The sequence below is a fragment of the Massilia hydrophila genome, assembly GCF_020208145.1.
Taxonomy (GTDB): Bacteria; Pseudomonadota; Gammaproteobacteria; order Burkholderiales; family Burkholderiaceae_D; genus Telluria; species Telluria hydrophila.
Genome location: NZ_JAHYBX010000008.1, coordinates 113341 through 220818 on the forward strand (window position 1 = coordinate 113341; position 107478 = coordinate 220818).

Below are 107478 nucleotides of genomic sequence, written 5' to 3' on the forward strand. Positions count from 1 at the left end.
CCCCGGTCAAGAGCCAGTACGGTTTTCACGTGATCAAGCTCGAAGACGTCCGCGCGGCCAAGATCCCGGCCCTCGACGAAGTCAAGCAGCAGGTCGCGGAACAGCTGCAGCAGCGCCAGCTGGCCCAGTACCGCGAAAGCCTGGTCAAGAAGGCCAAGATCCAGTAAGTTCCGGTCGCACCGGCAGAAAGGCGCTCCTTCGGGAGCGCTTTTTTTTTGCTTAAGAACTGTCCTACGGCAGCCCGCTGCGTGCGCCTATTCCTTCTTTTTCCCCGAGGGCTAAGATCGAGGTCGATACCACTCACGATTTGGGAGACCGGCATGGCAAACGACAGGCAGAACGAGCAGAAGGCGATGGACGGCGGCCGCGAAGGCCCGGGCGACGGCATGGGCGCGGGCGAAGGCGGCGACCAGGTGTGGCGCTACCAGGTGCCCCCTCCGGGCAACGCAGCCGAAGCGGGAGCGGGTGCGGAAGCGAGGACTGGCGAATCGAATGCCGGCCACTACACGCCGAACGCGGCCGGCCGGGGCGGCGGGATCGTCAGTGCGCCGGCCGAGAGCAACGTCAACCCGCCCGGCCAGCCGATGAGCGGCGCCGGCAGCGCCACCGATCCCGAGCCGGGCACGATCAGCGGCATCCAGGCCAGCCGCGAGGCTGCCGCCAAGGGCGGCGTCGAGGGCATGCCCGACGACATGGCCTCGAATGCGGACGGCAACATGAGCGGCTCGGCTGGCACCGATCGCAACTAGGAGGACAGCATGGACAAGCACGAAAGGAAACCCGGCGGCCAAGGCCCGGGCGGCAAGCGCCAGCCGGGCGCGGGTACGCCGGCGACGGACACGGACCGGATGCCGGGTGGTGCAGGTGCTGGCGACGGTCGTGCCGGCACGGGCGCCACCGGGACGGGCGGCGCCGGTGGCGGCGCACCGGCGCCGGTTGGCAATGGCACCCGGGACGAGCCGATCTGGGGCAGCTGAAGCAGCTCGCCCCCCGCCATTCGGACCCGTAGGGTGGGCGGATTCTCCGCCCACGCGGTGGTCGTTAAACCTGGATAAGCAGCGAGCGCGCCGGTGCGCGCTGGACGCGTGGGCGGGAAAACCCGCCCACCCTACGGCTCACCCAGCTGCCGGTGCCGGGCAGCCCCGGTTCAGCCGACCCACTTGCGCGCGTTGCGGAACATGCGCAGCCATGGCGCCTCGTCCGGCCAGCTGTCCGGCGCCCAGGAATGCACCAGGGTGCGGAACACCCGTTCGCCGTGCGGCATCATGGCAGTGAAACGGCCATCCTCGGTGGTGACGGCGGTCAGGCCGCCCGGCGAGCCGTTCGGATTGAACGGATAGGTCTCGGTGGCCTGGCCGCGGTTGTCCACGTAGCGCATGGCCTTCACCACCGCATCGAGGTCGCCGGTGAGCGAGAAGTCGGCGTAGCCCTCGCCGTGCGCGATCGCGATCGGCGCCTGGGTGCCCGCCATGCCGGCGAAGAAGATCGACGGCGAATCCAGCACCTCGACCATGCCGAAGCGCGCCTCGAACTGTTCCGACTTGTTGCGGGTGAACTTCGGCCAGGCCTGGGCACCCGGGATGATCGACTTCAGGTTGCTCAGCATCTGGCAGCCGTTGCACACGCCCATGCCGAAGGTGTCCGGACGGGCGAAGAAGGCGGCGAACTGCTCGGCCAGTTGCGGATTGAACAGGATGGTCTTGGCCCAGCCCTCGCCCGCGCCCAGCACGTCGCCATACGAGAAGCCGCCGACCGCGATGATGCCCTGGAAATCTGCCAGCTTCGCGCGGCCGGCGATCAGGTCGCTCATGTGCACGTCGATCGCGGCAAAGCCCGCCTCGTGCATGGCCCAGGCGGTCTCGACGTGCGAGTTCACGCCCTGCTCGCGCAGGATGGCCACGCGCGGACGCACGCCGGTGGCGATGAAGGGCGCGGCCACGTTTTTGCGCAGGTCGAAGCTCAGTACCGGCGACATGCCCGGATCGCTCTCGTCCAGCAGGCGGTCGTATTCCTGGTCCACGCATTCCGGGTTGTCGCGCAGGCGCGCGATGCGCCAGCTGGTCTCGCTCCACAGGCGGTGCAGCACGCTGCGCTTTTCCTGGTAGATGAGCTTGGCGTCGCGGGTGAATTCGATCACGCCGCGCTCGTTGTGCTTGCCGATGATGTGGCTGCAGGCGCCCAGGCCCAGTTCGCGCAGCACGGCCATCGTGGCCGACTTGTCGTCGGCGCGCACCTGCAGCACCGCGCCCAGCTCTTCGCTGAACAGGGCGCGCAGGGTCAGTTCGTTGCGGCGCTCGCCCACCTGCGTGGCCCAGTTCTTGGCGTCGCCCCAGTCGGCCGCGTGTTCGCCTTCCATGGCCAGGATGTCGAGGTTGACCGAGACCCCGGCGCGGCCGGCGAAGGCCATCTCGCACAGGGTCGCGAACAGGCCGCCGTCCGAGCGGTCATGGTAGGCCAGCAGCTTGCCCTCGGCGTTCAGGCGCTGGACGGCAGTGAAGAAGGCTTTCAGGTCTTGCGGCGCATCGAGGTCGGGCGCGCGGTCGCCCAGCTGCTGGAAGGTCTGGGCCAGGATCGAGGCCCCCAGGCGGTTCTGGCCACGCCCCAGGTCGACCAGGATCAGGGCGGTTTCGCCCGCGTCGAGGCGCAGCTGCGGAGTGAGCGAACGCCGCACGTCCGGCACCGGCGCGAAGCTCGAGACGATCAGGGACACCGGCGAAATCACCGACTTGTCCTTGCCATCGTCATTCCAGGTGGTGCGCATCGACAGCGAATCCTTGCCGACCGGGATCGAGACGCCCAGCGCCGGGCACAGTTCCATGCCCACGGCCTTCACGGTGTCGAACAGGGCCGCGTCCTGGCCCGGCTGGCCGCAGGCGGCCATCCAGTTGGCGGACAGCTTGATGTCGCCGATGTCGCGGATCGGCGCGGCGGCGATGTTGGTGATCGCCTCGCCCACGGCCATGCGGCCGGACGCGGCGGCGTCGATCACGGCCAGCGGGGTGCGCTCGCCCATCGCCATCGCCTCGCCTTCGACGCCATCGTAGGACATGGCGGTGACGGCGCAGTCGGCCACCGGCACCTGCCACGGGCCGACCATCTGGTCGCGCACGGTCATCGCGCCCACGCTGCGGTCGCCGATGGTGATCAGGAAGGACTTGTCGGCCACGGTCGGGTGCAGCAGCACGCGGCGCGCAGCCTCGCCCAGCTCGATGCCGGTCAGGTCGATGGCCGGGAAGTCATAGCTGACATGGGCGACATCGCGCAGCATCTTGGGCGGCTTGCCGAGCAGGACGTCCATCGGCATGTCGACCGGGTGGTTGCCTTCCTGCGGATCGATCACGCGCAGCTGGCGTTCCTCGGTGGCGGTGCCGACCACGGCGAAGGGGCAGCGCTCGCGTTCGCACAGTTCGGCAAATTTAGTAAGGTCATCTGGCGAAATTGCCAATACATATCGCTCTTGCGACTCGTTCGACCAAATTTCCTTCGGCGCCATGCCCGACTCTTCCAGCGGCACCTTGCGCAGGTCGAACAGCGCGCCGCGCTTGGCATCGTTGACGATTTCCGGAAAGGCGTTCGACAGCCCGCCCGCGCCGACGTCATGGATCGAGATGATCGGGTTGTCCGCGCCCATCTGCCAGCAGCCGTTGATGACTTCTTGGGCACGGCGCTCCATTTCCGGGTTGCCGCGCTGGACCGAGTCGAAGTCCAGGTCGGCGGTATTGGTGCCGGTGGCCATCGAGGAGGCGGCCGAGCCGCCCATGCCGATGCGCATGCCCGGGCCGCCCAGCTGGATTAGCAGGCTGCCGACCGGGATCTCGTCCTTGTGGGTATGGGCGGCGGAGATGTTGCCGATGCCACCCGCGATCATGATCGGCTTGTGGTAGCCGTACACGGTGCCGGCCGCGCCGACGTTCTGCTCGTAGGCGCGGAAGTAGCCGGCCAGTACCGGGCGGCCGAATTCGTTGCTGAAGGCGGCGCCGCCGATCGGACCGTCGATCATGATCTGCAGCGGCGAGGCGATGCGTTCTGGCTTGCCGTACACGGCGGCGCTGGCGCCGGCCGCGCCGCCCGTCACGTCGCCCGCGTTTTCCCATGGACGCTGGGCCTCCGGCAGCAGCAGGTTCGACACCGTGAAGCCGGTCAGGCCCGCCTTCGGCTTGGCGCCGCGGCCGGTCGCGCCCTCGTCGCGGATCTCGCCGCCGGCGCCGGTGGAGGCGCCCGGGAACGGGGAAATCGCGGTCGGGTGGTTGTGGGTCTCGACCTTCATCAGGATGTGGGTCAGCTCCGTCGCCGGCGCATACTCGTTGCCCTGGCGCGGATGGAAGCGCGTCACGCTGGCGCCCTCGATGATCGAGGAATTGTCGCTGTAGGCGACCACCGTGCCTTGCGGGTGCAACTGGTGGGTATTGCGGATCATGCCGAACAGCGACTTGTCCTGCTTGACGCCGTCGATGATCCAGTCGGCATTGAAGATCTTGTGGCGGCAGTGTTCGCTGTTGGCCTGGGCGAACATCATCAGTTCGACGTCGGTCGGGTTGCGCTGCGCCTTCGTGAACGCCGCATGCAGGTAGTCGATCTCGTCGTCCGACATCGCCAGGCCCAGTTCGGTATTGGCGCGCACCAGCGCCTCGCGGCCCTGGACCAGCACGTCCACCGTTTCGAGCGGGCGGCCCGCCAGTTCGTCGAACAGGCGCTGGGCCTCGTCGGCGCTGCGCAGCACGGTCTCGGTCATGCGGTCGTGCAGCAGCGCGGCCACGGCCTGCACTTCCTGCGCGGACAGCTTCTTCGGCGCACCCAGGGCGGTACCCAGGATGCCGCTCTTCAAGACCACGGTATAGCCGACGCCGCGCTCGATGCGGTGCACGTGGGCCATGCCGCAGTTGTGGGCGATGTCGGTCGCCTTCGAGGCCCAGGGCGAGATCGTGCCCAGGCGCGGGATCACGAAGAATTCCTCGGTCACGCCTTCGTACAGGGTCTCGGCTGCCGGCTCGCCGTAGATGAGCATGGCGTCGAGACGCCCGGTATCCTCCGGGCTGAGCGCGGCGCTGGCATCGATGAAATGGTAGAAGCGGGCCTGGAGCGCGGCGATCGACGGGGCGACGGCTTGCAGTTGCGACAGGAGACGTTGGCTACGGAAGGCGGACAGGGCGTTGGAACCCGGCAGAATCAACATGGCTGAGAAGTTGGTTGATGCAGCGTCGCTGCTTGGGTGGAAGATAGCCCGTTATTATACAGTGTTGCATTGCAGCGTTAGGTTCCGGTCATGGTTAATCTTATAGTACGGACATTTCTTGATCCGCCAGTAAGTTATCGGTATCGTAAGGGCTCCATGACACAGGACGGGGCAAGATGCAAGACAATGCGAATCTGACGGTGCTGATCGTCGATCCGAATGGCGGGATGCGGGCCAGCCTGCAGAACATGCTGAACCAGGCGGGCATCACCCGGGTGGAATCGGCGATCAATGCCGGGATGGCGGTGCGCCAGCTGGCCAGGCGCAGCTACGACATCATCCTGTGCGAGTACGACCTGGGCGGCCCGCAAGGCGACGGCCAGGACGGCCAGCAGTTGCTGGAGGACCTGCGCCACCACCGCCTGATCACGGCGTCCACCATCTTCATCATGCTCACCTCGGAGGGCGTGTACGACAAGGTGGTCAGCGCGGCCGAGCTGACGCCAACCGACTACGTGCTGAAACCCTTCACGGTCGACATGCTCGGCAGCCGCATCGGGCGCGCGCTGGAGCGGCGCGCCGCCCTGCTCCCGGTCTGGCAGCTGGCAGCCCAGGGCAAGCCGATGGAGGCGATCCGCGCCTGCGCCACCGCCGCCATGGCCAGTCCGCGCTATGCGCTCGACTTCCTGCGCCTGAAGGCCGAGCTGCACGTGTCGGTGGGCGAGCATGCCCAGGCCGGCGCGATCTACCGCGAGGTGCTGGCCGAACGCGCGCTGGGCTGGGCCGGGCTGGGCCTGGCGCGCACCATGGTCGCGCAGGGCCAGAGCGAGGCGGCGCGCGAGCTTCTCCTCGAACTGGTGCAGGCCAACCCGCGCCTGATGGCGGCCTACGACCTGCTGGCCCGCTGCCACGAGAAGCTGGGCGCGCCCGACGCGGCCCAGGCGACGCTGGAAGAAGCGGTGTCGATCTCGCCGCACATGGTGCGGCGCCTGCGCAAGCTGGGCGAGCTCGCGCTCGAGAATGGCGACGCGCCGGCGGCCGAACGGTCCTTCAAGCAGGTGGTGAGCAAGGCGCGCCACTCGGAATTCCGCGACCCGGAAGACCACGTCAACCTGGTCAAGGCCATGGTCACGCGCGGCGACGTGCCGGGCGCCGCCGGCGTGATCCGCGACATGGAACGCTCGCTGCGCAGCAGTCCGGAACTGGACGCCTGCAAGGCCTATTCCAACGCCCTGCTACAGGAAAAGATGGGTAACGCGCGTGCCGCGGCCAGCGAACTGGAAGCCGCCGCCAGCGCCGCCCGCACGGTCGCCGCGCTGTCGCCGCGGCTGCGGATCGGCCTGGCCCAGGCCTGCCTGGCGCACCGGCTCGACGAGGCGGCATCCGGCGTCATGCTCGACGCCATGCAGGACGCGGCGGGCGCGGTCACCGCCGACCAGGCGATGGGTGTGTTCGTGCGCGCCGGGCGCCCCGACCTGGCCGACGGCATGGGCCAGCAGCTGCGCGCGCAGGCCCAGATCCTGCTCGGCGTGGCCGACGAGAAGCGCAACATGGGCGATGTGCGCGGCGCGGTCCAGTCGCTGCTCGAAGCGCTCCACATGGCGCCTGGGAACCTGCAGGTGATGGTGGCGGTGGCCGGCGGCATCCTGCGCCAGGTGCACGAACTGGGCTGGGACAACGCGCTGGCCGAAGTGGCCGCCGAGCAGATCGACAGGCTGCGCGCGGCCGACCCGGGCCACCCCCGCCTGGCCGCCCTGCTCGAGGAATTCCAGCAGGCCAAGCGCAAGTACGGTATCGCCGGCTGAAGCGCGCAGGCGCGGCGCCTCAGATACCGAAGGCCTTCAGGCCCGCATCGACCAGCACCTCGAAGGGATTGCGCGCGCGGTTCCCGGCCTGGGCGCTGCGCGGCACCTCCTCGTACAGCACATGGGCGCCCTCGCCCGCCACCTCGTCGTGGAACAGTGCCTGCCGCCCGGCCAGGTAGGGATAGAACGGCTCGGCCCGCACCGTCCGGTAGCGCGCATGGGCGCTGAAGCCGAGGGTCGCGTCCTGGCTGATGCTGCGTCCCGCTTCCACGCTTTCCAGCCGCACGCCGCGGCAGCCCTTTACGGCCAGGGTCGCGGGCCCCTCGAAGGCCAGGTAGCGCAGCTGCAGCGTGAGCCAGGCGTGCAGGCTGCCGAGCCGCCAATGGCTGCGGATGCGCGGCCGCCGTCCGCCATGGCATAACGCACCCACGATGCAGCGTGGCTGCAGCACCAGCGCCTCGCCGGCACGGATGCTCACCAGCGCCACTTTATCGAAGGGATCAAGCGTGGAAGACAGGACCAGCTGCGCCGGGTGCGCGGCGCGCAGGCGCTTCAGCATCCACAGCTGCGCGGCCATGCTGGTGAGCCAGTGGCGCGGATCGAACAGCAGCCGGGTCGAGGCCTGCAGCCCCCCGGGCTGGCTCTGGCAGAACTCCGGGCGTACCAGCAGTTCGTCGCCCGCGGCGAGCTGCACCGGCAGCGAGACCGCCGCGATCCTGCCCTGCTTCGCCTGCGGCGCGGCAGGATGCGCCGGGCGCCGCGGGTCGATCACGATGGCGGGCCTGCGCGCGGCGAGCGGCGCCAGCACAAAATAGAAGATGCTGCGGATCGCGAGGGGCGCCAGCAGGAAGCCGAGCAGGATCCACAGCGCGGGCAGCAGCAAGGGGCGCAAGGCCAGGCCGAGCTTCCACAGCAGGTTGTCGGCAGCAAAGGATTCGGCTTGCCGCAGCCTGGCGCGCAGGCCTTCGCTGGCCGCGTCCACACGCCGCGCGTCGATGCGCAGCAGCGGCAGCTCGCCGGGGGCGGCCACCTGTACCAGCAGGCGCTCCTGTGCCTTCACGGCCTGGCCGGCAGCGTTGCTCTGCCAGGCCCGCGTGTTCCTGGTCCGTTCCAGCTGCACCAGGCGCCGATGGGAGGGAGTAAGGGGAATCCGGGCGGCGATACCGGCCTCGTCCCGGAAGCGCAGCCAGGCGGCTTGGGCTTGCAGGTAGGCCGCATACGCCGCTAGGTGCTCCTGGCGCAGCTGCGCCAGTCGTTGGCGCGCCGCCTCGCGGTTGCCGACGGCCAGCGCATACGCCCGCAGCTGGACCAGGTGCGCCCGGGCCTGGCGCCGCACTTCGAGCTCGGTGGCACGCAGGGCGGCCGCCTGCAGGCTTGCCGCTACCGAGCCGGATTCCAGCACTGCGCCGAGCGAGGCTGCCGCCGCCCCTTCCGCTTCGAGCCGCGCGATGGACGCGTCGAGCGCGGCAATCTCCGCATCGAGCCGGGCGGCTGGCGCGGCGCGCAGCGCGTCGGCACGCGCCGCGACCTCCCCCATCAGATCGTGGCGCCGCGCATCGACGCTGGCCTGCGCTGCGCGCAGCGCCGGCAGCTGGTCCGCGATTGCCTGCACCTGCAGCCACTGCGCGCGTACCCAGGCCAGGCAGGCCAGCGCGAACAGGATCAAGAGGAACATGAGCAGCTTGTGCCGCAGGAAGCGCAATACCGCGAGGAGAAGTTGGAGCACGCTGTCGGTTATCCGGATAAGGCGGTTGGAACGTCGGTGCGCGCGGCCGCCCGTGCCGTGTCGCCCGGGCCCAATCATCCCATATGAACGGATTCCGGGCAGCAGGCGTCCTATTGCCCCTCGAAGATGCAGCCGACGTAGGCCACCGTCAGCTCCTGCAGGCGCTCCGTATTGCCGATCTGCCCCGGGAAGCGGCGCGCGGTGGCTGCGGCGCAGGCATCCTCGCGCTCGCGCAGCAGGGCCTTGCAGGCATGCTCGCTCAGCCCGTACCGGTTACGCGCGCAGGAATGTTCGAGGCGCCCGGACAGCTGCGCGAGCAGGCCCGCGTCGACCCGCGATTCCTGCAGCGCAGCATCCAGCGTTGCGACGCCGCGTTCCATGTCGGCCCGCCGCTCGGCGGCGCGGGCGTCGGCGGGCAGCGTGGTGTAGCGGCCTTCGATGTGACGGTTCAGCGCCCATCCGCCCGCCAGGACGATGAGCGCCAGCAGCAGCCAGCCGAACCGGGTCTTGCGCACCGGGGCCGGGCTGTGCAGCGGCGGGCGCCGGTCTTGCCGCGCGCAGTGCGCGGCCGCCCTGGCCTCGCGCGCCGCGCAGCCCGGGCATTGCCACCCAGGTGCGGCGTCGGCGGGACGCACATGGCTGCATTTCAGGCATATCACTGGCATCGACATCGGCTCACAGGGAAAAGCGGCTAGTCTACCGTGCCGGACCCTGGCAGAAACGCGTGAATTGTCACCGCCAGCGCCACCCTGGCCCTGTGGTAAATTGGACGCGCCTCACATCCTCCGAGCATAGGAGATGCCCATGAAGAAGCTGATCCCGCTACTCGCATTGCCCCTGCTGGCCCAGGCACAGCCGCCCGCACCCCGCCCGATCCCGCCCAAGCCCGGCGCGGCATATTCCGCCAGGACGGCCACGATCGGCACGCCGGCCAGCAACTACGTCGTCAAGCTCGAACAGATGCGGAAGCTCGCCGCGGGAGAAGGCGAAACCACCTATCTGCTCAATGGCGCCACGCATGGCTTTCGCGGCCTGTCCTTCATCCTCACCGAAACCGCGCCTGGCGGCGGCCCGCCGCTGCACACCCACGACAGTGAGGAAGCGCACGTGCTTACCGCGGGCACCATGTCCTATGTGGTCGGCGGGCGGCGCTTCGTGGTGTCGGCGCCCTACATCCTGCGGGTGCCGGCGAACACGCCGCATACCTTCATCAATGCGGGAAGCACGCCGCTGCAGCTGACTGCGGTGTTCGACAGTGCCCACTACACGTTTACACGGGTAGCCGACAATCCACTCCAGGCGCCCGGGCGCTGAGGGCGCCACCGGCAGGCGTGCCGGTCGCCGGGCGGACCAACGTCATGCTGGAGGTGGGTGATCCCTTAGATGCTTCTCGAAGAAGGCAAGGACGCTGGTGTGCATGCGCTTGTGGAAGGCTTCCCGGTCGAAGTCCCCCGGGTCGGCGCACAGGAGCGGCGGGGCCAGCACGCCGCAGGGAACGAGGAAGGAGAAATGAGCGGCGCCGGGGACCGCGTGAAACTCCGCGCGCGGGCCGAGCGACGCGCGTACCACGCCGGTATTCGTGGCATAGGGCACGTGCGTATCCAGTTCTGCGCTCCACAGCTGGACCGGCGCCCCGACCGCGTCGAGCGCCTCCGGCCGCATCAGGAATCCCAGGCCCGGCGCGGCCACGACCGCGGCCTTGATCCTCGGGTCCGGCACGAACGTGTTGCCCTTCACGGCAAGCGCCGGGTCCAGCAGGGGCGATCCGCCCTCGCGGAACAGCCCGCAGATGAATTCGGGCGTCGAGGCGCAATGCTGGGCGATGCGCCCCAGGTCGGGGCGCGCGCCCAGGGCGGTGAGCACGGTGATGCCGCCGGCGGAAAACCCGTAGGCGCCGATGCGCGCCGGATCGATGCTGGCACGGCCCTTCCACTGCCCGAGCATGTAGTCGACGGTCGAGCGCAACTCGCGGTTCCGTGCGCCAAGCCAGGGCACCGTGCCCGCCGCGCCCTGGTCCTGGTAGTTGTCGCCAGCGTGCATCGGGGCCGCGACGACATAGCCGGCATCGGCCAGCGCCAGCGCCAGGTCGGCGTGGCTGCCGGGTCCACCGGCATTGCCATGCGAAATCACGACCAGCGGCAGGTCGCGCCCGGCCACCGGGCCTTCGCGCGCCACACGCATCATCCTGAGCCCCAGCCAGGTCGTCGGCTGCGGGCGCGCCGTGGTCGGATACCAGACGCCGACCGTGAACGCATGCCCATCCGCGCCGGTGGCCTGGACAAGTTCGAAGCCTGCCGGCCTTTCGCTACGCAGGGCGGTCCAGAAAACCAGGATGCCCAGCACGCAGGCCAGGGCGATCAACAGGTACATCGTGCGGCGAATCCATTTCATGGTCACTGCTCGCAAAAGTCGACGGATCCACCATCTTGCTCGCGAACAACTAGCAAGGCAAGCAATAGCCTACTTGCATAGAAACAGCGTCGTCACCATGACGCGCACCGGCAGCCTCCTGCACGCCCTAGCCTCAGGGTTTCGAACAGCCGAATCCGCCCCCACCCGGGGTCTCGATCACGAACGTGTCGCCTGGCGCCATGTCCACCTTGCCGATGTGGCCAAGGGTCTCGGCCGTCCCGTCGGCGCGCAGCACCGTGTTGCGCCCGCGCTCGCCCGGCTCGCCGCCCGCCATGCCGAAGGGCGCGTGGATCCGGTTGTTCGACAGGATCGCGGCCGTCATCGCTTCCAGGAACCGGATCTTGCGCACGCCCCCGTTTCCGCCGCGCCAGCGTCCCGCACCGCCCGAGCCGTGCCGGATGGCGTAGCTTTCCAGGCGCACGGGGAAGCGAAATTCCAGGATTTCCGGGTCAGTCAGGCGCGAATTGGTCATGTTGGTCTGGACCACGTCGGTGCCGTCGAAGCCCTCCCCGGCTCCCGCGCCGCCGGCGATGGTCTCGTAATACTGGTAGCGCGCATTCCCGAAGGTGAAGTTGTTCATCGTGCCCTGGCTGGCCGCCATCACGCCCAGCGCGCCGTACAAGGCGTTGGTGATGCAGGTCGAGGTCTCGACATTGCCCGACACCACGGAGGCCGGATAGTGGGGGTTCAGCATCGATCCCGGCGGGATGATGACCTTCAGGGGCTTGAGGCAGCCCCCGTTGAGCGGGATCTCGTCGCTGACCAGGGTGCGAAACACGTACAGCACCGCCGCCATGCACACGCTCGAGGGGGCGTTGAAATTGTTCGGCAGCTGGGGCGAGGTGCCCGCGAAATCGATCTCGGCGCTGCGCGCGGCGCGGTCGACGCGGATCGCCACCTCGATGCGCGCGCCATTGTCGATCTCGTAGCGGTAGTGGCCATCCTTCAGCGCCGCGATCACCCGCCGCACCGCTTCCTCGGCGTTGTCCTGCACGTGGCCCATGTAGGCGCGCACCACGTCGAGCCCGAAATGGGCAACCATCCGGCGCAGTTCGTCCACGCCTTTCTGGTTCGCCGCCACCTGGGCGCGCAGGTCGGCCAGGTTCTGGTCCGGGTTGCGCGCCGGGTAGCGCGCGCCCAGCAGCAGCGCGCGTACCGTGTCCTCGCGCAGCACGCCGTCCAGGCCGTCGACCAGCATGACGTTGTCGATCAGGACGCCCTCTTCGTCGATATGCGTGGAATCGGGCGGCATCGAGCCGGGCGTGGTGCCGCCGATGTCCGCGTGGTGGCCGCGCGAGCCGACGTAGAACAGCAGCTCCTGCCCTGCTTCGTCGAACACGGGCGTAATCACCGTCACGTCCGGCAAGTGGGTACCGCCGTTGTAGGGGTCGTTCAGCATGTAGACGTCGCCCGCCTTCATGCGTCCGGCGTTCCTGCGCATCACCGCCTTGATGCTCTCGCCCATCGAGCCTAGGTGCACCGGCATGTGCGGGGCATTCGCCACCAGGCCGCCCTCGGCGTCGAAGATCGCGCAGCTGAAGTCGAGCCGCTCCTTGATGTTGACCGAATGGGCGGTGTTCTGCAGGCGCAGGCCCATCTGCTCGGCGATCGACATGAACAGGTTGTTGAAGATCTCGAGCATCACCGGGTCGGCCGCGGTGCCGATCGCGCGCCGCTCGGGCAGCGCCGTCACGCGCCGCAGCACCAGGTGCTTGAACGGGGTGAGCTCGGCCTGCCAGCCCGGCTCCACCACGGTAGTGGCATTCGCTTCGGCGATGATGGCGGGCCCGCAGATGGTGTCGCCGGGAGCCAGCGCCGTACGCAGGAATACCCCCGTGTCGCGCCAGGCCCCGCCGCTATACATGCGCACCTGCTCGCAGGGCGCGGGCGGCGCGTCGCGCCGGATGGCAGGCGCCGGCGCCTCCCGGGGTGCATCGGAGCGGCCGATCGCTTCCACCGACACCGCTTCCACCACCAGCGCGCGCGCCGGCATCAGGAAGGCGTAGCGCCGCTTGTAGGCCTGCTCGAAGGCCGCCTGCATCGCCGCCGCGTCGCCAAAGGGCACGACGATGGCCGCATCGGTTCCTTCGTAGCGCAGGTGCACGCGCTGCAGCACCTCGATGCGCGCGGACGCCACGCCCTGGTCCAGCAGCCGTTCGCGCGCCTGGGCCCCGAGCCTCGCCAGGCGCTGCGCGAGCGCATCGGCGCCGGCCTCCAGCAGTCGCTGCTCGACCGCTTCTTCGCGCATCGCGGTCTGGTCGGCCAGGCCCATGCCGTAGGCGGACAGCACGCCCGCCAGCGCGTGGATGAACACCGTCTTCATGCCCAGCGCATCGGCCACCAGGCAGGCGTGCTGGCCGCCGGCACCACCGAAGCTGGTCAGCGCGTAGCCGGTCACGTCGTGGCCGCGCTGCACCGAGATCTGCTTGATGGCGTTCGCCATGTTGCCGACCGCGATCTGGATGAAGCCTTCGGCCACGTCTTCCGGCGCCGGGGTGGTGCCGGTGGCGCGCCCGATTTCCTCGGCCAGGGCGCCAAAGCCCGCGCGCACCGCCTCCAGGTCGAGCGGCGCGTCGCCGTTCGGGCCGAACAGCCGTGGAAAGTGGCGCGGCTGGATCTTGCCGAGCATGACATTGCAGTCGGTGACGGCCAGCGGCCCGCCGCGCCGGTAGCTGGCCGGGCCCGGGTTGGCGCCGGCGCTGTCGGGGCCGACGCGGTAGCGGGTGCCGTCGAAGTGCAGCACCGAGCCGCCGCCCGCGGCCACCGTGTGGATGCTCATCATCGGCGCGCGCATGCGCACACCCGCCACCTGGGTCTCGAACACGCGTTCGTAGTCGGACAGGTCCTGCCCCGAGAAGTGCGACACATCGGTCGAGGTGCCGCCCATGTCGAAGCCGATCACCTGCCGGAAGCCCGCCAGCTGGCTGGCGCGGACCATGCCCACGATGCCGCCGGCCGGCCCGGACAGGATGCTGTCCTTGCCCTGGAAGCTGCGCGCATCGGTCAGGCCGCCGCTCGACTGCATGAACTGCAGGCGCACGCCGGGCAGTTCGGCCGCGACCTGGTCGACATAGCGGCGCAGGATCGGCGACAGGTAGGCGTCGACCACGGTCGTGTCGCCGCGCGCCACCAGCTTCATCAGGGGGCTGACCGCGTGCGAGCTCGATACCTGGGTGTAGCCGATCGCGCGCGCGATCCGGGCCGTGGCGGCCTCGTGCGCCGTGTAGCGGTAGCCGTGCATGAACACGATGGCGATCGAGCGCAGGCCGCGTTCGTAGGCTGCCTGCAGGGCGGCGCGGGTGGCCGCTTCGTCCAGCGGCTGCACCACTTCGCCGTGCGCGCCCATGCGCTCGTCGACTTCGACGACCTCGGTGTAGAGCAGTTCCGGCAGCACGATGTGGCGCTCGAACAGGCGCGGGCGGTTCTGGTAGGCGATGCGCAGCGCGTCGCGAAAGCCCCGCGTGATGGCCAGCACCGTCGGCTCGCCCTTGCGCTCGAGCAGCGCATTGGTGGCGACCGTGGTACCCATCTTGACCGCTTCCAGCGCGCCGGCCGGCAGCGCGTCGCCCGCGCCCAGCCCCAGCAGGTGGCGGATGCCGGCCACCGCCGCATCGCGGTACTGGTCCGGATTCTCGGACAGCAGCTTGTGCGTCACCAGCTGGCCGTCCGGGCGGCGCGCCACGATGTCGGTGAAGGTACCGCCGCGATCGATCCAGAACTGCCAGTCCATGCCGTCTCCTGCGCTCGAAGCCAAAACGCCTATTGTAGTCGCGGCGCGCGACCATCCCGGTGAAAATGCGGGACAATACGGCGATGGACGATACCCTGTATACCGTCGCGCAGGTGCGCGCGATCGAAGCCGGCGCCCGCGCCCAGCTGGCGCCCGGCACACTGATGCGGCGCGCGGGCGAGGCGGCGGCCCGCTACGCCCTGGAACTGCTGGGCGGGCGGCGCGACCTGCCGGTGCTGTTGCTGGCCGGTCCCGGCAACAATGGCGGCGATGCCCTCGAGATGGCGGCGGTGCTGGCCGATACGGGCATCGACGCCACCGTCCTCTTCCCGCCCGGCCAGCGCGAGCTGTCGGAGGAAGCGGCGGACGCCCACGCGCGCGCGCGCGCCGGCACGGTCGGCTTCATCGACATGCTGCCCCCGGATGGCGAATGGGGCCTGGTGGTCGATGGCCTGTTCGGCATCGGTCTCGCGCGTGCCCTCGAGGGCGAGTACCGGGACCTGGCCGCGCTACTCGCGGACATGCGCTGTCCGGTGCTGGCGCTGGACGTGCCGAGCGGCCTAGATGCCGATACCGGCATGCCTGTCGGCCCGGATGGCATTGCCGTACGAGCGACCCACACCATCACCTTTCTCGCCGACAAGCCGGGCCTGCATACGGCGGATGGGCGCGATCATGCGGGCCTGGTGCGGGTGGAAGCACTCGGCATCGATCCGGCCACGCTGCCCGAACCGGCTGCCCGCCTCGATTCGCGCGCGGTATTCGCGCGCTGCCTGCAGGCGCGCCGCCACGGCAGCCACAAGGGCAGCTACGGGGACGTGGCGGTGATCGGCGGCGCCGAGGGCATGCTGGGGGCGCCGCTGCTGGCCGCGCGCGCAGCCCTGTATGCGGGCGCCGGGCGCGTGTTCGCCGCCATGCTGGGGCCCCACCCCGGGGTGGACAGTGTCCAGCCCGAGATCATGTTCCGCACGGCGGCCGAGCTGGCATTCGGCAGCCGCACGCTGGTACTCGGCCCCGGCATGGGCGGCTCGGCCGAAGCGATGCGCCTGCTGGCGCAGGCCCTGGACAGCACGAATGCGCTGGTGCTCGACGCCGATGCCCTGAACCTGCTCGCGGCCAGCCCCGAACTGATGGCGCGCCTCGCACGGCGCGGCGCCGGCGCGGTGCTCACGCCGCACCCGCTGGAGGCCGCGCGCCTGCTGGGCGTGACCGCCGCGACGATCCAGGCCGACCGGCTGGCGGCGGCGCGCAGCCTGGCCGAGCGCACCGGGGCGGTGGTGGTGCTGAAAGGGTCGGGGACGCTGGTGGGGCGTCCGGATGGAACGCTGCTCGTGAACCCGACCGGCAATCCTGGCCTGGCCACCGGCGGCAGCGGCGACGTCCTGGCCGGCCTGTGCGGCGCCCTGCTGGCGCAGGGCTGGCCTGCATGGGAAGCGGCGGCGGGCGCGGTCTGGATCCATGGCGCGGCCGCCGACTGGCTGGTGGAACAGGGAATCGGACCGATCGGAATGACGGCGGGCGAACTGCCGGCCGCCGTACGCGCCGTGCTGAACCGGCTGGTGCGTGAAGCGGGAGCGGGCCGTCCCTAGGCCAGCCGTCCCGCCGCGATGGTGAGGGTGCGCCCGCAGCGCGCCGCCATCGCCGGATCGTGCGTGACCAGCACCAGGGTCGATCCGCGTTCGCGGTTCAGCTCGAACATCAGGGCGATGATCGATTCGCCGGTGGCTGCGTCGAGGCTGCCCGTGGGCTCGTCCGCGAACAGCAGCGGCGGCTCGGTGACGAAGGCGCGCGCCAGCGCCACGCGCTGCTGTTCGCCCCCGGACAGGTATTTCGGGTAGTGCCCCAGGCGGCTGGACAGGCCCACGCGGCCCAGCATCGCCTCGGCTCTGGCACGGGCATCGCGCTCGCCACGCAGTTCGAGCGGCAGCATCACGTTCTCCAGTGCGCTCAGGTGGGCCAGCAGCTGGAAGGACTGGAACACGAAGCCCAGCTTGGCCTTGCGGAAGGCGGCGCGTCCATCCTCGTCGAGGGCAAAGATGTCGGTGCCGTCGAGCACGACCGTGCCGCTCGATGGCGTGTCCAGGCCCGCCAGCAGGCCGAGCAGCGTCGACTTGCCGGAACCGGATGCGCCGACGAGCGCGAGCGTCTCGGCCGCTTGCACGGTAAAATCGATGTCTTGCAGGATGGTGAGTTCGCCGCTGGCGTCCGCCACGCGTTTCGACAGGCCGCGCACGGCAATCGCCGGCGGCCTTGGCCGGGACACATCCGCTACGCCGGCCGCGCCGCTTGCCGGCCCATTCTTGTACACCTCGGGGTGATCACGCATGCTAGCTTTTCTGAGAAAATTTTTTGTCTTGTCGGTCGTGGCCAGCTGCATGCTGGCAGCATCGGCGAGCGCCTATTCTGCACCAAAAACCGTGCTTGTGCTGGGCGACAGCCTGTCGGCCGAATACGGCATCGCCCGCGGCGCGGGCTGGGTCGCCCTGCTGGAACGCCGCCTGCAGGCCGAGAAGCTCGCAGCGCGCGTGGTCAACGCCAGCATCAGCGGCGAGACCACGATCGGCGGGCGTACCCGCCTGCCCGCCCTGCTCGACCAGCACAGGCCCGACATCGTGGTGATCGAACTCGGCGCGAACGACGGCCTGCGCGGCCTGCCGGTGGCCGCGGCCGACGCCAACCTGCGCGCCATGGTGAAGATGGCGCAGGCCAGGGGGGCGCGCGTGGTGCTGGTCGGGATGCGCATGCCGCCCAACTATGGCCGCGCCTATACCGAAAGCTTCTTTAACATGTTCAGGAAGGTCGCCCAGGACACCGGTTCTCCCCTCGTTCCCTTCATGCTGGAAGGGGTGGCCGACAAGCCGGCCCTGTTCCAGCAGGACCGCCTGCACCCGCTTGCCGCCGCCCATCCGATCATCCTGAACAATATCTGGCCCCATTTCGCGCCTCTCCTGAAAAAACGATGAAATACCCTGCAGTCCTGAGCTTCACCGACATCCTTCCCGAACTCGATGGCTTCGACACCATCATCGACGCGCGCAGCGAGTCGGAATACGCGCTCGACCACATCCCGGGCGCGATCAATGCGCCGGTGCTGGACGACGTCCAGCGCGTGCGCGTCGGCACCCTGTACAAGCAGGTCCGCGCATTCGAGGCGAAAAAGGTCGGTGCGCCGCTGGTGGCCGCCAACATCGCACGCCACATCGAGACCCTGTGGGCAGACCGGCCGCGCGAGTGGAAGCCGCTGGTGTACTGCTGGCGCGGCGGCAACCGCAGCGGTTCCATGGCCCACATCCTGGCCAAGGTCGGCTGGCCGGTCGTGCAGCTGGATGGCGGCTACAAGGCCTACCGCGCGCACGTGGCGGCGGCGCTGGAAGATCCGCCCGCGCTCGACCTGCGTGTCGTGTGCGGCACCACGGGTAGCGGCAAGAGCCGCCTGCTGGAGACCCTGGCCGGCATCGGTGCCCAGGTGCTCGACCTCGAACAGCTGGCGGCCCACCGCGGCTCGGTGCTGGGCCACCTCCCTGGCGAGCCACAGCCGACCCAGAAGATGTTCGAGAGCCGCCTCTGGCACAAGCTGCGCCATTTCGACCCGAGCCGCCCCGTGTTCGTCGAATCCGAGAGCAAGAAGGTCGGCAACCTGCGGGTGCCGGAGGCGGTGATGGCGCGCATGCGCGCCGCGCCCTGCATCGCGCTGCAGCTGGCGCGCGAGAACCGGGTACGCCTGCTGATGGAGGACTACGCCCATTTCTGCCGCGATCCCGACGTGCTGACCGGCCAGCTGGCGCACCTGGCCCAGCTGCACGGCAAGGAGAAGATCGGGACCTGGCGCGACCTGGCCCATGGCGGCGAGATGGCGGCGCTGGTCGAGCAGCTGCTTCAGGACCACTACGACCCGGCCTACCTGCGCTCGATCGACCGCAACTTCGTACGCTATCCGCAGGCCGACGTACTCGAGCTGCGCGACATCGGCGCGGCCGACTTCCTGGCCGCCGCCCGCCAGCTGCACGCCGGCTGAAGGCGCGCCCGGCAGTCCGGGCCAGGCCCGTGTTCCGGGCAAACATGAAAAAAGCCCGGCTGCTCACATAGCCGGGCTTTTGTTCGTGCGCGCTGCGCTTACTCGGACTTGGTCCCGAGCTGCGCGGCCTGCACGTTGACCTTGGCCTTGGCCTTGGCCTTGAGCGCTTCCACGAAGTTGAACAGCTCGGCCTGGCCGACCATGCCCGAGATCTGCTGCGCTTCCTGCTTGCGGCGTTCCGCGTCCGGCTGGGCTGGCTGTGCGACGCGGTTGATCCGATACACGCCATAGCCCTGCCCCGGGATCTCCACGCCGACATAGGCCGGCAGCTTGCTGACGTCGGCCTTTAGCACCGCGATCGCCGCGGTGGTATTGATCGCCGGTTCCCTGGTGCGGGTGACAACGGTCGGCGCGCCGAAGCCGGTGGCGTCGTTCGAAGCCTTGGCGGCGGCCATCTTCTGCTCGCCGGCAGCGCGCGCCAGGCGCGCCGCCTCTTCCAGCGTCACGCGCTGGCGGATCTGGGCATCGACCTCGGCCAGCGGACGCTTGGTGGCCGGCTTGAATTCCAGCACCCGGCCGGAGATCAGCACGCTCGGCGAGACTTCGATCGCTTCGGTGTTACGCTTGTTCTTGACGGCGTCCGTGCCGAAGATCGCGGCCAGGAACTTCTCGTTGTTGAACGGCGCCTGGGCCAGTTGCGGATTCGGCTTGCGGGTAAGGCCGTCGACGGTCTCGATCTTCAGGCCCAGCTTGTCGGCCACCGGCTTCAGGCTTTCCGACTGCTCGTACACCATGTTGGTGAAGGTTTCGGCCATCTCCGAATACTTTTTCGACATCTTCTGCTTTTTCAGCTCGGCCGCGATCTCTTCCCTGGCCTCGGCCAGGGGTTTCTGGGCCGCTGGCTTGAGCGCGGTGAGCTTGATGATGTGGTAGCCGAACTCGGACTGCACCAGGCCGCTCGTCTCGCCTTCCTTCAGCGCGTAGATCGCATCCTCGACCGGCTTGACGAAGGTGCCCTTCTCGACCACGCCCAGGTCACCGCCGGACGGGGCCGAGTCCGGGTCCTGCGACTGCGCCTTTGCGATCTCGGCGAAGTTGGCCGGGTTCTTGCGGACTTCGGCCAGCACCGCCTCGGCCTTGGCCTTGGCGGCAGCCTGCTCGGGCGCCTTGGCGTCGCGCGCCAGCGTGATCAGGATGTGGCTGGCGCTGCGCTGCTCGGGCGTGGTGTAGTTCTTGAGGTTCTTGTTATAGAAATCGGTGACCTCGGCGTCGCTGACCTGCACCTGGCTGGCCACGGCCTGCGCATCGAACAAGACGTATTCGGCCTTGACCTGCTCCGGAACCGAGAACAGCGCGGCGTTCTTGTCGTAATAGGCCTTGACCATCGCGTCGCTGACCTTCACCTGCGGCAGGAACTGGGCGATCGGGAACACCATCTCCTGGACCTCGCGTTCCTGGTCGTTGATGTCGGACAGGCGCGTCGACACGCTGCGCGGGGCGAATGCGGTGGACTGGATCGAGCCCGTCAGCTGCTGCACGGTGAGGTCGCGGCGCAGGCGCTGGTCGAACATGGCGGGCGTCATGCCCTGCGCGGCCAGCGCGCCCTTGTAGGCGTCCATGTCGAAGCTGCCGTCGGCCTTGCGGAAGGACTGGACCTTGCCGATTTCCCTGGCAAGTGCCGCATCGTTCACGGTCATGTGGCTGCGCGCGATCTCGGCGGCCACGGCGCGCTCGGCCACGAGGTTGTTCAGGATCGCCTGCTTGGCTTCCGGCGTCTCGAACATCTTCTGGTCGAACTGCGGACCCATCATCTGGCGCGCCTGGTCGATCTGGCGGCGCTGGGCTTCTTCCCATTCCTGCTGGGTGACCTTCTGGCCGGCCACGGTTGCCACACCAGTAGCGGCGTCGCCGCGGTTCTGGTAGCTCTCGACACCGACTAGCACGAACGAAGGCACGATCAGCACCAGCAGCAGACCCTGCATCACGCGCTTGTTGTTACGGACAAAATCAAACATGGTCAGCCATTCAAGGTTGAAAATGCTTTAACAGCACAGGTTAAAAAAAAAGGCGAACTCGCGTTCGCCTCTTCTCGGTTTCCTTCCCCTTTGCAGGTTCCGGAGCTTACTGAATTCTGGCGGAGCGGACGGGGCTCGAACCCGCGACCCCCGGCGTGACAGGCCGGTATTCTAACCAACTGAACTACCGCTCCAGATTGTGAGGTGAATGTTGGCGGAGCGGACGGGGCTCGAACCCGCGACCCCCGGCGTGACAGGCCGGTATTCTAACCAACTGAACTACCGCTCCAACAAAAAACACATCAGCGCTCACCGGAAAGGTGGATTGCGAGAGGCCCGCAACACCGAACTGCCCGCTTTCCGGCTAGTGCTCCCTGCATGTCACTGCAGGGAAGGCATTAGTTTACAGCATCTTTCAGAGCTTTACCAGCCTTAAATTTCGGAACCTTCGCAGCCTTAATCTTGATCGGTTCCTTGGTGCGCGGATCGCGGCCGGTACGGGCCGCGCGCTCGCCGACGGTGAAGGTGCCGAAGCCGACCAGCGTCACGCTATCGTTGTTCTTCAGCGATTCGGTCACGGCGGTGATCAATGCGTCGAGAGCACGGGTCGCCGAGGCCTTGGTAATGTCCGCGGACTTCGCGATTTCTTCGATCAGTTCTGTCTTGTTCACTTCTAACCCTCGTATACGTTGGACGCCATGGCGCCTTGCTGCAAAAGTGCAAGGGCGTATTAAACAAGGGCAACATTGGTCTGTCAAGCAACATACGTGGAGGCAGCCATCGGTTGCGCCGATGCATCACCGTGATGTTTGCGCAGATGGCGGCAGCGCCCAAAAAAAAACAGGCGTCCCGCAGGACGCCTGTTTTTCCGCACGTACGCCGCGCTGGTGCGCGGCGTACGGCTTGCGCTCAGTGCTTGACCACGTCCGACGAAGGGTCGGCCGCCGCCGGCGTCACCGCCACCGCCGCCGGCACCTCGACCAGCGCTTCCGGCTGGCGCTCCAGCGCGACTTCGAGCACCTTCTCGATCCAGCGCACCGGCACGATCTCGAGCTTGTTCTTGACGTTGTCCGGGATCTCGGCCAGGTCCTTCACGTTCTGCTCGGGAATCAGGACGGTCTTGATGCCGCCGCGATGGGCTGCCAGCAGCTTTTCCTTCAGGCCGCCGATCGGCAGCACTTCGCCGCGCAGCGTGATCTCGCCCGTCATCGCCACGTCGGCGCGCACCGGAATCCCGGTGAAGGCCGACACCAGGGCGGTGGTCATGCCGATACCGGCCGACGGACCATCCTTCGGCGTCGCGCCTTCCGGCACGTGGATGTGGATATCGGTCTTTTCAAACGTCTCGGCCTTGATGCCGAAGCGCTGGGCACGGGAACGCACCACGGTGCGCGCCGCCTCGATCGATTCCTTCATCACGTCGCCCAGGGTGCCGGTGCGGATGATGCCGCCCTTGCCGGGCACGTTGACGGCTTCGATCGTGAGCAGGTCGCCACCGACCTCGGTCCAGGCCAGGCCGACCACCTGGCCGATCTGGTTTTCCTTCTCGGCCACGCCGAAGTCGTAGCGGCGCACGCCCAGGAACTTGTCCAGGTTCTTGGCGCCCACCGTGATCTTCTTTTCCGACTTGGTCAGCAGCAGCATCTTGACGACCTTGCGGCAGATCTTCGAGATCTCGCGCTCGAGCGAACGCACGCCCGCTTCACGGGTGTAATAGCGGATGATGTCGCGGATCGCCGATTCCTCGACCTTGATCTCGCCTTCCTTCAGGCCGTTGTTCTTGATCTGCTTCGGCAGCAGGTAGCGCTGCGCGATGCTGGTCTTCTCGTCCTCGGTATAGCCCGACAGGCGGATCACTTCCATCCGGTCCAGCAGGGCTGGCGGAATGTTGAAGGAGTTCGAGGTCGCCACGAACATCACGTCCGACAGGTCGAAGTCGACTTCGACGTAGTGGTCGCTGAAGGTGTGGTTCTGGGCCGGATCCAGCACTTCCAGCAGGGCCGAGCTCGGATCGCCGCGGAAGTCCGCGCCCATCTTGTCGATCTCGTCGAGCAGGAACAGCGGGTTGCGCACGCCGACTTTCGACAGCGACTGCAGCACCTTGCCCGGCATCGAGCCGATATAGGTGCGACGGTGGCCGCGGATCTCGGCTTCGTCGCGCACGCCGCCGAGAGCCATGCGCACGTACTTGCGGCCGGTCGCACGGGCGATCGACTCGCCCAGCGAGGTCTTGCCCACGCCCGGAGGGCCGACGAAGCACAGGATCGGCGCCTTCAGCTTGTCGACGCGTTGCTGCACCGCGAGGTATTCCAGGATGCGTTCCTTGATCTTGTCGAGGCCGTAGTGGTCGGACTCCAGCACCTGCTGGGCCTTTTCCAGGTCGATCGTGACCTTGGATTTCTTCTTCCAGGGCAGGCCGACCAGGGTGTCGATGTAGTTGCGCACGACCGTGGCTTCGGCCGACATCGGCGACATCATCTTGAGCTTCTTGATCTCGGCCTGCGCCTTTTCCAGGGCCTCTTTCGGCATCTTGGCGGCGATCACCTTCTTCTCGAGCTCCTCGATGTCGGCGCCGTCCTCGCCCTCGCCCAGCTCCTTCTGGATGGCCTTGACCTGTTCGTTCAGGTAGTACTCGCGCTGCGATTTTTCCATCTGGCGCTTGACGCGGCCGCGGATGCGCTTTTCCACCTGCAGGATGTCGAGTTCGCCTTCCAGCTGGCCGAGCAGGTGCTCGAGGCGCTTGGTGACATTGAAGATCTCGAGGATCACCTGCTTCTGCTCGAGCTTGAGCGGCAGGTGGGCGGCAACGGTGTCGGCCAGTCGGCCGGCGTCGTCGATGCCGGCCAGCGAAGCCAGGATCTCGGGCGGGATCTTCTTGTTGAGTTTGACGTACTGGTCGAACTGCTGGACGATGGCGCGGCGCATCGCCTCGACTTCGGAATCGTCGCCGATTTCCGAGTCGACCGGGGTCAGCTCGGCCGTGAAATGGGTGGCGCCATCGACGATGTGGTCGATGCGCGCGCGCTGGGCGCCCTCGACCAGCACCTTCACGGTGCCGTCGGGCAGCTTCAGCATCTGCAGAATATTCGCCACGCAGCCGATCTCGTAGATGTCTGCGGCGGAGGGTTCATCCTTGGCAGCGGCCTTCTGGGCAGCCAGCATGATGCTCTTGCCCTGCTCCATGGCGGCTTCGAGCGCCTTGATGGACTTCGGACGGCCGACGAACAGAGGTATCACCATATGCGGGAACACGACCACATCGCGCAGCGGCAGGAGAGGCAGCGTCGTTTGCTCGGTTAATTTCGAAGTTGTCATGGCATACCTTATAGAAACGTGTTGCTGAACTTGGGCACGCGCGGCGCAAATCTCAAGACCGCCGTCGCGAATATATTTTCTACCGGTAAAAGAATGTCCACAGTTGAAAATATAGCCGTTTCAATAAAAAGCGCATTTTCAAATGAAAAAGCCACTGCGCAGGGAGTACCCGCGAGTGGCTTTTCGATTGAAGCCGGCTTCTTATTATGGACTAGTGTACCTTCAAGAATCCGTAGGGCAAGACTTTTGTGACAAGAGTACGCGTCTTTTTTCAGTTTTCGCCGGAGGCTTTTGGCGTTTCGCTGTAAATCAACAAAGGCTTTGCGGCATTCGTGATCGTATTTTCATCGATCACGACCTTGACCACATTCTGCTGGCTCGGCAGCTCGTACATCACATCCAGCAGCGCATGTTCCAGGATCGAGCGCAAGCCACGCGCGCCGGTCTTGCGGGCCAGTGCCTTGCGCGCGATCGCGTGCAGCGCGGCCGGACGGATCTCGAGTTCCGCGCCTTCCATCTCGAGCAGCTTGGAGTACTGCTTGATCAGGGCGTTCTTCGGCTCGATCAGGATCTGGATCAGCGCTTCCTCGGTCAGCTCGTTCAGGGTGGCAACGACCGGCAGGCGGCCCACGAGTTCCGGAATCAGGCCGAACTTGATCAGGTCTTCCGGTTCGGCGTCCATCATGATCTCGCTGGCCGCACGCTCGGTCTGGCTCTTGACGGTGGCGGCGAAACCGATCCCGCTCTTTTCCGAACGGTTCTGGATGATCTTGGCCAGGCCGTCGAAGGCGCCGCCGCAGATGAACATGATGTTGGTCGTGTCGATCTGGACGAAGTCCTGGTTCGGATGCTTGCGCCCGCCCTGCGGCGGCACCGAGGCCATGGTGCCCTCGATGAGTTTCAGCAGTGCCTGCTGCACGCCCTCGCCCGACACGTCGCGCGTGATCGACGGGTTGTCGGACTTGCGCGAGATCTTGTCGATCTCGTCGATGTAGACGATGCCGCGCTGGGCCTTCTCGACTTCGTAGTTGCAGCTTTGCAGCAGCTTCTGGATGATGTTCTCGACGTCCTCGCCGACATAGCCGGCCTCGGTCAGGGTGGTCGCGTCGGCGATCACGAAGGGGACGTTGAGCATGCGCGCAAGGGTCTGGGCCAGCAGGGTCTTGCCGGAACCGGTCGGGCCGACGAGCAGGATGTTGCTCTTGGCCAGCTCGACTTCGTCCTTCTTGCCCAGGTGCTTCAGGCGCTTGTAATGGTTGTACACCGCCACCGACAGGATGCGCTTGGCCGTCTGCTGGCCAATCACGTACTGGTCGAGCAGTTCGGTGATCTCGTGTGGCGTCGGCAGATCGGACTTGGTGCCGGCCACCGACTCGACGTTGGAAGTTTCGTCGCGGATGATGTCGTTGCACAGATCGATGCATTCATCGCAGATGAATACCGACGGTCCCGCGATCAGCTTCTTGACTTCGTGCTGGCTCTTTCCGCAGAACGAGCAGTACAGAAGTTTTTCGCCGCTGGAGGATTTTTTGTCAGACATGGGGCAGGAGTGAGAGTGACTCGGCTAATAAGTTGCTGGAATATAACGCTAATACGGGCACGCAACAAGTGCGCACATGGACATGCTACCCGAAATAAAAACGAAACGCCCGAACGTGCATGCGCCCGGGCGTTTTTTGGCAACACCTGCAGGGTGTCACAAGGCGCTATTTAGGCGCGGTTGGTCAGCACACGGTCGATCATACCGTATTCAACCGCTTCTTCCGCGGACATGAAACGGTCGCGGTCGGTGTCGCGGTGGATCTGCTCGATGCTCTGGCCGGTGTTGTCGGCCATGATGCGCGCCAGGCGCTCGCGCAGGTACAGGATTTCCTTGGCCTGGATCTCGATGTCCGACGCCATGCCCTGCGAACCGCCGGACGGCTGGTGGATCATCACGCGCGAGTTCGGCAGCGAGAAGCGCTTGCCCTTGGCGCCGGCGGCCAGCAGGAAGGCGCCCATCGAGGCGGCCAGGCCGGTGCACAGGGTCGAGACGTCCGGCTTGATGAAGTTCATCGTGTCGAAGATCGCCAGGCCCGCCGAGACGGAACCGCCCGGCGAGTTGATGTACAGCGAGATGTCCTTGTCCGGATTTTCGCTTTCCAGAAACAGCAGCTGGGCCACGATCAGGTTGGCCATCTGGTCGTTGACAGGGCCGACCAGGAAAATCACGCGTTCCTTCAGGAGGCGCGAATAGATGTCATAGGCGCGCTCGCCGCGGCCGCTTTGCTCGACCACCATCGGCACGAGGCCGAGTGCCTGGGTATCCAATGCGGGATTACGAATCATACCTGTCTCGTTCCTTGTAAATAGGGGTTCAGAAATCCAATCTTAGCAGGTGTGCGGGATTTCCACAGACACGTAGGGTGGGCGGCTTCGCTGCCCACGCATCCGGCGCGCCGAAACGTCGCGAGACGCATCGTGAGCCGGAACGCGTGGGCGGGAAACCCGCCCACCCTACGGTCAACCTGAGAAGCCGGCGATGCTCAGCCTTGCGGGTTGCTGCCCATCAGTTCATCGAAAGCGATGGCCTTGCTGCTGACCTTCGCCTTGCCGAGCACGTAGTTGACGACGTTTTCTTCCAATACAAGGGCTTCCACTTCGGCCAGGCGGCGGCGGTCGCTGTAGTAGTACTTCAGGACTTCCTTCGGATCTTCGTAGCTCTGCGCGAAGTCTTCGATCTGGGCCTTGACCTGCTCCTGGGTGGCGTTCAGGCTGTTGTCGGCGACCAGCTGCGACAGGATCAGGCCCAGGCGCACGCGGCGCTCGGCCTTGTCGGCGAACATCTCGGCCGGGAAAGGCATCGCCTTCACGTCCATGCCACGCTGCATCATATCCTGGCGGGTCATCTCGGCCAGGCGTTCCGAATCCTGCTGGATCATGGCCTTGGGCACGTCCATGTCGGTGGCCTTGACCAGGGCGTCCATCACGGCTTCCTTGTTGCGGGCCTTGATGCGGGCGTTGACTTCACGCTCCAGGTTGGTCTTGATGTCTTCGCGCATCTTCTCGACCGAGCCGTCTTCGATGCCCAGCGAACGCGCGAATTCGGCGTCGACTTCCGGCATGTGGGCCCACTCGAGCTTGTTCAGGGTGATGGTGAACTCGGCGGTCTTGCCGGCGACGTCCTTGCCGTGGTAATCCTCCGGGAAGGCCAGCGGGAAGGTCTTGCTCTCGCCCACTTTCAGGCCGATGGTGGCGGCTTCGAATTCCGGCAGCATGCGGCCTTCGCCGAGCACGAAGGCGTAGTTCTCGGCCTTGCCGCCAGCGAATTCCTCGCCGTCGATCTTGCCGACGAAGTCGACGGTCACGCGGTCGCCGTTGGCGGCCACCGGCTCGCCGCCGTCGCCGTGCTCGCCTGCCTCACCCTTGGTGTGGTAGTGCACGCGCTGCTTGCGCAGGATGTCGATGGTCTTGTCGATCTCGGCATCGGTCACGTCGGCCGACACGGTTTCGACTTCCATCGCGGCCAGGTCGCCGACCACGACGTCCGGGTAGACTTCGAAGGTCGCGTCGAACGCCAGCATGCCTTCCGGGGCGTCTTCTTTCGGTTCGATTTTCGGGAAGCCGGCAACGCGCAGCTGGTTCTCGTTGGCGGCGTCGTTGAACGCGCGGCCGACCTTGTCGTTCAGCACGTCGGACTCGATCTGGTAGCCGTATTGGGCAGCGACCATCTTGATCGGCACCTTGCCTGGACGGAAGCCCGGGGCCTTTGCCGTCTTGGCCTGCTTCTTGAGGCGCTTTTCGACCTCCGTACGGACGTCAGCTACCGGAAAAGTGATCGTCAAGCGACGCTCGAGTTTACCCAGGGTTTCGACTGCAGTTGCCATTATAAAAATCGTCCAAAAAAATAATTATTCGTGGTGCGAGGAGGGGGACTCGAACCCCCACACCATTGCTGGCGTCAGGACCTAAACCTGGTGCGTCTACCAATTTCGCCATCCTCGCGGAAGGATTGCATTTTTGCCTCAAAAACAAAGGGCGCCCGACAGTGAAACCGGCCGCCCTGCACTCCTCTGTTTAGGGGCTACAACTTCAAACGATTATTTTACTGGATTTTCTGACACTATTGGGCGGTTTTTTGCTTGCCGTGCGGCGGGGCTTGCTCATCCATATAAGGGAATAAACCGCCCGGCCATCGGGCACGGGCGGGTCGAACGCGCGGGCGGGAGAGCCGTCCACGCGCCGAACAGCGTTTTAGGACGACGGTTTCCTGACGCGGAACCAGGCGGCGTACAAGGCCGGCAGGAACAGCAGCGTCAAGGCGGTCGCCACCAGCAGTCCACCCATGATGGCCACGGCCATCGGCCCCCAGAACACGGAGCGCGACAGCGGAATCATGGCCAGGGCCGCGGCCGCGGCGGTCAGCAGGATCGGCCGGCAACGGCGCACGGCCGCCTCGACGATCGCGTCCCAGGCCGGGACGCCGTTCGCGATATCCCCCTCGATCTGGTCGACCAGGATCACGGAATTGCGGATGATCATGCCGAACAGGGCAATCACGCCGAGGTTGGCGACGAAGCCGAACGGGCGGCCGAACACCAGCAGCGCCATCGCCGCGCCGGCGATTCCGAGCGGGCCGGTCAGGAAGACCAGCAGCGAGCGCGAGAAGCTGTGCAGCTGCAGCATCAGGAGCGTGAACACGATGAACAGCACCAGCGGCACGTTGGCCATGATCGAGGCTTCGGCATCCGAACTGTCGGCCGCGGCGCCCTCCACGGTGACCTCGTAGCCAGCCGGCAGGCGCGCGCGCAGGGCGCCCAGCCGGGCATCCACCTGGCCGGTCACGGTCGGTCCCTGGATGCCGGCGACCACGTCGGACTGCACCATGATCGCCCAGGCGCGGCCCTCGCGCCAGACCACGCCCGGCTCCCACACGAAGGCGATGCGCGCCACCTGCCCGACCGGCACCGCGGCGCCGGAAGCGGTCGGCACCAGCGCTTCCGACAGGCGCGAGATGGTGTCGCGCTCGGCCAGCGGCTGGCGCACCACGATGTCGATCAGGCGGTTGGTCTCGCGGAACTGGCCGACCGGCGTTCCGCTCAGCGTCGTGTGGATCACGCGCCGCACCGCCTGCGAGGTCACGCCCAGTGCGCGCAGCTTGTCCTGGTCGAGGTCGAGACGCAACACCTTCACCGATTCGTTCCAGTTGTCGTTCACGCCCACCGTGTTCGGGTTGGCGCGCATGATGCCCTTGACCTCGTCGGCCACCCGGCGCACCACGCCGATGTCGGGCCCGAGCACCTGGAACTGCACGGGATAGGCCACCGGCGGGCCGTTCGGCAGCAGCTTCACGCGCCCGCGCACTTCCGGGAAGTCGTTGCGGAACACTTCCTCGATTTTTTCGCGCAGGACGTCGCGCGCCTCGGCATCGCGCGGGAGCACCATCAGCTGCGACACGTTCGACTGCGGGAAGATCTGCTCCAGCGGCAGGTAGAAGCGCGGACTGCCGGTGCCCACATAGCTGGTCACGCTCTGCACCCCTGGCTGGCGCTGCAGGAAGCCTTCGAAGCGCTTCACGACTGCTTCGTTGGCGGCGAAGCTGGTGCCCTCGGGCGACCACAGCTCCACCATCAGCTCGGGTCGGCTGGAATCCGGGAAAAACTGTTTTTCGATGAAGTTGAAGCCGAACACGCCCAATCCGAACACCGCCAGGCTGAGCGCGATGGTGGTCTTGCGCCACTCGACGCACCAGCGCACCACGCGCCGGAAGCGCTCGTAGCCCGGGGAGTCGAACACGTCGTGCGAAGACTCGCCCTGCCCGTGCGGCCTGACCCGCAACAGCACATAGCCGATGTAGGGCGTGAACACCACTGCCGCCACCCAGGAGATCAAGAGCGCCAGCGCGTTCACCGAGAACATGGTGAAGGTGTACTCGCCGGCCGCCGACTTGGCCAGGCCGATCGGCAGGAAGCCGGCGGCCGTGATCAGGGTCCCGGTCAGCATCGGCATCGCGGTCGAGGTGTAGGCGAAGGTGGCGGCCTCGAAGCGCGACAGGCCCTCCTCCATCTTGCGCACCATCATCTCGACCGCGATGATGGCGTCGTCCACCAGCAGGCCGAGCGCGATGATCAGGGCGCCCAGCGAGATCTTGTGCAACGAGATATCGAGCAGGCGCATGAACAGGAAGGTGATCGCCAGCACCAGCGGGATGGTCAGGGCCACCACCAGGCCGGGGCGCACGTCGATGCGCAGCCTGGGCTTGGTGTGCAGGCCGAGCGCGACGAAGGACACGGCCAGCACGATGACCACCGCTTCGACCAGCACCTTGATGAATTCGTCGACCGAGGCGGTGACCGCGCGCGGCTGGTCGGCCACGCGTTCCAGCTCGATGCCGACCGGGAGCTGGGCGCGGATCCGCGCCACCGTCTTGTCCAGGCCCTTGCCCAGCTTGATGATGTTGCCGCCCTTTTCCATCGACACGCCCAGGCCGACCACTTCCTTGCCGTTGAAGCGCATCTTGTCGCGCGGCGGGTCCTGGTAGCCGCGCGTGACCGTCGCGAAGTCGCCCAGGCGGAAGGTGGTCGCGCCGGCGCGCAGCTGCAGGTTCTCGAGCTGCTCGGCCGATTTCAGCGCGCCGCTGACCCGTACCCGCAGGTATTCCAGCGGCGTCACCAGGAGGCCGGTGGACTCGACCCCGTTCTGGGTCGCGATCTGGTTGACGATCTGTTCGAAGGGAATCCCGAGCTGGGCGAACTGCTTGCTGGAGAACTCGATGTAGAGCTTTTCTTCCTGCACCCCGAACTGTTCGACCTTGGACACGAGCGGCACCGCCAGCAGCTGCTGGCGCACGAAATCGGCGTAGTCGCGCATTTCGGCCGGCGTGAAGCCATCGCCCGACAGGGCGAAGATCGAGCCGTAGGTGTCGCCGAACTCGTCGTTGAAGAAGGGGCCGAGCACGCCCTGCGGCAAGGTAGCGGCCATGTCGCCGATCTTCTTGCGCACCTGGTACCAGGCCGGCGCCGTCTCGCCAGGGGGCGTCGATTCGCGCAGCTCGATGACAATGGTGGTCTCGCCCGGCTTGGAAAAGCTGCGGATGCGGTCGATGTAGGGCGTTTCCTGCAATGTGCGCTCGAGCGGGTCGGCCACCTGCTCGGCCATCTGGATCGCGGTGGCGCCCGGCCAGGCGGCGCTCACCACCATCGCGCGGAAGGTGAAAGGCGGATCTTCGTCCTGGCCCAGCTGCTGGTAGCTCAGGATGCCGCCGATCAGCAGGGCGGCGATCAGGTAGCGGGTCAGTGGAATGTGTTCCAGCGCCCAGCGCGACAGGTTGAAGCCCCTCATTGGCCGGCCCCGGCAGCTTCGGCCTCGGTATCGGCGCGGCGCGCCACGTCGGCGCTCAGGATGCGCACCTTCTGGCCCGGCTGGAGCAGGTGCACGCCGGCGGTCACCACGGTCTGCCCGGCCTGCACGCCCCCCTGCAGCAGGATGTCGTTGCCTGCCTGGCCCGCCACCTGCACCCGGCGCAGCTGCACCGTACGCACGTCGCCGTCCTTGCCTTCCACCACCCAGACGCTGGTGGCGCCCTTGTCCTGCACCAGGGCGCTGAGCGGCACCCGCAGCGCGTCCGGCCGGGCGGCCGGCGCCGCGATCGCCACGGTCGCGCTCATCCCCAGGCGCACGTCGGCGCCGGGCGGCAGCGCCACCTTGACGGCATAGGTACGGGTGGCCGGGTCGGCTACCGGCGCCACTTCGCGGATCGTGCCGGCCAGTGCCGCGCCGGGGCGGGCCCACAGGCGCACCTCCACCGTGCCGGCCTGGCGCAGCGCATCGATCCGGTCTTCCGGAATGCCGATCACGACTTCCTTCTCATCGGTGCGGGCGACCCGCACCACCGGCGTCCCGGCCGCGACCACCTGGCCGACTTCGGCATCGACCGCGGTCACCACGCCGTCGGTGTCCGAGGCGAGGCTGGCGTAGCCGGCCTGGTTCGACTGGCCGCGCAGGCCGGCACGCGCCGCCTCGACCCGGGCCTGGGCCGCACCCAGGGCCGCCCGCTTGGCGTCGAGCACGGCCTGGCTGACGAAATTCTGCGCCCGCAGCTGCTGGTGGCGCTGGTAGTCGGCGCGTGCCAGGTCGCGCTCCGTCTCGGCGGCGCGCAGGCTGGCGCTCGCCTCGGTTTCGGCCAGGCGCAGGTCCTGGGGGTCGAGCCGCACCAGCACCTGGCCCTTGCGCACCACGCTGCCCACCTCCACCTTGCGCTCGATGATCTTGCCGCCGACCCGAAAACCGAGGCGCGACTCGTAGCGCGGCCGCACGTCGCCCGAGAACTCGACGCGCTCCGCCGCGCCGCCCGCGGCCAGCTGGATCACGCGCACCGGGCGCACCTCCTGCGGCTGGGGCGTGCGTTCGCCGCAGCCAGACAGCAGGGCCAGCACCACCGGCAGCAGGGGCAGCAGGCGCGGCGACTGAACCTTGACGCGGCGGGACGAGAACGAGAAGGGTCGAGCGGACATGGCTTCCTCTGTCATAGGTTTTGCCAATCAGAAACTTGGCATTTGTAATTGAGCAATTATAATCAGCGAAATCGCCAGCAATCCGAGATTAGAGTCAACAGTCAAATATGCCCGTCGAGCATTACGAGAACTTCCCGGTCGCCTCCTTCCTGCTGCCGCGGCGCCTGGTGCCGGCGGTCGAGGCCATCTATGCGTTCGCCCGCAGCGCCGACGACATCGCGGACGAGGGCGATGCCAGCGCACCGGAACGCCTGGCCGAACTGGACCGCTACGGGCGCGCACTGGACGCCATCGACGCCGGCGCCACGCCTGGCGACCCGCTGTTCGCCCGCCTGGCCGGCGTGGTACGGGCCTACCGGCTGCCGCTGGAACCGTTGCACGACCTGCTGTCGGCATTTCGGCAGGACGTCGCCACCAGCCGCTACCCCGACTATGCCGCCCTGCTCGACTACTGCCGGCGCTCCGCCAACCCGGTCGGGCGCCTGATGCTGGCCCTGTACGGCGCCACCGAGGAGCGCAACCTGCGCGATGCGGACGCGATCTGCACCGCCCTGCAGCTCATCAACTTCTGGCAGGACGTCGCGATCGACCTGGCCAAGGGCCGCATTTACCTGCCGCTGGAAGACCTGGCGCGCCATGGCATCGGCGAGGACGAATTGGCGGCCGGGCCGGCCACGCCGGCCTGGCGCGCGCTGATGCGCTTCGAGGTCGAGCGCGCGCGCGCCCTGATGCTCAGCGGTACGCCGCTGGTGCGGCGCCTGCCGGGCCGCATCGGCTGGGAACTGCGGCTGATGGTGCAGGGAGGGCTGCGCATCCTGGAAGCCATCGAACGCGCCGAGTACGACGTGTTCCGGCGCCGCCCCACCCTGGCCGCGGCCGACTGGCTCGTGGTGGGCTGGCGCGCGCTGCGCATGTAGTCCCTCGCATGCAGGTCCCGTCTCTACCTGGCGCCCCCCGTATCGGCTAAGATAGCGGATTCGCCTCAGCAATAATAAAGATTCCATGTCTCCCGACGAATACTGCCAGCAAAAGACGGTCCAGAGCGGCTCCAGCTTCTATTACAGCTTCCTGTTCCTGCCGCCCGAGCGCCGGCGCGCGATCACGGCCCTGTATGCCTTCTGCCGCGAGGTGGACGACACGGTCGACGAGACCTCGGACGCCTCGGTGGCGCGCATCAAGCTGGCCTGGTGGCGCACCGAAGTCTCGACCATGTATACCGGCACGCCCACCCACCCGGTGACCCAGGCCCTGCAGCCGCACATCGCGCCTTACGGGCTGGAGCAGCAGCACCTGCAGGCCATCATCGACGGCATGGAAATGGACCTCGACCAGAGCCGCTATCTCGATTTCCCGAACCTGGAACGCTACTGCTGGCGGGTGGCCGGCGTGGTCGGCATCCTGTCGGCCAGCATCTTCGGCCATACCAACCCGCAGACCCTGGCCTATGCCGAGAAGCTCGGCCTGGCCTTCCAGCTGACCAACATCATCCGCGACGTCGGCGACGACGCGCGCAAGGGCCGCATCTACCTGCCGGTGAACGAACTGCAGCGCTTCAACGTGACCGCCGCCGACATCCTCAATTTCCGCCACAGCGAGAAGTTCGAGGCCCTGATGCGCTTCCAGAACGAGCGCGCCCAGCGCACCTACGACGAGGCGCTGGCCCTGCTGCCGAAGGAAGACCGGCGCGCCCAGCGCCCGGGCCTGATGATGGCTGCGATCTACCGCACCCTGCTGGACGAGATCGCACGCGACGGCTTCCATGTGCTGAACCAGCGCATCTCGCTCACGCCGCTGCGCAAGCTGTGGCTGGCGTGGAAGACCTATGTCCGCACCTGAGGGCGGATGGCGGGTACTGGTGGCGGGCGGCGGCTGGGCCGGCTGCGCCGCCGCCGTCGAACTGGCCGCCCGGCATGGCGGCGCCAGCGTCACGCTGGCCGAAAGCGCGCGCAGCCTGGGCGGACGCGCGCGCGCGCTGCAGGCCGGCGGCGCGGCGGGAGACACGCTCCTCGACAACGGCCAGCACATCCTGCTGGGCGCCTATGGCGAAACCCTGCGCATGCTGCGCCAGGTCGGCGTCGACCCGGCCCAGGCCCTGCTACGCCTGCCACTGCAGATGCGCTATCCGTACGCGCCGCCGGACGGCAGCGGCGGCATGGATTTCGTGGCGCCGCGCTGGCCCGCGCCCTGGCACCTGGCGGGCGCCCTGCTGCGCGCCCGCGGCCTGGCGCGCGCCGACAAGCTGGCGCTGGCGCGCTTTGCCAGTACCGCGCGCCGCATGGGCTGGGTGCTGTACCACGATTGCCCGGTCGAGGAACTGCTCGACCGTTTCGACCAGACCCCGCGTGTGAAACGCCTGCTGTGGCACCCGCTGTGCATCGCGGCCCTGAACACCCCGCCCGAGCGCGCCTCGAGCCAGGTGTTCCTGGCCGTGCTGCGCGACAGCCTGGGCGCATGGCGCCGCGCGGCCTCCGACATGCTGCTGCCGCGCCTGGACATGGGCGCTCTGTTCCCGCAGGCGGCGGCGCGCTATCTCGAAGGGCGCGGCGCCACGGTCATGACCGGCTGCCGGGTCGGTGCGCTGACGCCACCGGCGCAGCCCGGCGGCAGCTGGCGCGCCCTGCTGGCCGGCCAGGAAGCCAGCTTCGACGCAGTGGTACTGGCGACACCGGCCAGCGTGTCGGCGTCCCTGCTGGCCCCCCTCGAACCGGCGCTGGCTGCGCGGCTCGGGGCCCTGGACTACGAGCCGATCGCCACCTGCTACCTGCAGTACGACACCACGCTGCGCCTCGACCTGCCCTTCTACGCGCTGCTGGACGATCCGCCGGCCGGCCGCTGGGGCCAGTTCGTGTTCGACCGTGGCCAGCTCGACGCCGCCCAGCCCGGGTTGCTGGCGGTGGTCGTCAGTGCCGCGGGCGAGGCCGCCCGGCTCGACCAGGACGCGCTGGCCGCGGCCATCGCCGCACAGCTGGCGCAGGACCTGGCCCGCCCGGCGCTCGCCGCGCCGCGCTGGAGCCGCGTGATTACCGAGAAGCGCGCCACCTTTGCCTGCACCCCGGGCCTCGACCGGCCGGGCGTCGAGACGGCGCTGCCTGGCCTGGCGCTGGCCGGTGACTATACCGCCAGCGACTATCCCGCCACGCTGGAGACGGCTGTGCGCAGCGGCGCCGCGGCGGCGACGGTTATCGGCGCCTACCGCACCCTGGCCCTGGAAAAGCGCAGTTTGTCGCACACCGATGGCGCGGCCGCGCCGGGATCCGTAAGGTGACAGCATCGAAGCACGCCCCGTGAACCGGGGCCCAACCCTTACGGATCGAACATCATGAACAACATCCAGCTCGGTTTGCGCACCCTGGCCCTGGTGCTCCTGGTGGCCATCAGCACCGCCATCCTGGTGCATCCGGAACTCATCGGCGGCTCGGGGCCGCAAACCGCGCAGGCGATCGGCACCATCCCGGTCCTGGCACATCACTGACTGGGAAACTTCTGCACATGGGCAAACTGGAATATCTCGACGCGCTCAAGCGGGCCATGGCGGGCCTGCCGCCGGAAACACAGGCCAAGACCCTGGCCTGGTACGAGCAGCGTTTCGTCGACGGCGCCGCGCTCGGGCGCAGCGAAGACAGCATCGCCGAAGAGCTGGGCGATCCGCGCAAGGTCGCGGTGACGCTGCGCGCCAACACCCACATGGAGGCCTTCGCCGCAAAGAAGTCCCCGGCCAATGCGCTGCGCGTGATCGTGGCTGGCGCCGGCCTGCTGGTGTTCAACCTGTTCATGGTGATCCCGGCCGCCGTCTTCGGCGCGCTGCTGGTCGCGATCTACGCCAGCGCGCTCGGCTTTTATGTCTCGGGCATCGCGATCACGGCCAGCGGCCTGGCCGGCGCCAGCGAGCTGGTGCTGAACAATCCGCTGCACCGGATCGAGATCCTGGAAAACGGCGAACGGCGCGAAACCACCGGCACCGTGCGCACCCGCGTCTCGATCGGCCAGCAGGGCATCCAGATCTTTGGCGACGAGGATCCCGACCCGGTCCCGGACCAGGATGAGGCGGGGGCCGGCTCGCGCGCAGGCTCAGGCTCGAGCGTCGTGATCCGGCGCGCCGAGAAGGTGGCCGACGCCGGCATCCAGATCAACACCGACATGGACGGCGAATCGCGCACTACCCAGACCTTCGTCGGTCTGGGGATGGTGGTGGGCGGGATCCTGCTGTTCCTGCTCTCGCTCGTGATCACCCGCTATACCTTCATCGGCCTGAAGCGCTACCTGAAGATGAACCTGTCGCTGCTGAGGGGAGCATGAGCATGCGCGCACTCCTGAGAGTCGGGTTCAGCCTGCTGCTGCTGGCTTTTGTGCTCATCGGCCTGAGCTACGCGATGCTGCGCACCAACGGGGTGTCGTCCGCGGCCGAGGGACGGCAGATCGAGAGCGAGATGCGCACCGTGCCGGAAGGCGTGAACGCGGTCGACCTGGATGGCCCGATCGACCTCACCCTGCGCTACGGCGCCACGCCATCGCTGAAGGTGCGCGGCGAAGCGCGCCTGCTCGACAACGTGGACGTCAGCAAGGAGGGCGAAGTGCTGCACATCGGCATCCGCGGCATGGTGCTGGGCCACCGCCGCCCGCTCCAGGTGGAACTGGTGCTGCCCGCCCTGGAAGCGATCACCGTGGACGGGCGCGGCGACAGCACGGTCAACGGCTTCTCCGGCGAGCGGATCGAGGTGCGGATGGAAGGCGGCGGCAGCCTGCGCTTCAACGGGCGCTTCCGCGAAGTCGACGCGGCCCTGAGCGGCAACGGTGAACTCGACCTGAATGCGGGCGCCGGTATCGAACGCCTCGACGCCGCCCTCACCGGTTCGGGCCATTTCACCGTGGTCGGCAGCGCCCGCGAACTGCATGCCAGCGCCAGCGGCTCCGGCGAGCTCGATGCGCGCCACCTACGCGCCGAACAGGTCCACGTGAGCCAGACCGGCTCGGGACACAGCACCGTGCATGCGCGCCAGAGCGTGGTCGCCTCGATTTCCGGCAGCGGCGACATCGACGTCACCGGCAACCCGGCCGAGCGCAGCGTGAGCCGCACCGGCAGCGGCGCGGTCAGTTTCTCCGACTGAGCCAGTCCAGCGCGGCGCGCCCGGCGGCGCGCCCGCTGCCGAAGCAGGCGGTGAGCAGGTAGCCGCCGGTCGGCGCCTCCCAGTCCAGCATTTCCCCCGCCACGAACACGCCCGGCAGCGCACGCAGCATGGCGCCATCCTCGGCCAGGTCCTCGAAGCGCACTCCGCCCGCGCTGCTGATCGCCTCGTCCAGTGGCCGGGTGCGGCGCAGAACCAGGGGCAAGGCCTTCAATGCCGCCGCCAGCCGCGCCGAATCCGCATACTCCTCCTTCGACAGGCATTCGTGCAGCAGGCCCGCTTTCACGCCCTTGATGCCGAGCCGTCCCCCCAGGTGGCTGGACAGCGAACGCGAGCCGCGCGGGCGCGCCACCTCCGCCGCCACCCGCGCCGCGTCGAGGTCGGGCAGCAGATCGAGCCAGATGGTGGCGCTGCCCGTGCGCGCGATCTGCTCGCGCAGCGGCGCCGACAGGGCGTACACCAGGCTGCCTTCGATGCCGGTTTCGGTGACCACAAACTGGCCCTGGCGGCGCTGCAGGGCGCCGTCGGGATCCTGCCAGGCGATCGCCACCGTGCTCAAGGGTGCGCCGGCATGGCGTTCGCGGAAATGCGCGCTCCAGTCCAGCTCGAAGCCGCAATTGGCGGGCCGCAAGGCCGCCACCTGCACTCCGCGCCCCGCCAGGATGCCGGCCCAGGCGCCGTCCGAGCCGAGCCGCGCCCAGCTGCCACCGCCCAGGGCCAGCACGGTGGCGCCGGCCTCCAGCAGCAGCTCGCCCTCCGGGGTGGCGAAACGCAGCTGCCCGTCCTGCCAGCCGAGCCAGCGGTGCCGCATGTGGAAGCGCACGCCCGCTTCGCGCAGCCGGTGCAGCCACGCGCGCAGCAGGGGCGCCGCCTTCATGTCGGTCGGGAACACGCGGCCGGAGCTGCCGACGAAGGTATCGATGCCGAGGCCATGGATCCAAGCGCGCACTGCCTGCGGGTCGAAGTCCGCCAGCCAGCGCGCCACCTGTGTTTCGCGCTCCCGGTAGCGGCTGCGGAAGGCGGACAGGTCCTCGGAATGGGTGATGTTCATGCCGCCTTTTCCGGCCAGCAGGAACTTGCGCCCGCTCGATGCCATGGCGTCGTAGACATCCACCTGCACACCGCCGGCCGCCAGGACTTCGGCCGCCATCAGGCCGGCGGGACCGCCGCCGATCACGGCGACACGTTGGGAAGGGCTGGAATGCTGGTTCATCGGGACGCTAATCGAAGCAAGGGAGCGGCATTGTAGTCGAGATTGCGGCCCGCATAACAAGTGCGGCGGCCACCTGGGTAGCGCCGTCATGTAAAGTAAGCTTGACATGTCAGGTTTCCTTGACTACGATGTCAAGCATACTTTACTGGACGGAGGATGTCATGCACGAAAAACGGGTTGGAAAAGCCTACCTGCGCGAGATGACGGGATCGCTGCTGCTGTACACGGTGTTGCTGGTGGCCGCGATCCGCTGGGGCCGGCCGCTGGAAGACGGGCTGCTGCGGACGCTGGTCTTGCTGACGCCGATGATCGGCTTCGTGCTGGCGCTGTGGGCCATCGCCCGCCACTTCGCCCGCGTCGACGAATACGTCCGGCGCTTCCTGCTCGAGTCGCTGGCGCTGGGCGCCGGCATCACGGCCGGCCTGAGTTTCACCTATGGCTTCCTCGAGACCGCGGGCTACCCGCGCCTGTCGATGTTTACCGTCTGGTGCGTGCTGTGCGGCTCGACCGGCATCATTTGCGTCGCGCGGCGCTGGCTGGAGCGATGAACAACCGCGTCCGAGCCCTGCGCGCGGAGCGCGGCTGGAGCCAGGCGGAGCTGGCCGACATGCTCGACGTCTCGCGCCAGAGCGTGAATGCGATCGAAACCGGGCGCTACGACCCCAGCCTGCCGCTCGCATTCGCCATTTCCCGGCTATTCAAACTTCCCATCGAAGCGATCTTCAACCCGGACCAGGAGCAAGCATGAGCATCCCGTCACTGTACGCGGCAATATTCGCCGCCAGCCTCGCCGCCCTTCCCCTTGCCGCCAGCCCTGCGCTCGCGCAGCCGGCGCTAGACCAGCCCAACCGCTTCCTTGCCGCCCAGCCGGCGGCGGTCGAACGCTTCGAGCTCAAGGGCATGCTGGTCGAGCGGCACGGCAACGGAGCACGCGCCCTGGTCCTGGTGCCGGGCCTGTCCAGCGGCAGCTGGGCCTGGGGCCAGACCGTGCGCGATTTCGCGCCGACCCATTCCGTGTATGTGGTCACCCTGCCCGGCTTCGACGGCCGCCCGGCGGTGGACGGCGACCCCTTCGACGCCGGCCGCGCCGCGCTGGCCGAGCTGATTGCCAGCCGCAAGCTGGCGAAACCGGTGGTGGTCGGCCACAGCCTTGGCGCCACGCTGGCCCTGGCCCTGGCCCAGGAGACGCCACAGCTGGTCGGCGGCGTGGTCGCGATCGACGGACTGCCGGTGTTCCCGCGCACCGAGCAGATGGCGCCCGAACAGCGCGCCCAGCTCGCGCAGCAGACGCGCCAGCGGATGGCGGCGCTGGCCGGGCCGGCCTTCGCGGCCCAGCAGCTGCAGTACATGCGCGCGATCGGCATGGTCGACATGGGCAAGGCCGACGATGCCGCCAGGCTGAGCGCGCGCAGCGACCCGCGGGCGGTGGCGGACTACACGGCTGCCTTGCTGGCGCGCGACCTGCGCCCGGGCCTGGGCCGCATCAGCGCGCCCACGCTGCTCCTGGTGCCCTATTACGCGCCCGACGCGCCGCTCCTGAACGGCATCAGCGCGGCCGAGAAACAGGCGTATTATCGGGACCTGATGGACGGCACACCGCGCCTGGACGTCGAGATCATCGACAAGGCGCGCCATTTCGCCATGATCGACCAGCCCGAAGCGGTAGCGGCCGCCATTCGCCGCTTCCTCGCACGCCTTTGAAGGGAAAGCGCCATGCAAAGACTGATCTACTGGAGCGGCCAATACCTGCTGGCCGCCGGCTCGATGTTCGCCCTGCTGCTGGCGATCGACCTGTTCCTGCGCGGCGCCGCCTTCGAGACCGTGTGGCGCGAGTCACTGGCCTGGTCGGTGCTGGCCGCCGCCATCTTCATCGGCTCGCGCTATTACCGCGCCGCCGAAGGCCCTGGCTGCGCCCGGAAACCCTGAAACCGCATCCTCCCGGCTGCATCAAGATGGCGCCCCCGCGAGCGGGGCAGCATTGCTGCACTGCGTTCTCCCGGCGCAGGCGCAAGGATTTGCCAGAGCTATAAGATTCTTCTTGACAATAGATCTGGCAAGAATATTCTTGTATCCGCTACAACGAACGATGGCGCCCGCTCGACGAGGCCGCCACGACTCGTCTGGCAGTCCGTTTCAACATCTTGGAGGATGTGTATGTCGGTAATGACAAGGGCAGCAATGTCCCGTAGAACGGTGCTCGGCGCAATCGCGTCAACGCCACTCTGGATGCAGTCCGCATGGGCGCAGCCAGCCAACCTGAAGATCTCGCACCAGTTCCCAGGCGGCAGCATCGCCGAAGGCGACTTCCGCGACCGGCTGTGCCGCATGTTCGCGGCCGACGTCGAGCGCCGCACCCGCGGCGGACTGAAATTCTCGATCTATCCCGGTGCCAGCCTGATGGCCCCGAACGCCCAGTTCGCCGCGTTGCGCAATGGCGGCCTGGACATGGCCCTGGTCCCGCTCTCGTACGCCGGCGCCGAGGCGCCGGAAGCGAACATCGGCCTGATGCCCGGCCTGGTCACCTCCTATGAGCAGGGCCATGCATGGAAGGATGCGCCGGTCGGCCGCGAACTGACCCGCATCCTGCACGAGCAGGGCCTGGTGGTGGTGAGCTGGATCTGGCAGGCGGGCGGGGTGGCCTCGCGCGGCAAGCCGATCCTCCATCCGGAAGACGTGGCCGGCCTCAAGGTGCGCGGCGGCTCGCGCGAGATGGACCGCCTGCTGCTCGATGCCGGCGCCACGGTGGTCAACATGCCGTCCAACGAGATCCAGGCCGCGATGCGCAGCGGCGCGCTGGACGCGGCCCTGACTTCCTCGACCTCGCTGATCTCGTTCCGCCTGCACGAGTCGAGCCGCGCCCTGACCACGGCGCGCGGCGGCGCCTACTGGTTCATGTTCGAGCCCTTGATGATGTCGCGCACCGTGTTCGAACGCTTATCCAAGCCGCAGCAGGCGGCCGTGATGGCGGTCGGTGCCGAGCTGGAAGGCTTCGCGCGCAAGGCCGCGCGCGCCGACGATGCGGCGGTGGCCGCGGTCTACGCCAAGAGCGGCGCCCAAATCGTCGACATGAACGCCGAGGCCTTGCGCAAGTGGCAGGCGGTGGCGCGCACCAATGCCTGGCGCGAGTTCGGCGAGCGCAGCGCCGGCTGCGCGAAGCTGCTCGAACTGGCGGAGCAGTCGATCGCGATGATCTGAGCGGGGCATGCTCCAGGGTAGTCGGCCTTGCCGACCACCCTACCCCCTACCCCCCTGTCACCGGCGGAAAGAACGCCACTTCGGATCCATCGCCAAGCACCGCCTCGGGACCGCACATCACCTGGTTGCAGGCCATGCGCAGGGCACGCTCCTGGCCAAGCGCCTCGGCCCAGGCGCCCCCGCGCGCCACCAGCAGCGCGCGCACCGCACCCACCGTCGTCACGCCTTCCGGCAGTTCCAGGCTTTCCTCGCTAGCGCCGAGCCGCTCGCGCACCGAGGCAAAATATCGCAGGCTGACTTTCATGGGCATCCTAGTGCTGCAGTTCGGCGAAGGGAATGAAGCGCACCAGGTCGCCCTCGGCGATCGCCTGGCCGGGTGGATTGTCGACCAGCCCGTCGCCCCACACGGTCGAGGTAAGCACGCCCGAACCCTGGTTCGGGAACAGGTCGAGGCCACCGGCGGCGTTCATGCGCACGCGCAGGAATTCGTTGCGGCGGTCGGGCCTGGGCAAGGCGAAATCGGCGCGCAGCATATAGCCGGCCGGCTCCACCGGCCCGGTCACGCCCTGCAGGCGCAGCAGGAAAGGCCGCACGAACAGCAGGAAGGTGATGAAGCTGGACACCGGATTGCCCGGCAGGCCGATGAAATGGGCGCAACCGGCGCCTTCGGCCCGCCCTACCGCGCCGAAGGCCAGCGGCTTGCCCGGCTTGACCGCGATCTGCCACAGGTCTAGGCGCCCCTCGGCCTCTACCGCCGGCTTGACGTGGTCTTCCTCGCCCACCGACACGCCGCCCGACGTGATGATCAGGTCGTGGTCGAGGGCGGCCTGGCGCAGGGTCGCGCGGGTGGCCTCGAGCGAGTCGGGCACGATGCCGAAGTCGGTGAACTCGCAGCCGAAGTTCTCCAAGAGGCCGCGCAGCGTGAAGCGGTTCGAATTGTAGATCGCGCCGGGCCGGAGCGGCTCGCCCGGCATCGCCAGTTCGTCGCCGGTGAAGAACACCGCGACCCGCACGCGGCGCCGTACCGGCAGCCGCGCCAGCCCGGTCGATGCGGCCAGCCCGAGTTCCTGGCTGCGCAGCCGGGTGCCGGCCGGCAGGATCACGGCGCCGGCGGCCACGTCCTCGCCGCTGCGGCGGATCCACTCGCCCGGCCGCGGCGCATGGCGCACGGTGACGCTGTCGCCCACCGCTTCGCACTGTTCCTGCATCACCACCGCGTCGGCCCCAGGCGGGATCAGCGCGCCGGTGAAGATGCGCGCGGCAGTGCCGGCTTCGAGCGGGACGCCGACGCTGCCGGCCGCGATACGCTGGGCCACGCGCAGGGTCGCGCTGCCGCCCGCGCAGTCGCTGGCGCGCACCGCGTAGCCGTCCATCTGGGTATTGTCGGCCGAGGGCACGTCGATCGTGGCGCGCTGGTCTTCGGCCAGCACGCGGCCATTGGCCTCCAGGGTGGGCACAATCTCGCTGTCTTCGACCGCACGGACGGCGTCCAGCAGCCGCCCCAGGGCTTCGCGCACGGATAGCATCGGCGTCTTCATCACAGCCCCGTATGCGCGGCGATGAAGGCCTTCACGGCCTCGACCTCGGGACGCATGACGGTGAAGCGCTGCGGCAGCGCCTCGATCCCTTCGAAGCCGGGCGGACGCGCGGCGTCGCTGCCGAGAGCTTCGAGGATGGTCTCGTTGAACTTTGCCGCCAGCGCCGTCTCCAGCACGATCATGGTCACGCCCGGGCGCATGTGCTCGCGCGCCACCTTCACGCCGTCGGCGGTATGGGTGTCGATCGTGATGCCGTAGTCGTCCGCCACGTCGCGGATGGTGGCGAGGCGGTCGGCGTGGGTCGAGCGGCCGGATGCGAAGCCGTAGCGCTCCACCAGCTTCCACTCGTCGCCGTCGCTGCCCGGCGCGCCGGACAGGTCGAAGCCGCCGTCGGTCTCGACCTTGCGGAACAGCGCGTGGGTGCGCTCGGCGTCGCGTCCTACCAGTTCGTAGACGAAGCGCTCGAAATTGGATGCCTTCGAGATGTCCATCGAGGGGCTGCTGGTATGGTAGGTCTCGGCCGGCTTGCGCACGCGGTAGACGCCGGTGCGGAAGAATTCGTCGAGCACGTCGTTCTCGTTGGTGGCGGCGACCAGCCGGTCGATCGGCAGGCCCATCATGCGCGCGATGTGGCCGGCGCAGATGTTGCCGAAGTTCCCGGACGGGACGGTGAACGACACCTTTTGCGCGTTGTCGGTAGTGGCGGCAAGATAGCCGCGGAAGTAGTAGACCACCTGGGCCACCACGCGCGCCCAGTTGATCGAGTTGACGGTACCGATCTTGTGGCGCGCCTTGAACGCCAGGTCGTTCGACACGGCCTTGACCAGGTCCTGGCAGTTGTCGAACACACCTTCGACCGCGATGTTGAAGATGTTCGGATCCTGCAGGCTGAACATCTGGGCGGTCTGGAAGGCGCTCATCTTGGCGTGCGGCGACAGCATGAACACGCGCACGCCGCGCTTGCCGCGCATCGCGTACTCGGCCGCGCTGCCGGTGTCGCCGGAGGTGGCCCCGAAAATGTTCAGCTCCTCGTCGTTCTTCGCCAGCGCGTATTCGAACAGGTTGCCCAGCAATTGCATGGCCATGTCCTTGAAGGCCAGGGTCGGGCCGTTCGACAGCGCCTGCAGGACCAGCTTGCCCGCCGCCCCGTCTTCCAGCACGCGCAGCGGCGTGATGTCCTGCGCCGGTTCGTCGGCGCGCGCGTTGCGGTAGACCTCGGGGGTGTAGGTCTTCGCGGTCAGGGCGCGCAGGTCCGCGTCGGGAATGTCGGTGGCAAACTTGCGCAGGATTTCGTAGGCCAGGTCGGCATAGGACAGCTGGCGCCACGCGTCCAGCTCCGCGCCCGAGACCTGCGGATAGGACGCCGGCAGGTACAGCCCGCCGTCCGGGGCGAGGCCCGCGAGCAGGATGTCGGAAAAGCGCTGGGGATTGCGTGCTGCGGACGCGCTGGTGGCGCGGGTGGAGACGTAATGCATACGGTAGAAAATCCGGTTCGGGCCAAGGTTGAACTTTTATTATAGCGCCCGAATGGAATCCTATGCTGTGCTGCAAAAAAACCGGGCCGGTGCGCACTGCGCCCGGCCCGCTGCCCCGCCAATGGCTGAAGTTTGCCCGATTCAGCAGGCCGCGTGGTTGACCGTGACGACGTGCACGGCCAGGCCGCCCAGCGAGGTTTCCTTGTACTTCACCTGCATGTCGGCCCCGGTCTGGCGCATGGTCTCGATCACGTTGTCCAGGCTGACGAAGTGGGTGCCGTCGCCCTTCAGGGCCAGCGAGGCCGCGGTGATGGCCTTGATCGCGCCCATGCCGTTGCGCTCGATGCAGGGAATCTGCACCAGGCCGCCGATCGGGTCGCAGGTCATGCCCAGGTGATGCTCGATGCCGATTTCGGCGGCATTCTCGATACGCTCGTTGGAACCGCCGAGCGCCGCCACCAGGCCGGCCGCCGCCATCGCGCAGGCCACCCCGACCTCGCCCTGGCAGCCGACTTCGGCGCCCGAGATCGAGGCATTCTTCTTGCACAGCATGCCGATCGCGGCCGAGCTCAAGAGGAAGTCGCGGATGCCGCGTACCGGGTCGCTCGGGCGGCAGTCTTCGGCGTAGTAGCGCAGCACCGCCGGGATGATGCCGGCCGCGCCATTGGTCGGCGCCGTCACGACCCGGCCGCCGGCCGCGTTTTCCTCGTTCACGGCCATCGCGTACAGGGTCACATGGTGGGTCGCGTCATGCGGCAGTTCGTTGCGGCGGTTGCCGGCGTCGCAGTGCGCCGCCTTCCACAGCCTGGCCGCGCGGCGCTTGACGTTCAGTCCCCCCGGCAGCTGGCCGTCGGTCACCAGGCCGTGCGCGATACAGTCGCGCATGGTTTCCCAGATGCGGTCCAGGCCCGCGTCCAGCTCCGCCTCGCTCATGCGCGCCAGCTCGTTCGCGCGCAGCATGTGCGGAATCGACAGCCCGTGTTCGCGTCCCAGCGCCAGCAGTTCGTTCATGGTGCAAAACGGGAACGGCACCTGGGTGCCGCAGCCGTCGGCGCTGCGCTGGCTCTCGCCGGCCGCGGTGATGAAGCCGCCGCCAACCGAATAATAGATGCGCTCGATGATGCTGCCATCCTTCAGCTGGAGCACGAACTTCATGCCGTTCGGGTGCTCCGGCAGGGTCGACTGCTTGTGCCATACCAGGCCGGTGGCGTAGCGGAACGGCACTTCCTTTTCGCCCAGCAGCTTCAGGACGCCGTCCATCTCGGCTTCGGCCAGGCGGTCCTCGACGGTGTCGGGGTCGATGCCCTGCGGGGTCTCGCCCATCAGGCCCAGGATCACGGCCTTGTCGGTGGCGTGGCCGACCCCGGTCAGGGCCAGCGAACCGTACAGGTGGGCTTCGACGCCCACCGCCTGCTCGAGCGAACCGCACTCCAGGAGGAAGCGGCGCGCCGCCACCATCGGGCCCACCGTGTGGGAGCTCGACGGCCCGATTCCGATCTTGAACAGATCAAACACACTCATGTCCATCGTTGTCTCGACTCTTCAGTTTTTTATCGTTATGGTGATTGCCGCGGCCAGGGCCGCGGCATGGGTACCATGGGTGCAACAGGCGAAGCGCTAGGCGGCCACGCCGACGTCGATGTTCTTCAGCATGCTCTCGACCATCTCCTCGACGCCGATGCGCGCCTTCCAGTCCCAGTCGGCCGCGGCGCGGCTGTCGTCCAGGCTCTTCGGCCAGGTGTCGGCGATCTGCTGGCGGCTGTCCGGCTTGTAGGCGATCTCGAAGGCCGGCACGGCTGCCTTGATGGCGGCCGCCAGTTCGCGCGGGTTGAAGGACACGCCGGCCACGTTGTACGAGGAACGGATCGCTACTTTCTCGGCCGGGGCGTCCATCAGTTCGATGGTGGCCCGGATCGCGTCCGGCATGTAGATCATCGGCAGCGTCGTTTCCGGACCCAGGAAGCATTCATAGGTCTCGCCCTTCAGGGCGCTGTGGAAGATCGCGATCGCGTAGTCGGTGGTGCCCCCGCCCGGAGGCGACTTGTAGCTGATGATACCCGGATAGCGGATCGAACGCACGTCCACGCCATACTTGCCGTGATAGTACTCGCACAGGCGCTCGCCGGCCAGCTTGCTGATGCCGTAGATCGTGGTCGGGTCCATGACCGTGTACTGCGCCGTGTTCTCGGCCGGGGTGTTCGGGCCGAAGGCCGCGATCGACGAGGGCCAGAACACCTTCAGCGGCTTGCCCGCCTCGCCACGTTCGCGCGCCACTTCCAGGATGTTGAGCAGGCCGTCCATGTTCAGGGTCCAGGCCTTCAGCGGCGCCTTTTCGCCGGTGGCCGACAGCAGCGCCGCCAGCTGGTAGACCTGGGTGATGCCCTCGCTGTCGATCAGGCAAGCCAGGCGTTCGCGGTCCAGCACGTCGAGCTGGGTGTAGCGCGCCGCGCCGTAGAGGTTGTTGCTGCCGATGTCAGAGGCGATGACATTGTCCGCGCCATGCTGCTCCGCGAGGGCGGTGACCAGCTCGCTGCCGATCTGGCCGTTGGCGCCGATGATGAGGATGCGTTCCATGTTTCCGTTCCGATCTTATTGATTCTTGAGGATGCCGAGTTCCTTGCCGGCTTGTTCGAAGGCCTCGAGCACGGTGTCGAGCTGCTCGCGGGTATGAGCGGCCGAGAGCTGCACGCGCACGCGCGCCTGGCCCATCGGCACCACCGGGTAGAAGAAGCCCGACAGCAGCACGCCCAGTTCGAACATGCGGGCCGCGAATTTCTGGGCGACCGGCGCGTCGAACAGCATCACCGGCACCACCGGGTGCGTGCCCGGCTTGATGGTGAAGCCGATGCGCTCGATCTCCTGGCGGAAGTAGGCGGTATTCTCCATCAGGCGGTCGCGCAGCTCGGTCGAGGCCGAGATCCGGTCCAGCACCGCTAGCGAAGCGCCGGCGATCATCGGCGCCAGGGTGTTCGAGAACAGGTAGGGGCGCGACTTCTGGCGCAGGGTTTCGATGACTTCCTTGCGGCCCGAGGTGAAGCCGCCCATCGCGCCGCCCAGGGCCTTGCCCAGGGTGCCGGTGATGATGTCGATCTTGCCGATCACGCCGCAGTGCTCGTGGGTGCCGCGCCCGGTCTTGCCCATGAAGCCGGAGGCGTGCGATTCGTCGATCATGGTCAGGGCGCCGTATTTCTCGGCCAGCGCGACGATCCTGTCCAGCTGGGCGATGGTGCCGTCCATCGAGAACACGCCGTCGGTGACGATGATCTTGTGGCGCTTGCCGGCGTCAAGCGCGGCGACCAGCTGCTTTTCCAGGTCGGCCATGTCGTTGTTGGCGTAGCGGTAGCGCGCCGCCTTGCACAGGCGCACGCCGTCGATGATCGAAGCGTGGTTCAGGGCGTCGGAGATGATCGCGTCGTTTTCGTCGAACAGCGGCTCGAACACGCCACCGTTGGCATCAAAAGCGGCCGCGTACAGGATGGTGTCTTCGGTGCCGAGGAATTCCGAGAGCTTGCGTTCCAGCTCCTTGTGCACGGTCTGGGTGCCGCAGATGAAGCGCACCGAGGACAGGCCGTAACCGTACTTTTCCAGCGCCGCGGCAGCGGCCCGGGAGGTCTGCTCGTCGCCGGACAGGCCCAGGTAGTTGTTGGCGCACATATTGATGAGCGTGCGGCCGTCCTGGGACACCACTTCCGAACCCTGGCGCGAAGCGATCACGCGCTCCGGCTTGAACAGGCCATCGTTGCGCAGCGTCTCGAGTTTCGCCTGCAGGCCGCTATAAAATGCTCCGTCGCTCATTGTTCCCACTCCCTGGTAGTCGGTTGGCCAGCCCCGGCTTGACCGGTGCTTGGCGAATGTCGTATCGTTGGACCTGTTCGGTTCATGGAACCGAGTTCTGTATGTCGAACAAAATTTCAATATATTGAATCTTACCCCCAGCTAATGAACTTGGCAAGCCAAGCTGGAAGCACACGATCAGGCAATGACAAAGACTTTAACAAATAATGCCCCGCCCGAAGTTGGCGCCACGCTACAGCGCCTGCGCCTGGCGCGCGGGCTGACCCTCGAAGACCTGTCGCGCATCGCGGGGGTGTCGAAGTCGATGCTGTCCCAGATCGAGCGCGAAAAGGCCAATCCCACCATTGCCATCACCTGGCGCCTTGCCAACGCGCTGGGGGTGGAGATCGGCGAACTGCTGTCGTCCGAGGTGCGGACCGTGGACCTGATCCGCGTGGTGGACGCCCACGAGACCCCTACCCTGCCCGGCGCCCATGCCGGCTACACGCTGCGCATCCTGGGACCGATGGACCTGGCGGGCAAGTATGAATGGTATGAGCTGACCCTGGCACCCGGTGGAGAAATGGCCTCGCAGGCGCACGATCCCGGCACCAAGGAGCACCTCACCGTCATCAGCGGCACGATCGAGCTCGAAGTGGGGGCTGAGAAAAAGAAGATCAGGCATGGCGTCACGGCGCGCTATCCCGCCGACCATGCGCACGTGATCAGGAATGCGGGCAAGGCGGAGGCGAAGGCCCTGCTGGTAGTCGTGCAGCGGTAGTATCGGCGCACGGATGCGCGCCACGGAACGGGCCCGGACCCGCGATGCGAACGCATGGCGGCGCGCCCCCAACAAAAACGGCCACTCGCACGAGTGGCCGTTTTTCATGTCGCAGCGCCGGTTTAGTTGCTGCCGCCAACCGCCGTCGCCGACGCCGCCTCGCCCATCTTCAGCTCGCGTGCCAGGAAGCCCCAGCGGTCCGCGACCTCCTCGATCTGCTTGGTGGTCGGCTTACCCGCGCCGTGGCCGGCCTTGGTCTCGATGCGGATCAGGATCGGCGCGCTACCGGCCTGCGCCGCCTGGGCCGCCGCCGCGTACTTGAAGCTGTGCGCCGGGACCACGCGGTCGTCATGGTCGGCGGTGGTCACCATGGTGGCCGGGTAGCAGGTGCCGGCTTTCAGGTTGTGCAGCGGCGAGTACTTGAGCAGGGCCTTGAACTCTTCCGGGTTCTCCGACGAGCCGTAGTCCGAGGTCCAGGCCCAGCCGATGGTGAACTTGTGGAAGCGCAGCATGTCCAGCACGCCCACCGCCGGCAGCGCCGCGCCGAACAGATCCGGACGCTGGGTCATGGCCGCGCCTACCAGCAGGCCGCCGTTCGAGCCGCCGCCGATCGCCAGCTTGGACGGCGAAGTGACCTTGTTCGCCACCAGCCACTCGGCCGCGCCGATGAAGTCGTCGAACACGTTCTGCTTCTGCAGCTTGGTACCGGCCTGGTGCCAGGCTTCGCCGTATTCGCCGCCGCCGCGCAGGTTGGCCACCACGTAGACGCCGCCCATCTCCATCCAGGCCAGGTTGGCCGGCGAGAAGCCCGGGGTCATCGAGATGTTGAAGCCGCCGTAGCCGTACAGGTAGGTCGGGTTCGAGCCGTCCAGCTTCAGGCCCTTCTTCGAGACGATGAACATCGGCACCCTGGTGCCGTCCTTGCTGGTGTAGAACTGCTGGCGGGTTTCATAGTCGGCCGGGTTGAAGTCGACCTTCGGCTGGCGGAACACGGTGCTCTGGCCGGTCTTCAGGTTCAGGCGATAGATCGTGGTCGGGGTGGTGAAGCCGGTGAACGAATAGAAGGTCTCGCTCTCGCCGCGCTTGCCGGACAGGCCGCCCACCGAGCCGATGCCCGGCAGCTTGATCTCGCGTACCAGCTTGCCCTTGAGGTCGTGCACGCGAACCAGGCTCTGGGCATCCTTCATGTATTTCAGGACCAGCTGGTTGTTGATGATGTCGGCGCCGGCCAGGGTGTCGGTGCTCTCGGCAACGATTTCCTTCCAGTTGCTTTCCTGCGGCTTGGCCAGGTCGATCGCGATGATGCGCTTGCGCGGGGCATTGCGGTCGGTGCTGAAATAGAAGGTCGAGCCGATGTTGTCGATGAAGGTATAGCCGGCGTCGAAGTTGTCGACCAGGTCGACCACCTTCGCATCCGGCTTCGACAGGTCCTTGTAGGACACGCGGTACTTCGGCGCAGTGCCCTTGGTGGTCGTAATGACCAGGTAGCGGCCGTCGTCCGTGGTCTGGCCGCCGAAGCCCCATTCCTTCTGGTCCGGACGGTCGTACACCAGGGTGTCGGCGCTCTGCGGGGTGCCCAGGCGATGGTAGTACAGCTTCTGGAAGTAGTTGACGTCGGCCAGCTTGGTGCTTTCCTTCGGCTCGTCGTAGCGGCTGTAGAAGAAGCCCTTGCCGTCCTTGGTCCAGGCGGTGCTGGAGAATTTCACCCACTTGACGTGGTCTTGCAGGTCCTTGCCGGTGTCGATGTCGCGCACGCGGATTTCGTTCCAGTCCGAGCCGGAGGCGGCGGTGCTGTAGGCCAGCAGCTTGCCGTCCGGGCTGACTTCCATGCCGGCCAGGGCCACGGTCCCGTCGCTGGACATGGTGTTCGGGTCGAGCAGGACGCGCGGCTGCTCGTTCAGGTTCTTCAGCGTGTACAGGACCGACTGGTTCTGCAGGCCGTCGTTACGGGTGTAGAAGTAGCGGCCGCCTTCCTTGCCCGGCACGCTGTAGCGCTCGTAGTTCCAGAGCTTGGTGAGGCGCTCGCGGATCGCGGCGCGCTGCGGGATCTGGGCCAGGTAGGCCTGGGTCACGCCGTTCTGCGCGCTCACCCACTGCTTGGTCTCCGCGCTGTTCGCATCCTCGAGCCAGCGGTACGGGTCGGCCACCGTAGTGCCATGGTAGTTGTCTTGCTGTTCGACCTTCTTCGAAACCGGGTAGGTCAGGGACGGGCCCTTGGCGGGGCAGCTTTGGGCCAGGGCGCTGTTGGCGCCGAAGGCCGCAGCCAGCAGGGCGACGAGCGTTGCGTGTCTCAGGGTCATGTTGTTCTCGCGAGTTTTTCATGGGTCGGCATATGCCGACGGCAATCATAACGCGAATTGCCGGGCTCGCAAATGCGGGGCGCCGCGTCAATACGGCACGGCGGACTGTCCGCGCCTAGGCGCCGCGCCGCCTGGCAGTGCGCAGGCTGTCGAGCGCGCGCCTGGCTTCGCCGTCGCCGGCCGCGGCCGCGCGCTCGAGCCAGGCCACGGCGCGCGCCGGGTCACGCGCCACGCCGCGGCCGTGGGCATAGGCCAGGCCCAGCGCGCGCTGGGCCACCGGGCTGCCCTGGGCGGCGGCCTGGCGGAACCAGCACAGGGCCTGGACGTCGTCGGCCTCGACGCCGTCGCCGCGGTGGTACATCAGGGCCAGGTTGAGCTGGGCCGGGGCATGGCCCTGGCGCGCGGCCTTGCGGAACCAGGCCATGGCGAGCGGATGGCTGGGCGCCGTTCCCAGGCCCAGCAGGTAGGATTCGCCCACCAGGTTCTGGGCGCTGGCCAGGCCCTGCTCGGCGGCGCGGTAGAACCAGCCGAAGGCCAGCGGGTCGGATTGCGGCAGGCCGCGCCCCTTGCGGTAGAGCTGGCCGAGATTCTGCTGGGCGGCAGCGTCGCCCTGGCCGGCGGCGCGGGCGAACCAGCGCGCCGCCAGCCGCGGGTTGCGCGCGGTGCCGTGGCCCTTGCCGTACATCGCGCCGAGATGGTTCTGGGCCGCCGCCAGTCCCTGGCGCGCGGCCCGGTTCATCCAGTCGAAGGCAAGCCGTTCGTCGGGCGCGACGCCCTCGCCCTTCTGGTACAGCAGGGCCAGGTTGAACTGGGCATAGGGATCGCCGCGCTCAGCGGCCGGGCGAAACCAGGCAAAGACTTCGGCCCGCTCGCGGGCAGCGTTGTGGCGTTGCATCCCTCCCCCTCGCCGCCCGCGGCAACGATCAAATTGTTAAAATTTTAAGGAGGTCGAATGCCGGGGGTTTGCGCCCGCACAATCGTGGGCAGCCGGATCAGCCGGCTGCGGCCTGCTCGCGCGCCAGGCTCGCATACTTGTCGAGGAAGACCGGTACCTTGGCCGCGGCCAGCTTGTTGAGCGAGACCAGCAGGTCCGGCGCGACCCGGCGCAGCCCGTGGGTGCTGCCCAGGTGGCGCGCCGCGTGCAGCAACACCTCGGCCGCCACTTCGGCATCGGCCTCGGCGCGGTGGGCGGTGCCGCGGAAGGCGATCCCGAGCCGGCTCGACAGGTTACCCAGCTTGTAGCTCGGCAGGCCCGGATACAGGCGGCGCGCCAGCTTCAGCGAGCAGACCAGTCCGCAGTGCGCGGTGGGACGGCCGATGCGCCAGCCCTCGGCCTTCAGGAACTTCTCGTCGAAGCTCGCATTGTGGGCCGACAGCATGTCTGTGCCGATGAAGTCGAGCAGCTCGGCCACCACTTTCTGGCTGGGCGGCGCCGCGTCCACCATGTCCTGGGTGATGCCGGTAAGCTGGGTAATGAAGGACGGAATGCGCACCCCGCAGTTCACCAGCGAGACGTAGCGTTCGCGGACTTCTCCGCCGACGATGCGCAGCGCCGCCACCTCGGTGATACGGTCGCCCATCTCGGGCGACAGGCCGGTGGTCTCGAAGTCGAGCATCACGATCGGGCGTTCATAGGTACTCATGCCGGTGTCCTGTAGGATGAAAAGGGTTAGCCGAACTTGCGCAGCGCGTCCAGCGCCAGGCCGGAGCCGATGCTGCCGAACAGGTCGCCCTCGACCTTGCGCGCCCGCGGCACCAGGTCCGCGATGCGCGCGCGCAGGGCCGCGATGCCGCTCGATCCACCGGTGAAGAATACCGTGTCCACCGCGTCCGCGTCGACGCCGGCCTGCGCCAGCAGCGCGCGCACGGTGGCGGCCACGCTGTCGACCAGCTGGCCGGTCGCCTCGTCGAAGCCGGCGCGCGTGAGTTCGATCGCGGCCGGCGGCGCCAGGCGCCCGAGCTCCATGCACATGGTCGGGCTGGCCGACAGGCCGATCTTGGCCGCTTCGACCTGGATCGCCAGCCAGTGGCCGGCGCGGTCGTCGATCAGGCGCTGCAGGCGCTGCAGCCGGGCCGGTTCGGCCGCATCGCGCACCAGGTCGGCCAGCTGGGCGATGCTCTTGCGGGTGTAGGCCTGGTTGATCGTATGCCAGGTGGCGAGATTAAAATAGAAGCCCGACGGGATCGCGGCGCCCGACAGCATCCTGCTGCCATAGCCCAGCAGCGGCATCGCGCTGGCCAGGCTCAGGTACTTGTCGAAGTCGGTGCCGCCGATGTGCACACCGCCATTGGCAAGGATGTCGTCGCGCCGGTCCGGTCGCGCGCCCCGTCCCGGGCCCAGGCGCACCAGCGAAAAATCCGAGGTGCCGCCGCCGATGTCGGCCACCAGGACCAGTTCCTCGCGCTCGATGCGCGACTCGTAGTCGAAGGCGGCGGCGATCGGTTCGTACTGGAAGGCGATCTCGCGAAAGCCCGCCTGGCGTGCCACTTCCTCGAGCGTGTCCTGGGCCCGGCGGTCGGCCTCCGGGTCGTCGTCGACGAAGAACACTGGACGCCCGAACACGGCGCTGGTGAACTCGCGCCCCGCCTGCCGCCCGGCGCGGCGGCGCAGCTCTCCGATGAACTGCCCGAGCAGCGCCCTGAAGGGCAGCGCGCGGCCGGCGACCTCGGTCTGGCCGTCGATCAGGCTGGTGCCGAGCAGGCTTTTCAGGGAACGCATCAAGCGGCCCTCATAGCCTTCGAGGTAGTCGGCCAGGGCGGCGCGGCCATAGCGCACCTGCTCGTCATCGGCGTTGTAGAACACCACCGAAGGCAGGGTCGCCTTGCCATCCTCCAAGGCCAGCAGGGCGTGCGTGCCGGCCTGAAGGGCGCTGCCTGGCAGCCAGCCGACGGTGGAATTGGAAGTGCCGAAATCGAGGCCGCAAGCGAGCGCCATAGGATGCTTAAGAAAGAGAGGGGCGGTATGGTAACAGATCCGCCACCGCCGCGTCCGTCCGGGCGTCGGCTTTTGGCCGGCTGTGGCAAACTGGCACATCCTCGTATTGACACCTTGTCGACCATGGCAGGCCCTGCTCCTCCCCCCGCTGAATGGCTGTTCAGGCGCAACTGCTCGCTCACGCCGCGCCAGGCGCTGCTGGTGTACGCGCTGCTGTGCGCTGCCACCCTCGGCATCGCGCTGGTGTTCCTGCTGCGTGGCGCCTGGATGGTGCTGGCTTTTGCCCTGCTGGAAACCGCGGCGGTGGGTGCCGCCCTGTTCCACTACAGCCGCCATGCCCTCGACCACGAACGCATCGTGCTCGACGCGGGCGGCCTGATGGTCGAGCACGCGGACGGTACCCGCTGCTTCGTGGTGCGCCTCGATCCGGCGCATGCGCGGGTCGAGCTGGCCGCAGGCCTGCGCAGCCTGGTGGTTATCGAGGCGCGCGGCCAGCGTGCCGAGATTGGACGTTATCTGACACCCTCGGCGCGGCTGGAACTGGCGCGCTCGCTGCGCGCGGCCCTGCGCGGCGCATCCCTCCTCTACCCCGCCCGGGCAAGGCCCCTGTAAGCAACTTCTTACACACGCACGGCAACGCTACCGATATGGTGCGCAACCCGTGGCCGGGATAATGCTGGCATTGACTGCGTGACAACGCGGCACCACCCCATACAACAAGGAACAAGGATCCCATGAGCCACTCCCCCCAGGCTGGCGCCGTCGTCGTGCACGGCGGCGCCGGCGCGCCGCTGGAACACGAGGACGGCTGCGTGCTGGCCGCGCGCCGCGCCCTGGCCCAGCTGGAAGTCAACGGCGACGCGCTGGACGCCGCCATCATCGCCGTGACCACCCTCGAGGACGACGGCCGCTTCAATGCCGGCAGCGGCGCCTCGCTCGGCCTGGACGGCGCCACCATCGAGATGGACGCCTCGATCATGGATACCCGCGGCCGCCTCGGCGCCGTGGCCTGCGTGCGCGACGTGAAGAATCCCGTGAAGCTGGCGCGCGCCATCGCCGACACCCCGCATGTGATGCTGGCCGGCGAGGGTGCGCAGCGTTTCGCGCGTTCGCTCGGCATGCCCGGCAGCGCACCGATCTCGGACCACCAGCGCGCCGAACACCGCACCCTGATGAAGGAGCTGGCCGGTTCGGTGCCCTTGATGCCCGGGATCGACAACCGCCTGTTCGACCGCTTCTGGAACTACAAGACTCCGCTGCAGCTGCCCAAGTCGAGCGCCTGCGACACCGTCGGCGCCGTGGTACGCGGCCCGGACGGCCACTTCGCGGTGGCCTGTTCCACCGGAGGCTCGGCTCCCAGCCTGCTGGGCCGGGTCGGCGACAGCCCGATCATCGGCAGCGGCTTCTACGCCGGGCCGCACGGCGCCGTGGCCGCCTCCGGCATCGGCGAACACATCATGCGCCACCTGCTGGCGCGCACCGTCTATGGCTGGATCGAGGACGGCATGCCGCTCGAAGCGGCGCTCAAGCGCGGACTCGACCTGTTCGATCGCGAAGTGGACGTCGGCCTGATCGCGGTCAGCCGCACCGAGGCCGGCGCCCTGTGCTACCACGGCATGCCGCACGCAAGGATGACCCAACGATGAGCGAAGAACAGCAGCAGCAACAGGAACAGCAGCAACAGCGGCGGCGTGCACAGCGCAAGGACGGCCACCTGGTGATCATCGGCGGCCACGAGGACCGTACGCGCGAAATGGAAATCCTGAAGCGCTTCGTCGAGCTGGCTGGCGGCCCCGACGCCAACATCGTCGTGATCACCGCCGCCAGCACCATCGCCGACGAGATGTGGAGCATCTACGACGAAGCCTTCGGCACGCTCGGCGTGCAGCGCCGCAGCCACCTGGAGGTCACCAGCCGCCAGGACGCCAACAGCGAGGAATTCGTGCGCCGGGTCGACGCCGCCACCGGCGTCTTCATGACCGGCGGCGACCAGAAGCGCCTGCTGGCCCTGATCGGCGGCAGTGCGCTCGACACCGCCATGCACGTGGCCCTGAAGGAGCGCGGCGCCACCATCGGCGGCACCAGCGCCGGCGCCTCGGCCATGTCGGGCCACATGCTGGCCCAGGGCCGTGCCGAGATCCTGCCCGAGAAGGGCTCGGTCAGCCTGGGCGCGGGCCTGGGCTTCCTGCACCGGGTGGTGGTGGACCAGCACTTCTCGGAGCGCCAGCGCCTGTCGCGCCTGCTGAGCGTGGTGGCCCAGAACCCCTACCTGCAAGGGATCGGCATCGACGAGGACACGGCACTGGTGGTCGACATCGGCAGCGGCATCGAAGTGCTGGGCCAGGGCGCCGTCACCATCGTCGACGGACGCGGCATGCTCACCAACGTGGCCTTCATCAAGGACCGCGACACCCCGGAACTGATCGACGTGCGCCTGCACCTGCTTCCGGCAGGCAGCAGCTACCGGCTGCCCTCCAGCGACGACGCGCCCGGCAAGGGCCTGCCGCCGCCGCTGCTCGATTTTTTGGAAAACGTAACGAAACGGAACCCGATTTCATGAAAATCAAGGAAAAACGCCTGCTGCGCGGCCCCAACCTGTACGCCGCCAGCCCCTGCCTGATGACGGTCATCGAGGATGGCGCCCAGGACAGGCAAACGGCCCCCGCTGGCTTTGCCGCCCGCCTGTTCGCCCTGCTGCCCGAGTTGCCGGCGGACGCAGCGGTGCGCCTGGCCGACGACGCGCTGCTGGTGGAGGCGGTCGAGCCGGTGCTGATGGAACTGCAGCGCCTGGCCGGCGCTCCGGGCCACTTTGGCGCCACCCTGGCGCTGGCGGGCAGGCCGCGCGCGCGCCGCGTCGTGTGCGGCTATGCGACCGAGCAGGTGGCCGAGGCCGCGCTGCGGGTCGCGCTCGAACTGGTCGAGGCGCTCGCGCACGACCGTCCCTTCGACCTGCAAGCGGCTGTCGCCGCCCTGCGCGAAACGGCCCAGGACCATGCCATCGGCACCAGCACCGGCGCCGTGGTGCAGGCGGCGCAAAGGCGCGGCATTCCCGCGCTGCGCCTGACCGAACATGCCAACCTGTTCCAGCTCGGCTGGGGCAGCCGCCAGAAACGCCTGCAGGCCACCATCACCGGCGCCACCAATTCGATCGCGGTCGGCATCGCCAGCGACAAGCAGCTGACCAAGGCCCTGCTCGAGCAGGCCGGTGTGCCCGTTCCGGGCGGCGCCACCGTGAGTTCGGAAGAGGAAGCGCAGCGGGTCGCGCGCCGGCTCGGCACGGCGGTCACCCTCAAGCCGCTCGACGGCAACCAGGGCAAGGGCGTGACCACCAACTGCGCCACGCCGGAACAGGTGGCGCGCGCATTCGCCCATGCGCGCAAGTACGGGCGCCACGTGATCGTGGAGCAGCACCTCGAGGGCCGCGACTACCGCGTCCTGGTCACCGGCAGGAAGGTGGCGGCCGCTTCCTGGCGCCGGCCACCGCATGTTACCGGCGACGGCCACGCGAGCATCCGCGCGCTGGTCGAGATCGAGAACCGCAACCCCGCGCGCGGCGAAGGCCACACCAATATCCTGACCAGGATACCGCTCGATGCGCTGGCCGAGGAAACCCTGGCCAGGCAGGGCTACACGCTCGACACGGTGCTGGCGGCCGGCGTCACGGCCGACCTGCGCGGCAACGCCAACCTGTCCACCGGCGGCACCGCCGAGGACGTGACCGACCTGCTGCCGGAGGAAACGCGCGACATCTGCATCCGCACCGCCCGCACCATCGGCCTGGACGTGGCCGGGATCGACATCGTCTGCCAGGACATCGGCCAGCCGCTGCGCGCCCAGCGCGGCGGCATCATCGAGGTCAACGCCGCGCCCGGCATCCGCATGCACCAGTACCCGAGCCGCGGCACGCCGCGCGACGCCGGTGCGGCGATCGTGGACGCCCTGTTCGGCGAATGCGATGGCCGTATCCCGACCGTGGCGGTCACCGGCACCAACGGCAAGACCACCACCTCGCTGCTGATCGCGCACGCGGTGCGCCTGGCCGGCCTGCGCACCGGGGTGACCACCACCGAGGGCGTGTACGTGGACGGCGTGCGCACCATGAAAGGCGACTGCACCGGCTACCATTCGGCACGCAGCGTGCTGGCCGACCCGGGCGTCGATTTCGCGGTGCTGGAAACGGCGCGCGGCGGCATCCTCAAGCGCGGCCTGGCCTACGACCACGTGGATGTGGCGGTGGTGTTGAACGTCTCCAGCGACCACCTCGGCCTGGATGGCGTCGAGACCCTCGACGACCTGGCCCGGGTCAAGGCGGTGGTGGCCCAGCGCGCCACGCGCGCCGTGGTGCTCAATGCCGAGGACGACTATTGCGTGGCGATGGCGGATGGCCTGCGCGACGGCGTGGAGGCGATCTACTTCTCGCTCGACCCGGACAACCCGGTACTGCTGCGCCACGTGGAAAACGGCGGCCGCGCGCTCTACCTGCAGGACCACAGCGTGGTGCTGGCGGACGGCAGCCGCCACGAAGCGCTGCTCGACGCGCGCCAGATGCCGGTGGCGCTGGGGGGCGCGGCGCGCTACAACATCGCCAATGCGCTGGCGGCCGCCGCCGCCCTCACCGCCCACGGCTTCAGCAATGCCGAGATCGCGGACGGCCTGCGTGGCTTCGTGTCGGACGCCAAGCACAACCCGATGCGCTCGAACCTGTTCGACGTCGACGGCGTGACCGTCATCGTCGATTACGCCCACAACTGCGCGGCCTACGCGGCGCTGGCCGAGAGCGCGCGCGCGATGACGGCCGGGCGCCTGGTGGGCGTGGTGGCGGCACCCGGCGACCGCCGCGATGCCGACCTGATCGACATCGGCCGCACCTGTGCCGCCGGCTTCGACGACCTGGTGGTGTTCGAAACCGAGAACCGTGGCCGCGCCGACGGCGAAACTGCCGCGCTGCTGGTGCGCGGCGCAAGGCTGGGCAAGCTGGCCGACGACTCGCTGACGGTGGTGCTGGCGTCGCACCAGGCGATCCGGCACGGCCTGTCGCTGTGCCAGCCGGGCGACGTGCTGGTGTTCGGCTGCGGCACCACCTTGTCGGAACTGCTCGACGCGATCCGCCCGGACAAGCCGGACCTCGCGCGCCGTATCGAAGCGGAAGCAATCTGATTCCCCCCCGTTTCGCGTGAACGACGCCCTGCGGGGCGTTTTTCGTCGTCCATCTCTTAAGTGATCCTTAAACGGATGAATCGCTGGCCATGTATAAGCCAGACTTTTGCATTTCGTTACAAATTGCTATTTTCATGTCGGCGCGCGCCTGTTACCTTGCTCATCCGTAGCCCGGCCCGCTCCCGACGGACAGTGGACCGGCATGAATTCGGAAGGATCACTATGTTCAAAGTCTTGGCCACCCTCGCCGCCGGAATGATGGGAATCGCGCTCGCCGGCGCGGCGCAGGCCGCCGAACCGGCGCGTCCGGCGGCGCCGGCCTATGCAGGCGCCGCCGTGACGGGCGTGGATTACGTGGGAGCGGCAACCAAGGCCAGTCCCAAGGTCTTCGCCGGCTACCACATCAGCAAGTCGCTCGCCCTCGAGGGCGGCGCGGTCGACCTGAAGAAGGGCTATGGCATGTACATCGCGGTCAAGCCGGTGCTGCCGCTGACCGACAAGCTGGCACTGTACGGCAAGGTGGGCGTGGCCCAGGTGCGCCGTCCGGCCGCCCTGCCCTCCCAGCCCACCCAGCCCGCCCCGCTGGGCAGGAAGACCGACACCGGCGCCTATGGCGCCTTCGGCCTGCAGTACTCGATCACGCCGAATACCGCCATCAGCGCCGAATACGAGCGCTACGGCAAGGACAAGCCGTCCGGCGCCAAGCCCGACATGTGGACCCTGGCGCTGAACTTCTTCTTCTGATCAGACCTGGGCCGCCACCAGGTCCGCGCTATCCGGATCGTTCACCCGCAGCGCATCGACGAACACCTGGAGCGACGAGCCGCAGGCGAACACCAGTACGTCGCCCGGCTGGCACAGCGCCAGTCCGTGGCGAATCGCCTCGCCCACCTCGATTACCCGGTGCAGGGTGTCGCTCAGGCCGGCCGCTTCGCGCGCGCCCTCCAGGATCAGGTCGACCGCCTCACCCACCGCGCGTCCGCGGCTCTGCGACTCGTACACGACCAGCTCGTCGAAGCGCTCGCCGCACACGCGGCCGACTTCGCGCAGGTCCTGGTCGCGCCGGTCGCCGGGCGCGGTGACGATGCCCACCAGCTGGCCCGGCAGCAGTGCGCGCGCCATCTCGGCCATCGCGCGGTAGGCTGCCGGATTGTGGGCATAGTCGACGATCACGGTCACGCCGCGGATGTCGAACACATTGGTGCGCAGCGGATTGGTGCGGCCATTCGAGACGAAGGTCGACAGCCCGGTGGCGATCTGCAGGTTGGAAAAACCGGACGCCATCAGGGCCGCCGCCGCCGCCAGGCTGTTGGCGATGTTGAAGCGCGCCCGGCCGCCGAAGGCCACCGGCATGCTTTCCACCCGCAGCAGTTGCTGGTGCAGGGTACCGTCGGCCACCACCAGCGCATTGTCCTGCAGGTAGACGCCGCGTCCGCCGTCTTCCAGGTGCTGCAGCAGCACCGGGTTCTCTGCATCCATCGAAAAATACACGATCTCCGCCTCCGGCTTGGTGCGCCGGGCCATCGCCACGCACAGCGCGTCCTCGGCGTTGAGCACCACCGCGCGCGACGCGGCGCCGGCCACCACCGCTTTCACCTGTGCCAGGTCTTCGACCGTGTCGACTCCGTCCAGCCCGAGGTGGTCGGCGGCAATGTTGGTCACCACGCTGACGTCGCAGCGGTCGAAGGCCAGGCCGCGCTTGAGGATGCCGCCGCGCGCCGTTTCCAGCACCGCCACCTCGACCTCGGGCGACGCCAGCACGCTGCGGGCCGACCAGTAGCCGGTGCAGTCGCCCTTGGCAACCTGCTTGCCGTCGATGAAGACGCCCTCGGTGGTGGTCACGCCAGCCACCTTGCCGGCCATGCGTACCGCGTGCCCGATCAGGAGCGTGGTCGTGGTCTTGCCGTTGGTGCCGGTGACGGCGATGGTGGGAATGCGCCCGTCCGAGTCGCCCATCAGGCCCTGCACGATGGCGTCGCCGGCGTCGCGTGGCGCGCCGCTGCTCGGGTACTGGTGCATGCGGATGCCGGGCGCGGCATTCACTTCGATAACGGCGCCGCGCTGGGCGTCGAGCGGCAGTGCGATGTCGCGGCAGACGATATCGACACCGGCCACATCGAGCCCGATCTTGGCGGCCGCGCGCACGCACAGCAGGCGCGTGGACTCCGGCAGCAACTCCGTGACGTCTTCCGCAGTGCCGCCGGTGGACAGGTTGGCGTTGCCGCGCAGTTCCGCCGCCACGCCGCACGGCAGCACGCTGTCGAAGTCGAAGCCCTGCTTGCGCAGCATGTCGGCCGCGTGATCGTCGAGGGAGATCGTGGTCAGGATCGTGGCGTGACCGGCGCCGCGCGCCGGATCGGCATTCTCGCGTTCGACCAGTTCGCGGATGCTCGCGATGCCGTCGCCCACCACGTGCGCCGGGCGCCGCATCGCGGCCGCGGCGACCCGGCCGGCGGCGACCAGGACGCGGTAGTCGCGCCCTTCGACATGGCGCTCGACGATGATGCGCCGGCCGTACTCGCGCGCGAACGCGAAGGCGCGCGCGACCTGCTCGGCGTCGCGGCAGTCGACCGTGACGCCCTTGCCCTGGTTGCCGTCGAGCGGCTTGAGGGTGACCGGCGCCTTCATGCGCGCCGCCACGCGCTGGGCTTCGTCAACCGTGCTCACCACCGCGCCTTCGGGCACCGGGACCCCCGCTTCCCGGAGCAGGGTCTTGGTGAGCTGCTTGTCGCTGGCGACCTTGACCGCGATAAAGCTGGTGTCGCCGGTAATGGTGGCCTGCAGGCGCTTCTGCTTCGCGCCCCAGCCCAGCAGAAACAGGTTGGCGTCCTCGGTGATCCGGAAGGTGGGAATGCCGCGCTCGTGCGCCGCCGCGAGCACCGCCGCGGTGCTGGTGCCGATCGCGTGGCGGGCCGCGATGCGGCGCAGTTCGTCCAGGCGTGGTGCCAGGTCGAAGCCTTCGCCGCGCCCAAGCGCCGTGACCAGGTCGAGCGCCAGTTCGAACGCCGGCTGCACCAGCTTTTCGACCTGGTAGGCGCACACGATGCGGAACCGGCCGGGTTGGCCGACGACCGGACGCGTGCGCCCGTAGACGGGCGGCGCCGCGGCGCCCGATGCGGCCTGGGCCTGGAGGTCGAGCGTCACCTGTTCGATCACGCGGCCGAGATAGGTGCCTTCGCGCAGGCGCTGGGCGAAACCGCCACGCTGGCCGGTTGGCGGGCCGCCGGCCAGCGTCGGCAGGGCGGCCAGTAGCGCGTCATTGAAGCCAGGGATGTCTTTCGAGGAGATGCCGTACAGGTCCTGCAGGTCAACCACGCTCAGCAGGCAGGGAGAATCGGCGTGGACATTCGGTCCGCGCAGGAAGCGTTGTTCCAGGATTTGCACGAATAGATCCTTGTTGTGGTTGTGGGCATGCCGGGCGCGGGGCCCGGCATGCGGAATGAGATCTTGCCAGGCAATGCTCAGGCGTCGAACAGGCGCGTGTACATCCGGGTGGCCATCAGGCCGGCCGCGCCGTGGTGTGCCGCGGGCGACATCAGGTCGCCCAGAAGCGCCATGGCCTGCTGCTTGCCCGGCGCGGCGGCCACCTGTTCCTCCAGCAGCCGCAACTCGTTGTCCGGCGCTTCCAGGCGCGGGTGGCGGCGGATCAGGCCGCGCTCCGGAAACTGGGCGCCACGGTCCTGCTGTTCGCCCAGGTTGTCCAGGGTGCGCTGGCGCGCGCGCCAGGTCAGCATGCGCGGCCCCTCGGTGCGGCTGCCGTCCGGCGCCGCCGTGATCCAGTCGCGCAGCACCTGCAGCTCATAGGCGCTGAACACGCCGAACATCTCGGCCTTCTCGCCATGGACCAGGCGCCAGAAGCGGCTGTGTTCCACCGCCTCGCCGCGCTTGATCCAGCCGGCCTGTTCCAGTGCAGCCAGGAAGTCCGGGATGCGGGCCGGATCGCCCAGCCAGTCGTTCACCGAGCGTCCCGCCACCCGGCAGTAATCCGAATGCATGTTCTTGCCGACCACGCTCTTGGTGGCAAGAATGCGCACCAGTTCGTCCTGCAGGTCGAACTCGGCGATGCAGGACGTGGTGCTGGCCCCGATGTCGTTCAGGCGGTAGCCGTCCAGCACGCGGCGGTAGAAGGCTTCACGGTCGCCCACGCGCGGCATCAGGCCAGCCAGGGCCTGCACCGCCTTGCGCGCGTGGCCACTGGCGGCGTTGTCGACCGTGACGTGGAGCGTGAAGTAATAGGGATCGATCCCGAACTCGTTCAACTCGTAGGAGGTGATCAGGAGATGCAGCGGCAGCTGCTCGTAGCCGAGGTTGTAGCCGATGACCTCGGGCAGGAAGCGTTCGGTGTTGTGGCCGAGCGCGAGCTGGATCGCACCCTGTACGAAATGCTCGTCATCCAGTCCTTCCCAGCCCTCGCACCCATGGGTCGCGAGCAGCTTGCCGTAGATGGTGACGTGGTTCTTGTCCGGCACACCTTCGCCCAGCTCCTCGAGATAGGTCTTGATCAGCGCGTGATAGGCCGGGTTGTCCCAGTGCTTCAGCAGCCCGTACAGCCAGGCGCCGTCGACCAGCTTGGTCGGGGCCACGGCCTTGATGAAATACAGGGCGTGCGCGCGACAGGAAAAATAGCGGCGCGGGGCACCAGCCTTGCGCGCGGCCAGGTAGTCGCGGTACTGCGCGCCGACGGCGTCGGTGCGCTGCTGGACCCAGTCGGGCAGCTCGGCCAGCGTAGGCGGCAGGTCGGCGGGCAAGGCCGCGACCCGGGCGATCTGGTCGGTGATGTAGGCCTGGGCTTCGTCCGCGTGGGCAGCTGCGTTCTCGTACAGTGCGAAATACAGCGGCCGTGCGCGCAACGGTTGTGCGGGTGCGCGTGCCGCCGCGCTCGCGGCGACTGTGGCGTCCTCTGCTAACAGCATCGAATTCATGGTCTCGGGTAGTCGTGTTGGTCTGCTAGGACAATATCGAGATTATCCGGACCAGGGCTTCCCGGGAGAATCGGTAGGTGCGCTGTGAGTATGTAAGAAAGGGATTACAAAATTACAAAAGCAGAGCGGCAAAAATCTTACCGAACGGTCAAGATCCGGCTGTCCGCACGGGCAGGCTGGGCGCCGCCCTGCCTACAGGCGCGCGCCGAGTGCCGGATCGGCCACCAGCTGGCCATTCGACAGCACCACCGGTACCGCACCCTTGCCCAGCATGCGCACCAGGGCGCGCTCGCCGTCACCCGGATGGACCTCGACCGCGCGCATGCCCTCCAGCGCCAGCAGCACCTCGAACCCGGCCTCGATCGCATCCAGCACCGTGTTCAGCACGCAGTAGTCGGTGGCCAGGCCGCACACCGCCAGCCGGGTCACGCCATCGGCCAGCATGCTGCGCGCCAGGCCGGTGCCGTTGAAGGCCGAGTAGGCATCCTCGTGCGCGCTGAGCGCCTTGGAGACGACGATCGCCTCCTCCGGCAGCTGCAGCGCCTCGCTGAACAGCGCGCCTTCGGTGGCCGCCACGCAGTGCGGCGGCCAGGGCCCGCCCTGGGCCGAGAACGAACAGTGGTTTTCCGGGTGCCAGTCGCGCGACGCGTAGATCGGCAGGCCGCGTCCATGGTACAGCGCGACGAGCGCGTTGACCGGTGCCAGCACCTGGTCGCCATGTGGCACCCCCAGCGCGCCGCCGGGAAGGAAGTCGTTCTGCAGGTCCACGATCAGGAGGGCGTCGCCCTTGCCGAGCACGATGGCGCTCATGGAAAGTCTCCTCGAAGCCGCCCCCCGGAATGGGCGGCGCGCGTGCCCAAGCTTAACACGGCATGCCGGAGGGACCTTGCGCCAGGCAGCGGTAGACGGGGGGCGAATGAAAAGGCGCAGTCAGCCGGACATATGGATGAGACCTGAACTGCCGAGCAGTTCGGCGGTCGAACCCCTGTCTCCCTCGACAGGAACCGATCATGCGCGCTCCCCGCTTCACGAAGTGGTTCGCCCAGCTGCCCGCACTGAACGTGCCGCAGCGCCTGCAGACGCTCTCGGCCCTGCATCCGGCTGCCGGACTCGACCGCATCGTCGCCCTCATTGCCCAGGTCAAGGAAGGCAAGCGCCGCTGTCCCGCCTGCGCTTGCGAGCGCTACTACCGGCATGGCCAGGCCAACGGCCTGCAGCGCTACCGCTGCCGTGAGTGCGGCCGCACCTATAACGACCTGAGCGGAACGCCACTGGCGCACCTGCGGCTACGGGAGAAGTGGCTCGACTACCTGAACACGATGCTCGATTCGAAATCGGTGCGCAAAGCGGCCAGGGAGGTCGGCGTACACCGCAACACGGCCTTCCGCTGGCGCCACCGCTTTCTCGACCAGGCCAGGCACGATCGTCCCAAGACCTTGAGCGGCATCGCCGAAGCGGACGAGATGTTCATCCTCGAATCGCAAAAGGGGTCGCGCAAGCTGGACAGGCCGGCGCGCAAGCGCGGTGGTCGGGCACACAAGCGCGGAATTTCAAGCGAGCTCGACTGCATCCTGGTGGCGCGCGACCGTAGCGGACAGACGATCGATGCGGTCGTAGGCCGGGGTCCCTTGAAAGCCGGGCAGCTGGAGCGCCATCTGCTGCCCAAGCTCGACCGGCAGGTGCTGCTGGTGAGCGATTCCCACGCTGCCTACCGCGCGTTCGCCCGCAAGCACCGCATTGCGCATGAGGCGGTCAACCTGCAGGCCGGCATACGGGTCCGTCGCCGAGCTGCCGGCGCCATCCACGTCCAGAACGTCAACGCCTATCACGCGCGCTTGCGGCAGTGGCTCAGCCACTTCCGCGGCGTGGCCTCACGCTACCTGCCCAACTACCTGGGCTGGCGCTGGGCGCTCGACGGCGAACGCATCACGACTGCAGAACAATTGCTGCGGATCGCGATCGGAGCCATCAACAAATAACGGTGACAGCGCCAATGAAAACGCCCGGCCACCTCGCGGTGGCCGGGCGCTCGCCCTGGCGCGGCGGCTTACTGCGTGTTCAGCAGCGACCGCTGGCGCGCGTACAGGAAGTACACGGCAAGTCCAATCAGGATCCAGATCCCGAAGGCGAGCCAGGTATGCCAGCTCAGGAAGGACATCAGGACCAGGCAGAAGACGATGGCCAGGCCCGGCACCACCGGCACGCCCGGGCAGCGGAAGGCACGGGGCAGGTCCGGACGTTTCTTGCGCAGGATGATCACGGCCACCGACACCAGCGAGAACGCGGCCAGGGTACCGATGTTGACGAGTTCGGCGAGCACGCCGAGCGGCACGAGGGCGGCGATCAGGCCGAAGATGATGCCGACCAGCCAGGTGGCGAAGTACGGGGTGCCGTATTTCGGGTGCACGACCGACAGCCTGGCGGGCAGCAGGCCGTCGCGCGACATCGCGAACAGGATGCGGGTCTGGCCATAGGCCATCACCAGGATCACCGTGCTCATGCCCAGGATCGCGGCCAGGTCGACGAAGCCGGCGACCCAGTCCTGGCCCGCCACCTGCAATGCCAGCGAGACCGGGTGGTCGACGCCTTCGAACTGCATGAAGGGGACGATGCCGGTCATGATCGCCGCCACGGCCACGTACAGCACGGTGCACACGGCCAGCGAACCGATGATGCCGATCGGCAGGTCGCGCGCCGGATTCTTGACTTCCTCGGCCGCCGAGGTCACGGCGTCGAAGCCGATGAAGGCGAAGAACACCAGCGCGGCGGCGCTCAGGACACTGCCGGCGCCGAAGGGCATGAAGGGCTGCCAGTTATCGGGTTTGACGTAGTTGACGCCGACGACGATGAACAGGATCACGACGCCGGTCTTGATGATCACCATGATGTTGTTCAGGCGCGCCGATTCGCGCACGCCGAGCGACAGCAGGAAGGTCAGGCACATCATGATCAGGAAGGCCGGGAGGTTGAACAGGGTATCCACGCCCGGCTGCGCGCCCGGGGCCGCGCGCAGCGCTTCCGGCAGGACGATTCCGATGCCCTTGAGCAGGGACTGGAAATAACCCGACCAGCCCACCGCGACCGCCGAGGTGGCCAGGCCGTATTCGAGCAGCAGGTCCCAGCCGATCATCCAGGCGACCAGTTCCCCGAGGGTGAAGTAGCTGTAGGTGTAAATCGAGCCGGCCACCGGCACGCTCGAGGCGAACTCGGCGTAGCACAGCGCGGCGAAGCCGCAGGCGATGGCGGCGATGATGAAGGAGAGCGTGAGGGCAGGTCCCGCGGTGACGGCGCCGGTGCCGGTCAGGACGAAGATGCCGGTGCCGACAATGGCGCCGATGCCCATCAGCACAAGGTCGAACGGACCGAGCACTTTCTTCAGGCCGCCCGGCTTCTGGGCCGACGCCACCATCATGTCGAGATTCTTGGTTCTGAAAAGACTCACTACGTGTTCTCCAATCGATAATTAGTTGTGTTCCGCGTCTTGGGGCGCGGCTTGGTGCCACCGGGAGCATGAACATGCTGCCACAAGGCCGTATGCCGACCCGGCGTGCTATTGCAGGCACGACATTATCACTAGATTGTTGTCTGAATCAAAGTAAATGATGAATCTCGGTCCATTCCCCGTGTTCCAACAATAAAAAGACAAGCGTTGTGTAAACACTCTTGGTCACAAGCAGCGCTTGATTTCCACAAATCAACAGAACATAATCCCCTGGTTGCCGCATCCAGCGGCAGCGAGCTGCCCGGCCTCTCGCCGCGCACCCCAGATCCCTTGCGGCAGACCGAGCACGATGACGAGCACACTGTTGTCCCGACAGGCCAGGCGCCGCAGGCGCTCGCCCCTGCCGGCCATGCTGCTGGCGCTGGTCTGCGCGGGCATGGCGCCATGCGCGGCCGGTGCCGGCGATGCCGTGCTGGGCGCGGACCTGCGCCTGCGCGAGCTGACGCGCCTCGCCGAGCGCAGCAACCCGCAAGCCCGTGCCCTGCTGCTGCAGGAAGCGCCGCGCTTTACCGGCAGTGCACCCTATGCCGTGCAGCTGCAGTTCCTGCGCCTGCTGCGCCGCATCCATAGCGATGCCGGCCAGCTCGGCGAGGCCTATGCGGTCGACGAACGCCTGATCAAGCTGGCAAGCGGCGCACGCGATCCGCTGCACGTAGCACTGGCCAGTCTCGGCCGGGTGCACAAGCGCCTCAACGACAACGACCCGGCCGCGGCCATGGCCCTGCTGGAGTCGCTCAACGGCCAGTACCGCGAGCTGGGCAACCCGGAATTCGAGGCCAATGCGGAAGTCGCCTACGGCGCGATCTACAACACCACTGGCCAGCACGACCGGGCACTGGGGCACTACCTGCGCGCGCTCGAACTGGTCCAGCGCAATGCGGCGCTGTGGAGTCCGCGCGAAGCGGACGTGCGGCTGGCGCTTGCGCGCCTGTATGTCAACAGCGACAACCCGGCCAAGGCGCTCGAGACCACGCGCGCCTACCGCGAGGCGCGCGCGGGACAGGATGCGATCCCGCCGCGGGTCGAAGCGCTCATGCATTTCATGGACGGACGCGCCTACGTGTCCCTGAACCAGCTGGCACAGGCGCACGCCGCCTTCAACCGCGCGCTGGCCCTGGCGCGCCGCCACGAGCTGCGCTGGATCGAGGCGAACGTGCTGGGCAACGTGTCCGATGCCTGGCTCAGGGCACAGCGCTTCGTCGAGGCGGAGCGGGCCGCCCGCGCCGCCCTCGCCCCATCCGAGGAAGTCAAGGACCAGAGCATCATCCAGATGGTGAACGCGAATCTCGGTTTCGCGCTGTTCGGCCAGGGCCGCATGGCCGAGGGCACGGTGTACATCGACCGCACCACCGAAGAGCTGCGCAAGGCGGGGGCCATGCTGGCGGTATCGAACATCCTGGCCGAGAAGAGCGAGGCGCTGGAACGCGCCGGCCTGCACCGCCAGGCGCTGCAGACGGTGCGCGAGCGCGAGAAGATCCAGGAAACGCTGTCGGTCGAACGCCGCAACAAGGCCTTCGCCGCGCTGCAGGAACAGTTCAACGCCAAGCAGCGCGGCGCCCAGATCGAGCGCCTGCGCCAGGAAAACGCGGTCAAGGATGCCGAGCTGCGCAACCGTAACCTGCGCGCCGCCCTGGCCTCGCTCGGGGCGCTGCTGGCGCTCGTGCTGTGCGGCTTCGTGTACATGCTGTACCGGAAGTCGCAGGCCACCGGACGCCGCCTCGCCGAACTGAACGCCGAACTGGCGCACCGCTCGGCCCACGATCCGCTCACCGGGCTGTTCAACCGCCGCTCGTTCGTCGAGCGGATGCGCGAGCAGCCGGCGGCCGGCGCCGCTGGCGTCGCCGCCGACTGTTTCACCCTGCTCGACATCGACCACTTCAAGCGCATCAACGACCGCTACGGCCATGCGGCGGGCGACACCGTGCTGGTCGAGGTCGGCCGCCGCCTGAACGAAGTGGTGCGCGGTTCCGACATGGTGCTGCGCTGGGGCGGCGAGGAATTCCTGGTGTACTCGCAGGGTGTGAGCGAGGCCCAGCGTCCGCTGCTGGTGCAGCGCATCCTGAACGCGATCGCGGCCGCCCCGGTGGTCCTGGAGGACGGGACCGCGCTGGCCGTCAGCGCCACCGCCGGCGCGGTCTCGCTGCCGTTCGGCGCGGGCCCGGCCTTCGGCTGGGAACAGGCGATCGCGCTGGCCGACCGCGCCCTCTACAAGGGCAAGGAAGCGGGCCGCAACCGCGGCTTCATCGTCGAAGGCCTCGAAGGCCCGCAGGCCGACCCTTCCTGCGGCGCCACGGGCGAGCGCGAGCTCCGCCTGCACCTGGTGCTGCCCGACATGCACTGGCAGCCGGCCCAGTAGGCGGCACGCACACCCTCACCCGTCGCGCAGGGCCTGCGGCCCTTCAGGCACGGCCAGTCTCCGGCACGGCGCGCGCCGCCATTGCCAGCACGGTGTCCAGCAGCCGGGCCGGGTGCAGCGGCTTGGCCATGTATTCGTCGAAACCCGCCTCCAGCGCGCGTAACTGGTCTTCACGGCGAGAGAACGCGCTCAATGCGATCGCAGGCAGCTTCGCCAGCGCCTGGTCGGGCAAGCCGCGCACGCGGCCGATCAGTTCGAAGCCGTCCATCAGCGGCATGCCGATGTCGCTGACCAGGAGATCGGGCCGGTGCAGTTCGAGCATGCGCAGCGCCTCGGCCGCGCTGGTCGCCGTTACCAGCCGCGCCCCGGTTCCGGCCAGCACCAGTTGCACCAGTTCCAGCGAATCCGGCTCGTCGTCCACCACCAGGATGCAGCGGCCGGCCAGGCTGGCGCAGCCGGCCGGGTGCGCCAGCCCGGCCGCAAGGCCGGCACCTGGCGTGCCCGTTGCCGGCGCGCGCTCGCCGGCGCCCTGCGCCACAGGCAGGTGCAGGGTGAAAGTGGCGCCGCGCCCGGGACCGGGACTGGCCACCGTGATGGTCCCGCCCTGCAGCTCGACCAGCTGGCGCGCGATCGCCAGCCCCAGTCCGAGGCCGCCGTGGCGGCGCGCGGACGAGGAATCGGCCTGGCGGAAACGGTCGAATACATGCGGAAGGAAACCGGCGTCGATGCCGGCCCCGGTGTCGGCGACATCGATCACCACGCCCTCGCCTTCACAGCGCAGGCTCACCGCCACCCGTCCGCCCGGCTCGGTGAACTTGATCGCGTTCGACAGCAGGTTGCTCATCACCTGCTGCATGCGGGCGGGGTCGCCGCGCACCGGGCCGGCATCGTAGTCGACCTGGGCTACCAGCCCGATCTGCTTGGCAAGCGCGGCCGGGCGCGCCGTCTCGAGGGCGGCATTGACGAATTCGGCGGGCGGCACCGGCTTGGCCTCGATCCGGATCTTGCCGGCGATCAGGCGGCTCATGTCGAGCATGTCTTCGATCAGTTGCGACTGGGCGCGCGCGTTGCGCTCGATGGTCTCCAGGCCGCGCCGCAGCATCGCTTCGTCGCGCGCGCCCTGCAGCAGCAACTGCGACCAGCCGAGCATCGCGTTCAGGGGCGTGCGCAATTCGTGCGACAGGGTGGCCAGGAATTCGTCCTTGGCCTGGCTCAGTTGTTCGGCCTCGACCCGGGCACGCTGCTCGCGCAGGAACAGCTGCTGGCGCTCGGCCGCCGTCTCGAGCGAGGCCGCCAGCGTGCGGTTGCGCGCCGCCAGCCGCGTGTCGAACACCGCCGCCAGCAGCGCAATGCTGAGCACCGCGAATGCCGCCACCGCCACCAGCAGCGCCAGGTGGTCCTGGTTGACGCCGCCGTCGGCCGCCCGGCAGACGCTGGCGGCGTCGAACCGGGCGGCTGCCATGCCGGTGTAGTGCATGCCGGCGATCGCCCCGCCCATCATCACCGCCGCGCCCAGCTTCAGCAGGCGCGGATGGCGGATCCCGTCATGCAGCCTGAAGCCGATCCACAGCGCCCCGGCCGAGGCGCCGATGGCGATCGCCACCGATGCCAGGAACAGCCAGGGATCGTAGCGGATGGCCGGGTCCATGCGCATGCCGGCCATGCCGGTGTAGTGCATCGCGTTGATCCCCAGGCCCATCAGGCAGGCGCCCCAGGCCAGGTGGCGTCCGGCCAGCTGGCGGTGGCGCAGCTGCCACAGGGCCAGGCCGGACACGATGACCGGCAGCAGCCAGGACACCAGGGTGATCCAGGGATCGTAGGCAAGCGGCATCGGCAGCCGGTACGCCAGCATGCCGATGAAGTGCATGGCCCAGATGCCGCTGCCCATGGCAAAGGCACCGCCGGCGGTCCACGCGTGCGGCGCATGGCCGGACGACGCCTTGACCCGGACCGCCAGGCTCAGCGCCGTGTAGGACGCGAAGACCGCCGCCAGGATCGAGAGCAGCACCAGCGTGGGTTCATAATGGCCGATCAGCATGGTCGTGGAAGTCCTTCGTCTACGCGGCGCGCCAGTTGCCGCTGTCGTGGCGCTTCGAGTCTACACGAGGCCGCCCGGGAGCCGGACACTGTCCCCGCCCCGGAACCACAGCCGATTCTTTGCTGCAATTTTACTGGAGGATGGCCAACGCGGCCGCGGACTATCCCGGCGCAGGGTCGGTCGAGGCGAGCACCCGGTCGCGGCCGGAGCGCTTGGCAGCGTACAGCGCGCGGTCGGCCGCCTCCACCAGGGACGCCGGTGTGTCGGCCCACCCCTGCACGCAGGCGGCGACGCCGATGCTGAGGGTGACGTGGGGATGCGCGGCGCCGGGTGCGTGCGGCAGCCGAAGCCCGGCCACGTGGCAACGGATCGCCTCGGCGTGGGCGCAGGCCTGCTCCAGCGTGGTGTCGGGCAGGATTGCCGCGAACTCTTCGCCGCCGTAGCGCGCCGCCAGGTCGGCGGGACGCTTGCACATCGCGTCCAGGGCCCTGGCGACCGCCCCCAGGCAGGCATCCCCCTCCTGGTGCCCGAAGTGGTCGTTGTAGGCCTTGAAGGAATCGATGTCCATGAGCAACAGCGACAAGGGTGTGCCGCCGCGCCGGGCGCGCCGCAGCTCGCGCTCGAGCGCGACGTCGAAGTGGCGCCGGTTGGCAATACCGGTCAGGCCGTCGACATACGAGCGGGCACGCAGCGATTCGGCATGGTCGAGCAGGCGCCGCTCGCGGTCCATGTTGCCACTGACATCGCGGATCTCGACCAGGCAAAAGCGCTCTCCCCCTTCGCAAAACGGCGTCACGCTCACCGCCTGCTCGAGGCGCGCCCCGTCGAAACTGCCGGCCTGGCGCAGTGGGAAGGGGGCGCGGCCGGCCGCCGCTGCGATCGCGACCGGTGCCCCGCCGGCCAGCACAGCCAGTACCGCCGCCTCGACTTTCGTGCCGCGCAGTTCCGGAAACACCTCGAACAGCGAGCGGCCGCGTACGCGTGCAAAGGCATAGCCGGAGCGCGGCACCATCCAGCCGTTCCAGAGCACGATTGCATGGGCCGCGTCGAGGACGACCAGGCCGCAGCCGACGAGGTGCAGGGCGCGTGCGCTGAGCACGCAGCCGGGATCGGTGGCAATGGTCATCGCGGGCAGGCGTCGTCCTAGAGGGGAAAATAATGTCTAAAAGAAACAGTCAATCATACCCGAGTTTGCCGCTTCGATGGCGATCCGGGCCTGTCCTCTTTCGTCGTGTCTATCTCATAGGACCTATTGCCAGAAAATGTGTTGCCGTGATTTTTCGTGAGCCTTGGCGCATTTCTTTCCGCTACGATCAAGTCTTTGGTGCAGTCCGGCGGACGGCAAGCGAGCAATGACATGGGCGAACGGAAGGAACGAGCGATGGCTGGCAAAATGATGGATGAGGAATTCGGTATCGACAGCGTGGGCATGCAGTTGGGTGCGGAATCGCTGCCGCAGAACGCCCCGTGGCCGGCCGCACCGCACGAACTGCGCCGCCTGCGCATCCGCAAGCGCGAGAGCCAGGAAAAATTCTGGAGCCGCTTCGGCGTGACCCAGTCCAGTGGCAGCCGCTTCGAGACCGGCGTCATGATCCCGCCGCCGGTGGCGATCCTGCTGCGCCTGTACGTGAACGGCCGCCTCAACGACGAGGACCTGCACGGCTGAACACCCGGCGCGCCCTGTCCGGAGCGGTCCGGACCGGGCGGCCTTGGCATTACTTCCATTTTAAGGAAGTAATGTTTCTGATTTCTGCGCTTTTCCGAAGTGCATCGGATGCCTTATCCTGTTACCCGCGCAGACGCGGCCCGCTGGCCGCGCCGCGGCCATCGACCAAGGCATACCGGAACCATGACACGCATCCTTCTCCCCGGCGCGACCGAAGCGGCCTGCCTCCCGGGCACCCCTGCTGCCATCCTGCCGCTGTCCGGCAGCCCTTTCCCTCGCGAGACGCGCAACGGCGCCCTCCGCGACGCCTGAGCACGCAAGGATCGGACCAGGATGCGCTATACCTCCCTCGTATTACCAGTACTGTTCGCCATCGCGCTGCTGCTCCTGCTGCAGCATTTTCTCGGATCGCTGGCCTGGGCCGGCCTGCTCGCCGTGATCACCTGGCCGCTGCACCAGCGCCTGCAGGCGCGCGGCCTGCCGCGCCTGGCCAGCGCCAGCCTGCTGCTGGCAGTGCTGGTGATCGGCTTCTTCGGCCCGTCGCTGCTGCTGGTGAAGGCGCTCGGCAATGAACTGGTGGGTCTGCAGCGCCTGCTTGCCGAACTGAACGAAGTCGGCCTGCCCGCCCCCGAATGGCTGGGGCGCCTGCCGGTGGTGGCGGAGCGCGCCATCGTCTGGTGGAACACGCACCTGGCCGTGCCCGGCGGCCTGAACGCGCTGATCCAGACCACGCTGGGCGACGTCGCGCCGAAACTGGGTGGTGCCGCGCGCTTCTGGGGCTCGGCGATCCTGGCCAATGCCCTGTACCTGTTCCTGACCCTGCTGACCCTGTTCGTACTGTACCTGCACGGCCCGGCCGTGGTGCGCTACGTGGACGGCGCCGGCAGCCGCGTGCTGCCGGACCACTACGGCAAGCTGCGCAGCATCCTGCCGCTGTCGGTGCGCGGCACCGCGCTCGGCCTGTGCTCGGTCGCGCTGCTGGAGGGCGTGGTGCTGGGCGTGGCCTACTACGTCGCGGGCGCGCCGGCGCCCGCCCTGCTGGGCGTGCTCACCGGCTACCTGGCCCTGATCCCGGGCGGCGCCCCGCTGTCGTTCACCATGGTCTCGCTGTTGCTGCTCGGCCAGGGCAATCCGGGTGCCGCGCTCGGCCTGTTCACCTGGGGCGCAGTGGAACTGTTCATGGTGGACAAGTTCATCCGTCCGAAGCTGATCGGGCACCGGGTCAACCTGCCCTTCCTCGCAGTGCTGTTCGGCCTGCTGGGCGGGGTATCGACCCTGGGCGTGATCGGACTGTTCGTGGGCCCCTTCATGATGGCGGTGCTGTTCGGCTGGCTGCGCGCGGGAGAAGGCCAGGCGGCCAAGCCGGCCGCATGAACGGCCCGTAAGCGCCATGCAAAAAGCCCGCAGCGTTTCCGCTGCGGGCTTTTTCATATTCTGGTGGGAAGTGCAAGTTTCGAACTTGCGACCCCTGCAGTGTGAATGCAGTGCTCTACCCCTGAGCTAACCTCCCGGGTGCCCGTATTATGCCCGAACTATTGAGATTCATCAATATCAATCCCTGGGAAAAACTCGCCCATGGAGGGATCGGGTAGGCTTGCCGGACATCGACCGATCCACCAGGAGTCCGCACCTTGTCCGATCCGCTGCCAACCGCCAGGTCCCTGGATGCAGCCTCGGGCCGGCGCTCGTTGCTGCGCGCCGGCGTGCTGCTCGGTGCCGGCGCCTGCCAGCCACTGGCCCTGCCCACCCTGCTCCTGCCACGGCCCGCGCGCGCGGCGCGCCTGCCAGTCCCGCCTTATGTGCCGACCGCGCCTGACATCGTGCGCCGCATGCTGGCGCTGGCCCGGGTCGGACGCGACGACACCGTGTACGACCTGGGCTGCGGCGACGGCCGCATCGTGATCGAGGCGGCGCGCCGCCACGGCGCGCGCGGGATCGGGGTCGACCTCGATCCGCAGCGTATCCGGGAAGCGCGCGCGAATGCGCGCCGCGCCGGCGTTGCGCGGCGGGTACGCTTCCAGCAGGCCGACCTGTTCGCGACGGACTTCAGTCCGGCCACGGTGGTCATGCTGTACCTGCTGTTCGAGGTCAACCTACAGCTGCTGCCGCGCCTGTGGCGCCAGCTGCGCGTGGGCAGCCGCGTGGTCTCACACGACTTCCACATGGGGGCGCAGTGGCCGCCCGAGCGGATCGTGCGCGTGCGACAAGACCCTGTATGCCTGGACCATCACGCCCGACCTGAAGGAAGCGCTGGCGCAGGCATGAAAAAAGCCGGCCACTGACGTGGCCGGCCTTCTTGTCCGATTCCGTTCGCGCCATGGACGCAAACGGAACCGATGTATTTTGGTGGGAAGTGCAAGTTTCGAACTTGCGACCCCTGCAGTGTGAATGCAGTGCTCTACCCCTGAGCTAACCTCCCGAAGCGAGGCGTATTATGCCACAGAATCCTGCTGCTGGGGCGAATAATTGCGCCACACACAGGTGCCCTTGACGTTCTTGTCGAGCCCGGCCAGCACCTCCTCGTGGGCCGCCAGTTCGGCCGCGCTGGCGGGCAGCACGAAGATCTCGCCCAGCGGCCCGGCATCGAGCAGTGCGCCGCCCGCGCTCGCTTCCACCGCGACATCCATGGTCAGCGAGTTCTGGCCGCGCGTCATCGCGAGATACACGTCGGCCAGCAGTTCCGAATCGAGCAGCGCGCCGTGCAGCTTGCGGTGCGCGTTCGAGATCTCGTAGCGGTCGCACAGCGCATCGAGCGAGTTGCGCTTGCCTGGATGGAGCTCCTTGGCCTGCACCAGGGTATCGATCACGCCGCTGCAGTGCTCGGTGAACGGCGGCAGGCCGATGCGCTGGAACTCGGCGTTCAGGAAGCCCAGGTCGAACGGGGCGTTGTGGATGATGACTTCGGCGCCCTGCACATAGGCGCGCAGCTCCTCGGCGATCTCGTGGAACTTCGGCTTGTCGCTCAGGAATTCCGTGGTCAGGCCGTGCACCGCCAGCGCCGCCTCGTCCGAGTCGCGCTCCGGGTTGATGTAGCGGTGAAAATTATTCCCGGTGAGCTTGCGGTTCAGGATCTCGACGCAGCCGACCTCGATGATGCGGTCGCCCGTGCGGGGATTCAGGCCGGTGGTTTCGGTATCGAGGACGATCTGGCGCATGGCGTGGTCTGGCAGAAGAGTTAAAGCTGGCTGAAGTATAGCGCAGCGCGGGCCGCACCGGGCCGCGCCGTCGGCCGATCCAGCCGATTCAGCGACGCACCGTGGCCGCGCCGCGGTTGGCGAGCACGTCGGCGCGCTCGTTGCCGGGATGGCCGTTGTGGCCGCGCACCCAGCGCCACTCCACCGCGTGCTGCTGCTGGGCCAGGTCGAGCGCCTTCCACAGGTCCTCGTTCTTCACCGGTTCCTTGGCGGCCGTCTTCCAGCCGCGCGCCTTCCAGCCGTGGATCCATTCCGAGATCCCCTTCTGCACGTACTGGCTGTCGGTATGCAGCACAACCTCGCAGGGGCGGTTGAGCACACCGAGCGCCTCGATCACGGCGCGCAACTCCATGCGGTTGTTGGTGGTGTTCGCTTCGCCACCGAAGATTTCCTTTTCGTGGCCGCCGGACACCAGCAGCGCGCCCCAGCCGCCCGTACCCGGATTGCCCTTGCAGGCGCCGTCGGTGAAGATCTCGACTTTCGTCGAAGGAGATGCTGCCATGCTGTCGCTCGTGTTCATTTTCTGTTCGCCGCCGGCACCGCCTGCGGACGCTTGCTCGTTTTCTTGTTCCATGCAGGTCCGATGATGTGCATGCCCTTGACCCGCTTGATGGCGTGGACCACGTACACGGCGCCCAAATAGGGCCACCAGCGCCGGCCGGCCGACTCCATCATCGAGAACCGGCTCAGCCAGTGGGCTGTCCGGCACGGCGGCGCGTAGCAGCCGAAGTAGCTGCGCGTGGCGCCGAGATTGAGCAATTTTAACCAGTCCTTCAGGCGCGGCATAGAGATGAACTCGCCGGAGGCCGGCAGGTAGCCGTTGTTGGTGACCTTGCCCACGCCCTGGCGCATGCCCCACAGGCTGGCCGGGTTGAAGCCGCAGATGATCAACTGCCCTTCCGGAATCAGGACCCGCTCGACTTCGCGCAGCACCCCATGCGGCTCGCTCGCGAACTCGAGCACGTGGGGCAGCACCACCAGGTCGATGCTGTGCGAGGCGAACGGAAGCTCGGCGAAATCGAGCGCCACGGCAATCTGCTTGCCGCCCGCGGCGAAGGCGAGCTCGTCCGCAGTCGAGGTACGGGTCGCAGCCTGCCACTTGTTCGGCATGCGGTTGGCCGCGAGGGCGTCCAGCTGCGGCACGCCGATCTGCAAGGCATTGAAGCCGAAGATGTCGGCGGTGAGTTCGTCGAGGCAGGCTTGTTCGAAGGCGCGCACGTAGGCACCCGCCGGCGATTGCAGCCAGTGGTCGAGCGCTATAATGGATTTTTCCGATGCCGCGCTGTCCATGCCACCCTTTCACACCTTGATTACTTCACCATGACGCGTCCAGCCTCCCAGGACCTGCATGTCCTGACCGTTCCCGCCTTCCACGACAACTACCTGTGGATGATCCATGACGGCGTCCATGCGGCGGTGGTCGACCCGGGCGATGCCGGTCCGGTCCGCGCCGCGCTGGAGGCACATGGCCTCACCCTAAGCGCCATTTTACTCACCCACCACCATGCTGACCATATCGGCGGCGTGCGCGCCCTGCTCGGTTCCAGCACAGGAAGCGCAACGGTGCCGGTGTTCGGGCCGCGCCACGACGGCATCGGGGAAGTGACCCATCCGCTGGGCGAAGGCGAGCGCATCGCCGTGCCAGGACTGGCACTGGAGCTGGAGGTACTCGACGTTCCCGGGCATACGCTGGGCCACATCGCCTACGTGCGCAGCACGCCGGGGGCGCACTGGTTGTTCTGTGGCGATACCCTGTTCGGCGCCGGCTGCGGACGCCTGTTCGAAGGTACGCCGGCCCAGATGGCGGACTCGCTGGCCAAGCTGGCGGCGCTGCCCGATGACACCCTGGTGTACTGCGCGCATGAATACACGCTGTCGAACCTGCGTTTCGCCGAGGCGGTCGAACCCGGCAACGAAGCACTGGCGCGGCGCGTGCGCGAGGACACGGCGCGGCGCGCCGCCGGCCAGCCGACCATCCCCTCGACGGTCGGCCGCGAGCGCGCCACCAATCCCTTCCTGCGCTATCGGGAGCCGGCAATCGTGGCCAGCCTTCTCAAGGCCGGCCGCCTGGGGGGCGGAGCCGCGCCAGTCGCGGCTTTCGCCGCCCTGCGCGAGTGGAAGAACGTGTTCGCGTAAGCGCTGGCCCGGTTCGGGGGGCCGGACCAGCCTGGACTCAGATTTCCTCGTACAGGGGCAGCGTCAGGAACTCCGCAAAATTGTCCGAGGTCGACATCTGCTCGAAGATCTCGGCGGCCCGCGCATAGCTCGGATTGTCTCCATTCGGCGCCACCGCCTTCACCTTGTCCAGCTCTTCCGGAATCATGGCGCGCACCATGGCCGCGTCGACCTTGCGCCCGTCTTCCAGCACGCCCTTCGGGCTGCGGATCCACTGCCACACCTGCGAACGGCTGATCTCGGCCGTGGCCGCGTCTTCCATCAGGTTGTGGATCGGCACGCAGCCGTTGCCGGCCAGCCAGGCGCCCAGGTAGTGGACGCCGACATTGATGTTGTAGCGCAGGCCGGCCTCGGTGATCGGCGTTTCAGGCTTGAAGTCGAGCAGTTCGGCGGCGCTCACGTTCACATCCGGGCGCTGCTTGCCGATCTGGTTCGGCTGGTCACCGAGCACCTTGACGAACTCCGTCATGGCCAGTTCCACCAGGCCCGGATGGGCCACCCAGCCGCCGTCGTAGCCATCGGTGGCGTCGCGCGCCTTGTCGCTGCGCACCCCGCCCATCGCCACCTCGTTCCTCTCCGGATCGTTCTTGATCGGAATGAGCGCCGACATGCCGCCGATCGCCGGGGCGCCGCGCTTGTGGCAGGTCTTCAGCAGCAGCAGCGCATAGGCGCGCATGAAGGGCGCGGTCATGGTGACCTTGGCGCGGTCGGCCAGGCAAAAGTCCTTGTCCAGCTTGAACTTCTTGATGCAGGAGAAGATGTAGTCCCAACGCCCCGCGTTCAGGCCGGCGCTGTGTTCGCGCAGCTCGTACAGGATCTCGTCCATTTCGAAGGCCGCCAGGATGGTCTCGATCAGCACGGTGGCCTTGATGGTGCCACGCGGCAGTCCCAGCGCTTCCTGGGTCATCACGAAGATATCGTTCCACAGGCGCGCCTCGAGGTGCGATTCCATCTTCGGCAGGTAGAAATAGGGCCCGGCGCCGCGCGCCAGCAGTTCCTTCGCGTTGTGCACCATGAACAGTGCGAAGTCGAAGATGCCGCCGGAAACGCGCTTGCCGTCCACCAGCACGTGCTTCTCGTCCAGGTGCCAGCCGCGCGGACGCACCACCAGGGTGGCGACCTTGTCGTTCAGGCGGTAGGTCTTGCCGTTCTGTTCCAGCGAGATGGTGCGGCGCACGGCGTCCATCATGTTGATCTGGCCGGTGATCTGGTTGTCCCAGTTCGGGGTGTTCGAGTCCTCGAAGTCGGTCATGTAGCTGTCGGCGCCGGAGTTAAGCGCGTTGATGACCATCTTGCGCTCCACCGGACCGGTGATTTCCACGCGGCGGCAGGCCAGCGCGGGAGGGATCGGCGCGATCTGCCACTCGCCGTCGCGGATATGCGCGGTCCCGGGCAGGAAATCCGGGCGCTCGCCGGCGTCGAGGCGGCGCGCACGCTCGGCACGCGCGGCCAGCAGTTCCTGGCGACGGGGCTCGAAGGCACGCGACAGCTGCGCAACCAGGGCGAGCGCCTCGGGCGTGAGGATCTGTTCGTAAGCTGGCTTGATCTCGGCCGTGATGTCCATGCCGGCGGGGGTGGCGATCGTCATTGCGCAAACTCCTGAAAAGTTGAAATGTAAGCCTGGCGGCCTGGGCAGCGAGGCAGCCCGGCCTTTGTCATACGCTCAAGTATATTCACTTGAACATACCTAAACGATACATTTACGCATATCATCTGTGCGTATTTGTATAGAATCGGGGGCGTAGTGGACAAGTTCAGGCAGATTTCCACCTTCGTGGACGTGGTGGCGCGTGGCAGCCTGTCGGCGGCGGCCCGCGCCGAAGGGATCGCGCCTTCGATGATCGGGCGCCGCCTCGATGCGCTGGAAGCCCGGCTCGGCGTGAAGCTGCTGCAGCGCACCACGCGCCGCCTCGCCCTCACCGACGAGGGGGCGGCCTTCCTGGAAGACTGCCAGCGCATCCTGGCCGAGCTGGAAGAAGCCGAGTCCGCGGCCAGCGAACGCAGCGCCCATGCCAGCGGCCACCTGCTGGTGTCCGCCCCGGCCGGCTTCGGGCGCCAGCACGTGGCGCCACTGCTGCCGTCCTTCCTGGCCGAGCACCGCGAAGTGACGGTCAACCTGAACCTGACCGACCGGCTGGTGGACGTGGTCGGCGAAGGGGTGGACGTGGCGATCCGCATCGCCAGCCTGAGCGACTCGAACCTGGTGGGCACCAAGCTGGCCGACAACCACCGGGTGGTGGTCGGCACCCCGGCCTACCTGAAGCGTCACGGCCGGCCGCGCACGCTGGCCGACCTGGCGAAGCACAACTGCCTCGCGATCAGCAGCCAGGGCAGCCAGCGCGGCTGGACCTTTCTCGACCGTGGCAAGCCGGTTACCCTGAAGGTGGGGGGTAATATGCAATGCAACGACGGCGCGGTGCTGCACGCGTGGGCGCTGGCCGGCAAGGGCCTGGCCTGGCGCTCGATGTGGGAAGTGGGGGCGCAGATCGCCTCAGGCGAGCTGTGCACGGTGCTGGACGAGTTCGCGGCGCCGGGGAATGACATCCATGCCGTATTCGCCCAGCGCCAGCACCTGCCGCTACGGATTCGTGCCTTTGTTGACTTCCTGCGGCACAGTTACGCGCAGCCAAGTTACTGGCGGATATAGGCCTCTTACAGAAGCAGGCAGAGAGACCGGCAGAAAGACAGGCAAAAAAAATCCCCGGCGATCCGGGGATTTTTTACCATCGCTGGAGAGCGATTACAGCGGCTGGATGTTCGCGGCCTGCTTGCCCTTCGGGCCAGTGGTCACGTCGAACGAAACGCGCTGGTTCTCTTGCAGCGATTTGAAGCCGTTGCTCTGGATTGCCGAGAAGTGTGCGAACAGATCTTCGCCGCCTTCATCAGGGGTGATGAAGCCGAAGCCCTTCGAGTCATTGAACCATTTAACGATGCCAGTTGCCATTACAATTTCCTATTTCAGTTAAGTGGGCTTGCGCCCGTTTAAGATCGTTTGAAGAAGCAAGAAAGGAATGACAGACAGACTGCACTACTACCTACAACCCAACGATCCCGCATTATACCGAATAAAAACGGTGTGGCACGCACTTCGCAAAATAAAAAAAGCAGATATCCGCAACATTCCCCATAAAAATTCCTCGATTCAACTTTTATGGCCCTGTTTTCGTTTCGGTACAGGGAAAATATAGGCTAACGTCTGTCCGCAAATTTGCGAAGCATCAAACGATTCAATAATGCACGATTGCGGGCCGGTATGACATCCGAGCCCGGAAGGGCTGGCGCAAGGCGCTCAGCCCAGGCCGCGCGGATCCCGCCGCGCCGCCTCCACGAACCCGTTCAGTTCGGCGACCCAGGCGGCCCAGTCGCGCGGGGCGACGGTCTCGAAAGCGGTCAGCACGCGCAGGCGCTGTTCCAGTGCGCGCGCATCGGCGCCCAGGCCGCGGTAGCCGAAGGTGACGGCCGAACCGGCCATCGTGTGCAGCATGGCCTGCAGTTCGGCCGCGGCGCCGGCCGGCGCCTGCGGATCGAGGTCTTGGCCGAGCGCGGCCAGGCGCGCCAGCGTGGCCGGCAGCCCGGCGGAAAACGCCCCGCTGGCCGTGGCCAGGCGCGTGAAGAATTCCTGATCGGCGGCTTCCATGCTGGCGGCTTCCCGTGACCCTACTTGGTGCCGAAGATACGGTCGCCGGCGTCACCCAGGCCCGGGACGATGTAGGCGTGCTCGTTCAGGTGCGAGTCGAGCGAAGCGACATACACCTTCACGTCCGGATGCGACTTCTGGAACACCTCGATACCCTCGGGCGCGGCCACCAGGGCCAGGAACAGGATCTGCTCGCTCGCCACGCCACGCTTCTTGAGCACGTCCACCGCGTGCACCGCCGAATTGCCGGTGGCGATCATCGGGTCGCACAGGATGAAGGTGCGCTCGTTGGTATCGGGCAGGCGCACCAGGTATTCGACCGGCTCATGGGTGTCGGGGTCGCGGAACACGCCGATGTGGCCGACGCGCGCCGAAGGCACCAGTTCCAGCAGCCCGTCGCTCATGCCGATGCCGGCACGCAGGATCGGCACGATCGCCAGCTTCTTGCCAGCGATGACCGGGGCCTCGACCGTCACCAGCGGGGTCTGCACGGTGCGGGTGGTCAGCGGCAGGTCGCGCGTGATCTCGTACCCCATCAAGAGCGTAATCTCGCGCAGCAGCTCGCGGAAGGTGCGGGTCGAGGTGTCGTGCTCGCGCATGTGCGACAGCTTGTGCTGGATGAGCGGGTGGTTCAGGATGTACAGGTTGGGAAAGCGCGGATCTTGTTTCATGGTCGGTATCGAACTGGATGGGGTGTGAAGCACAAGACCGGCATTATCCCAGCCATGCCGGTATTTGTCCTGTCTTTCTGCAAAATCGGCCGGCTAGTCGCCGGTGGCGGGCGGCAGCGCACGCCGCAGGATCGCCGCGCAATCGACGCCGTCCGCGCCGCTCGCTGCCAGGCGCCCGAACGCGCCGCCCGGCTCGCGGGCGATGCGCGAACCGACGAAGGCGGCCGACACATACGTGGGCGCGTGGCAGACCAGCAGCGCCGCCTGCACCGCCAGCACCAGGCGCTCGGCCAGGACCCGCGCCCCGCCTTCGTCGCGGGCCAGGGCCGGCAGTTCGTCCAGCAGGCGCTGCGCATAGGCGGCGAAGCGGGCGTCGCGCGCGGCCGCCGGCGCCAGCTCGGCCGCCAGCGCCGCATGCGCCTCGGGCAGCGACTTGCCGAGCACGCGCAGCACGTCCAGGCACATGACATTGCCCGAGCCTTCCCAGATCGAATTGACGGGGAACTCGCGGTACAGGCGCGCCAGCGGGCCATCCTCCACATAGCCGTTGCCGCCCATGACCTCCATCGCCTCGGCCCCGAAGGCCGGGCCGCGCTTGCAGATCCAGTACTTGCCGGCCGGGGTCAGGAGACGCCCGAGCAGGGCCTGGGCCGGATCGCCGTCCTGGTCGAAGCAGCGCGCCAGGCGCAGCGCGAACGCGGTGGCGGCCTCCGACTCGAGTGCGAGGTCGGCCAGCACGTTCTGCATCAGCGGCTGTTCCGACAGCAGGCGTCCGAACGCGCTGCGCCCGCGCGCGTGGTGCAGCGCGTGGCACAGGGCCGCGCGCATGATGCCGGCGCTGCCCAGCACGCAGTCGAGGCGGGTGTAGCCACCCATCTCGAGGATGGTCGGGATGCCGCGCCCGGGCGCGCCCACCAGCCAGCCGAGCGCACCCTGGAACTCGACTTCCGACGAGGCGTTCGAGCGGTTGCCGAGCTTGTCCTTCAGACGCTGCACCCGGATCGGATTGCGGCTGCCGTCGGGCAGGAAACGCGGTACGAAGAAGCACGACAGGCCAACGCTGCCTTCGGCATCGGTCTGGGCCAGGATCAGGTGGGCATCGGCCTGGGGCACCGAGAAGAACCATTTGTGGCCGACGAGGCGCCAGGCGCCGCCGGCGCCCTCCCCGAGCGGCTCGGCCCGGGTACTGTTGGCGCGCACGTCGCTGCCGCCCTGCTTCTCGGTCATGCCCATGCCAACCAGCGCGCCGCGCTTCTGCGTGACGGGCAGCGAGCGCGGATCGTACTCGCCGGACAGCAGCTTCGGCATCCACGCCTCGGCCAGAGCCGGCACCCGGCGCAGCGCCGGCACGCTGGCATAGGTCATCGTCACCGGGCACTGCACGCCGTTCTCCACTTGCCCGAACAGCAGGTACTGGGCGGCGCGCGCCACCTGGGCGCCCGGTCCCGGCGCGCGCCAGGGTGCGGCATGCGCGCCGGCCCCGATCAGCATCTCCATCAAGGCATGCCAGGCCGGGTGGAACTCGATCTCGTCCACCCGCCGACCGCTGCGGTCGTAGCTCACCAGGCGCGGGCCATGCAGGTTGGCCAGCCGCGCCAGGTCGAGCACGGCAGCCTGGCCCAGCTTCTCGCCGAGCGCGTCCAGTCCGGCCTCGGCCCAGCCGCCGCCCTCGCGCACCAGGGCCTCGCCCAGCGCCGGGGTGGCAACGGAACAGGTTGATGTCGGCGAATGGCGCCGCCTGGTTGCTGACGGCATGCGTCTCGAAAGCGTTCATGGAAGGCAGGGCTCCTGTAAAATGTTGCGCCAAAGCATCATCTGCATATAATCTCGTCGTCATGACAATCCCGTTTATTTGCCAATTAGAAATAATCAGCGACAATGGCAGGAGGCGCTTGCTTGCAAAGGCTGCAACACGCTAACCCAAAGGCGCTGCCTGTGCAAGCTGCGCCGTCCGCCGCAAGGAGCGAATGCGGCTGGGCTTGTGATTTTTAATGCCTTTTGGAATCTTTCGGTGCTAGATTCACGATTGGTTTGGTAAACTTGCATGGTTTAGGCGCCGCCCCGCGGCATCCCGGCACCACGAAGGCAGAAGACACAGAATGCACATCAGTTCCACCGCCGCCAGGTTCGAACCATGCACCCAGGCACCGGCCCTGCCGGACAGCCTGCTCGATGCGGTCGGCGACGTCGCGTTCCGGGTTACGCTGGACGGCCAGGTGCGGGCAGCCAGCAGCCGTGCGCTGGGTCTGGCCGGAGTCGAACCCGGCGCCCGTTCGCTGGCGGCGCTGGTGCACGACGTCGACCAGCCGGCCGTGCGCGCCGCCCTCGCCAGCGCCGCGGCCGGCGAGGCGCCGGCACTGGCCGAGGCGCGCTTTCGCAGCGGCGAGCGCGACATCTGGTTCGAACTGCGGATCGCGCCGGTCGCCACCATTGACGACGCACCGCTGCTGGTCGTCGGGCGCGACATGTCGGCCCAGCACGCCACCGAAGAACGCCTGCGCCACCTGGCCACCCACGACCCGCTGACCGAACTGCCCAACCGCGTGCTGCTGTCGGACCGCATCCGCATGGTGATCGCCAGTGCGCGCCGTTCCGCCCAGGGCTTTTCGGTGGCGGCCATCGGCCTGGACGGCTTCAAGCGGGTCAACGACGGCCTCGGCCATGCCGTCGGCGACGCGGTGCTGCGCATGGCCGGGGCGCGCCTGCGCCGCACGCTGCGCGACAGCGACACCCTGGCGCGCGTGGGCGGCGACGAATTCGTGGCCGTGCTGCCCGGCTCGGCCACGCCGGCCCAGATCAAGCTGGTCACCGGGCGCCTGATGGCGGCCCTGCAGGCGCCCTTCGAGGTCGACGGCCACACCATCTACCTGGCCGGATCGATCGGCGTGGCGGCCTATCCCGAGCACGCGGACGACGAAGTGCGGCTGCTGACGCTGGCCGACACCGCGCTGTCGCGCGCCAAGGAAACCGGCAAGGCGCGTACCGTCGTCTACAGCGTGCGCGAGGGCGCCGCGCCGGGCCACGACATCTCGCTCGAGGCAGCCATGTTCAGCGGCGTGCGCGAAGGCGAATTCCAGCTCTACTTCCAGCCCATCGTCGACGCCAGGAGCCGTACCATCGAGGGCTTCGAGACGCTGATGCGCTGGAAGCACCCGACCCTCGGCATGGTCCCGCCGGTGCGCTTCATCCCGATCGCCGAGACCAATGGCCTGATCAACCTGCTGGGCGCCTGGGCCCTGAAGGCGGCCTGCATGCAGTTGCGCCAGTTCGAGGAAGTGGCGGGCCGCGAGCTCTACATCTCGGTCAACATCAGCCCGCGCCAGTTCAGGAACGACCGCTTCCTCGAGGTGCTCGACGATGCGCTGGCGCTGTCCGGGGTCCCTGGCAGCAAGCTGGTGCTCGAGATCACCGAGGGCACCCTGATGGTCGACCCGCAGCATGCCGAAACCGTGCTGGGCGCGATGACCGAGCGCGGCGCCCGCATCGCGATCGACGACTTCGGCACCGGCTACTCCAGCCTGGCCTACCTGAAGCGCTTCCCGATCTCGGTGCTGAAGGTCGACCGCGCTTTTGTGAAGGACCTGCCCGGGGAAGCGAAGGACGCCGCGATCTGCAGCGCGGTGCTCGACCTGGCCAAGCACCTCGACCTGTCGGTGGTGGCCGAAGGGGTCGAGACCGAGGGCCAGCTGGCCTGGCTCGACGACCTGGGCTGCCACTACGTGCAGGGATTCCTGACCGGCAAGCCGATGCCTGCCCACGTGGCGCTGGCGGCCCTGAAAGAAGACCTGTACACCGAATTCCTGCCGCACGAGGACCGCGCGCACCAACCATGACCACACATCCCGCCACCCAGCGCTCAGCGCGCGCCGACGCCACCCTCTCCCTGCTCTGGGAGCGCATCCGCCGGCGCGGCGACATGCCGGGCTTCACCAAGGCGATCAGCGCGATCCTGGCCTCGATGCGCGGCGAGGACGAGCGCGAATTCTCGATGACCCAGACGGTACTGTCGGACCCGGTCCTGACCCAGAAGGTACTGCGCCTGGCCAACAGCGGCATGTACTCGGCCTTCGGCCAGCGCATCAACACGGTCTCGAAGGCGGTGCTGGTACTGGGCACGGAAGCCATCGGCCACCTGGCCCTGGGCCTGAAGCTGATCGAGGAACTGTCGAAGTCCACGCCGGACACCGAGAGCGCCCACATCGAAATGGAAAAGGCGGTGCTGGCCGGGATGGTGGCGCAGCAGATCGCCGCCAGCGCCGCCTCGCGCGACACCGAAGAAGCAGTGGTGTGCTCGATCCTGCATTCGCTGGGACGCATGATGGTCACCTTCTACATGCCGGAGCGCTGGAGCCAGCTGCGCCAGGCCGGCGGTGCCGGCAGCGAGGAAGGCGCGGCCGAGGCCGTGCTGGGCCTGTCGCTGGAAGCGGTCGGCCGCGCCACCGCCGAGCACTGGGGCCTGCCGCGCAACCTGATCGCCGGCATGCGCAGGCTCGATCCGGCCGAACGCGCCGAAGGCTTCGGCCACGACGACTGGCTGGCCGCGCTGGGCACCATGTCGACCCAGGCCGCCGACGCCCTGTGGCACGACGACGAGGCCGCCGCCGAGCGCGTCAGCGCCCTGGCCGAGAGCTATGCCCCGATGCTGGGCGTCGAAGCGAGCGGCCTGATCGGCGCGATGGACCGGGCGCGCGACAGCGCCGCCACCGACCTCAGCATCGCCCCGCTGGCCAGACCGGCCGAGAAACGCGCCAAACTGGCGGCCGCCACCCGCAAGCGCATCGCCGGCAACCGGGTCCTGATGAGCGGGGTGTCCGACATGCGCGACGCCGGCGCCGAGGCCACGCCCGGCCAGATGATGTCGATGGCCCTGGAAACCATGCACAAGGGCCTGAGCTTCAGCCGCTCCTTCGCCTTCCTGCGCAACCGGCGCGAAGGCTGCTACACGGCGCGCCTGGGCCTGGGCGAAGGCTGCAAGGCCATGCTGCCGCACCTGGTGTTCGACGATGTCTACGAGCCCAACGTATTCCACGCGGCGCTCGGCAGCGACCGCGTGATCTTCATCGAGAATGCGCGCGACACCCGCTTCGCCGCCAAGCTGCCCGGCTGGTGGAAAGGCACCCTGAGCGAGGCCCTGTGCTTCGTGGTGATCCCGCTGTGCGCGCACGGCCAGCCGGTCGGCTTCATCTATGGCGAGTGGGACGACAGCTTCCCTTCGGTGGTGCTGAGCCAGACCGAGTTCTCGCTGCTCAACGACCTGCGCGGCCTGGTGGTGCGCAGCGTCGAGCGGCGCCACCAGGCCGAGGCCCAGGTCCCTGCCGCCGCACGGACCTGAGCCTCCTGTCCGCCTAGCGCAGGCGCGGGGTGGCGACCCGCACGTCGCCGCACTGCGCGCGCTGCATCAGCGCATGGTCGACCAGCACCAGCGCCAGCATCGCCTCGGCGATCGGGGTGGCGCGGATTCCCACGCAGGGGTCGTGCCGGCCATGGGTCTCGACCAGCAGCGGCTTGCCATCCTTGTCGATCGAGCGGCGCGGCGTGCGGATCGATGAGGTCGGCTTGATCGCGATCGAGACCGTGATGTCCTGGCCGGTCGAGATCCCGCCCAGCACCCCGCCCGCATTGTTGCCGACGAAGCCCTCCGGGGTCAGTTCGTCGCCGTGTTCCGAGCCCTTCTGCGCCACCGAGGCGAAGCCGGCGCCGATTTCCACCCCCTTCACCGCATTGATCCCCATCATCGCATAGGCGATGTCGGCATCGAGCTTGTCGTAGATCGGCTGGCCCCAGCCGACCGGCACGCCGCGCGCCACCACGTCGATGCGCGCGCCGATCGAGTCGCCCGCACGGCGCAGCGCGTCCATCTCGGCCTCCATGCGCGCCAGCAGGGCCGCGTCGGCGCTGGCGGCGAAGAATGGATTCGCATGCACGTGCTCGAAGGACTCGAACGGCACCTCGATGTCGCCCAGCTGGCGCATGCAGCCGAACAGCTCGACGCCGTGGTGCTCGCGCAGCCACTTCCTGGCCACCGCGCCGGCGCCGACCACCGGCGCCGTCAGGCGCGCCGAAGAACGCCCGCCGCCGCGCGGATCGCGCACGCCGTACTTGTGCCAGTAGGTGTAGTCGGCATGACCGGGACGGAAGGTCTCGGTGATGTTGCCGTAGTCCTTGCTGCGCTGGTCCTCGTTGTGGATCAGGAGCGCGATCGGGGTGCCGGTGGTCACGCCCTGGTAGACGCCGGACAGGATCTGCACCCGGTCCGCTTCCTGGCGCTGGGTCACGTGGCGCGAGGTGCCGGGCTTGCGGCGGTCGAGCTCGGGCTGGATGTCGGCTTCGGACAGCGCCATGCCGGGCGGGCAGCCATCGATGACGCAACCGATCGCCGGTCCGTGCGACTCGCCAAAGGTGGTAACGGTGAACAGCTTGCCGAAGGTATTGCCGGACATGGTGGGCCAATCGTCGAAATGTGGGACCCCGAATTCTACCAGTCCTGCGCCACCGCCGAGGACCGGGGCCTCCGTCGGCCGCGCCGAAAATAGTTGCTGTAAGGATACATTTCTACCGGCGGTCGTCGATTCGAAGCCGTTGGCTCGACAATTGCCTATATACTGGAAGCACCAATGCCAAAGCAATACTGGAGAAGTAGCGCATGCCTGCCCCGATGACGCCGCCAGGCGACCCGAGTGACCAGGAAGACCTGGTCTTCGCCGACGAGGCCGTGGCGTCCCCATCTTCCGCGCCCTGCGCAGCGCGGGCCGGCTGGCGTATCCTGATCGTCGACGACGACGACGACGTCCATACCAGCACCACCTTCGCCCTCAAGAACGTCGAGATGCAGGGCCGCCCGCTGGAATTCCTGCATGCGCATTCGGCCGCCGAAGCCTACGCCCTGCTCGCGCGCGAACCCGACATCGCCGTGGTCCTGCTCGACGTGGTAATGGAACGCCCCGACGCCGGCCTGCAGCTGGTGCGCCGGATCCGCGAGGAGCTGGGCATGATCGACGTCCGCATCATCCTGCGCACCGGCCAGCCCGGCTACGCGCCGGAACTCGAGGCGATCCGCGGCTATGACATCAACGACTACCGCACCAAGTCCGAACTCACGCGCACCAAGCTGTACACGGCGATCGCGGCCGCGGTCCGCTCCTACCAGCAGCTGCGCGCGCTGGACGCCAGCCGCGCCGGCCTGGAACACATCCTGTCGGCCGGCACCCAGCTGATGACCCTGCACGGCGTGGGCGACGTGGCCCAGGGCGTGCTGCGCCAGGCCGCCACCCTGCTCGGCCAGGAAGCGGGCGGCGTGCTGTGCGTGCGCGAGGGCGGCGCTGCCCGCCCGGAACTGCTGCGGGTGGTCGCCGCGGCCGGCGCCGAGGCGAGCCTGGCCGGCGTGGAGCTCGATCCGCAGCGCCACCCCGACCTGGCGGAGGCGGCTGCGCGCGCCCTGCAAGGGGAAAGCGGCGCCGCGGCCGGGGGCTGGCTGGCGCTGCACTTCCCGGGCAAGGCGGGACGCGACTTCGGCGCCTGCATCCCTTTCGGCCGCCAGCCGAGCGAGCTGGAGCGCCGCCTGCTCGAGGTATTCGCCAGCATGGTGGCCGTCGGGCTCGACAACGTGGAACTGGTAACCCACCTGAACCACGCGGCCTTCCGCGACGGACTCACCGGCCTGCCCAACCGTACCCGCATGGTCGAGCTGATCGACGCCGTGCTGGCTGGACCGCGGCGCGCCACGGCCACCCTGGCGCTGGTCGATCTCGACCACTTCGCGGAAACCAACGACGCCCTCGGCCACCATTTCGGCGACCTGCTGCTGGCCGCCGTCGGCCGGCGCCTGAAGTCGCGCCTGCAGGATGGCGGCCCGGGCAGGCTGGAGCTGGCGCGCATCGGCGGCGACGTGTTCTGCGTGCTGGGCGACGCCACGGTCGTGCAGCCGGCCGCGATCCAGACCCTGTTCCGGGTGCCTTTCCACATCGACGGCCAGGATGTGCAGGTGGCCTGCACGCTGGGCCTGGTGCGGCTCGGCGAACACGACGGCACCGGGGCCGACGCCCTGAAGGATGCCGACATCGCGCTCAAGCGCGCCAAGTCGCAGCGGCGCGCCGGCCATTTCTATTTTTCGCGCAGCATGGGCGTCGAGATCCGCGAGCGGGTGAGCATGATGCACGCGCTGCGCAGCGGCTTCCAGCGCGGCGAGCTGTTCCTGGCCTACCAGCCCCAGGTCGACCTGGCCACCGACCGCGCCTTCGGCGCCGAGGCGCTGCTGCGCTGGCGCACCGAGGACGGCCGCCTGATCGGGCCGGACCGCTTCATCCCGATCGCCGAGTACTCGGGCCTGATCGTCGACATCGGCGAATGGGTACTGCGCCAGGCCCTGGCCGAACTGGTGCGCCTGCGCGCGGCCGGCTACCGGACGCTCACGATGTCGGTCAACGTGTCCCAGGTCCAGTTCCGCCATCCGCAGTTCGTCGAGATGCTGCGCCGCGCGCTGGCCCAGACCGGCGCGCCGCCCGAGTACGTGGAGCTGGAGATCACGGAATCGATGGCGATGGAGGAGCCGGCCCTGCTGGTCGAGAAGCTGGCCCAGGTCAAGCGCACCGGGGTGTCGATCGCGATCGACGACTTCGGCACCGGCTTCTCGTCGCTGTCGCACCTGCAGCGCCTGCAGGTGGACCGGCTCAAGATCGACCGCACCTTCGTCACCGAGATCACCGGCTCGGCGCGCGGCAGCAGCATCGCGGAAATGGTGATCCAGCTGGGCCGCAACCTGGGCCTGTCGGTGATCGCGGAAGGGGTCGAGGACGAGCGCCAGGCCCATATCCTGCGCTCGCTGGGCTGCCCGCTGGCACAGGGCTTCCTGTACGCGCGCCCGATGTCGCCGGAAGACCTGCAGGCCTGGCTCGACAAGCGCAAGCTGATCGAAGCCGCGTAGGGTGGGCGGATCCTCCGCCCACGCGGTGATCGTCAGCAGCCAGACTGCCGCGCAAGTACCGGCCGACGCTGCGCACGCAGGGCGGTCGGCACCAACAACTCAGTCTTCCGCCGCCTGCTCCGCCGGCCAGTCGCGGATATACGCCTTCAGCATGCGGTTCTCGAAGCTCTGCGCTTCCAGTACCGCCTTGGCCACGTCGTAGAAGGAGATCACGCCCAGCAGGGTGCGGGCGTTCATCACGGGCAGGTAGCGCGCGTGCTTTTCCAGCATGATGCGGCGTACCTCGTTGACTTCGGTGTCCGGGGTCACGGTGATCGGGCTGTCGTCCATCACCTTGCGCACGGTGCCGTTGCCGAGCGTGCCGCCCCCGGCATGCAGTTCCTTGATCACTTCGCGGAAGGTCAGCATCCCGACCAGATCGCCGTATTCCATGACGACCAGCGAGCCGATGTCCTTTTCCGCCATCGTCGCGGCCGCCTGCACCAGCGGCATGTCGGGCGTGACGGTATAGAGGATTTCGCCTTTCACCTGCAGGATCTCGGAGACTTTCATGGTGGCCACCCCGTCCGGTTGGTTGGTGATTGCTGCAATATTTGCTTGATTCATAAGGCTGACTGTAGCCGATGCCCGCCAAAAAATCCAGCCTCGCACGGCCGGCCCCGCCGGGGCATGTTGCGCAAATATAAATTGGTGCTACGATGCGGGCCATCGCGCCGAGCGGCGCGCTTCACGGATGAGTCACCAAGATGAGCGGTCCCCAGTATCCCGGCTTCGACACCCTGGCCCTGCACGCGGGCAGCGCGCCCGACCCGGCCACCGGCGCGCGCGCCACGCCGATCCATTTCACCTCCTCGTTCGCGTTCCGCGACTCGGACCATGCGGCGGCGCTGTTCAACATGGAGAGCGCGGGCCACGTCTATTCGCGCATCTCGAATCCGACCAATGCGGTGCTGGAAGAGCGCATCGCCGCGCTCGAGGGCGGCGTGGCCGCGATCGCCACCGCCAGCGGCCAGGCCGCGATGCACCTGGGCCTGGCCACCATCGCCGGCGCCGGCAGCCACGTGGTGGCCTCGCGCGCCCTGTACGGCGGCGCCCACAACCTGCTGCACTACACGATGCGCCGCTTCGGCATCGAGACCACGTTCGTCGACCCGCGCGACCTCGACGCCTGGCGCGCCGCGATCCGCCCCACCACCAGGCTGCTGTTCGGCGAAACCCTGGGCAACCCGGGCCTGGACGTGCTCGACATTCCAGCCATCGCGGCGCTGGCGCACGAGCACGACCTGCCGCTGATGGTGGACGCCACCTTCACCACACCCTGGCTGCAGCGTCCCTTCGACCTGGGCGCCGACCTGCTGTTCCATTCCGCCACCAAGTTCCTGTGCGGGCACGGCACCGCGGTCGGCGGCCTGCTGGTCGACGGCGGCAGCTTCGACTGGGATGCGGCCCATGCGCGCAGCGGACGCTTCCCGGAACTGTGCGAACCCTATGACGGCTTCCACGGCATGGTGTTCGCCGAGGAATCCACCGTCGGCGCCTTCGCCCTGCGCGCCCGGCGCGAAGGCCTGCGCGACTTCGGCGCGGCCATGAGCCCGCACAATGCCTTCGCCATCCTGCAGGGCATCGAGACCCTCGGCCTGCGCATGGAACGCCACGTCGCCAATACCCGGCGCGTGGTCGAGTTCCTGGCCGCGCACCCGGCGGTGAGCGCGGTGTCCTACCCGGAACTGCCTTCGCACCCGGACCACGCGCTGGCCCGGCGCCTGCTGCCCAAGGGCTGCGGCGCCGTGTTCACCTTCACCCTCAAGGGCGACCGCGCGGCCGGCCGCCGCTTCGCCGACAGCCTGCAGCTGTTCTCGCACCTGGCCAACGTGGGCGACGCCAAGTCGCTCGTGATCCATCCGGCATCGACCACCCACTTCCGGGTGCCCGCGGACCAGTTGGCGGCCAGCGGCATCGGCGAAGGGACGATGCGCCTGTCGGTCGGCCTGGAAGACCCGGACGACCTGGTCGAGGACCTGAAGCGGGCCCTGAAACTGTCGCAGAAGGGAGCCTGAGATGCAGTGCGAGATCCACGGCCTCCCGGCCTATGCCTACACCGGCGGCAAGGCCTTCGACCCGGCGCGGCCGGCCATCGTGCTGATCCACGGCGCCCAGAACGACCACTCGGTATGGGCCCTGCAGAGCCGCTACCTGGCGCACCACGGCTACGCCGTGCTGGCGCCCGACCTGCCCGGCCACGGCCGCAGCGCCGGCCCGGCCCTGGCCAGCGTGGAAGCGATGGCGGACTGGATCCTGGCCCTGCTGGCCGCGGCCGGCGTGCGGCGCGCGCTGCTGGCCGGGCACAGCATGGGCTCGCTGGTGGCGCTGGAGACGGCCGCGCGCGCGCCGCAGCTGGCGGCCGGCCTGGCGCTGCTCGGCACCACCTACCCGATGAAGGTGTCCGACACCCTGCTCGAGACCGCGCGCAGCGACGAAGGGGCGGCGATCGACATGGTCAATATCTGGTCGCATTCGTCGATCGCGCACAAGCCTTCCTTCCCCGGCCCGGGGTTCTCGGTGATGGGCGGGGCACGCCGCCTGATGCAGCGCATGTCGGCGCGCAATCCGCACCAGCTGTTCCATACCGATTTCGCGGCCTGCAACGGCTACGCCGGCGGCGAGGCCGCCGCGGCGGCGCTGGACTGCCCGGTACTGTTCGTGCTCGGCAAGAAGGATGTGATGACGCCGCCCCGTTCCACCGCCCTGCTGACCGGCGCGGTGAAGCATGGCACAATCCTCAGCGTGGACGCGGGCCACCAGATGATGGCGGAGGCGTCCGACGCGGTGCGCGAAGGCCTGGCCGCCTTCGCCGCCAAGCTGCCTTTCCAGGAGAGCCCATGAGTGCACGCCCCGCCAGCTTCGCGGAGTTCTATCCCTATTACCTGAGCCAGCACGCCGACCGGCGCTGCCGGCGCGCCCATTTCTTCGGTACCACGGCGGCGATCGCCGCGATCGCGCTGGCGCTGGCCACCCGCAACGGGTGGTGGCTGCTGGCCGCGCTTGTGGCCGGCTATGGCGGCGCCTGGGTCGGTCACTTCTTCTACGAGAACAACCGGCCGGCTTCGTTTTCCCGGCCCTGGCTGTCGTTTCGCGCCGACTGGCTCATGTACTGGCAGATGCTGAGCGGAAAGCTCAGCTGGTAATGCCCGGCGCGCCGGAGGCGGCCGGGCGGGCGCCGAAATGCCCGGCCAGGCTCTGGTCCAGGCCAAGCTCCACCGCCGCCTCGACGCGCCGCGCCAGCGCTGCCGTATCGAGTGCCAGCGAATCCCGCGGCACCGGCTGGCCGGCCCCGCCATCCGCGCCAGCCGCGTCGAACACGAACAGGCGGTACACGTCCGCCAGGCGCAGGCGTGCCGGATCGGCCAGCAGCACCCAGCCGTCGGCCGCGGCTCCGGCTCCGGCCAGCGCACCCAGGTGCCAGCGCCCGCGCGGCGGCGCCTCGTCCTGCACCCGTCCCACCCAGCCGGCGGCGACCATCTTTTCCAGCAGCATGCCCATCTCGTCATAGCCGATCCGGGTATGGTCGCGGATCGCGGCGCCCGGCACCAGCGCGCTGCCGCTGGCCACGACGCTGCCGTACAGCACCTTCAGCACGGCCATCGCATCGACGAACATGCCGCCCGGGGTGGGCCGGTGCTTCCAGCGCTCGTACTTCACCACCGGCAGCGCCGCCGCCAGCACCGCGCCCACCAGCGTGATCAGCCAGGACAGGTACATCCAGACCAGGAACAGGGGCAGCGCGGCCAGCGCGCCGTAGATCAGGGTATAGGTTGGGAACTGGGCGATGAACAGCGCGAACAGGCGCTTGGCCAGCTCGAAGGCGCATGCCGCGGCCAGCCCGCCCCACAAGGCGTCGCGCCAGTGCACGCGCCGGTTCGGCACCGCCATGTAGAGCAGCGTGTAGGCGCCGGTGCTCAGGGCCACCGACACCACGGTGTAGAACAGGGAACCGAGCAGCGGCAGCGAGCGCGCCAGCCCGCCGGTGGCCGTAAACAGCTGGGACGTCGCGCTCAGCGAGAGGCCGACCAGGATCGGCCCGAGCGTGATCAGGGCCCAGTACACCAGCAGCCGCTGCGACCACGGACGCGGTCGGCGCACGCCCCAGATCTGGTTGAAGGCGCGCTCGATCGTGCCCAGCATCGCAGTGGTGGTCATCAGGAGCGCGGCCGCGCCCAGCAGCGACAGGCCCTTGGCCTTGCTGGCGAACTGGGTCAGGTTGGCGCTGATGGTGTTGGCGATCGCCTTCGGCATCAGGGTCTGCACGAACCAGGTGTCGAGCGCCGCGCGCAGCTGGTCGAACACGGGGAAGGTGGTCAGGATCGCCAGCACGATGGTCAGCAGCGGCACCAGGGCCAGGGTGGTGGCGAAGGTGAGGCTGCCCGCCACCTGGGGCAGGCTTTCCTCGCGCAGGCGGCGCCGGGCGAAGCGCAGCAGGTCGCGCAGCTCGGCCGGCGTCAGGCCGCGCGCAGCCGTTGCACCGCCGGCGCCGCCGGCACCGCTGCGGCCCGACAGGGAGTGTAGGGTTCTGGAAAGCATCCGGCTATTCGATTCGTCCCGCAAAGGGCATGTCAATTGAGCAAAGCGACCTATAATACCAACGATGAAGCCGACCCAGACTCCCAACCTGATCATTCTCGTGCTGTACTACTCGCGCCACGGCGCCACCCGCAAGCTGGCCGAACTGGTCGCCCAGGGCATCGAGAGCGTGCCGGGGCTCGAGGCGCGCCTGCGCACGGTGCCCGCCGTCTCCACCGTGGCCGAGGCGACCGCGCCCGACATTCCGACCGAAGGCGCGCCCTATGTCGAGCTGGACGACCTGCGCGAGTGCGCCGGCCTGGCGCTCGGCTCGCCGACCCGTTTCGGCAACATGGCGGCGGCCGTCAAGTACTTCCTCGACGGCACCGCCGCCGACTGGGTCAACGGCACCCTGTCGGGCAAGCCGGCGGTGGTGTTCACCTCCACCGGCAGCCTGCACGGCGGCCAGGAGTCGACCCTGCTGTCGATGATGCTGCCTCTGCTGCACCACGGCATGCTGGTCATGGGCCTGCCCTATACCCACCCCGAACTGATGAACACCGCCAGCGGCGGCAGCCCGTACGGCGCCTCGCACTGGGCCGGCGCCGATGGCAGGCGGCCCCTGAGCGACGAAGAACGCGTGCTGGCGATCGCGCTCGGCAAGCGCCTGGCCACCGCAGCCCTCAAACTGCACGGAATGCACTGATGGATACCGCAAAAGTCTTTCATGCCGGAGCAATCGCGAGCCTGATCTGGCTCATCGGCTGGCTGGTGGCCTGGGAAGTCCTGGTCGCGCCCCTGCACCCGGGAGGCTCGCTGCTGGCCCTGAAGGCCCTGCCCCTGCTGCTGCCCCTGCGCGGCGTGATCAAGCGCGACCTGTACACCCTGCAATGGTCGTCGATGGTCATCCTCGTGTATTTCGCCGAAGGCGTGGTGCGTGCCTGGGCCGACACCGTGCCGGCCTCGCGCGCCATGGCGATCGGCGAGATCGTGCTGGTGGTGGTGTACTACGCCTGCGCCCTGCTGTTCCTGCATCCGTACAAGAAGGAAGCCAAGCGCCTGGCCAAGGAACTGCTCGACAAGGTCAAAGTGCCCCATGACTGAGGCGCTGCTGGCGCGCCTCGGCGCGGTCGTCGGCGCGCCCCAGCTCCTGGCCGATGCCGCCGCGATGGCGCCCTACCTGGAAGACTGGCGCGGCCGCTTCACCGGCCGCGCGCGCGCCGTGGTGCTGCCGGCCGACACCGCGCAGGTGGCCGCCGTGGTCCAGGCCTGCGCCGCCGAACGGGTGCCCGTCGTGCCGCAGGGCGGACGCACCGGGCTGGTGCTGGGCAGCGTGCCCGATGCCAGCGGCAGCGCCATCGTGCTCTCGCTGCGGCGCCTGAACCGGATCCGCCAGGTCGATGCCGCCAACGGCAGCATGACGGTCGAGGCAGGCTGCATCCTGGCCGATGCGCATGCCGCCGCGCAGCAAGCCGGCATGCTGTTCCCGCTTTCGCTGGTCAGCGAAGGCAGCTGCACCATCGGCGGCAACCTGTCGAGCAACGCGGGCGGCACCGCCGTGCTGCGCTACGGGAACATGCGCGAACTGTGCCTGGGCCTGGAAGTGGTAACGGCCCAGGGCCAGGTGTGGGACGGCCTGCGCGGGCTGCGCAAGGACAATACCGGCTATGCGCTGCGCGAGCTGTTCATCGGCGCCGAAGGCACGCTGGGCGTCATCACGGCCGCCGTGCTGAAACTCCATCCGCAACCGAAGGCGGCCCGCAGCGCCCTGGTGGCGCTGCGCACGCCGCAACAGGCGCTGGATCTGCTGGCCCTGCTGCAGGAGCGCTGCGGCGCCACGCTGACCGGCTACGAACTGATGTCGGCCTTCTGCCTCGACCTGGTCGCCAGCCAGTTCCCGGCCCTGCCGCGGCCCTTCGCCGCGCCGCCCCCGTACACGGCCCTGATCGAACTGTCGAGCGAGGAATCGGATGCGCACGCGGCCGCCCTGCTCGAGGGCGCGCTCGGCGCCGCGCTGGACGCGGGCGTCGCGCGCGACGCGGTCGTCGCGGGCTCGCTCGGCCAGTCGCGCGGCCTGTGGCAGCTGCGCGAACACATCCCGCTGGCCCAGGCCGCAGCCGGTAAGAACATCAAGCACGACATCTCGCTGCCGGTGTCGGCCATCCCGGACTTCATCGCGCGCACCGGGGCCGCCCTGGCAGCGGCGCATCCTGGCTGCCAGGTGGTCTGCTTCGGCCACCTGGGCGATGGCAACCTGCACTACAACGTCGCGCCGCCGCCCGGGGTCGCGCACGCGGCCTTCCTGGCCCAGGAACCGGGCGTGAACCGCATCGTGTACGACGGCGTGGCCGCCTTCGGCGGATCGATCTCGGCCGAGCACGGCATCGGCGCGCTCAAGCGCGGCGAACTGGTGCGCTACAAGAGCGCCGTCGAACTCGACATGATGCGTGCCATCAAGGCTGCGCTGGACCCGCTCGGCATTATGAATCCCGGCAAAATCCTGTGATCCCGGAGACGACATGCTGAGAATTCCCGTTCTGCTGCTGTGCTGCCTGGCCGGCCAGGCCACCGCCGCCACCGTCTACAAATGCGTCGAGAACGGCAGGCCGAGCTACAGCGACCGTCCCTGCGGCCGGACGGCGGTGGAACTGCCGGCCCCCAGCAGCGGCGCCGATCCGGAAACCCTGGCCCGCCTTGCGCGCCAGAGTGCCCTGGTGCAGGACATTGAAGGCGCGCGCGCGCTGCGCGAACAGAAGGAGGCACGCGATGCCGCGCGCATCGAACGCGCCGCTGCCGTGCAGCGCCGCCGCTGCGACAAGTTGCGGCTGGAGGCGAAATGGGCGGGCGAGGACGCGGCGCGCGCCGCGAAGGACGACGCCGGCGCGGCGCGCATCAAGGCAAAGCGCCAGGCCGAGGCGCTGGCGGCGGAGTGTCCGCCCTGAGCCCGGCATCCACCCTGCTGGCGCGCTGGCTCCTGTTCGGCGAGTGGCGCGCACACCCGGTGCGGGCGCTGCTGGCGGTCGCCGCGATCGCGGTCGGGGTGGCGATGGGTTTCGCGATCCACCTGATCAACGCCGCCGCCTTCAACGAGTTCTCGGCTGCCGTGAAAAGCCTGTCCGGCCAGGCCGACGTCCAGGTGGCGGCGCGCGAGCCGCTGTTCGACGAGGCGGTGTATGCGCAACTGGCCGCCGATCCGCGGGTGGCGGTCGCTTCTCCAATACTGGAACTGGCCGCCGGCCTGCCCGGGGTCCAGGGTGCGCTGCGCATCGTCGGCATCGATGCCCTGCGCGCCGGCTTCATCACGCCCGACCTCGCCGGCGTGCCCGGGGAAGGCCGCATGATGGATGTGCTGGCGGACGATGCGATCTTCCTGTCACCGGCCGCCCTGGCCTGGCTCGGCAAGCGTCCCGGGGACACCCTGGTGCTGCGCGCGGGCGCCGGCGAGGTGCGGCTGCGGGTGGCCGGCCAGGTGGCGCGCGCCCGCGCCGGCCAGCGCCTGGCCGTCATGGACATCGGCGCCATGCAGTGGCGCTTCGGCCGGCTTGGACGCCTGGCGCGGATCGACCTGAAGCTGCGCGATGGCATCGACCGTGGCGCGTTCCGGCGCGCGCTGGCGCAGGACCTGGAGCGCGCCTACCCGGGCCGCTTCGCCGTGCGCCAGCCGGACGACGGCGACCAGGAGCAGCGCAACGCCAACCTGAGCCGCGCCTACCGCGTCAACCTCACCGTGCTGGCCCTGGTGGCCCTGTTCACCGGCGCCTTCCTGGTGTTTTCCACCCAGGCGCTGTCGGTGATGCGGCGCCGCGGCCAGTTCGCGCTGCTGCGCGTGCTGGGCTGGGAGCGCGGCCAACTGCTGCGCCAGGTGCTGCTGGAGGGCGCCAGCCTGGGCGTGGCCGGGGCCCTGCTCGGCGTTGCCGGCGGCTATGCGCTGGCGGCGCTGGCGCTGCACTACTTCGGCGGCGACCTCGGGGCCGGCTACTTCCCCGGCATCCGTCCGCGGGTACAGTTCACGCCGGTGGCGGCCGCCGTGTTCTTCCTGCTCGGCCTGGGCGTCGCCCTGCTCGGCTGCCTGGCCCCGGCCTGGGACGCGGCGCGCGCCCGCCCCGCGCTGGCGATCAAGTCCGGCGCCGACGAGGTGGCGCTGGCGCGACTGGCGCGCGTGTGGCCGGCCCTCGCCTGCCTGGCGCTCGCGGCCGGCCTGGCCTTCGCGCCACCGGTGTTCGAACTGCCCCTGTTCGGCTACCTGGCGATCGCCCTGCTGCTGGTCGGCGGGATCGGCCTGATGCCACGCCTGGCCGCGGCCGGCTTTCGCGCGCTGGAAGCCTTGGTGAACCGGGCAAGGCGCGCGCCGCCGGTGCTGGCGCTGGCCGTGGCGCGCCTGGCCAACGCGCCCGGCCAGGCCTCGATCGCACTGGGCGGGGTGCTGGCCAGCTTCAGCCTGATGGTGGCGATGGGCATCATGGTGTCCAGCTTCCGGGTCTCGGTGGACGACTGGATGGGCCACATCCTGCCGGCCGACCTGTACCTGCGCAGCGCCGCCGGCGGCAATGCCGGCTTTCTCAGTCCGCAGCAGCAGGCGGCGCTGGCGGCGCTGCCAGGGGTGGCCCAGGTCCACTTCCTGCGCACCCGTCCGGTTTCACTGGCGCCGGACCGGCCGAACGTGGTGGTGGTCGCGCGCGACATCGATGCCGGCGACCCGGGCCGGCTGCTGTTCCTGGTCGGCCAGGCGGCCAGTCCGCCGCCCGGCGCGCGCCCGGCCTGGGTGTCGGAAGCGGTGGTCGACCTGTACGGCGCGCGCCCTGGCGCCACCATCACCCTGCCGCTTGGCGGGCGCCAGGCCAGCTTCTTCGTGGCCGGCGTATGGCGCGACTATGCCAACCAGGCCGGATCGATCGTGATCCGGCTGGCCGACTACCGCGCCCTGACCGGCGAGGCCGAGGTCAGCGATGCCGCCCTGTTCGCCGCGCGCGGCGGCAGCGCCGAGGCGCTCGCGGCGGCGGTGCGCGCCCTGCCCTTCGGCGGCGCCCTGCAGCTGATGTCGGCCGGCGAGATCCGCAGCGCCAGCCTGCGCATCTTCGACCGCAGCTTCGCCGTCACCTACCTGCTGGAAGCGATCGCGATCGCGATCGGCCTGTCCGGCGTGGCGGCCAGCTTCTCGGCCCAGACCCTGGCGCGCGCAAAGGAATTCGGCATGCTGCGCCACGTGGGCGTCACGCGTGGCCAGGTGCTGGGCATCCTCGCCTTCGAGGGTGGCCTGCTCACGTTGCTGGGCGTGGCCTGCGGTTTCGCGCTGGGACTGGTCATCAGCCTGATCCTGGTTTATGTTGTGAACCCCCAGTCCTTCCACTGGACGATGCAGCTGCACCTGCCGTGGACCTTGCTGGGGAGCGTCGCCGCCGTGCTGGTCGGGGCCTCGGTCGCCACCGCGCTGGTGTCGGGACGCTACGCGCTGTCGGGTGGTCCGGTACGCGCCGTCAGGGAGGATTGGTAGATGCGCGCAGCGCTGGTGTGGTTCCTGTTGTCCGTCTCGATGCTGGCCGCGGTCCCCGCAAGCGCCGAGCCGCCGCGCTTCGCGCCGGTAACCCCCGGCAGCGCGCTGTCCTTCCCGCAGGACTACGGCGCCCATCCGGAATTTCGCACCGAGTGGTGGTATGTCACCGGCTGGGTCGAGACCCCGGATGGCAAGCCGCTCGGCTTCCAGGTCACCTTCTTTCGCAGCCGCACCGAGCACGATCCGCGCAACCCGAGCGCGTTCGCCCCGCGCCAGCTGGTGATCGGCCATGCCGCCCTGTCCGACCCGGCGCTGGGCCGCCTGGTGCACGACCAGAAGAGCGCGCGCGAAGGCTTCGGCCTGGCCTGGGCGCGCACCGGCAATACCGACCTCAAGCTCGACGACTGGCGCATGGTGCGCGACAGCGGGGGCGACTACCGGGTGACGATCCGCTCCAGCGAACTGACGCTGGAACTGCGCCTGCAGCCCACCCAGCCGCTGCTGCTGCAGGGCGAAGGCGGCTACTCGCGCAAGGGCGCCAGCCCGCAGCACGCCAGCCACTACTACAGCGAGCCACAGCTGAAGGTGAGCGGCAAGGCCGGGCGCGCCGGCAGCCTCCCGGTGGCGGTGACGGGCAGCGCCTGGCTCGATCACGAATGGTCGAGCGAGGCCCTGCAGCCGGATGCCACCGGCTGGGACTGGATCGGGGTGAACCTCGACGACGGCGGCGCCCTCATGGCTTTCCAGATCCGCAGCAGGCAAGGTGATAAACTATGGGCGCACGCCACCGTGCGCGACCGCGCGGGCCGGGTGACCCGCTACGCGCCCGACCAGGTGAAGTTCACGCCGACCGCGCACTGGAAGTCGCCGCGCACCGGCGCCGAGTACCCGGTCGCGTTCGACGTGGCGACCGGCAGCCTGCGCTGGCAGCTCGCTCCCCTGCAGCAGGACCAGGAGCTCGATTCGCGCCGTTCGACCGGCGCGGTGTACTGGGAAGGCGCGATCACGGTCAGCCGCGACGGCCGGCGCCTGGGCCGCGGCTACCTGGAAATGACGGGCTATGTGCGCCCGATGAAGCTTTGAACGAACAAGAATACGAACGACGCCCCACGCAGACGATGACTTCCAGCACCACCGGCACGACCGGCACCCCGGATACCCCCGACACCTCAGGCAGCGCGGCCCGCAAGGGCAGCCTGGCCGCCTTCAAGGGCCTGCTGCCCTACCTGGCTCCCTATCGCCGCCAGTTCCTGCTGGCCGGCATCGCGCTGCTGTTCGCGGCCGGCGCCACGCTGGCGATTCCCGCCGCCTTCAAGCAGATGATCGACCACGGTTTCGGCGCCAGCGTCGGCGCGCGCGGCATCGAGCACGTGAATGCCACCTTCCTGGCCCTGTTCGGGGTGGCCGCGGTGCTGGCCGTGGCCACCGCCGCGCGCTTCTACATGGTGTCCTGGCTGGGCGAGCGGGTGGTGGCCGACATCCGCGCCGCCGTCTACCGCCACGTGGTGCAGCAGAGCCCCGCCTTCTTCGAGACCACCCGCACCGGCGAGGTGCTGTCGCGCCTGACCACCGACACCACCCTGATCCAGACCGTGGTCGGCACCAGCATCTCGCTGGCGCTGCGCAATACCCTGCTGTTCGGCGGCGGCCTGGTGATGCTGTTCGTGACCAGTCCGAAGCTGACCGCCATCATCCTCGGCCTCTTGGTGCTGGTGGTGCTGCCGATCGTGCTGTTCGGTCGCCGCGTGCGCAAGCTCTCGCGCGACTCGCAAGACCGTATCGCCGACGCCTCGGCGCTGGCCGGCGAGATCCTCAACGCCATGCCGACCGTGCAGGCCTTCACCCACGAGTCCATCGAGGCCGGCCGCTTCCAGCACTCGGTGGAAGGCGCCTTCGGCACGGCGATCCGGCGCATCCGCGCGCGCGCCACCCTGACCATGCTGGCGATCGTGCTGGTGTTCGGCGCGATCGTGTTCGTGCTGTGGCTCGGCGCGCACGCGGTGCTCGAAGGGAACATGACAGGCGGCGACCTCGGGCAGTTCATCCTGTACGCCGCGATCGTGGCCGGCTCGATCGGCGCGCTGTCGGAAGTGATGGGCGAAGCCCAGCGCGCCGCCGGCGCCACCGAACGCCTGCTGGAACTGCTGGCGGTGCGCTCCGACATCCAGGACCCGGCGCACCCGCGTCCGCTGCCCCCGCGCCTGGCGGGCGGCGCCCGCGTCACGCTCGACGAGGTCAGCTTCAGCTACCCGTCGCGCCCTGACAGCGCCGCGCTGTCGCACCTGAAGCTCGACATCGCCGCCGGCGAGACCGTGGCCCTGGTCGGCCCTTCGGGCGCCGGCAAGACCACCCTGTTCCAGCTGCTGCTGCGCTTCTACGACCCGCAGGCCGGCGGCATCCGCCTGGACGGCATCGACATCCGCGACCTGTCGCTGCACGCGTTGCGCGATGCGATCGGCATCGTCCCCCAGGACACCGTGATCTTTTCCAGCAGCGCGCTGGAGAACATCCGCTACGGCCGGCCCGATGCCAGCGACGAGGAAGTGATCGCAGCCGCGAAAATGGCGGCCGCACACGAGTTCATCGAGCGCCTGCCGCAGGGCTATGGGGCCTTCCTGGGCGAGCGCGGCGTGCGCCTGTCCGGCGGCCAGCGCCAGCGCATCGCGATCGCGCGCGCCCTGCTCAAGAATCCGCCGCTGCTGCTGCTGGACGAAGCGACCAGCGCGCTCGATGCCGAATCCGAGCGCCTGGTGCAGCGCGCGCTGGAGGCGGCGATGGTGGGCCGCACCACCATCATCATCGCGCACCGCCTGGCCACCGTGCAGCGCGCCGACCGCATCATCGTGCTGGACGAAGGCCGGGTGGTGGAAGCCGGCACCCATGCGGCGCTGGTGGCGCACGGCGGCGTATACGCCAACCTGGCGGCGCTGCAGTTCGGCGCGCACGCGCCGGCCGTGGCCTAGTGGCGCCGAGCGCGATGAGCGACAGCGCCCTGCTGCGCCAGTGCCACACGGTGTTCCCGGGACACCGCGCGCGCGCGCCGGCCGAGCTGTTCGCGGCGATGGCGGCATGGTGCGAAGCGAACGGCGTCGAGCACGACGTGTATGGCAGCGGCGCCCTGCTGCAGGCCTTCGAGGCGCGTATCGCGCAGCTGCTCGGCAAGGAAGCGGCCGTATTCTGCATCAGCGGCACCATGGCCCAGGTGACAGCCCTGCGCCTGGCCTGCGAGGACCGCGCGCGCGCACTCGCCGCGTTGCATCCGACCTCGCACATCTTCGTGCACGAGCGCTCCAACTACCAGCTGCTGGGCCACTTCAAGGCGCTGCAGGCGGGCGAGCGGCACAGGCCCTGGACGGTGGCCGACCTGGCGGCGATTCCCGACCGGCTGGGCGCGGTCGGGCTCGAGCTGCCGCTGCGCGAGATCGGCGGCCAGCTGTCTTCCTGGGACGAACTGGAGGCGATCAAGGCCCATTGCCGGGCGCGCGGCGTCCACCTGCACATGGACGGGGCGCGCCTGTGGGAGGCGGCCGCCGGCTACGGACGGTCGCTGCACGAGGTGGCGGCCGGCTTCGATTCGGTCTATGTCTCGCTGTACAAGGGCATCGGCGGCCTCGGTGGCGCCATGCTGGCGGGTAGCGGCGACTTCGTGGCGCGCGCCGCCGAATGGTTCCGGCGCCAGGGCGGCAACGTGATCCATCGCTCGCCCTATGTGGTGGCGGCGGCGATGGAGTTCGAGGCGCGCCTGGCGGCGATGCCGGACTACCTCGACCGGACGCGCTTCCTGTACGGGGAACTGGCGGCGCACCCCATCATCCGCGTCAACCCGGCCGCACCGCAGGTGAACATGCTGCACCTGCATGTGCCGGTGCCGCCGGAGCGCGCACTGGCGATCCGGCGCGAGCTGGCCGAGCGCCACGGCATCTGGATGTTCAACCGCGTTGCCGGCGGCGTTCTTCCCGGCACCAGCTACTTCGAGCTGTATGTGGGCGATAACCTGCTGCATGCGCAGGACGAGCACGTGCGCACCGCCCTGGCCCTGTTCGCGGACGCCCTAGGGTCTGTCTGACTGAGCGAAGGCGAAGAATGAGAGAATTAGATCGGGAGGGCTATGAAGATGAGCCGAACTGATCTAACCGAGAAGCAATGGCGGCGGTTGGAATCCCATCTGCCGCCAA

Annotated in this window: 88 protein-coding genes, 5 tRNA genes and 1 pseudogene (1 of these 94 only partly in view); 47 read left to right on the top strand and 47 right to left on the bottom strand. The window is 68.3% G+C overall.

The features are described 5' to 3' along the window. The 3 genes from LE190_RS17365 to LE190_RS17375 all read left to right on the top strand — a co-directional run. Positions 1-167 carry the 3' portion of a peptidylprolyl isomerase gene (locus tag LE190_RS17365; RefSeq protein WP_225239882.1) on the top strand. 625 nt of this gene lie to the left of the window's left edge, so the window shows 167 of its 792 coding nt (coding positions 626-792); its start codon lies off the left edge, out of view; the stop codon is at positions 165-167. A gap of 153 nt (positions 168-320) precedes the next feature. Continuing rightward, the gene (locus LE190_RS17370) at positions 321-749 is read left to right on the top strand and encodes a hypothetical protein (RefSeq protein ID WP_225239883.1); all 429 of its coding nucleotides are present in this window, start codon (positions 321-323) and stop codon (positions 747-749) included. Positions 750-758: 9 nt separating this feature from the next. Beyond that, the gene (locus tag LE190_RS17375; protein WP_225239884.1) at positions 759-977 is read left to right on the top strand and encodes a hypothetical protein; all 219 of its coding nucleotides are present in this window, start codon (positions 759-761) and stop codon (positions 975-977) included. 170 nt (positions 978-1147) lie between these two features. Here LE190_RS17375 and purL read toward each other — a convergent pair whose 3' ends face one another. Then, entirely contained in the window at positions 1148-5173 is a 4026-nt protein-coding gene (gene purL, locus LE190_RS17380; protein ID WP_225239885.1) for a phosphoribosylformylglycinamidine synthase, read from the bottom strand. Positions 5174-5349: 176 nt separating this feature from the next. Here purL and LE190_RS17385 point away from each other — a divergent pair, with 176 nt between their 5' ends. Next, positions 5350-6978: a response regulator gene (locus LE190_RS17385; protein ID WP_225239886.1), complete on the top strand. Its 1629-nt coding sequence runs from the start codon at positions 5350-5352 to the stop codon at positions 6976-6978. 19 nt (positions 6979-6997) lie between these two features. On the opposite strand, the gene LE190_RS17390 is transcribed toward LE190_RS17385, so the two are convergent. Continuing rightward, the gene (locus tag LE190_RS17390) at positions 6998-8704 is read right to left on the bottom strand and encodes a hypothetical protein (protein WP_225239887.1); all 1707 of its coding nucleotides are present in this window, start codon (positions 8702-8704) and stop codon (positions 6998-7000) included. 110 nt (positions 8705-8814) lie between these two features. Beyond that, the gene (locus tag LE190_RS17395; RefSeq protein ID WP_225239888.1) at positions 8815-9339 is read right to left on the bottom strand and encodes a hypothetical protein; all 525 of its coding nucleotides are present in this window, start codon (positions 9337-9339) and stop codon (positions 8815-8817) included. A 169-nt stretch (positions 9340-9508) separates the two neighbouring features. Between LE190_RS17395 and LE190_RS17400 the strand changes: the two genes are divergently transcribed. Next, entirely contained in the window at positions 9509-10018 is a 510-nt protein-coding gene (locus LE190_RS17400; RefSeq protein ID WP_225239889.1) for a cupin domain-containing protein, read from the top strand. 42 nt (positions 10019-10060) lie between these two features. On the opposite strand, the gene LE190_RS17405 is transcribed toward LE190_RS17400, so the two are convergent. Both LE190_RS17405 and LE190_RS17410 read right to left on the bottom strand, forming a co-directional pair. Beyond that, positions 10061-11095 carry an alpha/beta hydrolase family protein gene (locus LE190_RS17405; protein WP_225239890.1) on the bottom strand — a complete coding sequence of 345 codons (1035 nt, stop codon included), beginning with the start codon at positions 11093-11095 and terminating at the stop codon, positions 10061-10063. 133 nt (positions 11096-11228) lie between these two features. Beyond that, a complete protein-coding gene (locus LE190_RS17410) occupies positions 11229-14846 on the bottom strand; it encodes a hydantoinase B/oxoprolinase family protein (RefSeq protein WP_225239891.1) in 3618 nt (1205 codons plus the stop codon). An 83-nt stretch (positions 14847-14929) separates the two neighbouring features. On the opposite strand from LE190_RS17410, the gene LE190_RS17415 reads away from it, so the two are divergent. Then, positions 14930-16435: an NAD(P)H-hydrate dehydratase gene (locus LE190_RS17415; RefSeq protein ID WP_225239892.1), complete on the top strand. Its 1506-nt coding sequence runs from the start codon at positions 14930-14932 to the stop codon at positions 16433-16435. On the opposite strand, the gene LE190_RS17420 is transcribed toward LE190_RS17415, so the two are convergent. Further along, positions 16432-17172 carry an ABC transporter ATP-binding protein gene (locus tag LE190_RS17420; RefSeq protein ID WP_225239893.1) on the bottom strand — a complete coding sequence of 247 codons (741 nt, stop codon included), beginning with the start codon at positions 17170-17172 and terminating at the stop codon, positions 16432-16434. The two genes, LE190_RS17415 and LE190_RS17420, sit on opposite strands and share 4 nt — an antisense overlap. Positions 17173-17221: 49 nt before the next feature. Between LE190_RS17420 and LE190_RS17425 the strand changes: the two genes are divergently transcribed. Together LE190_RS17425 and mnmH are read left to right on the top strand one after the other, a co-directional pair. After that, on the top strand, positions 17222-17809 hold the full coding sequence (locus tag LE190_RS17425) for an arylesterase (RefSeq protein WP_225239894.1): 588 nt from the start codon (positions 17222-17224) through the stop codon (positions 17807-17809). Continuing rightward, positions 17806-18861, top strand: coding sequence for a tRNA 2-selenouridine(34) synthase MnmH (gene mnmH, locus LE190_RS17430; RefSeq protein WP_225239895.1), 1056 nt, complete (start codon positions 17806-17808; stop codon positions 18859-18861). The genes LE190_RS17425 and mnmH overlap by 4 nt, the downstream gene beginning before the upstream one ends. A gap of 98 nt (positions 18862-18959) precedes the next feature. On the opposite strand, the gene LE190_RS17435 is transcribed toward mnmH, so the two are convergent. The 11 genes from LE190_RS17435 to LE190_RS17485 form a co-directional block, all read right to left on the bottom strand. Beyond that, positions 18960-20876 (bottom strand): SurA N-terminal domain-containing protein, encoded by a 1917-nt coding sequence (locus LE190_RS17435; RefSeq protein ID WP_225239896.1) that lies wholly within the window; start codon positions 20874-20876, stop codon positions 18960-18962. A 117-nt stretch (positions 20877-20993) separates the two neighbouring features. Continuing rightward, positions 20994-21070, bottom strand: a tRNA-Asp gene (locus tag LE190_RS17440). Between the two features lie 18 nt (positions 21071-21088). Beyond that, positions 21089-21165: transfer RNA gene (locus LE190_RS17445), tRNA-Asp, on the bottom strand. Positions 21166-21274: 109 nt separating this feature from the next. Further along, positions 21275-21547 carry a non-specific DNA-binding protein Hbs gene (gene hbs / locus LE190_RS17450; RefSeq protein WP_224946029.1) on the bottom strand — a complete coding sequence of 91 codons (273 nt, stop codon included), beginning with the start codon at positions 21545-21547 and terminating at the stop codon, positions 21275-21277. 238 nt (positions 21548-21785) lie between these two features. Next, the gene (lon, locus tag LE190_RS17455) at positions 21786-24191 is read right to left on the bottom strand and encodes an endopeptidase La (RefSeq protein WP_225239897.1); all 2406 of its coding nucleotides are present in this window, start codon (positions 24189-24191) and stop codon (positions 21786-21788) included. 271 nt (positions 24192-24462) lie between these two features. Continuing rightward, entirely contained in the window at positions 24463-25731 is a 1269-nt protein-coding gene (clpX, locus tag LE190_RS17460; protein WP_224946031.1) for an ATP-dependent Clp protease ATP-binding subunit ClpX, read from the bottom strand. Positions 25732-25901: 170 nt separating this feature from the next. Then, positions 25902-26519 carry an ATP-dependent Clp endopeptidase proteolytic subunit ClpP gene (gene clpP, locus LE190_RS17465; protein WP_159696901.1) on the bottom strand — a complete coding sequence of 206 codons (618 nt, stop codon included), beginning with the start codon at positions 26517-26519 and terminating at the stop codon, positions 25902-25904. Between the two features lie 197 nt (positions 26520-26716). Further along, entirely contained in the window at positions 26717-28057 is a 1341-nt protein-coding gene (tig, locus tag LE190_RS17470; protein ID WP_225239898.1) for a trigger factor, read from the bottom strand. 31 nt (positions 28058-28088) lie between these two features. Then, positions 28089-28175 (bottom strand) — tRNA-Leu (locus tag LE190_RS17475). Positions 28176-28424: 249 nt separating this feature from the next. Then, positions 28425-31511, bottom strand: a complete 3087-nt coding sequence (locus tag LE190_RS17480; protein ID WP_225239899.1) for an efflux RND transporter permease subunit — start codon at positions 31509-31511, stop codon at positions 28425-28427. Further along, the gene (locus LE190_RS17485) at positions 31508-32683 is read right to left on the bottom strand and encodes an efflux RND transporter periplasmic adaptor subunit (protein ID WP_225239900.1); all 1176 of its coding nucleotides are present in this window, start codon (positions 32681-32683) and stop codon (positions 31508-31510) included. The genes LE190_RS17480 and LE190_RS17485 overlap by 4 nt, the downstream gene beginning before the upstream one ends. Positions 32684-32790: 107 nt before the next feature. Between LE190_RS17485 and hpnC the strand changes: the two genes are divergently transcribed. The 6 genes from hpnC (at position 32791) to LE190_RS17515 (ending at position 37788) form a co-directional block, all read left to right on the top strand. Continuing rightward, complete coding sequence (gene hpnC / locus LE190_RS17490) at positions 32791-33600, top strand: squalene synthase HpnC (protein WP_225239901.1); 810 nt, start codon at positions 32791-32793, stop codon at positions 33598-33600. A gap of 85 nt (positions 33601-33685) precedes the next feature. Next, positions 33686-34519 (top strand): presqualene diphosphate synthase HpnD, encoded by an 834-nt coding sequence (gene hpnD, locus LE190_RS17495; RefSeq protein ID WP_225239902.1) that lies wholly within the window; start codon positions 33686-33688, stop codon positions 34517-34519. Next, the gene (gene hpnE / locus LE190_RS17500; RefSeq protein WP_225239903.1) at positions 34506-35948 is read left to right on the top strand and encodes a hydroxysqualene dehydroxylase HpnE; all 1443 of its coding nucleotides are present in this window, start codon (positions 34506-34508) and stop codon (positions 35946-35948) included. The genes hpnD and hpnE overlap by 14 nt, the downstream gene beginning before the upstream one ends. Before the next feature lie 54 nt (positions 35949-36002). Then, the gene (locus tag LE190_RS17505) at positions 36003-36155 is read left to right on the top strand and encodes a hypothetical protein (RefSeq protein WP_224946050.1); all 153 of its coding nucleotides are present in this window, start codon (positions 36003-36005) and stop codon (positions 36153-36155) included. A 17-nt stretch (positions 36156-36172) separates the two neighbouring features. Further along, positions 36173-36979, top strand: coding sequence for a DUF1700 domain-containing protein (locus LE190_RS17510; protein WP_225239904.1), 807 nt, complete (start codon positions 36173-36175; stop codon positions 36977-36979). Positions 36980-36981: 2 nt separating this feature from the next. Continuing rightward, positions 36982-37788 (top strand): head GIN domain-containing protein, encoded by an 807-nt coding sequence (locus LE190_RS17515; RefSeq protein ID WP_225239905.1) that lies wholly within the window; start codon positions 36982-36984, stop codon positions 37786-37788. On the opposite strand, the gene LE190_RS17520 is transcribed toward LE190_RS17515, so the two are convergent. Next, positions 37772-39019 (bottom strand): TIGR03862 family flavoprotein, encoded by a 1248-nt coding sequence (locus LE190_RS17520; RefSeq protein WP_225239906.1) that lies wholly within the window; start codon positions 39017-39019, stop codon positions 37772-37774. The genes LE190_RS17515 and LE190_RS17520 overlap by 17 nt on opposite strands. Positions 39020-39180: 161 nt before the next feature. Between LE190_RS17520 and LE190_RS17525 the strand changes: the two genes are divergently transcribed. From LE190_RS17525 to dctP, 5 genes are all read left to right on the top strand, one after another. Next, entirely contained in the window at positions 39181-39567 is a 387-nt protein-coding gene (locus tag LE190_RS17525) for a hypothetical protein (RefSeq protein WP_225239907.1), read from the top strand. Then, positions 39564-39767: a helix-turn-helix transcriptional regulator gene (locus LE190_RS17530; RefSeq protein ID WP_225239908.1), complete on the top strand. Its 204-nt coding sequence runs from the start codon at positions 39564-39566 to the stop codon at positions 39765-39767. Before LE190_RS17525 ends, LE190_RS17530 begins: the two co-directional genes overlap by 4 nt. Further along, the gene (locus LE190_RS17535) at positions 39764-40720 is read left to right on the top strand and encodes an alpha/beta fold hydrolase (protein WP_225239909.1); all 957 of its coding nucleotides are present in this window, start codon (positions 39764-39766) and stop codon (positions 40718-40720) included. The genes LE190_RS17530 and LE190_RS17535 overlap by 4 nt, the downstream gene beginning before the upstream one ends. 12 nt (positions 40721-40732) lie before the next feature. Then, the gene (locus tag LE190_RS17540; protein ID WP_225239910.1) at positions 40733-40945 is read left to right on the top strand and encodes a hypothetical protein; all 213 of its coding nucleotides are present in this window, start codon (positions 40733-40735) and stop codon (positions 40943-40945) included. Between the two features lie 300 nt (positions 40946-41245). Further along, positions 41246-42214 (top strand): TRAP transporter substrate-binding protein DctP, encoded by a 969-nt coding sequence (gene dctP / locus LE190_RS17545; RefSeq protein WP_225239911.1) that lies wholly within the window; start codon positions 41246-41248, stop codon positions 42212-42214. 46 nt (positions 42215-42260) lie between these two features. Here dctP and moaD read toward each other — a convergent pair whose 3' ends face one another. From moaD to kbl, 6 genes are all read right to left on the bottom strand, one after another. After that, positions 42261-42518, bottom strand: a complete 258-nt coding sequence (moaD, locus tag LE190_RS17550) for a molybdopterin converting factor subunit 1 (protein ID WP_225239912.1) — start codon at positions 42516-42518, stop codon at positions 42261-42263. A gap of 7 nt (positions 42519-42525) precedes the next feature. Next, positions 42526-43740, bottom strand: a complete 1215-nt coding sequence (locus tag LE190_RS17555) for a molybdopterin molybdotransferase MoeA (protein WP_369598437.1) — start codon at positions 43738-43740, stop codon at positions 42526-42528. An 11-nt stretch (positions 43741-43751) separates the two neighbouring features. Beyond that, positions 43752-45227 (bottom strand): threonine synthase, encoded by a 1476-nt coding sequence (thrC, locus tag LE190_RS17560; protein ID WP_225239914.1) that lies wholly within the window; start codon positions 45225-45227, stop codon positions 43752-43754. A 141-nt stretch (positions 45228-45368) separates the two neighbouring features. Next, a complete protein-coding gene (locus LE190_RS17565; RefSeq protein WP_225239915.1) occupies positions 45369-46754 on the bottom strand; it encodes an L-serine ammonia-lyase in 1386 nt (461 codons plus the stop codon). Between the two features lie 90 nt (positions 46755-46844). Next, complete coding sequence (locus LE190_RS17570) at positions 46845-47801, bottom strand: NAD-dependent epimerase/dehydratase family protein (protein ID WP_225239916.1); 957 nt, start codon at positions 47799-47801, stop codon at positions 46845-46847. Positions 47802-47816: 15 nt separating this feature from the next. After that, positions 47817-49022 carry a glycine C-acetyltransferase gene (gene kbl / locus LE190_RS17575; RefSeq protein WP_225239917.1) on the bottom strand — a complete coding sequence of 402 codons (1206 nt, stop codon included), beginning with the start codon at positions 49020-49022 and terminating at the stop codon, positions 47817-47819. A 184-nt stretch (positions 49023-49206) separates the two neighbouring features. Between kbl and LE190_RS17580 the strand changes: the two genes are divergently transcribed. Further along, positions 49207-49782 (top strand): helix-turn-helix domain-containing protein, encoded by a 576-nt coding sequence (locus LE190_RS17580; RefSeq protein ID WP_224946065.1) that lies wholly within the window; start codon positions 49207-49209, stop codon positions 49780-49782. 122 nt (positions 49783-49904) lie between these two features. Here the strand turns inward: LE190_RS17580 and LE190_RS17585 are convergent, their stop codons facing one another. The 4 genes from LE190_RS17585 to LE190_RS17605 form a co-directional block, all read right to left on the bottom strand. Further along, a complete protein-coding gene (locus tag LE190_RS17585) occupies positions 49905-52082 on the bottom strand; it encodes a prolyl oligopeptidase family serine peptidase (RefSeq protein ID WP_225239918.1) in 2178 nt (725 codons plus the stop codon). Between the two features lie 115 nt (positions 52083-52197). Then, positions 52198-52977, bottom strand: a complete 780-nt coding sequence (locus LE190_RS17595) for a tetratricopeptide repeat protein (protein WP_267875337.1) — start codon at positions 52975-52977, stop codon at positions 52198-52200. Positions 52978-53074: 97 nt separating this feature from the next. Further along, positions 53075-53725, bottom strand: a complete 651-nt coding sequence (locus LE190_RS17600) for a 3'-5' exonuclease (protein WP_225239919.1) — start codon at positions 53723-53725, stop codon at positions 53075-53077. 26 nt (positions 53726-53751) lie between these two features. After that, complete coding sequence (locus LE190_RS17605; protein ID WP_225239920.1) at positions 53752-55017, bottom strand: Hsp70 family protein; 1266 nt, start codon at positions 55015-55017, stop codon at positions 53752-53754. Between the two features lie 123 nt (positions 55018-55140). Between LE190_RS17605 and LE190_RS17610 the strand changes: the two genes are divergently transcribed. The 5 genes from LE190_RS17610 (at position 55141) to LE190_RS17630 (ending at position 60918) form a co-directional block, all read left to right on the top strand. Continuing rightward, on the top strand, positions 55141-55629 hold the full coding sequence (locus LE190_RS17610; RefSeq protein ID WP_225239963.1) for a DUF2244 domain-containing protein: 489 nt from the start codon (positions 55141-55143) through the stop codon (positions 55627-55629). Between the two features lie 122 nt (positions 55630-55751). Then, positions 55752-56663, top strand: a complete 912-nt coding sequence (locus LE190_RS17615) for an isoaspartyl peptidase/L-asparaginase (RefSeq protein WP_225239921.1) — start codon at positions 55752-55754, stop codon at positions 56661-56663. Next, the gene (locus tag LE190_RS17620; protein WP_225239922.1) at positions 56660-57577 is read left to right on the top strand and encodes a cyanophycinase; all 918 of its coding nucleotides are present in this window, start codon (positions 56660-56662) and stop codon (positions 57575-57577) included. The genes LE190_RS17615 and LE190_RS17620 overlap by 4 nt, the downstream gene beginning before the upstream one ends. Next, a complete protein-coding gene (gene cphA / locus LE190_RS17625; protein WP_225239923.1) occupies positions 57574-60174 on the top strand; it encodes a cyanophycin synthetase in 2601 nt (866 codons plus the stop codon). Before LE190_RS17620 ends, cphA (LE190_RS17625) begins: the two co-directional genes overlap by 4 nt. 222 nt (positions 60175-60396) lie before the next feature. Continuing rightward, a complete protein-coding gene (locus LE190_RS17630) occupies positions 60397-60918 on the top strand; it encodes an outer membrane beta-barrel protein (RefSeq protein ID WP_225239924.1) in 522 nt (173 codons plus the stop codon). On the opposite strand, the gene cphA (LE190_RS17635) is transcribed toward LE190_RS17630, so the two are convergent. The 3 genes from cphA (LE190_RS17635) to LE190_RS17645 all read right to left on the bottom strand — a co-directional run bounded on the left by cphA (LE190_RS17635) (position 60919) and on the right by LE190_RS17645 (position 65906). Then, positions 60919-63558, bottom strand: a complete 2640-nt coding sequence (cphA, locus tag LE190_RS17635) for a cyanophycin synthetase (protein ID WP_225239925.1) — start codon at positions 63556-63558, stop codon at positions 60919-60921. Positions 63559-63635: 77 nt separating this feature from the next. Then, positions 63636-65096: an iron-containing redox enzyme family protein gene (locus LE190_RS17640; protein WP_225239926.1), complete on the bottom strand. Its 1461-nt coding sequence runs from the start codon at positions 65094-65096 to the stop codon at positions 63636-63638. A 192-nt stretch (positions 65097-65288) separates the two neighbouring features. Next, positions 65289-65906 (bottom strand): isochorismatase family protein, encoded by a 618-nt coding sequence (locus tag LE190_RS17645; RefSeq protein WP_225239927.1) that lies wholly within the window; start codon positions 65904-65906, stop codon positions 65289-65291. A gap of 200 nt (positions 65907-66106) precedes the next feature. On the opposite strand from LE190_RS17645, the gene LE190_RS17650 reads away from it, so the two are divergent. Then, complete coding sequence (locus LE190_RS17650; RefSeq protein WP_225239928.1) at positions 66107-67075, top strand: IS1595 family transposase; 969 nt, start codon at positions 66107-66109, stop codon at positions 67073-67075. 68 nt (positions 67076-67143) lie between these two features. Here the strand turns inward: LE190_RS17650 and bcaP are convergent, their stop codons facing one another. Next, positions 67144-68538, bottom strand: a complete 1395-nt coding sequence (bcaP, locus tag LE190_RS17655) for a branched-chain amino acid transporter BcaP (RefSeq protein ID WP_369598435.1) — start codon at positions 68536-68538, stop codon at positions 67144-67146. A gap of 349 nt (positions 68539-68887) precedes the next feature. Here bcaP and LE190_RS17660 point away from each other — a divergent pair, with 349 nt between their 5' ends. Next, positions 68888-70954, top strand: coding sequence for a tetratricopeptide repeat-containing diguanylate cyclase (locus tag LE190_RS17660; RefSeq protein ID WP_225239929.1), 2067 nt, complete (start codon positions 68888-68890; stop codon positions 70952-70954). A 43-nt stretch (positions 70955-70997) separates the two neighbouring features. On the opposite strand, the gene LE190_RS17665 is transcribed toward LE190_RS17660, so the two are convergent. Continuing rightward, complete coding sequence (locus LE190_RS17665; protein ID WP_225239930.1) at positions 70998-72992, bottom strand: MHYT domain-containing protein; 1995 nt, start codon at positions 72990-72992, stop codon at positions 70998-71000. A gap of 160 nt (positions 72993-73152) precedes the next feature. After that, positions 73153-74118 (bottom strand): diguanylate cyclase, encoded by a 966-nt coding sequence (locus LE190_RS17670; protein ID WP_225239931.1) that lies wholly within the window; start codon positions 74116-74118, stop codon positions 73153-73155. Positions 74119-74373: 255 nt separating this feature from the next. Between LE190_RS17670 and LE190_RS17675 the strand changes: the two genes are divergently transcribed. The 3 genes from LE190_RS17675 (at position 74374) to LE190_RS17680 (ending at position 76032) form a co-directional block, all read left to right on the top strand. Continuing rightward, complete coding sequence (locus tag LE190_RS17675) at positions 74374-74658, top strand: helix-turn-helix domain-containing protein (protein ID WP_374041160.1); 285 nt, start codon at positions 74374-74376, stop codon at positions 74656-74658. A gap of 183 nt (positions 74659-74841) precedes the next feature. After that, positions 74842-74970, top strand: a complete 129-nt coding sequence (locus LE190_RS21835; protein ID WP_267875338.1) for a hypothetical protein — start codon at positions 74842-74844, stop codon at positions 74968-74970. A 21-nt stretch (positions 74971-74991) separates the two neighbouring features. After that, positions 74992-76032: an AI-2E family transporter gene (locus LE190_RS17680; RefSeq protein WP_225239932.1), complete on the top strand. Its 1041-nt coding sequence runs from the start codon at positions 74992-74994 to the stop codon at positions 76030-76032. Between the two features lie 61 nt (positions 76033-76093). Here LE190_RS17680 and LE190_RS17685 read toward each other — a convergent pair. Next, a tRNA-Val gene (locus LE190_RS17685) sits at positions 76094-76168 on the bottom strand. Positions 76169-76289: 121 nt separating this feature from the next. On the opposite strand from LE190_RS17685, the gene LE190_RS17690 reads away from it, so the two are divergent. Beyond that, positions 76290-76940 (top strand): class I SAM-dependent methyltransferase, encoded by a 651-nt coding sequence (locus LE190_RS17690; protein WP_225239933.1) that lies wholly within the window; start codon positions 76290-76292, stop codon positions 76938-76940. A 62-nt stretch (positions 76941-77002) separates the two neighbouring features. On the opposite strand, the gene LE190_RS17695 is transcribed toward LE190_RS17690, so the two are convergent. The 4 genes from LE190_RS17695 to LE190_RS17710 form a co-directional block, all read right to left on the bottom strand. Further along, positions 77003-77077 (bottom strand) — tRNA-Val (locus tag LE190_RS17695). A gap of 13 nt (positions 77078-77090) precedes the next feature. Continuing rightward, on the bottom strand, positions 77091-77813 hold the full coding sequence (dnaQ, locus tag LE190_RS17700) for a DNA polymerase III subunit epsilon (RefSeq protein WP_225239934.1): 723 nt from the start codon (positions 77811-77813) through the stop codon (positions 77091-77093). Between the two features lie 88 nt (positions 77814-77901). Further along, a complete protein-coding gene (gene rnhA / locus LE190_RS17705; RefSeq protein WP_224944981.1) occupies positions 77902-78354 on the bottom strand; it encodes a ribonuclease HI in 453 nt (150 codons plus the stop codon). A gap of 14 nt (positions 78355-78368) precedes the next feature. After that, positions 78369-79142, bottom strand: coding sequence for a class I SAM-dependent methyltransferase (locus LE190_RS17710; RefSeq protein WP_224944978.1), 774 nt, complete (start codon positions 79140-79142; stop codon positions 78369-78371). A gap of 30 nt (positions 79143-79172) precedes the next feature. Between LE190_RS17710 and gloB the strand changes: the two genes are divergently transcribed. After that, positions 79173-79988 carry a hydroxyacylglutathione hydrolase gene (gene gloB, locus LE190_RS17715; protein ID WP_225239935.1) on the top strand — a complete coding sequence of 272 codons (816 nt, stop codon included), beginning with the start codon at positions 79173-79175 and terminating at the stop codon, positions 79986-79988. A gap of 37 nt (positions 79989-80025) precedes the next feature. On the opposite strand, the gene aceB is transcribed toward gloB, so the two are convergent. Continuing rightward, entirely contained in the window at positions 80026-81615 is a 1590-nt protein-coding gene (gene aceB, locus LE190_RS17720) for a malate synthase A (protein ID WP_225239936.1), read from the bottom strand. 156 nt (positions 81616-81771) lie between these two features. On the opposite strand from aceB, the gene LE190_RS17725 reads away from it, so the two are divergent. Next, a complete protein-coding gene (locus LE190_RS17725) occupies positions 81772-82674 on the top strand; it encodes a LysR family transcriptional regulator (RefSeq protein ID WP_225239937.1) in 903 nt (300 codons plus the stop codon). A 93-nt stretch (positions 82675-82767) separates the two neighbouring features. Here LE190_RS17725 and LE190_RS17730 read toward each other — a convergent pair whose 3' ends face one another. The 4 genes and pseudogenes from LE190_RS17730 to LE190_RS17745 all read right to left on the bottom strand — a co-directional run bounded on the left by LE190_RS17730 (position 82768) and on the right by LE190_RS17745 (position 86109). Further along, the gene (locus LE190_RS17730; RefSeq protein ID WP_027867533.1) at positions 82768-82971 is read right to left on the bottom strand and encodes a cold-shock protein; all 204 of its coding nucleotides are present in this window, start codon (positions 82969-82971) and stop codon (positions 82768-82770) included. A 345-nt stretch (positions 82972-83316) separates the two neighbouring features. After that, positions 83317-83664, bottom strand: a complete 348-nt coding sequence (locus LE190_RS17735; RefSeq protein ID WP_225239938.1) for an Hpt domain-containing protein — start codon at positions 83662-83664, stop codon at positions 83317-83319. A 20-nt stretch (positions 83665-83684) separates the two neighbouring features. Next, positions 83685-84335 carry a uracil phosphoribosyltransferase gene (gene upp / locus LE190_RS17740; protein WP_224944924.1) on the bottom strand — a complete coding sequence of 217 codons (651 nt, stop codon included), beginning with the start codon at positions 84333-84335 and terminating at the stop codon, positions 83685-83687. A gap of 93 nt (positions 84336-84428) precedes the next feature. Then, a pseudogene (locus tag LE190_RS17745) lies at positions 84429-86109 on the bottom strand (isovaleryl-CoA dehydrogenase). 325 nt (positions 86110-86434) lie between these two features. Here LE190_RS17745 and LE190_RS17750 point away from each other — a divergent pair. Continuing rightward, positions 86435-88168 (top strand): putative bifunctional diguanylate cyclase/phosphodiesterase, encoded by a 1734-nt coding sequence (locus LE190_RS17750; RefSeq protein WP_225239939.1) that lies wholly within the window; start codon positions 86435-86437, stop codon positions 88166-88168. Continuing rightward, positions 88165-89667, top strand: a complete 1503-nt coding sequence (locus tag LE190_RS17755) for an HDOD domain-containing protein (RefSeq protein WP_225239940.1) — start codon at positions 88165-88167, stop codon at positions 89665-89667. Before LE190_RS17750 ends, LE190_RS17755 begins: the two co-directional genes overlap by 4 nt. A gap of 13 nt (positions 89668-89680) precedes the next feature. Here LE190_RS17755 and aroC read toward each other — a convergent pair whose 3' ends face one another. Next, the gene (gene aroC, locus LE190_RS17760; protein WP_225239941.1) at positions 89681-90775 is read right to left on the bottom strand and encodes a chorismate synthase; all 1095 of its coding nucleotides are present in this window, start codon (positions 90773-90775) and stop codon (positions 89681-89683) included. Between the two features lie 203 nt (positions 90776-90978). On the opposite strand from aroC, the gene LE190_RS17765 reads away from it, so the two are divergent. Further along, entirely contained in the window at positions 90979-93255 is a 2277-nt protein-coding gene (locus LE190_RS17765; RefSeq protein ID WP_225239942.1) for a putative bifunctional diguanylate cyclase/phosphodiesterase, read from the top strand. A 99-nt stretch (positions 93256-93354) separates the two neighbouring features. Here LE190_RS17765 and LE190_RS17770 read toward each other — a convergent pair whose 3' ends face one another. Then, positions 93355-93807, bottom strand: coding sequence for a CBS domain-containing protein (locus LE190_RS17770; RefSeq protein WP_225239943.1), 453 nt, complete (start codon positions 93805-93807; stop codon positions 93355-93357). 194 nt (positions 93808-94001) lie between these two features. Between LE190_RS17770 and LE190_RS17775 the strand changes: the two genes are divergently transcribed. From LE190_RS17775 to LE190_RS17785, 3 genes are read left to right on the top strand one after another with little or no spacing between them, the layout of a single operon-like run. After that, the gene (locus LE190_RS17775; protein WP_225239944.1) at positions 94002-95312 is read left to right on the top strand and encodes an O-acetylhomoserine aminocarboxypropyltransferase; all 1311 of its coding nucleotides are present in this window, start codon (positions 94002-94004) and stop codon (positions 95310-95312) included. Between the two features lies 1 nt (position 95313). Further along, positions 95314-96138, top strand: coding sequence for an alpha/beta fold hydrolase (locus tag LE190_RS17780; protein ID WP_225239945.1), 825 nt, complete (start codon positions 95314-95316; stop codon positions 96136-96138). Next, positions 96135-96440: an Mpo1-like protein gene (locus tag LE190_RS17785; protein WP_225239946.1), complete on the top strand. Its 306-nt coding sequence runs from the start codon at positions 96135-96137 to the stop codon at positions 96438-96440. Before LE190_RS17780 ends, LE190_RS17785 begins: the two co-directional genes overlap by 4 nt. Here the strand turns inward: LE190_RS17785 and LE190_RS17790 are convergent. Continuing rightward, on the bottom strand, positions 96430-97833 hold the full coding sequence (locus LE190_RS17790; RefSeq protein ID WP_225239947.1) for a YihY family inner membrane protein: 1404 nt from the start codon (positions 97831-97833) through the stop codon (positions 96430-96432). The genes LE190_RS17785 and LE190_RS17790 overlap by 11 nt on opposite strands. 64 nt (positions 97834-97897) lie before the next feature. On the opposite strand from LE190_RS17790, the gene wrbA reads away from it, so the two are divergent. The 8 genes from wrbA to LE190_RS17830 are packed head-to-tail and all read left to right on the top strand — an operon-like array spanning position 97898 to position 107369. Then, a complete protein-coding gene (wrbA, locus tag LE190_RS17795) occupies positions 97898-98518 on the top strand; it encodes an NAD(P)H:quinone oxidoreductase (protein WP_225239948.1) in 621 nt (206 codons plus the stop codon). Then, on the top strand, positions 98518-98916 hold the full coding sequence (locus tag LE190_RS17800; RefSeq protein WP_224944899.1) for a DUF2069 domain-containing protein: 399 nt from the start codon (positions 98518-98520) through the stop codon (positions 98914-98916). Before wrbA ends, LE190_RS17800 begins: the two co-directional genes overlap by 1 nt. Further along, positions 98909-100318 (top strand): FAD-binding oxidoreductase, encoded by a 1410-nt coding sequence (locus LE190_RS17805; protein ID WP_225239949.1) that lies wholly within the window; start codon positions 98909-98911, stop codon positions 100316-100318. Before LE190_RS17800 ends, LE190_RS17805 begins: the two co-directional genes overlap by 8 nt. A 13-nt stretch (positions 100319-100331) precedes the next feature. Continuing rightward, positions 100332-100754 carry a DUF4124 domain-containing protein gene (locus LE190_RS17810; protein ID WP_225239950.1) on the top strand — a complete coding sequence of 141 codons (423 nt, stop codon included), beginning with the start codon at positions 100332-100334 and terminating at the stop codon, positions 100752-100754. Beyond that, entirely contained in the window at positions 100742-103303 is a 2562-nt protein-coding gene (locus LE190_RS17815) for an FtsX-like permease family protein (RefSeq protein ID WP_225239951.1), read from the top strand. The genes LE190_RS17810 and LE190_RS17815 overlap by 13 nt, the downstream gene beginning before the upstream one ends. After that, positions 103304-104386 (top strand): lipocalin-like domain-containing protein, encoded by a 1083-nt coding sequence (locus LE190_RS17820; protein WP_225239952.1) that lies wholly within the window; start codon positions 103304-103306, stop codon positions 104384-104386. Between the two features lie 35 nt (positions 104387-104421). Then, positions 104422-106266: an ABC transporter transmembrane domain-containing protein gene (locus tag LE190_RS17825; protein WP_225239953.1), complete on the top strand. Its 1845-nt coding sequence runs from the start codon at positions 104422-104424 to the stop codon at positions 106264-106266. A 14-nt stretch (positions 106267-106280) separates the two neighbouring features. After that, a complete protein-coding gene (locus LE190_RS17830; RefSeq protein WP_225239954.1) occupies positions 106281-107369 on the top strand; it encodes a threonine aldolase family protein in 1089 nt (362 codons plus the stop codon). The last annotated feature ends 109 nt before the right edge of the window (positions 107370-107478 follow it).

Coding starts and splice junctions, on each gene's coding strand:
- LE190_RS17790 (WP_225239947.1), bottom strand. CDS start 97,833: ATGCTTTCCAGAACCCTACACTCCCTGTCGGGCCGCAGCGGTGCCGGC.
- LE190_RS17615 (WP_225239921.1), top strand. CDS start 55,752: ATGAGCCACTCCCCCCAGGCTGGCGCCGTCGTCGTGCACGGCGGCGCC.
- wrbA (WP_225239948.1), top strand. CDS start 97,898: ATGAAGCCGACCCAGACTCCCAACCTGATCATTCTCGTGCTGTACTAC.
- LE190_RS17730 (WP_027867533.1), bottom strand. CDS start 82,971: ATGGCAACTGGCATCGTTAAATGGTTCAATGACTCGAAGGGCTTCGGC.
- LE190_RS17515 (WP_225239905.1), top strand. CDS start 36,982: ATGCGCGCACTCCTGAGAGTCGGGTTCAGCCTGCTGCTGCTGGCTTTT.
- upp (WP_224944924.1), bottom strand. CDS start 84,335: ATGAAACAAGATCCGCGCTTTCCCAACCTGTACATCCTGAACCACCCG.
- kbl (WP_225239917.1), bottom strand. CDS start 49,022: ATGAGCGACGGAGCATTTTATAGCGGCCTGCAGGCGAAACTCGAGACG.
- LE190_RS17585 (WP_225239918.1), bottom strand. CDS start 52,082: ATGACCCTGAGACACGCAACGCTCGTCGCCCTGCTGGCTGCGGCCTTC.
- LE190_RS17580 (WP_224946065.1), top strand. CDS start 49,207: ATGACAAAGACTTTAACAAATAATGCCCCGCCCGAAGTTGGCGCCACG.
- LE190_RS17420 (WP_225239893.1), bottom strand. CDS start 17,172: ATGCGTGATCACCCCGAGGTGTACAAGAATGGGCCGGCAAGCGGCGCG.
- clpX (WP_224946031.1), bottom strand. CDS start 25,731: ATGTCTGACAAAAAATCCTCCAGCGGCGAAAAACTTCTGTACTGCTCG.
- LE190_RS17565 (WP_225239915.1), bottom strand. CDS start 46,754: ATGGACATGAGTGTGTTTGATCTGTTCAAGATCGGAATCGGGCCGTCG.
- LE190_RS21835 (WP_267875338.1), top strand. CDS start 74,842: ATGACACGCATCCTTCTCCCCGGCGCGACCGAAGCGGCCTGCCTCCCG.
- LE190_RS17755 (WP_225239940.1), top strand. CDS start 88,165: ATGACCACACATCCCGCCACCCAGCGCTCAGCGCGCGCCGACGCCACC.
- LE190_RS17825 (WP_225239953.1), top strand. CDS start 104,422: ATGACTTCCAGCACCACCGGCACGACCGGCACCCCGGATACCCCCGAC.
- LE190_RS17675 (WP_374041160.1), top strand. CDS start 74,374: ATGGCTGGCAAAATGATGGATGAGGAATTCGGTATCGACAGCGTGGGC.
- LE190_RS17650 (WP_225239928.1), top strand. CDS start 66,107: ATGCGCGCTCCCCGCTTCACGAAGTGGTTCGCCCAGCTGCCCGCACTG.
- LE190_RS17645 (WP_225239927.1), bottom strand. CDS start 65,906: ATGAGCGCCATCGTGCTCGGCAAGGGCGACGCCCTCCTGATCGTGGAC.
- LE190_RS17610 (WP_225239963.1), top strand. CDS start 55,141: ATGGCAGGCCCTGCTCCTCCCCCCGCTGAATGGCTGTTCAGGCGCAAC.
- LE190_RS17505 (WP_224946050.1), top strand. CDS start 36,003: ATGAACAACATCCAGCTCGGTTTGCGCACCCTGGCCCTGGTGCTCCTG.
- hpnD (WP_225239902.1), top strand. CDS start 33,686: ATGTCTCCCGACGAATACTGCCAGCAAAAGACGGTCCAGAGCGGCTCC.
- LE190_RS17830 (WP_225239954.1), top strand. CDS start 106,281: ATGAGCGACAGCGCCCTGCTGCGCCAGTGCCACACGGTGTTCCCGGGA.
- cphA (WP_225239923.1), top strand. CDS start 57,574: ATGAAAATCAAGGAAAAACGCCTGCTGCGCGGCCCCAACCTGTACGCC.
- tig (WP_225239898.1), bottom strand. CDS start 28,057: ATGGCAACTGCAGTCGAAACCCTGGGTAAACTCGAGCGTCGCTTGACG.
- LE190_RS17630 (WP_225239924.1), top strand. CDS start 60,397: ATGTTCAAAGTCTTGGCCACCCTCGCCGCCGGAATGATGGGAATCGCG.
- LE190_RS17750 (WP_225239939.1), top strand. CDS start 86,435: ATGCACATCAGTTCCACCGCCGCCAGGTTCGAACCATGCACCCAGGCA.
- lon (WP_225239897.1), bottom strand. CDS start 24,191: ATGACAACTTCGAAATTAACCGAGCAAACGACGCTGCCTCTCCTGCCG.
- LE190_RS17375 (WP_225239884.1), top strand. CDS start 759: ATGGACAAGCACGAAAGGAAACCCGGCGGCCAAGGCCCGGGCGGCAAG.
- LE190_RS17810 (WP_225239950.1), top strand. CDS start 100,332: ATGCTGAGAATTCCCGTTCTGCTGCTGTGCTGCCTGGCCGGCCAGGCC.
- LE190_RS17525 (WP_225239907.1), top strand. CDS start 39,181: ATGCACGAAAAACGGGTTGGAAAAGCCTACCTGCGCGAGATGACGGGA.
- LE190_RS17800 (WP_224944899.1), top strand. CDS start 98,518: ATGGATACCGCAAAAGTCTTTCATGCCGGAGCAATCGCGAGCCTGATC.
- aceB (WP_225239936.1), bottom strand. CDS start 81,615: ATGACGATCGCCACCCCCGCCGGCATGGACATCACGGCCGAGATCAAG.
- LE190_RS17735 (WP_225239938.1), bottom strand. CDS start 83,664: ATGGAAGCCGCCGATCAGGAATTCTTCACGCGCCTGGCCACGGCCAGC.
- LE190_RS17540 (WP_225239910.1), top strand. CDS start 40,733: ATGCAAAGACTGATCTACTGGAGCGGCCAATACCTGCTGGCCGCCGGC.
- LE190_RS17785 (WP_225239946.1), top strand. CDS start 96,135: ATGAGTGCACGCCCCGCCAGCTTCGCGGAGTTCTATCCCTATTACCTG.
- purL (WP_225239885.1), bottom strand. CDS start 5,173: ATGTTGATTCTGCCGGGTTCCAACGCCCTGTCCGCCTTCCGTAGCCAA.
- LE190_RS17510 (WP_225239904.1), top strand. CDS start 36,173: ATGGGCAAACTGGAATATCTCGACGCGCTCAAGCGGGCCATGGCGGGC.
- gloB (WP_225239935.1), top strand. CDS start 79,173: ATGACGCGTCCAGCCTCCCAGGACCTGCATGTCCTGACCGTTCCCGCC.
- rnhA (WP_224944981.1), bottom strand. CDS start 78,354: ATGGCAGCATCTCCTTCGACGAAAGTCGAGATCTTCACCGACGGCGCC.
- LE190_RS17435 (WP_225239896.1), bottom strand. CDS start 20,876: ATGTTTGATTTTGTCCGTAACAACAAGCGCGTGATGCAGGGTCTGCTG.
- LE190_RS17400 (WP_225239889.1), top strand. CDS start 9,509: ATGAAGAAGCTGATCCCGCTACTCGCATTGCCCCTGCTGGCCCAGGCA.
- LE190_RS17775 (WP_225239944.1), top strand. CDS start 94,002: ATGAGCGGTCCCCAGTATCCCGGCTTCGACACCCTGGCCCTGCACGCG.
- LE190_RS17640 (WP_225239926.1), bottom strand. CDS start 65,096: ATGAATTCGATGCTGTTAGCAGAGGACGCCACAGTCGCCGCGAGCGCG.
- LE190_RS17805 (WP_225239949.1), top strand. CDS start 98,909: ATGACTGAGGCGCTGCTGGCGCGCCTCGGCGCGGTCGTCGGCGCGCCC.
- LE190_RS17595 (WP_267875337.1), bottom strand. CDS start 52,977: ATGCAACGCCACAACGCTGCCCGCGAGCGGGCCGAAGTCTTTGCCTGG.
- LE190_RS17670 (WP_225239931.1), bottom strand. CDS start 74,118: ATGACCATTGCCACCGATCCCGGCTGCGTGCTCAGCGCACGCGCCCTG.
- LE190_RS17480 (WP_225239899.1), bottom strand. CDS start 31,511: ATGAGGGGCTTCAACCTGTCGCGCTGGGCGCTGGAACACATTCCACTG.
- aroC (WP_225239941.1), bottom strand. CDS start 90,775: ATGTCCGGCAATACCTTCGGCAAGCTGTTCACCGTTACCACCTTTGGC.
- LE190_RS17665 (WP_225239930.1), bottom strand. CDS start 72,992: ATGCTGATCGGCCATTATGAACCCACGCTGGTGCTGCTCTCGATCCTG.
- LE190_RS17415 (WP_225239892.1), top strand. CDS start 14,930: ATGGACGATACCCTGTATACCGTCGCGCAGGTGCGCGCGATCGAAGCC.
- LE190_RS17780 (WP_225239945.1), top strand. CDS start 95,314: ATGCAGTGCGAGATCCACGGCCTCCCGGCCTATGCCTACACCGGCGGC.
- thrC (WP_225239914.1), bottom strand. CDS start 45,227: ATGCATTACGTCTCCACCCGCGCCACCAGCGCGTCCGCAGCACGCAAT.
- LE190_RS17570 (WP_225239916.1), bottom strand. CDS start 47,801: ATGGAACGCATCCTCATCATCGGCGCCAACGGCCAGATCGGCAGCGAG.
- LE190_RS17660 (WP_225239929.1), top strand. CDS start 68,888: ATGACGAGCACACTGTTGTCCCGACAGGCCAGGCGCCGCAGGCGCTCG.
- LE190_RS17535 (WP_225239909.1), top strand. CDS start 39,764: ATGAGCATCCCGTCACTGTACGCGGCAATATTCGCCGCCAGCCTCGCC.
- LE190_RS17405 (WP_225239890.1), bottom strand. CDS start 11,095: ATGAAATGGATTCGCCGCACGATGTACCTGTTGATCGCCCTGGCCTGC.
- LE190_RS17820 (WP_225239952.1), top strand. CDS start 103,304: ATGCGCGCAGCGCTGGTGTGGTTCCTGTTGTCCGTCTCGATGCTGGCC.
- LE190_RS17680 (WP_225239932.1), top strand. CDS start 74,992: ATGCGCTATACCTCCCTCGTATTACCAGTACTGTTCGCCATCGCGCTG.
- dnaQ (WP_225239934.1), bottom strand. CDS start 77,813: ATGCGCCAGATCGTCCTCGATACCGAAACCACCGGCCTGAATCCCCGC.
- LE190_RS17710 (WP_224944978.1), bottom strand. CDS start 79,142: ATGGACAGCGCGGCATCGGAAAAATCCATTATAGCGCTCGACCACTGG.
- LE190_RS17520 (WP_225239906.1), bottom strand. CDS start 39,019: ATGAACCAGCATTCCAGCCCTTCCCAACGTGTCGCCGTGATCGGCGGC.
- LE190_RS17555 (WP_369598437.1), bottom strand. CDS start 43,740: ATGCTATCCGTGCGCGAAGCCCTGGGGCGGCTGCTGGACGCCGTCCGT.
- clpP (WP_159696901.1), bottom strand. CDS start 26,519: ATGATTCGTAATCCCGCATTGGATACCCAGGCACTCGGCCTCGTGCCG.
- LE190_RS17770 (WP_225239943.1), bottom strand. CDS start 93,807: ATGAAAGTCTCCGAGATCCTGCAGGTGAAAGGCGAAATCCTCTATACC.
- hpnE (WP_225239903.1), top strand. CDS start 34,506: ATGTCCGCACCTGAGGGCGGATGGCGGGTACTGGTGGCGGGCGGCGGC.
- LE190_RS17385 (WP_225239886.1), top strand. CDS start 5,350: ATGCAAGACAATGCGAATCTGACGGTGCTGATCGTCGATCCGAATGGC.
- mnmH (WP_225239895.1), top strand. CDS start 17,806: ATGAAATACCCTGCAGTCCTGAGCTTCACCGACATCCTTCCCGAACTC.
- LE190_RS17530 (WP_225239908.1), top strand. CDS start 39,564: ATGAACAACCGCGTCCGAGCCCTGCGCGCGGAGCGCGGCTGGAGCCAG.
- LE190_RS17765 (WP_225239942.1), top strand. CDS start 90,979: ATGCCTGCCCCGATGACGCCGCCAGGCGACCCGAGTGACCAGGAAGAC.
- LE190_RS17605 (WP_225239920.1), bottom strand. CDS start 55,017: ATGGCGCTCGCTTGCGGCCTCGATTTCGGCACTTCCAATTCCACCGTC.
- moaD (WP_225239912.1), bottom strand. CDS start 42,518: ATGAAAGTCAGCCTGCGATATTTTGCCTCGGTGCGCGAGCGGCTCGGC.
- dctP (WP_225239911.1), top strand. CDS start 41,246: ATGCAGTCCGCATGGGCGCAGCCAGCCAACCTGAAGATCTCGCACCAG.
- LE190_RS17620 (WP_225239922.1), top strand. CDS start 56,660: ATGAGCGAAGAACAGCAGCAGCAACAGGAACAGCAGCAACAGCGGCGG.
- LE190_RS17485 (WP_225239900.1), bottom strand. CDS start 32,683: ATGTCCGCTCGACCCTTCTCGTTCTCGTCCCGCCGCGTCAAGGTTCAG.
- LE190_RS17600 (WP_225239919.1), bottom strand. CDS start 53,725: ATGAGTACCTATGAACGCCCGATCGTGATGCTCGACTTCGAGACCACC.
- LE190_RS17370 (WP_225239883.1), top strand. CDS start 321: ATGGCAAACGACAGGCAGAACGAGCAGAAGGCGATGGACGGCGGCCGC.
- LE190_RS17410 (WP_225239891.1), bottom strand. CDS start 14,846: ATGGACTGGCAGTTCTGGATCGATCGCGGCGGTACCTTCACCGACATC.
- LE190_RS17425 (WP_225239894.1), top strand. CDS start 17,222: ATGCTGGCAGCATCGGCGAGCGCCTATTCTGCACCAAAAACCGTGCTT.
- hpnC (WP_225239901.1), top strand. CDS start 32,791: ATGCCCGTCGAGCATTACGAGAACTTCCCGGTCGCCTCCTTCCTGCTG.